At 59.7% G+C, this 115,343-nt stretch carries 101 protein-coding genes and 1 riboswitch (1 of these 102 only partly in view); of the genes, 37 read left to right on the top strand and 64 right to left on the bottom strand.

Going from position 1 to position 115,343, the window contains the following annotated elements:
- Nucleotides 1–78 precede the first annotated feature (78 nt).
- Nucleotides 79–1,920, top strand: a complete 1,842-nt coding sequence (locus JZX89_RS21215) for a sensor histidine kinase (protein ID WP_207135289.1) — start codon at nt 79–81, stop codon at nt 1,918–1,920.
- A gap of 1 nt (nt 1,921) precedes the next feature.
- Complete coding sequence (locus JZX89_RS21210) at nt 1,922–3,277, top strand: sigma-54-dependent transcriptional regulator (protein ID WP_207135288.1); 1,356 nt, start codon at nt 1,922–1,924, stop codon at nt 3,275–3,277.
- A 201-nt stretch (nt 3,278–3,478) separates the two neighbouring features.
- On the opposite strand, the gene JZX89_RS21205 is transcribed toward JZX89_RS21210, so the two are convergent.
- From JZX89_RS21205 to alr, 3 genes are all read right to left on the bottom strand, one after another.
- Nucleotides 3,479–3,982: a BA14K family protein gene (locus JZX89_RS21205; RefSeq protein WP_052819027.1), complete on the bottom strand. Its 504-nt coding sequence runs from the start codon at nt 3,980–3,982 to the stop codon at nt 3,479–3,481.
- Nucleotides 3,983–4,162: 180 nt separating this feature from the next.
- Nucleotides 4,163–5,437 carry a D-amino acid dehydrogenase gene (locus JZX89_RS21200; RefSeq protein WP_369809589.1) on the bottom strand — a complete coding sequence of 425 codons (1,275 nt, stop codon included), beginning with the start codon at nt 5,435–5,437 and terminating at the stop codon, nt 4,163–4,165.
- Nucleotides 5,427–6,593 (bottom strand): alanine racemase, encoded by a 1,167-nt coding sequence (gene alr, locus JZX89_RS21195; protein WP_207135286.1) that lies wholly within the window; start codon nt 6,591–6,593, stop codon nt 5,427–5,429. The genes JZX89_RS21200 and alr overlap by 11 nt, the downstream gene beginning before the upstream one ends.
- Nucleotides 6,594–6,720: 127 nt before the next feature.
- Here alr and JZX89_RS21190 point away from each other — a divergent pair, with 127 nt between their 5' ends.
- Nucleotides 6,721–7,179 carry an Lrp/AsnC family transcriptional regulator gene (locus tag JZX89_RS21190; protein ID WP_046800773.1) on the top strand — a complete coding sequence of 153 codons (459 nt, stop codon included), beginning with the start codon at nt 6,721–6,723 and terminating at the stop codon, nt 7,177–7,179.
- A 198-nt stretch (nt 7,180–7,377) separates the two neighbouring features.
- Here JZX89_RS21190 and thiD read toward each other — a convergent pair whose 3' ends face one another.
- The 11 genes from thiD to JZX89_RS21135 all read right to left on the bottom strand — a co-directional run bounded on the left by thiD (nt 7,378) and on the right by JZX89_RS21135 (nt 18,912).
- On the bottom strand, nt 7,378–8,175 hold the full coding sequence (gene thiD / locus JZX89_RS21185; protein WP_174374787.1) for a bifunctional hydroxymethylpyrimidine kinase/phosphomethylpyrimidine kinase: 798 nt from the start codon (nt 8,173–8,175) through the stop codon (nt 7,378–7,380).
- A complete protein-coding gene (gene thiE / locus JZX89_RS21180; RefSeq protein ID WP_207135285.1) occupies nt 8,172–8,834 on the bottom strand; it encodes a thiamine phosphate synthase in 663 nt (220 codons plus the stop codon). The genes thiD and thiE overlap by 4 nt, the downstream gene beginning before the upstream one ends.
- Complete coding sequence (locus JZX89_RS21175) at nt 8,821–9,561, bottom strand: hydroxyethylthiazole kinase (RefSeq protein WP_207135284.1); 741 nt, start codon at nt 9,559–9,561, stop codon at nt 8,821–8,823. Before JZX89_RS21175 ends, thiE begins: the two co-directional genes overlap by 14 nt.
- Nucleotides 9,558–10,508 carry an ABC transporter substrate-binding protein gene (locus tag JZX89_RS21170; protein WP_207135283.1) on the bottom strand — a complete coding sequence of 317 codons (951 nt, stop codon included), beginning with the start codon at nt 10,506–10,508 and terminating at the stop codon, nt 9,558–9,560. The genes JZX89_RS21175 and JZX89_RS21170 overlap by 4 nt, the downstream gene beginning before the upstream one ends.
- Entirely contained in the window at nt 10,505–11,290 is a 786-nt protein-coding gene (locus JZX89_RS21165; protein WP_207135282.1) for an ABC transporter permease, read from the bottom strand. Before JZX89_RS21165 ends, JZX89_RS21170 begins: the two co-directional genes overlap by 4 nt.
- A gap of 128 nt (nt 11,291–11,418) precedes the next feature.
- Nucleotides 11,419–11,521: riboswitch (TPP riboswitch) on the bottom strand.
- A 36-nt stretch (nt 11,522–11,557) separates the two neighbouring features.
- Nucleotides 11,558–13,549, bottom strand: a complete 1,992-nt coding sequence (locus JZX89_RS21160; protein ID WP_207135281.1) for an alpha-glucosidase — start codon at nt 13,547–13,549, stop codon at nt 11,558–11,560.
- A 12-nt stretch (nt 13,550–13,561) separates the two neighbouring features.
- Nucleotides 13,562–14,416, bottom strand: a complete 855-nt coding sequence (locus JZX89_RS21155; RefSeq protein WP_149899151.1) for a carbohydrate ABC transporter permease — start codon at nt 14,414–14,416, stop codon at nt 13,562–13,564.
- 4 nt (nt 14,417–14,420) lie between these two features.
- The gene (locus JZX89_RS21150) at nt 14,421–15,332 is read right to left on the bottom strand and encodes a carbohydrate ABC transporter permease (RefSeq protein ID WP_174374876.1); all 912 of its coding nucleotides are present in this window, start codon (nt 15,330–15,332) and stop codon (nt 14,421–14,423) included.
- Between the two features lie 175 nt (nt 15,333–15,507).
- Nucleotides 15,508–16,743 (bottom strand): ABC transporter substrate-binding protein, encoded by a 1,236-nt coding sequence (locus JZX89_RS21145; RefSeq protein WP_149899150.1) that lies wholly within the window; start codon nt 16,741–16,743, stop codon nt 15,508–15,510.
- A 52-nt stretch (nt 16,744–16,795) separates the two neighbouring features.
- Nucleotides 16,796–17,872 carry an ABC transporter ATP-binding protein gene (locus JZX89_RS21140; protein WP_149899149.1) on the bottom strand — a complete coding sequence of 359 codons (1,077 nt, stop codon included), beginning with the start codon at nt 17,870–17,872 and terminating at the stop codon, nt 16,796–16,798.
- Between the two features lie 335 nt (nt 17,873–18,207).
- Nucleotides 18,208–18,912: a GntR family transcriptional regulator gene (locus JZX89_RS21135; protein ID WP_207135280.1), complete on the bottom strand. Its 705-nt coding sequence runs from the start codon at nt 18,910–18,912 to the stop codon at nt 18,208–18,210.
- Between the two features lie 100 nt (nt 18,913–19,012).
- On the opposite strand from JZX89_RS21135, the gene JZX89_RS21130 reads away from it, so the two are divergent.
- The 5 genes from JZX89_RS21130 to JZX89_RS21110 all read left to right on the top strand — a co-directional run bounded on the left by JZX89_RS21130 (nt 19,013) and on the right by JZX89_RS21110 (nt 26,357).
- On the top strand, nt 19,013–20,170 hold the full coding sequence (locus tag JZX89_RS21130; RefSeq protein ID WP_207135279.1) for an LLM class flavin-dependent oxidoreductase: 1,158 nt from the start codon (nt 19,013–19,015) through the stop codon (nt 20,168–20,170).
- A complete protein-coding gene (locus JZX89_RS21125; protein WP_207135278.1) occupies nt 20,170–21,063 on the top strand; it encodes an aldo/keto reductase in 894 nt (297 codons plus the stop codon). Before JZX89_RS21130 ends, JZX89_RS21125 begins: the two co-directional genes overlap by 1 nt.
- A gap of 5 nt (nt 21,064–21,068) precedes the next feature.
- Entirely contained in the window at nt 21,069–21,593 is a 525-nt protein-coding gene (smoA, locus tag JZX89_RS21120) for an NADH-dependent FMN reductase SmoA (protein ID WP_149899712.1), read from the top strand.
- 241 nt (nt 21,594–21,834) lie between these two features.
- Nucleotides 21,835–25,782 carry an autotransporter outer membrane beta-barrel domain-containing protein gene (locus JZX89_RS21115; protein ID WP_207135277.1) on the top strand — a complete coding sequence of 1,316 codons (3,948 nt, stop codon included), beginning with the start codon at nt 21,835–21,837 and terminating at the stop codon, nt 25,780–25,782.
- Nucleotides 25,782–26,357 (top strand): invasion associated locus B family protein, encoded by a 576-nt coding sequence (locus tag JZX89_RS21110; RefSeq protein WP_207135276.1) that lies wholly within the window; start codon nt 25,782–25,784, stop codon nt 26,355–26,357. Before JZX89_RS21115 ends, JZX89_RS21110 begins: the two co-directional genes overlap by 1 nt.
- A gap of 61 nt (nt 26,358–26,418) precedes the next feature.
- On the opposite strand, the gene JZX89_RS21105 is transcribed toward JZX89_RS21110, so the two are convergent.
- The 8 genes from JZX89_RS21105 to JZX89_RS21070 form a co-directional block, all read right to left on the bottom strand.
- On the bottom strand, nt 26,419–29,559 hold the full coding sequence (locus JZX89_RS21105; RefSeq protein WP_149899144.1) for an efflux RND transporter permease subunit: 3,141 nt from the start codon (nt 29,557–29,559) through the stop codon (nt 26,419–26,421).
- On the bottom strand, nt 29,556–30,842 hold the full coding sequence (locus JZX89_RS21100) for an efflux RND transporter periplasmic adaptor subunit (protein WP_207135275.1): 1,287 nt from the start codon (nt 30,840–30,842) through the stop codon (nt 29,556–29,558). Before JZX89_RS21100 ends, JZX89_RS21105 begins: the two co-directional genes overlap by 4 nt.
- 406 nt (nt 30,843–31,248) lie before the next feature.
- Nucleotides 31,249–32,445 (bottom strand): polysaccharide biosynthesis/export family protein, encoded by a 1,197-nt coding sequence (locus tag JZX89_RS21095; RefSeq protein WP_149899142.1) that lies wholly within the window; start codon nt 32,443–32,445, stop codon nt 31,249–31,251.
- A gap of 378 nt (nt 32,446–32,823) precedes the next feature.
- Nucleotides 32,824–33,873 (bottom strand): acyltransferase family protein, encoded by a 1,050-nt coding sequence (locus JZX89_RS21090; RefSeq protein ID WP_207135274.1) that lies wholly within the window; start codon nt 33,871–33,873, stop codon nt 32,824–32,826.
- Between the two features lie 148 nt (nt 33,874–34,021).
- Entirely contained in the window at nt 34,022–34,984 is a 963-nt protein-coding gene (locus tag JZX89_RS21085; protein WP_207135273.1) for a rhizobiocin, read from the bottom strand.
- 191 nt (nt 34,985–35,175) lie between these two features.
- Nucleotides 35,176–36,489, bottom strand: coding sequence for an HlyD family type I secretion periplasmic adaptor subunit (locus JZX89_RS21080; RefSeq protein WP_207135272.1), 1,314 nt, complete (start codon nt 36,487–36,489; stop codon nt 35,176–35,178).
- A complete protein-coding gene (locus JZX89_RS21075; RefSeq protein ID WP_207135271.1) occupies nt 36,482–38,218 on the bottom strand; it encodes a type I secretion system permease/ATPase in 1,737 nt (578 codons plus the stop codon). The genes JZX89_RS21080 and JZX89_RS21075 overlap by 8 nt, the downstream gene beginning before the upstream one ends.
- A gap of 309 nt (nt 38,219–38,527) precedes the next feature.
- The gene (locus tag JZX89_RS21070; protein WP_207135270.1) at nt 38,528–39,652 is read right to left on the bottom strand and encodes a glycosyltransferase family 4 protein; all 1,125 of its coding nucleotides are present in this window, start codon (nt 39,650–39,652) and stop codon (nt 38,528–38,530) included.
- Nucleotides 39,653–40,093: 441 nt separating this feature from the next.
- Here JZX89_RS21070 and JZX89_RS21065 point away from each other — a divergent pair, with 441 nt between their 5' ends.
- From JZX89_RS21065 to JZX89_RS21045, 5 genes are all read left to right on the top strand, one after another.
- Nucleotides 40,094–41,620, top strand: a complete 1,527-nt coding sequence (locus JZX89_RS21065; protein ID WP_207135269.1) for an ABC transporter substrate-binding protein — start codon at nt 40,094–40,096, stop codon at nt 41,618–41,620.
- A 105-nt stretch (nt 41,621–41,725) separates the two neighbouring features.
- Entirely contained in the window at nt 41,726–42,667 is a 942-nt protein-coding gene (locus JZX89_RS21060; protein WP_207135268.1) for an ABC transporter permease, read from the top strand.
- Nucleotides 42,667–43,542, top strand: coding sequence for an ABC transporter permease (locus JZX89_RS21055; RefSeq protein ID WP_149899135.1), 876 nt, complete (start codon nt 42,667–42,669; stop codon nt 43,540–43,542). The genes JZX89_RS21060 and JZX89_RS21055 overlap by 1 nt, the downstream gene beginning before the upstream one ends.
- A 1-nt stretch (nt 43,543) precedes the next feature.
- Nucleotides 43,544–44,767, top strand: coding sequence for an amidohydrolase/deacetylase family metallohydrolase (locus tag JZX89_RS21050; RefSeq protein ID WP_207135267.1), 1,224 nt, complete (start codon nt 43,544–43,546; stop codon nt 44,765–44,767).
- An 83-nt stretch (nt 44,768–44,850) separates the two neighbouring features.
- Entirely contained in the window at nt 44,851–45,345 is a 495-nt protein-coding gene (locus tag JZX89_RS21045; protein ID WP_020011822.1) for a RidA family protein, read from the top strand.
- 6 nt (nt 45,346–45,351) lie between these two features.
- Here the strand turns inward: JZX89_RS21045 and JZX89_RS21040 are convergent, their stop codons facing one another.
- Nucleotides 45,352–46,188 (bottom strand): IclR family transcriptional regulator, encoded by an 837-nt coding sequence (locus JZX89_RS21040; protein WP_207135266.1) that lies wholly within the window; start codon nt 46,186–46,188, stop codon nt 45,352–45,354.
- Nucleotides 46,189–46,276: 88 nt separating this feature from the next.
- On the opposite strand from JZX89_RS21040, the gene JZX89_RS21035 reads away from it, so the two are divergent.
- Both JZX89_RS21035 and JZX89_RS21030 read left to right on the top strand, forming a co-directional pair.
- The gene (locus JZX89_RS21035; RefSeq protein WP_207135265.1) at nt 46,277–47,473 is read left to right on the top strand and encodes an aminotransferase class V-fold PLP-dependent enzyme; all 1,197 of its coding nucleotides are present in this window, start codon (nt 46,277–46,279) and stop codon (nt 47,471–47,473) included.
- Between the two features lie 205 nt (nt 47,474–47,678).
- A complete protein-coding gene (locus JZX89_RS21030; protein WP_207135264.1) occupies nt 47,679–49,514 on the top strand; it encodes an ABC transporter ATP-binding protein in 1,836 nt (611 codons plus the stop codon).
- Here the strand turns inward: JZX89_RS21030 and JZX89_RS21025 are convergent.
- Together JZX89_RS21025 and JZX89_RS21020 are read right to left on the bottom strand one after the other, a co-directional pair.
- The gene (locus JZX89_RS21025; RefSeq protein WP_207135263.1) at nt 49,511–50,140 is read right to left on the bottom strand and encodes a glutathione S-transferase family protein; all 630 of its coding nucleotides are present in this window, start codon (nt 50,138–50,140) and stop codon (nt 49,511–49,513) included. The two genes, JZX89_RS21030 and JZX89_RS21025, sit on opposite strands and share 4 nt — an antisense overlap.
- Before the next feature lies 1 nt (nt 50,141).
- On the bottom strand, nt 50,142–50,507 hold the full coding sequence (locus JZX89_RS21020) for an ArsR/SmtB family transcription factor (protein WP_207135262.1): 366 nt from the start codon (nt 50,505–50,507) through the stop codon (nt 50,142–50,144).
- Between the two features lie 211 nt (nt 50,508–50,718).
- On the opposite strand from JZX89_RS21020, the gene JZX89_RS21015 reads away from it, so the two are divergent.
- Genes JZX89_RS21015 through JZX89_RS21000 form a run of 4 tightly spaced genes read left to right on the top strand, consistent with a single transcriptional unit; the run spans nt 50,719 to nt 55,585 of the window.
- Nucleotides 50,719–51,585: an ABC transporter substrate-binding protein gene (locus JZX89_RS21015; protein WP_207135261.1), complete on the top strand. Its 867-nt coding sequence runs from the start codon at nt 50,719–50,721 to the stop codon at nt 51,583–51,585.
- Nucleotides 51,582–52,709 carry an LLM class flavin-dependent oxidoreductase gene (locus JZX89_RS21010; protein ID WP_207135260.1) on the top strand — a complete coding sequence of 376 codons (1,128 nt, stop codon included), beginning with the start codon at nt 51,582–51,584 and terminating at the stop codon, nt 52,707–52,709. Before JZX89_RS21015 ends, JZX89_RS21010 begins: the two co-directional genes overlap by 4 nt.
- Before the next feature lie 28 nt (nt 52,710–52,737).
- The gene (locus JZX89_RS21005; RefSeq protein ID WP_207135259.1) at nt 52,738–54,570 is read left to right on the top strand and encodes a TRAP transporter large permease; all 1,833 of its coding nucleotides are present in this window, start codon (nt 52,738–52,740) and stop codon (nt 54,568–54,570) included.
- A gap of 16 nt (nt 54,571–54,586) precedes the next feature.
- Entirely contained in the window at nt 54,587–55,585 is a 999-nt protein-coding gene (locus JZX89_RS21000) for a TRAP transporter substrate-binding protein (protein WP_207135258.1), read from the top strand.
- Between the two features lie 69 nt (nt 55,586–55,654).
- Here the strand turns inward: JZX89_RS21000 and aztD are convergent, their stop codons facing one another.
- Both aztD and JZX89_RS20990 read right to left on the bottom strand, forming a co-directional pair.
- Nucleotides 55,655–56,905 carry a zinc metallochaperone AztD gene (aztD, locus tag JZX89_RS20995; RefSeq protein ID WP_207135257.1) on the bottom strand — a complete coding sequence of 417 codons (1,251 nt, stop codon included), beginning with the start codon at nt 56,903–56,905 and terminating at the stop codon, nt 55,655–55,657.
- A gap of 287 nt (nt 56,906–57,192) precedes the next feature.
- Nucleotides 57,193–58,704 carry an aldehyde dehydrogenase (NADP(+)) gene (locus tag JZX89_RS20990; RefSeq protein WP_153516621.1) on the bottom strand — a complete coding sequence of 504 codons (1,512 nt, stop codon included), beginning with the start codon at nt 58,702–58,704 and terminating at the stop codon, nt 57,193–57,195.
- A gap of 246 nt (nt 58,705–58,950) precedes the next feature.
- Between JZX89_RS20990 and JZX89_RS20985 the strand changes: the two genes are divergently transcribed.
- Nucleotides 58,951–59,301, top strand: a complete 351-nt coding sequence (locus JZX89_RS20985) for an antibiotic resistance protein VanZ (protein ID WP_246746774.1) — start codon at nt 58,951–58,953, stop codon at nt 59,299–59,301.
- Between the two features lie 28 nt (nt 59,302–59,329).
- Here JZX89_RS20985 and uxuA read toward each other — a convergent pair whose 3' ends face one another.
- The 6 genes from uxuA to JZX89_RS20955 all read right to left on the bottom strand — a co-directional run bounded on the left by uxuA (nt 59,330) and on the right by JZX89_RS20955 (nt 65,483).
- On the bottom strand, nt 59,330–60,538 hold the full coding sequence (gene uxuA / locus JZX89_RS20980; RefSeq protein ID WP_207135255.1) for a mannonate dehydratase: 1,209 nt from the start codon (nt 60,536–60,538) through the stop codon (nt 59,330–59,332).
- A gap of 16 nt (nt 60,539–60,554) precedes the next feature.
- Nucleotides 60,555–61,601 carry an L-idonate 5-dehydrogenase gene (locus JZX89_RS20975; protein ID WP_207135254.1) on the bottom strand — a complete coding sequence of 349 codons (1,047 nt, stop codon included), beginning with the start codon at nt 61,599–61,601 and terminating at the stop codon, nt 60,555–60,557.
- A gap of 70 nt (nt 61,602–61,671) precedes the next feature.
- A complete protein-coding gene (locus JZX89_RS20970) occupies nt 61,672–63,078 on the bottom strand; it encodes a TRAP transporter large permease (RefSeq protein ID WP_149899119.1) in 1,407 nt (468 codons plus the stop codon).
- Between the two features lie 3 nt (nt 63,079–63,081).
- On the bottom strand, nt 63,082–63,657 hold the full coding sequence (locus JZX89_RS20965; protein WP_149899118.1) for a TRAP transporter small permease: 576 nt from the start codon (nt 63,655–63,657) through the stop codon (nt 63,082–63,084).
- Between the two features lie 74 nt (nt 63,658–63,731).
- Nucleotides 63,732–64,706, bottom strand: coding sequence for a sialic acid TRAP transporter substrate-binding protein SiaP (locus JZX89_RS20960; RefSeq protein ID WP_149899117.1), 975 nt, complete (start codon nt 64,704–64,706; stop codon nt 63,732–63,734).
- Nucleotides 64,707–64,766: 60 nt separating this feature from the next.
- Entirely contained in the window at nt 64,767–65,483 is a 717-nt protein-coding gene (locus JZX89_RS20955) for a FadR/GntR family transcriptional regulator (protein WP_149899116.1), read from the bottom strand.
- 206 nt (nt 65,484–65,689) lie between these two features.
- Between JZX89_RS20955 and JZX89_RS20950 the strand changes: the two genes are divergently transcribed.
- Nucleotides 65,690–66,562 (top strand): methylated-DNA--[protein]-cysteine S-methyltransferase, encoded by an 873-nt coding sequence (locus JZX89_RS20950; RefSeq protein WP_207135253.1) that lies wholly within the window; start codon nt 65,690–65,692, stop codon nt 66,560–66,562.
- A 2-nt stretch (nt 66,563–66,564) separates the two neighbouring features.
- Nucleotides 66,565–66,750, top strand: coding sequence for a transcriptional regulator (locus JZX89_RS20945; protein ID WP_207135252.1), 186 nt, complete (start codon nt 66,565–66,567; stop codon nt 66,748–66,750).
- A gap of 92 nt (nt 66,751–66,842) precedes the next feature.
- Here the strand turns inward: JZX89_RS20945 and JZX89_RS20940 are convergent, their stop codons facing one another.
- Entirely contained in the window at nt 66,843–67,829 is a 987-nt protein-coding gene (locus tag JZX89_RS20940; protein ID WP_207135251.1) for a sugar-binding transcriptional regulator, read from the bottom strand.
- Nucleotides 67,830–68,036: 207 nt separating this feature from the next.
- On the opposite strand from JZX89_RS20940, the gene tal reads away from it, so the two are divergent.
- Nucleotides 68,037–69,002, top strand: a complete 966-nt coding sequence (gene tal / locus JZX89_RS20935; RefSeq protein WP_174374819.1) for a transaldolase — start codon at nt 68,037–68,039, stop codon at nt 69,000–69,002.
- A gap of 105 nt (nt 69,003–69,107) precedes the next feature.
- Here the strand turns inward: tal and JZX89_RS20930 are convergent, their stop codons facing one another.
- A complete protein-coding gene (locus tag JZX89_RS20930; protein ID WP_207135250.1) occupies nt 69,108–69,881 on the bottom strand; it encodes an IclR family transcriptional regulator in 774 nt (257 codons plus the stop codon).
- Between the two features lie 155 nt (nt 69,882–70,036).
- Between JZX89_RS20930 and JZX89_RS20925 the strand changes: the two genes are divergently transcribed.
- Nucleotides 70,037–70,768: an SDR family oxidoreductase gene (locus JZX89_RS20925; RefSeq protein ID WP_149899109.1), complete on the top strand. Its 732-nt coding sequence runs from the start codon at nt 70,037–70,039 to the stop codon at nt 70,766–70,768.
- A gap of 58 nt (nt 70,769–70,826) precedes the next feature.
- Here JZX89_RS20925 and JZX89_RS20920 read toward each other — a convergent pair whose 3' ends face one another.
- The 5 genes from JZX89_RS20920 to JZX89_RS20900 form a co-directional block, all read right to left on the bottom strand.
- Complete coding sequence (locus JZX89_RS20920) at nt 70,827–71,000, bottom strand: DUF1328 domain-containing protein (RefSeq protein WP_003499086.1); 174 nt, start codon at nt 70,998–71,000, stop codon at nt 70,827–70,829.
- Nucleotides 71,001–71,109: 109 nt separating this feature from the next.
- Entirely contained in the window at nt 71,110–71,964 is an 855-nt protein-coding gene (locus tag JZX89_RS20915; protein ID WP_207135249.1) for a metal ABC transporter permease, read from the bottom strand.
- Nucleotides 71,961–72,821, bottom strand: a complete 861-nt coding sequence (locus JZX89_RS20910; protein ID WP_207135248.1) for a metal ABC transporter permease — start codon at nt 72,819–72,821, stop codon at nt 71,961–71,963. Before JZX89_RS20910 ends, JZX89_RS20915 begins: the two co-directional genes overlap by 4 nt.
- Complete coding sequence (locus JZX89_RS20905) at nt 72,802–73,701, bottom strand: manganese/iron ABC transporter ATP-binding protein (RefSeq protein ID WP_207135247.1); 900 nt, start codon at nt 73,699–73,701, stop codon at nt 72,802–72,804. The genes JZX89_RS20910 and JZX89_RS20905 overlap by 20 nt, the downstream gene beginning before the upstream one ends.
- Entirely contained in the window at nt 73,698–74,588 is an 891-nt protein-coding gene (locus JZX89_RS20900) for a metal ABC transporter substrate-binding protein (RefSeq protein ID WP_207135246.1), read from the bottom strand. The genes JZX89_RS20905 and JZX89_RS20900 overlap by 4 nt, the downstream gene beginning before the upstream one ends.
- A gap of 287 nt (nt 74,589–74,875) precedes the next feature.
- Here JZX89_RS20900 and JZX89_RS20895 point away from each other — a divergent pair, with 287 nt between their 5' ends.
- Nucleotides 74,876–75,817: a hypothetical protein gene (locus JZX89_RS20895; protein WP_246746773.1), complete on the top strand. Its 942-nt coding sequence runs from the start codon at nt 74,876–74,878 to the stop codon at nt 75,815–75,817.
- A 55-nt stretch (nt 75,818–75,872) separates the two neighbouring features.
- Here JZX89_RS20895 and JZX89_RS20890 read toward each other — a convergent pair whose 3' ends face one another.
- From JZX89_RS20890 to JZX89_RS20865, 6 genes are all read right to left on the bottom strand, one after another.
- The gene (locus JZX89_RS20890) at nt 75,873–77,573 is read right to left on the bottom strand and encodes a patatin-like phospholipase family protein (RefSeq protein ID WP_440131603.1); all 1,701 of its coding nucleotides are present in this window, start codon (nt 77,571–77,573) and stop codon (nt 75,873–75,875) included.
- A gap of 400 nt (nt 77,574–77,973) precedes the next feature.
- Complete coding sequence (gene lysS, locus JZX89_RS20885; protein ID WP_153516609.1) at nt 77,974–79,473, bottom strand: lysine--tRNA ligase; 1,500 nt, start codon at nt 79,471–79,473, stop codon at nt 77,974–77,976.
- Nucleotides 79,474–79,686: 213 nt separating this feature from the next.
- The gene (gene gltX, locus JZX89_RS20880; RefSeq protein WP_207135244.1) at nt 79,687–81,144 is read right to left on the bottom strand and encodes a glutamate--tRNA ligase; all 1,458 of its coding nucleotides are present in this window, start codon (nt 81,142–81,144) and stop codon (nt 79,687–79,689) included.
- Between the two features lie 209 nt (nt 81,145–81,353).
- Nucleotides 81,354–83,126: an SLC13 family permease gene (locus tag JZX89_RS20875; RefSeq protein ID WP_207135243.1), complete on the bottom strand. Its 1,773-nt coding sequence runs from the start codon at nt 83,124–83,126 to the stop codon at nt 81,354–81,356.
- Nucleotides 83,127–83,291: 165 nt separating this feature from the next.
- Nucleotides 83,292–84,059, bottom strand: coding sequence for a TerC family protein (locus JZX89_RS20870; protein WP_207135242.1), 768 nt, complete (start codon nt 84,057–84,059; stop codon nt 83,292–83,294).
- A gap of 181 nt (nt 84,060–84,240) precedes the next feature.
- Nucleotides 84,241–84,927: a TetR/AcrR family transcriptional regulator gene (locus tag JZX89_RS20865; RefSeq protein ID WP_149899099.1), complete on the bottom strand. Its 687-nt coding sequence runs from the start codon at nt 84,925–84,927 to the stop codon at nt 84,241–84,243.
- A gap of 159 nt (nt 84,928–85,086) precedes the next feature.
- Between JZX89_RS20865 and JZX89_RS20860 the strand changes: the two genes are divergently transcribed.
- The 8 genes from JZX89_RS20860 (at nt 85,087) to JZX89_RS20825 (ending at nt 95,445) form a co-directional block, all read left to right on the top strand.
- On the top strand, nt 85,087–86,289 hold the full coding sequence (locus JZX89_RS20860; RefSeq protein ID WP_188356010.1) for an HlyD family secretion protein: 1,203 nt from the start codon (nt 85,087–85,089) through the stop codon (nt 86,287–86,289).
- Between the two features lie 21 nt (nt 86,290–86,310).
- Nucleotides 86,311–87,894 (top strand): DHA2 family efflux MFS transporter permease subunit, encoded by a 1,584-nt coding sequence (locus JZX89_RS20855; protein WP_207135241.1) that lies wholly within the window; start codon nt 86,311–86,313, stop codon nt 87,892–87,894.
- A gap of 354 nt (nt 87,895–88,248) precedes the next feature.
- Complete coding sequence (locus JZX89_RS20850; protein ID WP_207135240.1) at nt 88,249–89,271, top strand: LacI family DNA-binding transcriptional regulator; 1,023 nt, start codon at nt 88,249–88,251, stop codon at nt 89,269–89,271.
- A 105-nt stretch (nt 89,272–89,376) separates the two neighbouring features.
- Complete coding sequence (gene xylB / locus JZX89_RS20845) at nt 89,377–90,831, top strand: xylulokinase (protein ID WP_207135305.1); 1,455 nt, start codon at nt 89,377–89,379, stop codon at nt 90,829–90,831.
- Nucleotides 90,832–91,036: 205 nt separating this feature from the next.
- Entirely contained in the window at nt 91,037–92,347 is a 1,311-nt protein-coding gene (xylA, locus tag JZX89_RS20840) for a xylose isomerase (protein WP_153516602.1), read from the top strand.
- 373 nt (nt 92,348–92,720) lie between these two features.
- Entirely contained in the window at nt 92,721–93,419 is a 699-nt protein-coding gene (locus tag JZX89_RS20835) for an OmpW/AlkL family protein (protein ID WP_149899094.1), read from the top strand.
- 211 nt (nt 93,420–93,630) lie between these two features.
- The gene (locus tag JZX89_RS20830) at nt 93,631–94,074 is read left to right on the top strand and encodes a glyoxalase superfamily protein (RefSeq protein WP_153516601.1); all 444 of its coding nucleotides are present in this window, start codon (nt 93,631–93,633) and stop codon (nt 94,072–94,074) included.
- A 264-nt stretch (nt 94,075–94,338) separates the two neighbouring features.
- A complete protein-coding gene (locus tag JZX89_RS20825; protein ID WP_207135239.1) occupies nt 94,339–95,445 on the top strand; it encodes an acyltransferase family protein in 1,107 nt (368 codons plus the stop codon).
- A 59-nt stretch (nt 95,446–95,504) separates the two neighbouring features.
- On the opposite strand, the gene JZX89_RS20820 is transcribed toward JZX89_RS20825, so the two are convergent.
- From JZX89_RS20820 to ugpB, 4 genes are all read right to left on the bottom strand, one after another.
- Nucleotides 95,505–96,566, bottom strand: a complete 1,062-nt coding sequence (locus JZX89_RS20820) for a sn-glycerol-3-phosphate import ATP-binding protein UgpC (RefSeq protein ID WP_153516599.1) — start codon at nt 96,564–96,566, stop codon at nt 95,505–95,507.
- The gene (gene ugpE, locus JZX89_RS20815; protein WP_149899091.1) at nt 96,566–97,414 is read right to left on the bottom strand and encodes a sn-glycerol-3-phosphate ABC transporter permease UgpE; all 849 of its coding nucleotides are present in this window, start codon (nt 97,412–97,414) and stop codon (nt 96,566–96,568) included. The genes JZX89_RS20820 and ugpE overlap by 1 nt, the downstream gene beginning before the upstream one ends.
- Before the next feature lie 10 nt (nt 97,415–97,424).
- Nucleotides 97,425–98,306 carry a sn-glycerol-3-phosphate ABC transporter permease UgpA gene (gene ugpA / locus JZX89_RS20810; RefSeq protein WP_035228177.1) on the bottom strand — a complete coding sequence of 294 codons (882 nt, stop codon included), beginning with the start codon at nt 98,304–98,306 and terminating at the stop codon, nt 97,425–97,427.
- Nucleotides 98,307–98,375: 69 nt separating this feature from the next.
- Entirely contained in the window at nt 98,376–99,686 is a 1,311-nt protein-coding gene (gene ugpB / locus JZX89_RS20805) for a sn-glycerol-3-phosphate ABC transporter substrate-binding protein UgpB (protein WP_207135304.1), read from the bottom strand.
- A gap of 360 nt (nt 99,687–100,046) precedes the next feature.
- On the opposite strand from ugpB, the gene JZX89_RS20800 reads away from it, so the two are divergent.
- The 3 genes from JZX89_RS20800 (at nt 100,047) to JZX89_RS20790 (ending at nt 101,955) form a co-directional block, all read left to right on the top strand.
- Entirely contained in the window at nt 100,047–101,153 is a 1,107-nt protein-coding gene (locus JZX89_RS20800) for a CobW family GTP-binding protein (protein ID WP_207135238.1), read from the top strand.
- The gene (locus tag JZX89_RS20795) at nt 101,150–101,419 is read left to right on the top strand and encodes a hypothetical protein (protein ID WP_174374831.1); all 270 of its coding nucleotides are present in this window, start codon (nt 101,150–101,152) and stop codon (nt 101,417–101,419) included. Before JZX89_RS20800 ends, JZX89_RS20795 begins: the two co-directional genes overlap by 4 nt.
- Nucleotides 101,420–101,517: 98 nt before the next feature.
- Nucleotides 101,518–101,955 (top strand): YqaA family protein, encoded by a 438-nt coding sequence (locus JZX89_RS20790; RefSeq protein ID WP_149899088.1) that lies wholly within the window; start codon nt 101,518–101,520, stop codon nt 101,953–101,955.
- Nucleotides 101,956–102,017: 62 nt separating this feature from the next.
- Here the strand turns inward: JZX89_RS20790 and JZX89_RS20785 are convergent, their stop codons facing one another.
- The 5 genes from JZX89_RS20785 to ytfQ form a co-directional block, all read right to left on the bottom strand.
- Nucleotides 102,018–102,752 carry a FadR/GntR family transcriptional regulator gene (locus JZX89_RS20785; protein ID WP_149899087.1) on the bottom strand — a complete coding sequence of 245 codons (735 nt, stop codon included), beginning with the start codon at nt 102,750–102,752 and terminating at the stop codon, nt 102,018–102,020.
- 18 nt (nt 102,753–102,770) lie between these two features.
- Nucleotides 102,771–103,751, bottom strand: a complete 981-nt coding sequence (yjfF, locus tag JZX89_RS20780; RefSeq protein WP_207135237.1) for a galactofuranose ABC transporter, permease protein YjfF — start codon at nt 103,749–103,751, stop codon at nt 102,771–102,773.
- Nucleotides 103,748–104,791 (bottom strand): ABC transporter permease, encoded by a 1,044-nt coding sequence (locus JZX89_RS20775; protein ID WP_207135303.1) that lies wholly within the window; start codon nt 104,789–104,791, stop codon nt 103,748–103,750. Before JZX89_RS20775 ends, yjfF begins: the two co-directional genes overlap by 4 nt.
- A complete protein-coding gene (locus JZX89_RS20770) occupies nt 104,791–106,317 on the bottom strand; it encodes a sugar ABC transporter ATP-binding protein (RefSeq protein WP_207135236.1) in 1,527 nt (508 codons plus the stop codon). Before JZX89_RS20770 ends, JZX89_RS20775 begins: the two co-directional genes overlap by 1 nt.
- A gap of 300 nt (nt 106,318–106,617) precedes the next feature.
- On the bottom strand, nt 106,618–107,577 hold the full coding sequence (ytfQ, locus tag JZX89_RS20765; protein ID WP_149899083.1) for a galactofuranose ABC transporter, galactofuranose-binding protein YtfQ: 960 nt from the start codon (nt 107,575–107,577) through the stop codon (nt 106,618–106,620).
- Nucleotides 107,578–108,099: 522 nt separating this feature from the next.
- On the opposite strand from ytfQ, the gene JZX89_RS20760 reads away from it, so the two are divergent.
- Nucleotides 108,100–109,911 (top strand): IlvD/Edd family dehydratase, encoded by a 1,812-nt coding sequence (locus tag JZX89_RS20760; protein ID WP_149899082.1) that lies wholly within the window; start codon nt 108,100–108,102, stop codon nt 109,909–109,911.
- 115 nt (nt 109,912–110,026) lie between these two features.
- Here JZX89_RS20760 and JZX89_RS20755 read toward each other — a convergent pair whose 3' ends face one another.
- The 9 genes from JZX89_RS20755 to JZX89_RS20715 form a co-directional block, all read right to left on the bottom strand.
- On the bottom strand, nt 110,027–110,236 hold the full coding sequence (locus tag JZX89_RS20755) for a hypothetical protein (protein ID WP_369809581.1): 210 nt from the start codon (nt 110,234–110,236) through the stop codon (nt 110,027–110,029).
- A 56-nt stretch (nt 110,237–110,292) separates the two neighbouring features.
- The gene (locus JZX89_RS20750) at nt 110,293–110,697 is read right to left on the bottom strand and encodes a VOC family protein (protein ID WP_149899080.1); all 405 of its coding nucleotides are present in this window, start codon (nt 110,695–110,697) and stop codon (nt 110,293–110,295) included.
- A 14-nt stretch (nt 110,698–110,711) separates the two neighbouring features.
- On the bottom strand, nt 110,712–111,158 hold the full coding sequence (locus tag JZX89_RS20745; RefSeq protein WP_246746772.1) for a helix-turn-helix domain-containing protein: 447 nt from the start codon (nt 111,156–111,158) through the stop codon (nt 110,712–110,714).
- A gap of 106 nt (nt 111,159–111,264) precedes the next feature.
- Nucleotides 111,265–111,453, bottom strand: coding sequence for a hypothetical protein (locus tag JZX89_RS20740; RefSeq protein WP_174374839.1), 189 nt, complete (start codon nt 111,451–111,453; stop codon nt 111,265–111,267).
- 164 nt (nt 111,454–111,617) lie between these two features.
- On the bottom strand, nt 111,618–112,736 hold the full coding sequence (locus tag JZX89_RS20735; RefSeq protein ID WP_207135234.1) for a pyridoxal-phosphate-dependent aminotransferase family protein: 1,119 nt from the start codon (nt 112,734–112,736) through the stop codon (nt 111,618–111,620).
- Between the two features lie 3 nt (nt 112,737–112,739).
- A complete protein-coding gene (locus JZX89_RS20730) occupies nt 112,740–113,525 on the bottom strand; it encodes an ABC transporter ATP-binding protein (protein WP_207135233.1) in 786 nt (261 codons plus the stop codon).
- Entirely contained in the window at nt 113,522–114,325 is an 804-nt protein-coding gene (locus tag JZX89_RS20725; protein WP_207135232.1) for an ABC transporter ATP-binding protein, read from the bottom strand. The genes JZX89_RS20730 and JZX89_RS20725 overlap by 4 nt, the downstream gene beginning before the upstream one ends.
- Entirely contained in the window at nt 114,322–115,152 is an 831-nt protein-coding gene (locus JZX89_RS20720; RefSeq protein WP_207135231.1) for an ABC transporter permease, read from the bottom strand. The genes JZX89_RS20725 and JZX89_RS20720 overlap by 4 nt, the downstream gene beginning before the upstream one ends.
- Nucleotides 115,149–115,343: the final stretch of an ABC transporter permease gene (locus JZX89_RS20715; RefSeq protein WP_207135230.1), read on the bottom strand. It continues 795 nt past the right edge of the window; 195 of the gene's 990 nt are visible here — the last part of the coding sequence; its start codon lies beyond the right edge, outside the window — the gene reads right to left on this strand; its stop codon occupies nt 115,149–115,151. Before JZX89_RS20715 ends, JZX89_RS20720 begins: the two co-directional genes overlap by 4 nt.

The following is a 115,343-nucleotide window of genomic DNA, read 5'->3' as shown; positions in this document are numbered from 1 at the left end:
TTCGCCGGCTCACGCGCATTTGTGCGGAATTCCGGACAATTCTCTTGCGGTCTGTGCGGAAATCCGCACAATTAACGCATGACCTATCAGGATCAGGCACCTCATTCTCAGGCGAAACGTCGAGCACAATGGCTGGCGCTGGCCGGCCTGTGGCTGCTCGTCAGTCTTGGCGCCCTGCTGGTGGCCGATGAATTCGCCCGTCATCAGGCAATGCGAACGGCGGGTTTCGAGGCTTCCACCGATGCCGAACTGAAGATTGCGTTGCTGAATGTCGCGCTGGAGCGGCCGCGCGCCATCCCGCTGGTTCTGTCAGGTGATCCCGATCTTGCCACCGCGCTGGATGGCGGGGACGCCGTTGCCGTCGACCGGCTGAACCGCAAGCTGGAGGGGCTGATCGAAGGCACGCAGTCGTCGGTGATCTATGTGACCGGGCCGACCGGTCTGACCATCGCCTCCAGCAACTGGCGACAGGACGACAGCTTCGTCGGCTCCAACTATGCGTTCCGCGAATATTTTCAGGCGGCGATGAAGACCGGCATGTCCGAACATTATGCGCTCGGCAATGTCAGCCGCCGGCCGGGTCTTTATATTTCCCGCCGCATCGATGCCGCCGACGGAAGGCCGCTCGGCGTTGTCATCGCCAAGGTGGAATTTAATCGTCTGGAATCGGATTGGAACATTGGCGGCAAGCCGGTTTATGTGGTCGACAGAAACGGCGTCGTGTTGATGACGAGCGTGCCGGAATGGCGCTTCAAGACCGTTGCACCCATTGACGAGGCGCGGCGAAAGGTCATTTCCGAAAGCCTGCAATTCGGCAATGAGACGCTGGCGATATTGCCGTTCCGGCCGGCCCGCTCATCAGGCGATGATGTTCCGCTGATCCATGTCGATGAGCCGGTGCGGGAGCGCGGCGATTATCTGCGGCTGGAAACGCCGGTGCCGACGACCACATGGACCCTGCATTACTTGCAACCCGTAGCACCGGCGCTGAACGCCGCAATCCGCGAGGGCCGGGTGGTGGCGCTGGCGACGCTGATGCCGCTGATGGGTCTTTCGGCCCTGTGGCTGTGGCGTCGGCACAAGACGCTCAAGGAAAAGGAAGAGGAGCAGCGCGCCCGCGCTGAGCTGGAAACAAAGGTGCAGGAGCGGACCCGCGACCTGACGAAGACCCGCGACCATCTGCAGGCGGAAATCGCCCTGCATGAAAAGACGACGGGCGAGTTGCGCAATGTGCAGCATGAACTGGTGCAGGCCAACCGCCTTTCGATTCTCGGCCAGGTGGCGGCGGGTGTGGCGCATGAAATCAACCAGCCGGTGGCGACGATCCGCGCCTTTGCCGACAATGCCCGCACCCTGCTGAAACGCGACCGCCTGCCGGAGGCCGCCGAAAATCTCGAAAACATCGCCGCGCTGACCGAACGCATCGGCACCATTACCGGCGACCTGAAGATTTTGGCTCGCAAGGGCCGCACCGCCGCCGAGCCGGTGAGCCTCAAACTGGTCATCGAAGGCGCGGTCATGCTGTTGCGCAGCCGTTTTTCCGGGCAGATGGACGCGCTGGATATCGCATTGCCGGATCAGGATTTGAAGGTGCTGGGCAGCCGCATCCGGCTGGAGCAGATCCTCATCAACCTTCTGCAAAACGCGCTGGAAGCCACGGAAGAGATTGGCGCTGCCCGCGTGGAAGTCCGTGTGCGCGAAGAGGGCGACATGGTCGTGCTTTCGGTCAGCGACAATGGCGGGGGCATTCCCGAGGCCATCCGCGCCCAGCTGTTTTCGCCCTTCAACACCTCAAAGGAAAGCGGCCTCGGTCTCGGCCTCGTCATCTCCAACGATATTGCTTCCGATTATGGCGGGCGTATCGCGGTAACGAGCAGCGGGGCGGGCACGGCTTTTTCCGTATATCTGAAGCGAGCATGACATGACGGTGGATGGAACCATATTCCTGGTGGACGATGATTCACAGCTGCGCAAGGCGATGGTGCAGACGCTGGAACTCGACGGATTGTCGGTCACCTCCTTTTCCCGCGCCGAGCAGGCGCTTGCGGCGCTGAACGAGGATTTTGACGGCATCATCATCACGGATGTGCGCATGCCGGGCATGACGGGGCTGGAATTCTTCGACCATGTCCGCAAGATCGATGCCGATCTGCCGGTTATCCTCATCACCGGCCATGGCGATGTGCCGATGGCGGTCGATGCGCTTCATAACGGAGCCTATGATTTTATTGCCAAGCCCTTTCCGGCCGAGCGCATGGTGGAAAGTGCCCGCCGGGCGCTGGAAAAACGCCGTCTCGTACTGGAAAACCGTGCACTTCGCCGCGCTGCCGGGCAGGTGGAAGACGATCTGCCGCTGATCGGACAGACGCCGGCCATGGAGCGGCTGCGCACTACGCTCAGGCACATTGCCGATACGGATGTGGATGTGCTGGTGGCGGGCGAGACGGGCAGCGGCAAGGAAGTGGTGGCGACGGCACTGCATCGCTGGAGCAAGAAGCGCTCGCGGGGAAATTTCGTGGCGCTGAATTGCGGTGCGCTGCCGGAAACGGTAATCGAAAGCGAGCTTTTCGGCCATGAGCCGGGCGCTTTTACCGGCGCGCAGAAGAAACGTGTCGGCCGCATCGAACATTCGAGCGGCGGCACGCTGTTTCTGGACGAGATCGAAAGCATGCCGCTTGCCGTGCAGGTGAAGATGCTGCGCGTGCTGGAAATGCGCGAGGTCTCGCCGCTGGGTTCAAACGACGAGCGGCCGGTCGATATCCGCGTGGTGGCGGCGGCCAAGGTCGATCTCGGCGATCCGGCCGAACGTGGCACGTTTCGTGAAGACCTCTATTACCGGCTGAACGTGGTGACGCTGTCGATCCCGCCGCTACGGGAACGCAAGGCGGATATTCCGCTGCTGTTTTCCCACTTCGTCACCAAGGCTGCCAACCGCTTCAACATGGCCGTGCCGCAGATCAGCGCCGGCATTTCCCGCCGCCTTCAGGAGCATGACTGGCCGGGCAATGTGCGTGAACTTGGGCATTTCGCCGAAAGAGTGGTTTTGGGGTTGGAAACCGACGCGGCCGTTGCACCTGTTGCGCAGGCTGCCATTCCCGCATCCGGCACTCTGCCCGAGCGCATGGATACGATCGAGGCGCGGATCATTCGCGAAACGCTGGAGCAGTCGAATGGTGATGTGGCGGAGACCATCGCGACGCTCGGCATTGCCCGCAAGACGTTTTATGACAAGCTGCAACGCCACGGTATCAACCGGGCGGATTATGTGAAGAACTGAGGGGGCGTGAAAGAGCCGCAACGCTTTTGACGGCTTTCCCACACTCGGTGTCATCCTCGCCCTTGAGGCGAGGATCCATCGGCGTTCGAAAGTGTTGATCCTCGCCTCAAGGGCGAGGATGACGGAGGAGGCATTGGCGCGCATCGCCAGTATGACGCTCAGCTACTCTGCTATCGCTCCTGCTGGAAGCCGCTGCCGCGATTAGCCCGCAACGCAGAAATGACGCTGGCCGTCATAATCCGTGTAGGTGCCGGTGCGGGTGTTGAAGCTGCGGTAACGCTGCGAGCAATAGTCGTACCAGGCGTTGGTCCACGGCTCGATGGTGCGATAGGTAGCGCGCTGACCATAGACCGGGCGGCTGTCATAAACCGGCTGCGGGCGATAGACCGGTGCCGGACGATAGACGGGAGCGGGACGGTAGACGGGAGCCGGGCGGTATTCCTGGTAATCCGGCTCGTCATAGACATAGCTCGGCTCATAACGGCGCGGCGGGTCGATATAGACGCGCTCATCATCCACCGGTGCCGGGCGGGAAAGGGCGGAGCCGACGGCAACACCGGCGGCAAGGCCGAGTACGCCACCCAGAATGGCGGCGTCACGGCGGTCACGGCGGCCCCAGTCGTCGGCAGACGCCGTGTTGAAAGGAACGATGGTCGCGGCGGCAACGGCAACGGCCAGAACGGTTTTAGCTGCAAAGGACGACATGGTCTTTTTCCATCCAGAACGGCAGGGGCGCTGCCAGTTGCAAATTCGATGGTTAAAGAAATATAGCGCTGCTGCTGAACGGGCGCTGAATGAATTGTGGCGTGTTGACGGCCGAAATTCGAGCGGGGCCAGCGCGTTTTCGCAAGCCGCGCCGCCGGGTGGCGGCGCGGCTTGCGTTGATCATGCGGCGTAACGGCTGATCGCCAGATCGTGCGTGTCGATCTGCGGCTTGGTCCCGCTGATGAGATCGGCAAGCACGCGGGCGGAACCGCAGGACATGGTCCAGCCGAGCGTGCCGTGGCCGGTGTTGAGGTAAAGATTGCTGTAGCGGGTAGCGCCGATGACTGGCGTGCCGTCAGGCGTCATCGGGCGCAGGCCGCACCAGAATTTCGCCTGGCTCTGGTCCCCCGCGCCACCGAACAGGTCTTCCACCGAATGGGTCAACGTCCCCTGCCGTGCGGCCGGCAGATCCTTGCTGAAACCGGCGATCTCCGCCATACCGCCGACGCGGATACGCGAGCCCAGCCGGGTGATCGCCACCTTGTAGGCCTCGTCCATCACGGTGGAGACGGGCGCGCGCTCCTCATTCACCACCGGAACGGTGATGGAGTAACCCTTGACCGGGTAAACCGGCAGATTAAGTCCGAGCTGGCGCACGAATTGTGGAGAGTAGCTGCCAAGTGCAGCCACGAAAATATCGGCCTCCACCTGCCCTTTGGTGGTTTCCACGGCCTTGATGCGACCGGCCTCGACGATGGGACGCATGATGCCGGTATCGTAAATGAAGGTAACGCCGGCTTCTTCCGCCATGCGGGCAAGCTCGGTGGTGAACATGAAGCAGTCGCCGGTCTCGTCGCCGGGCAGACGCAGGCCGCCGACGATTTTTTCTTTGGCCGGTGCGAGACCGGGTTCGATGGCAGCGCAGCCGTCGCGGTCGAGAATTTCGAAGGGTACACCGCCCGCCGTCAGCACGTCGACATCCTTGCCGATGCCATCGAACTGCTTCTGGGTGCGGAAGACCTCCAGTGTGCCCTGCATGCGCTGGTCATATTGAATGCCGGTCTCGTCGCGCAGCGCCATCAGGCAATCGCGGCTATATTCGGCAACGCGCACCATGCGGCTTTTGTTGATGGCATAACGCGCCGAGGTGCAGTTGCGCAGCATCTGGCTCATCCAGCGCCAGGCCGCCGGATCGGCCGTCGGGCGGATGATCAGCGGCGCATGTTTCATGAACAGCCATTTCATCGCCTTCACTGGAATGCCGGGTGCTGCCCATGGCGAGGAGTAACCGGGGGAGACCTCACCGGCATTGGCGAAGCTGGTTTCGAGCGCTGCAGCCGGCTGGCGGTCGATCACCGTCACCTTGTGTCCGGCTTTGGCCAGATACCAGGCGGAGGTCACGCCGACAACGCCGGCTCCGAGGATAGTGACGTTCATGATCGTCTCACTTGTGATTGACTGATGTTGAAGCGGTTGCCGGGGTTTCTCCCGGCTGAATATAGCTGCGGCGGTAACGGCGTCCGAGGCCGGTCAGGATTTCATAGGCGATCGTGCCCGCATCCTCGGCGATGTCTTCCAAAGTCTGGTCAGGCCCGATCATCTGAACGAGGCTACCCTGGGTTAATGTTCCCTCGGGCAGGGCCGATATGTCTAGAATGATGCTGTCCATCGAAACACGCCCGGCAATTGGCAGACGAATTCCATTGTACCACGCCGCCCCGCGATTGCTGAGCGAGCGTGGCAGGCCATCGGCATAACCGGCGGCGATTGTCGCAAGACGTGTGGGGCCTGCGGCTTCGAAAGAGCCGCCATAACCGACCAGCGAGCCTGTTGGCACGGTGCGGGTCTGGATGACGGCGAGATCGAGACGCACGACCGGTTTCATCGGGTTGGGCCGGGCAACGGACGGCGCGCCGCCATAAAGCGCGATGCCGGGGCGCAGCAGGTGATTGTGGTAGTCATTGCCGAGAAAGATGCCGCCGGAATTGGAAAAGCAGACGGGCGCATCGGGGAAAGCGTTGGCGGCCTTTCGCATCACTGCAAGCTGCGCGGCATTGGAGAGGTGTTCCGGCTCGTCGGCGCAGGCGAGGTGGCTCATCACGAAGGCGATGTCGAGACCTTCGAGCAATTGCGGCCGAGAGGCGATGATTTCAAGCTCTGCCGGGGAAAGGCCAAGGCGGCACATGCCGCTATCGATCTGCACCGCCGCCGGTAGCGTCTTGCCCAGATGGGGCGCATGGGCCGACCACTGCGCGATCTGCTCCAGCGAGTTCAGAACCGGGGTGATGGCCATGGCGGCGCAGGAGATCTCGTTACCGGGCTGAAGGCCGTTCAGCACGAAAATCCGCGCCTGTGCCGACAGACGAAGCCGAAGCGCCAGCGCCTCATCGATATGGGCGACGAAGAAGTTGCGACAGCCTGCGTCGAACAGGGTTTGCGAGACGATATCCGCGCCGAGGCCATAAGCGTCTGCCTTGACGACCGCTGCCGTCTGCGAGGCCGGGGCCATGGCCGCAAGCGTCAGGTAATTATCGCGTAACGCGCCGAGATCGATGCTCAGATGGCCGCTTGCACCACCGGCTGCCTGCTGGCGGCTGATCTGCATGTCCATGGTCGTTCACCCTCATTTTTATCCCATGAGAGTATTGCAACGATTATCGAATTTCTTGGCGATTGTTCGAAGAAAATGCAATAGAATTGAAAATGACGCAATTTTCTTTGTCTGATTGGAATTTTCTATGTCGTCACTCGATGCGACCGACCGCCACATCATCCGCCTGCTTCGGCTCAATGCCCGTATCAGCAATGCAAAACTGGCAGCGGAAGTCGGGCTTTCGGCTTCGGCCTGCCTGCGCCGGGTCGATATTCTCGAACGGGAAGGCATTATCCGCGGATATACGGCGCTGACCAGCGGCCTTGCGGGCGGGGAAGTGATCTCGGTCATCGTGCAGATCACGCTCGACCGTCAGACGGAGGATTTTCTCAACCGTTTCGAAAATGCCGTGCGGCGGTATCCGGAAATCCGCGAATGTTACCTGATGACGGGCGGATCGGATTATTTCCTGCGCTGCGAGGCGGAAAGTGCGGGGGATTTCGAGCGGATTCATAAGGAGATTCTGTCGAAGCTGCCGGGGGTTTCGCGGATTCATTCGAGTTTTGCGATCAGGAATGTGTTGGCGACGCCGAAGGCGAAGTAGCGTCGAGGTTGGGGCTTACCCCCCTCTGTCCTGCCGGACATCTCCCCCACAAGGGGGGAGATCGGTAAGACGCTTTACCGCCACTTCAATCTCAAACGTTGAGATGGGCGAGACCTCGCCTCGGGTCGATCTCCCTCCTTGTGGGGGAGATGTCCGGCAGGACAGAGGGGGGTAGACCCCACGCCCGACGCATCGATGTCACCCCCACCACCGATAAAAATGATGCACCGGCCCCCGCCCATTCCCAACGGCAAGCCCGCGCCCAGCCTCAAGCGCCCCGTTCAGATACTCCTTCGAAAGCCCAACCGCCTCCCGCAGCTCACACCCCTTGGCAAGATGAGCCGTAATCGCCGCCGCCAATGTACAGCCGGTGCCGTGGTCGTTCTTAGTGTCCACCCGCGGTGCGGCAAGCGCCAACATGGTGCCATCAGCAAACAGATAATCCGTGCTCTCAGGCCCATCGCCATGCCCACCCTTGATGAGCACGGCTTTCGCGCCGGCCTTGAGGATCGCCTGGGCCTGACGGGTGATTTCCTTGTCGTTGGTGGCGATCGGCGTGCCGGTCAGCAGCGCCGCCTCGGGCAGGTTCGGCGTGACGATGGCGGCGAGTGGCAAAAGCTCCCGCCGCAAGGTCTCGATGGCGTCCTCATGCAGCAGCCGGTCGCCTGATGTCGCCACCATGACCGGGTCGAGTACCACCGGTTGCGGCTGCTGCCGAAGCCGTTCCGCGATGGCGGCGATGGTTTCGATGCGCGAGACCATGCCGATCTTCACCGCATTGACGGCAAGATCGGAAAAAACCGCATCCATCTGTGCGACGATGGTGGCCACGGAAATATCCTCAACCGCGGTGACACCTCTGGTGTTCTGGGCGGTGATGGCGGTGATGACGCTGGCGGCATAGGCGCCGAGTGCCGAAAAGGTCTTGATGTCGGCCTGAATACCCGCGCCGCCGCCGCTGTCGGAGCCGGCAATGGTCAATGCAATTGATGTCATGGTTGTCTCGCTTTCAGCGCCGCGTCAATTGCAGAGCGGAAGCCCTTGGTTGCGCTGGCAATATCGCCTGCCCGGAAGATGGCGGAAATGACTGCGACGCCATCCGCACCGGCCTCGATGACAGAAGACACGCGGGCAAGGTCGATACCGGCGATGGCGCCGACAGGCATATCCGGCCGCCATTCGCGCAGCAGGGCGCGAAGCGTCGCAAAACCATCGATACCGACCGGCTTGTCCGGATTGACCTTGGAAACCGTTTCGAACACGCCGCCAATGCAGGCGTAATCGGCAGGCATGGAGGCCGCCCTTTCGGCATCGGCGCGGTTCTTGACGGTGAGACCGATGATCGCCTTTTCGCCGAGAATGCGCCTGGCGGTCTTCGCATCCATATCATCGGCACCGAGATGCACCCCATCAGCGCCGGAGGCGAGCGCCACATCCACACGGTCGTTGATAACAAGCGGCACGCCGGTGCCGGCGATGGCCTCGTGAATGGCGCGGGCGTTGTCGATCATTTCGCGCGTCGAGCCGTGCTTGTCGCGATATTGCAGAATGGTCGCACCGTTGAGTGCGGCCGCCAAAGCAAGCTCGGGTAAGGGTGCGACATCGGCAAGACTGGCATCGACCAATGCGTTGAGGCGGTAATCAACCTTGTTCATGCTCTATCTCCGCGTGATTGATGATGTCTTCGGCCGAGATTTCGGAAAGCGCATCCAGAAACACCGGTTCGAAGGTGCCGGGGCCTTTGGCCTGTTTCGCAGCCAATTCGGCGGAAACGCCTGTGACGGCGAGGGCTGCGGCTGCCGCCGTCAGGGCATCTTTCTCCACGGCCATGAAAGCGGCGATGACGCCACCCGAGAGACAACCGGTACCGGTCACCTTCGCCATCCATGGATGACCGTTGACGATCCTGACGCCACGGGTCGTGTCGCGGAGATGATCGACCGGTCCGGTTTCGATCCGCACCGCATCAGGCACATCGCCGATCAGGCTCATCTCGGCGCGGTTACCGCGCACGATGGTCGGGGAGAGGGCGATGAGTTCGCGAGCAAATTCCAGCCGGGATGGCGAGTAGTCGCAATGTACGGGATCGACGATCCACGGCTTGCCGGATGCATTGGCGATCTCGATTGCCAGCCGGATGACCTTGCGCCGCTCGGCATCCAGCGTGCCAAGATTGACGGTCAATGCATCCGCCTTGGTGACAAAGCTCTCGATTTCTTCCAGAGAAGTGGTCATTGAGGGAATGCCGCCGATGACGGTGATGCCGTCGGCGGTGAATTTCTGCACCACGGTGTTCATCAGGCAATGCACGCGCGGGCGCGTCTTGCGCACCCGCTCCAGAATGTCGGCGGCTTTCGCCGCTGTCGGAAAAGTGCCGGTCATGGCTGCTGCAGCTCCACGGCGATATCGTCTGCCTTCGGTGCCTGCTTGATCAGCTGCATCTCCTGCATGAACGCACCGAAACGATCATAGCGGGTGCGATCAAGTGCGGCGGGACGCTTGGCGAAGCGCGGCAAAGTGTCGAAGAAGGCCTGCTTGTTCAGCGCGTCGTCAAGGTTCGGATAGGCCTTGATGAAAAGCTGCCAGGAGTCCTGCGGGTGATTGGTGATGAAGATCGCGGCCTGTTCCACGGCGGAGAGGAAACGCGGCAGGCGGCTGTCTTTTACGAGATCGCGATGGGTGACGAAGATCAGCTCGTCATAGGCCGGCACGCCATGTTCTTCCGGGAAGAAGGAGCGGCCCTCATGACCTTCGAGCTTCATCTGCGTCAGTTCGAAATTGCGGAAACCGCCGAGCGTCGCATCCACCTTGCCGGCGATCAGCGACGGCGAGAGCGAGAAATTGACGTTGATGAGTTCGACATCATCCTTCGTCAGGCCGTCCTTTTCCAGCATGCGCTTCAGCATCGCATCTTCAAAACCGGAAACGGAAAAGCCGACCTTCTTGCCCTTCAGGTCTTTCAGGCTTTTGATCGGCCCATCGGCAAGAACGGTGACGGTGTTCAGCGGGGTTTCGACCAGCGTGCCGAAACGCACGAGCGGCAGGCCGGCATCGTGATCGAGATAAAGGTTCGGCTGGTAATGCACGCCGATATCGGCCTGTTTTGCCGAAACGAGACGAGGCACGGCGGAAGGGTCGGCCGGCGGCACCAGTTCCACGTCCAGCCCGGCATCGGCAAACAGACCGCGTTCCCTGGCGATCACCATCGGCGCATGATCGGGGTTCACGAACCATTCGAGCAATACGGTAAGCTTGTCGGCTGCCTGTGATTGCATGGGGGCAAATGCGCCTGCTGCCGCGACGACGAGGGAAAGAAGCGTTCGTTTCATGGTGCCGAAAGTCTCCGTAAATATCTGAGAGGAATGGTATGTTCTGTTTCCTTGGCCCAGGGGGCCAGATTGGCGGTCGCCCGGTCGACGATGAGCCGCAGCAGCACCGCCATGACGGCAAGAATGGCCATGGCGGCAAACATCGTGTCGGTCTGCATGCGGGCATTGGACTGGATCATGACGAAACCGAGCCCGGCCGAAGCACCCACCCATTCGCCGATGACGGCGCCAAGCGGGGCGAGCGGGGCGGCGACCCTCAGCCCGGAAATGAGCGATGGCAGCGCCAGCGGCACGCGCAGCCGGGTGAGGATCTGCCAGTGGCTCGCCTCCGTCAGCGAGGCGGCGTCGAGAATGGCGCGATCCGTGCGGTTAAGGCCATCAGTGAAGGAGGAGGCGACGGGGAAGAAGATGATGATCGCCGTCATCACCACTTTCGAGGCCATGCCGAAACCGAACCAGAGCACGAGAATGGGGGCTAGCACGAAGACCGGGAAGGCCTGCAGCACCAGAACCATGGGCCAGACGAGGCGGCCAAGACGCGGGATGGCGGCGATGGTGAAGGCGACGAGAATGCCAGCCGTAACACCGGCCGCTAGGCCGAGCGCCATTTCGCCAAACGTTACCATGGCCTGCCCGAACAGGAAGCCGGGCTGACGCCAGAAGGCGGCGGCGACATCGGCGGGCGACGGCAGGATATAGCGCGGCGGCGCAAACAGCCATGTGCCTGCCTGCCACAGAAGCAGCAGGAGACCGATACCGTTCAATGCATGGGTGGCACGCATGAGCCGGACCTCAGACGCAAACGCACCATGTGCGAAGGACAGAAGGTTTCAGCATCATCATTCAGTCTCCAGATGTGACAATCACGGAGATCATGGCCAAGCGGAGAAGAGAAAGGGCAGCGCCTGAAGGGTGCGACAGTTTCCGTTCCTACGCCGGCATGACCCGGATCAGGTTCAAGGGTCCGGCTCATCGCCATCTCAGCACCGTGCGGTGCTCCCCTCGGAATGCGTCGGAAACTGTCGCTTTTTTAGCTGGCTGTCAACGGCTCAGATGCTGCGAAGCTGTTCAAACAGGGCGATATGGCTGCTATCGGCACGATAGAAAACCGCGGGCTGGCCGAGCGGCGCTTCGATGGTGACTTCGCGTCCGCCGGGATGGCGCGCGCCGCTCCACAGATGCACCCATTCGCCATTGCCCGGAAGATAGAGTGTGCGCTGCGTTTCGCCCGCTTTCCAGACCGGCGCAACCAGCATGTCGGCTCCATAGAGATAGCTGTCCTGAATGGCGTAGGTCTGCCGGTCGTCCTCATAATGCAGGAAAAGCGGACGTTGCACCGGCAGGCCAGTCTCAGCCGCCTCTGCGGAAAGCGATTTCAGATAGGGGGCGAGCGCGACATAGATCGCCGTCATGCGGGCGAAATGGGCAAGAACCGTGTCGTCCTGATCGATCTGGAGATTGTCGCGCGGGCGATTGCCCTCATGGGTGCGCATCACAGGCGTGAAGGCGGCCATTTCCGTCCAGCGCATGATGAGTTCCGCCGTCCTGACATTGCCGAACAGGCTGGTGTAACCGCCGATATCGGAATGGTGGTAGGCGTTACCCATGAGGCCGGAGGACAGCGCGCCGCAGATGACGGTGACGAGGCCGTCATGGCGGGAGAAATCCACCGACTGGTCACCGCCCCAGATCAGCGGGCAATGGGCCTGCACGCCGGTGAAGCCTGCGCGCATGAAGAACAGCGCCTCGCCGGTTTTGCCCCGGCTTTCGACGGCTTTCGCGTTAACCTCGGCCCAGAGGGTGGGCCAGGCATTGTGCATCAGCTTGGCGTCGACGCCGTTGGAAAGGTTGATATCGATCGGCAGATATTCGCCAAAATCGGCCATCCAGCCGGAAAGGCCGAAATCGAGCATGTTTTTGCCGATGATCTGTTCGGCAAACCAGTCGGCCGCGGCCGGATTGGTGAAATCCACCACGCCGCAGTCGAATTCACCGAAATCCACCAGCGCCGTCTTGCCGTCCGCATCCGTGGCGAAATAACCGGCTTCTTCGGCGACCGGGAACAGCGGGCCGTCAACGCAGAGATAGGGGTTCACATAGCCCAGGAAACGAATGTCGTGATCGGCAAGTTCGGCGATCTTCTGGCGCAGATGCGGGTAGCGGGTGTCATTGGCCTGCCAGTCCCAGAAGAGGCGCGCGCCGAAAGATGTCTGGCGCAGGCCCACCCAGTCCTCGCACCAGAGGCCGGAAACCTTCGTTCCGGCAGCACGGATTTTCTCCAGCCGGGCAAAGGAGCTGACGCCGTCCTTTAGCCCGATGATCGCGCCATTATAGATCCACTCCGGCAGTTCCGGCTGGCGTCCGAACCGCAGCGAGAGGGCGGAGACGATATCGGTGAAGGCATCGCCCGCGAAGAACTCGATCTTTTCCGGGATAGCCCATATTTCGATTTCGTGGAAATCGCCGTTGCGGAAATCGAAGACCGAATAGGCGCTGGTTTCCACATGCAGCGCGTATTTGCGCGACGAGAGGTAGGTCGGCTGCGGGTAGTTTGTGTTGTAATAATCGCCGCCCGCCTTGCCGCTGACATCGGCCTTGAAGGTAAGCTCCGAGGTCTTGTCGCGACCGACGCCGGGTTCGGAAGTCCAAAGCGGAAAACGCCGTCCGCGCATGTCAAAATAGGACATCTGCTCGCCGCCGCCCCAGACGTGCTCATCCGTTTCCGCGACGACGCGCAGCCACAGACGATTGATGGTTTCATCCAGCGCAGCCAGCCTGATAGCGTTGCCGTCCAGCGTCAGGCGAAGGCGCGGCGCCTGTCCGGGTGCGGAGGAAAGCGTAACGCTGTCGCCATTCAACTCGGCATGGCGCAGGGCAGTTCGCTCGATCACATAGTCCTCGATGTCGAAATTGCCGCGATACATATCCATCCGCTCGCGGCCAGAACCCGCGAAGAAGGCGGGATTGTCAGGCGAATGGGCAAGGATGGTACGGCCGCCGATTGCGAGCGTGAAGCCGTCTTTGGTCTTTTCGAATTGCATGACTGTACCTGTTTAACCCTTGAGACCGCCGGCGGTGAGGCCGGAGACAACCCGTTCCTGAAAGATGACGATCAGGATCGCGACCGGCACGATGCCAACCACCAGCGCCGCCGAAATGACCGGCCAGGGGAAAGCGAATTCACCCTGATAAAGCTGGATGCCGACGGGCAGGGTGCGAAGGGCCGGATTGGAATTGAAGGAAAGCGCCAGCAGGAACTCATCCCAGGCATTGACGAAGGCGAGAATGCCGGCGGTAAAAACGCCCGGTGCGCAGAGCGGCACCACCACCTTGAACAGCGCCCCGATGCGGGTGCAGCCATCGATCATGGCGGCATTTTCGAGATCGCGCGGGATACTTTCGAAGAAGGAGACCAGCATCAGGGTGCAGACCGGCAGCGACAGCACGGTGTAGGGCAGGATCAGCGCTGTCCAGCTGTTGAGCAGGTTGAGCGCCCGCATGATTTCGAACAGCGGCACCAGCAGCGTCACCAGCGGAAAGGTGGAAACGGCGATGATGAGTGAGAGGATCAGCGCCCGGTATTTGAGGTTGAGCCGCGCCAGCGCATAAGCCGCCAGCACCGAAATCAGAATGGTGAGCGCGGTCGAAAGCAGCGCCACCATGAAGCTGTTGAACAGGAACAGGTGCAGCGGCTGGTCGGAAAAGGCCTGCATGTAGTTGGCCAGCGTCGGCGTATGCGGAAACCAGGTGATCGGCTTGACCGTCAGTTCCGCTTCGGTTTTCAGCGAGGTGAACAAAATCCAGATCGCCGGAAACAGACCGTTGACCAGAAGGATGGAGGCCGCAATGAAGCGCAGCGGCTTGCCGGAAAAGAACGAGGACAGACCGGAATTTGCAACGGTGCTCATGGGATCAGTCCTTCGTCCTGATGATGCGGAGATAAACGGCGGTAACGCACATGGAGAGCGCAAACATCATGACCGCTAAGGCCGAGCCGTAACCGAGATCGAGGAAGGAAACGGTGTTCTGGTGGATATACATGGCAAGTGTCGTGGTGGATGTGCCGGGGCCGCCGCCGGTCATCATGTAAGGAATATCAAAGGTCTGCAGCGCCGTGATCGTGCGGAAGATGAGGGCGACGACAATCGAGGGCTTCAGAAGCGGCAGGGTGATTTCGAAGAACTGTCGGATTTTACCGGCACCATCCACATCCGCCGCCTCATAAAGCGAGCGCGGAATGGTCTGCAGGCCGGCAAGGATCATCAGCGCCATGAAGGAGGAGGTCTTCCAGATGATCGTCAGGCAGATGGCCGCAAAGGCCCAGTTGGGAGAATTGAACCAGATGATGCCTTCGAAACCCAGACGGTTGAGCACATCATTGACCACGCCATATTCATAATGGAAGAACCACGCGAAGATCAGGCCGGCAAAGGACAGCGGCAGCGCCCAGGGAATGAGCAGCGACAGGCGCATCGGCCATTGCATGGAAAAGGGCAGGTTGGCGAGGAGCGCGAGGCCAAGGCCCATAAACAGGGCGCCGGGCACGGTAATCAGCGTTATCAGAACCGTGTTCCAGGTCGTTTCCCAGAAGATCGGATCGTCGAACATCGCCGTATAGTTTTCAAAGCCGATGAATTCCGCCGGCAGGCCCGATGTCAGCGACAGGCTGAAGAAACTGGTATAGACGAGCCGCGCCACCGGATAGACGATGATGAGCGACAGAAGAATGGCGGCAGGCGCCAGCAGAAGCACGGCAAGCGAACGGTCGCCGAGATCGAGCCACCGCGTCCAGCGCGGCAGCTTCTGTTCGTCCACCCGAACCATGGTTCTTTCCGGCATTGTCACACCTGCCACTCCCGCAACTGGATTCACGTCATCGTCTCCCGATCGGACCGGTTCATATCCGGCCCGTTTATCGCGCCGCCCGGGCGCGTTTATTCCTGTCCGTCGAAGCAGCCGGAAAGGGCATGGCAGTCATGCCGCTTTCCGGCCTTGAAGCTTAGCGCAGAACGCGCCGCAGACGGCTTTCCATCTGCTTTGCGCCGTCCTCCGGCGTCATGACGCCGGCAAGCACGCCGTTGACGGTGGTGCGGATCGTCTCGCTGACCTCGTTGTAACGCGGCGTCACGGGACGGGCCTTGGCGGTTTCAACCACGGGCAGCGCATCGGCGAACCACGGGATTGCCTTGGTCACGTCGGCATCCTTGTAAAGCGCGGCATAGGTCGGCAGCAGCGTGGCGTTGATGGCCATGAACTTCGACACATCCTGACCGGAGAGATATTCCACCAGCTTCTTGGCTTCATCCTGCTGCTTGGAATAGGCGGAAACGCCGAATTCCCAGCCACCGAGGCAGGTCGTCTGCTCGCCGCCCTTGACGGCCGGCAGGCGGGCGACGCCGACCTTGTCGTTCACCTGCGATTCCTTGCCCTGAAAATGGGTCCAGGCGTAGGACCAGTTGACGGCGAAGAGAACCTTGCCGGCCTGGAATTCCTTGCGGGTGTCGTCGGTCGCCACTTCGGAGATGTTCTTCTTGGAAATGCCTTCATCGACAAAGCTCTTCCAGAGCTTCAGCGAATCCACGGCCGCCTGATTGTCGAAGTTCAGCTTGCCATTTTCGACCAGCGACTTGCCTTCGCTCCAATAGGGCAAGAGGAAGGTGCAGACCGCGCCTTCGATCGCCTTGCCCTGGAAGGACAGGCCCTGAAGATCAGGGTTCTTTTCACCCTCCATCACCTTCCTGGACGCTTCCTTCAGCTCGTCCCAGGTGGTCGGCGGCTGAATGCCGTATTTGTCCAGCAGGTCCTTGCGGTAATAAAGGAACATGGAATCGGCGAAGGCGGGCAGCGCCACGACCTTGCCGTTCACGGTGTTCGCTTCGGCATAGGTGGGCAGATAGCCCGACAAATCCTTGCCGGAGAAATCGCTGGTCCAGCCGGCGGTGGCGAATTGCGCCGGACGGATGACATCGAGCATCAGCACGTCGAGGCTGGAATCCTTGGCCGACATCACGGTGTTGAGATATTGCGCCTGCATTTCCGAGGTGTTGCCGCCGGTCTCGATGACGACTTTCACGCCCGGCGTCTTCGCCTCATATTGATCGAGCGCCTTGCGCCAGACATCCGGCTGATGCTGGCTGGAAACGAAGATTTTCAGTTCGGCATCGGCAAAGGCCTGTCCCGAAAAGGTGAGCATGGTTGCGCAGAGCGCTGCCCCGGTTATGGCTTTGAATTTCATGTGTTCCTCCCGTTATTAAACCCGTTGGCCGCAGCGTTTCCACGCCCGGCAATCAGTGGATAGAGCGCTCCGTCGCGGCGTCGAAAAGATGGACTTTGGACGGATCGAGCCCGATTCTCAGCTCCTCGTTCGGCGCCGGGCGAAGCTGCGGCGGCATTCTGGCGGTCAGCGCCGCATCGCCGAGGCTGAAATGCACCAGCGTATCGGAACCCAGCGGTTCCACCACCTGCACCTTGACCGCAAGCTGGCTGTCGAAGCCCTCGGCCGGGCCGAAATGTTCCGGGCGAATGCCGACAATGACTTCGCGCCCTTCGAGGCCCGTTTCGCGGGCTGGCCGGATGGTCGCCATCGGCAGGGAATTGCCGTCGGAAAATGTCAGCCGGTCGCCGTTTACCCTGGCGCGGGCGAAATTCATGGCGGGAGCACCGACAAAACCGCCGACAAAGACGCTTTCCGGACGGTTATAGACCTCGTCCGGCGTGCCGACCTGCTCGATATCGCCGCCACGCAGAATGACGATGCGGTCGGCCAGCGTCATGGCCTCCACCTGGTCATGGGTGACATAGATGATTGTCGTGCCGAGCTGCTGGTGCAGGCGCTTGATTTCCGTGCGCACCTGTCCGCGGAGTTTAGCGTCGAGGTTGGACAGCGGCTCGTCGAACAGAAACACCTGTGGACGGCGCACGATGGCGCGGCCCATGGCCACACGCTGGCGCTGGCCGCCGGAAAGCTGGCCGGGCCGGCGGTCGAGCAGATGCTCGATGCCGAGCATCTTTGCCGCCTCATCGATGCTGGCATTGGCCTGCGACGCGCTCACGCCGCGTACTTTGAGGCTGAAACCCATGTTTTCACGCACGGTCTTGTGCGGATAAAGCGCATAGTCCTGAAACACCATGGCGATGTCGCGTTCGCGCGGCGGCAGCCGGTTGACGACGCGGTCGCCGATCATGACCTCACCGCCGGTAATGCTTTCCAGACCCGCGACCATGCGCAGCGTCGTGGATTTGCCGCAGCCGGAAGGGCCGACGAAAACCACGAATTCGCCATCGTTGATTTCAAGGTCGATGCCCTTGACGATGCGCAGGGCACCGTAACTCTTATCCAGCTTGCGCAGGCTGACTGAAGCCATATTTTCCTCCTCACAACCGGCGCGTCCAAAATCCCGATGGACGCAAAAGCCGGTATCAACCTTCAAGTTCCACGTATCGCTCTGTCGAAAATCTGTCCCGATTATCCGGCGATAACGTGGGATGGCGAAACGCCTGTCTCCCTAATTCCGTGATATTACCTTTCACAAAAAGGAAATCAATAGTGTATCAATTTTATTTCTGACAGAAATCAAAAACTATTAAGTTGTTGATTTAAAGAAATATAGTGGCGAAACTTGCCGCAAGGCAGGTCGCCGCTTCCTTGCCTCCCGTCAAATTCTTATCCTCATGTGGATCACGCGAATATGCGGTGATCTCAACGTATGCGAGAAACGTAGCGGGCGACCGTATGGTCGAACCATGTCCATGAGACTTCGGCCACCGCGCCATCCTGCGCCTGGCTGAGACGCAGCACGCGCGGCACCGGCGCGCCCGGCTTCTGACCGAAGGCCTCGGGTGCCCATTCGGGCACATCGCCCAGATCGATGCGGTCTTCCGCCTTCGATATCCAGAGATTGAGGCGGGTGCGGTAATAGAGATAGAGGGATTCCGACATGTTCTCGATGGAGATCGTGTCGACATAAGATCCATCCAGCCAGATCTCCTCGATGGCAGCCGGTTTGCCGGCAATGCGCCGGAGGCGGCGGATGCGATGTCCTTCCATCGATGTGCCGAAAGCGGGCAGGGCGGCGGGTTTGGCAAGCCGCGCCACATCCAGAACCTCCGCCGTCGGCAGGCCGCCACCCTCGATCATCTCAAGGCGGAAGAAGGCGTAAACGCTTTGTGGGTCGCTGACGGCGCGGATGTAGTTGCCCGAACCCTGTACGCGTTCCAGCAGGCCGCGCTCCTGCAATTCGGCGAGTGACTTGCGAAGTGTGCCGACGGCAATGCCGAGATCGGCCGCCATGTCGCGCTCCGGCGCCAGCTTTTCGCCGTCGATCAACCGGCCCGCCGCCACCTCGCGCACCAGCATTTCGGCGATCTGCAAATACATGGGCAGGCTGCCGCCAGTGTTTTTCATGATGCCGTTTCCTCCCCGAAACAAAAATTGATACATCATTGATTTACATATTTCTTGATGTTATGCAAGAAAAACAAGAGCGGCCCTGAGGAGGAATTGCATGACCGTCGTACCCGTTACATCCGCTGATCTCGATGCTGCCGAGGTCTCCTGGTTTTCCGCTTTGTGCTCCGATGATTACGCCTATCTGGGCGTGCCAGACGGCAGCCTGCGCTCCAGCTTCGACCATTGCTCCGATATCGTCAAAAAGGCCGAAGAACTCGGTTTCCGCAACATCCTCTGCCCCTCTTCCTATCAGGTCGGGCAGGATACGCTGAGCTTCGTTGCAGGCTGTGCGCCGATCAGTGACCGCATCAATTTCCTTGCGGCAATCCGCTGCGGCGAGATGCAGCCGATCATGCTGGCGCGCACGGTGGCGACGCTCGATCACATGCTGAAGGGCCGCCTGACGCTCAACGTCATCAGTTCCGATTTTCCGGGTGAAGTGGCCGACAGCGCCTTCCGTTACAAGCGCAGCCATGAGGTTGTTGAAATCCTGCGGCAGGCCTGGACGCGCGACACTATCGATCACGATGGTGAAATCTACCAGTTCAAGGGCGTCTCGACCGAACCGGCACGTCCCTACCAGCAGAATGGTGGGCCACTGCTTTATTTCGGCGGTTATTCGCCGGATGCGCTCGAACTCTGTGGCGCGCAGTGTGACGTCTATCTGATGTGGCCGGAAACGAAGGACCAGCTGGCGGAACGCATGCGCGCCGCCAATGAACGCGCTGCCGCCCATGGCCGCACGCTGGATTACGGCCTGCGTGTCCATATGGTGGTGCGCGATACCGAACAGGAAGCCCGCGAATATGCCGAGCATCTTGTCTCGAAGCTGGATGACGAATATGGCCAGCTGATCCGCAACCGCGCCCATGACAGCGGCTCGCTCGGCGTGTCGCATCAGGCGCGTGCCCGCGAACTGGCTGACAAGTTCGGTTATGTCGAACCCAATCTGTGGACCGGCATCGGCAGGGCGCGCTCCGGCTGCGGTGCGGCACTTGTCGGTTCGACGGATCAGGTTCTGTCGACGCTGGAAGAATACCAGAAGATGGGCATTCGCGCCTTCATCCTTTCCGGTTATCCGCATATTGATGAGGCGGAACACTTCGGCACCAAGGTTCTGCCGCAGATGAAAACCTGCTCCCTGCCGCATGCCTACGGCCGGGTGCCTTCTGAAACACCTGCCACGCCGCTCGGCAACGGGGAACGCCACTGATGGAACGCATCGCTCTTTCTGACACATTGCAACTCAGCCGCATCGTTTACGGCATGTGGCGCATCGGTGACGATACCGACACCTCGCCCGCCCATGTGCAGGCCAAGATCGAAGCCTGCCTGGCGCAGGGCATCACCACCATGGATCAGGCCGATATTTACGGCGGATACACGGCGGAAGCCATTCTGGGTGGCGGCCTCAAGGCTGCTCCAGGACTGCGCGACAGAATAGAGATCGTCACCAAATGTGGCATCGTCGCACCGGCCGGACGTCACTCCGCCGCCCGCGTCAAGCATTACGATACGACGGCTGACCATATCAATGCCTCGGTCGAGGCGTCGCTGCGCGACATGGGAACCGATTATGTCGATCTCCTGCTCATTCATCGCCCTGATCCGCTTGTTGATGCGGAGGAAACCGGCAGGGCGCTCGACGCACTGGTGGCGTCGGGCAAGGTGAAGGCCGTTGGTGTCTCCAACTTCCGGCCATGGGATTTTTCGCTGCTGCAATCGGCCATGAAAAACCGGCTGGTCACGAACCAGATCGAAATGAGCCTGCTTGCCACAGATAGTTTCACCAATGGTGATCTCGCTTTCCTGCAGGAAAAGCGGGTTTCGCCGATGGCCTGGTCGCCGCTCGGTGGTGGCTCGCTGTTTTCGGGTGCGCATGGTGGAACGATGGCGGCGCTGCAGCGCATCGGCAAGGAGCAGGGCGTCGATGCCACCGCTGTCGCCATCGCATGGCTTTTGCGCCACCCGGCAAAGATCGTGCCGGTGCTCGGCACCAACAATATCGAGCGCATCAAAACGGCGGCTGACGCCCTCAGCGTCACAATCGACCGCCAGACATGGTTTGAGCTTTATACACTCGCAATCGGAAACGAGGTGCCGTGATGACAGTGGCAATGGCAGAGGCGATCAAAATGCCCAATGAGCATGTATTTGTTCCCGGCGGCGAAAACAGTCGCAGCTTTCGCAATGCGCTTGGCGCTTTCACGACAGGGGTTACGGTGGTGACGGCAACGACGCCGGACGGACCTATCGGCATGACGGTCAACAGCTTCGCGTCGGTATCGCTCGATCCGCCGCTGGTGCTGTGGTCGCCGGCCAAGAACTCGTCACGCTATCCGGCCTTCAGTGGCGCCACCCATTTCGCCATTCATGTGCTGAGTGCCGATCAGGATGTGCTGAGCGCCCGTTTTACCCGCAACGGTCGCGCCTTCGATGATCTGGACTGGGAAATGAACGATGAGGGCGTGCCGGTCATTCCCGGAACGCTCGCCCGGTTTGAATGCCGGCAGGCCGCGGCGCACGATGCGGGCGACCACACCATCATCGTCGGCGAGGTTTTGCGCGCCGCCCATCGTGATGGTGACCCCCTGTGCTTTTCAGGCGGAGCCTTTGGCCGGTTCTCCCGGCAGTAGTAGAAGCTGCCCGGGTTCCCCTTCGGCACCTGCAAAAATCCTATTATTCAAACAATCTTTTCATTTGTTTCGCGGAGCGCGCCCGTCGCGCTCCGTTTTTATATTTGCGCAGGCGTCCAGAGCATTTTTTTATGCTCTTTATACTACCAATTATCCTTCGGAGTGAGCTAATTGATTTGTCTGGAAGAGTGATTCGCCGGATCAGGGCAGAGCGGCGCAATGCGCCGGTAAGGGAGCTTGGATGTCCGGTTGGTTCTGTGGTGTTTCTGAAGGGAAAGATCCGCAGAAAACCCGCTTGAGGGTGGCGTCCCTATCCCGGCATTTTCTGCGCGGCTCAACGAGCCTTTTCGCCGTGATGTTTTCCGCCGTACTCTCGCCATCCGCTCTGGCGGACACGATCGTCTGGGTTGGATCATCCACGGATGACTGGTTTTTAGCCTCCAGTTGGTACGGCTATACGCGTGTTCCCGGCGCAAACGACACCGCCAGCTTCAATTCCGAGGGACCGACGATTGCAGCCGGAACACATGCCAACGTCTCTGGCCTGGCTATCGGGCTAGACACTGATGCCTCGCTTTCGGTCAATGGCGGCCTGTCGACAACTTACAGCGAAATTGGTGCCAACGCTGGTATTGCCGGAAAATTGAATTTTTCCGGAGGAAACTGGTCGAATGACGGCAATATATTCGTGGCCAGAAACGGCGTTGGAGACCTTGATGTCAGTGGAAGTTCGATCACTTCTCTTGGACATATCTATATAGGCGAGGATGGGCTCGGATACGGTACGGTTAAACTGGACAATTCATCCAGCCTTGAAAATTCCGATACGGTTTTCGTGGGCTATGGCGGTTTCGGTTCGCTGGAGGTGCTGGGCGCAAGTGAGCTTAAAACCGGTCGATTGGTTGTCGCCGGCGGGGTTGGTTCCATGGGGACCGTGACCGTCGAGGGTGCCGGCAGCACACTGACAAGTTCCGGCGATATGGTCATCGGCGGCGATGGTTCAGGCTCTTTCGTCATCGCTGGCGGCGGCGTGGTGATCAGCCAGGGCAACATGGTCATCGGCGACTTGGCGTCATCGGGTGGAAGTGCGCTCAAAATAGATGGCGCTGGCTCCATGTTGGAAACTCAGGGCACGCTGGTTGTCGGCAATGAAGGTGCGGTCACCATGTCTGTGGGTACAGCCGCGATGGTAACCAGCGGTACCGTCACGATTGGCCGCAATTCGGCTGGCGTGGTCAATGTGACCGGTGGCGGCACGAATTGGACCACAGGCGACCTGCAGATCGGCGGCGATGCGCTGGCGGCGGTCGGAACACCCGGTTACGGCATGCTGAATGTCGATACGGGCGGCAAGGTTGAAAGCGCGTCTGCACGTCTCGGCAACGTCGCGGGTGCGACGGGCAGCGCGGTCGTGGATGGCAGCGGCTCCGTATGGACGGTCGGTAACGGTAGTCTCGGCGTGGGCGTGGATGGTGCTGGCTCATTGGTGGTGACCGGCAGCGGCGTCGTTGAAACGGCGGACACGGTTCTCGGCGTAAATGCCGATGGCGTCGGCTCTCTCCGGGTCTCCGGTTCCGGAAGTGCCCTGCGCAATTCCGCAAACCTCTATGTCGGTAATGCCGGCAAGGGCTCGCTGCAGATCGATGCAGGCGGTGCAGTCACCAGCGGTGCCGGATATGTCGCAACGCTCGGCGGTTCGCGATCTTCCGTGACCATCGCCGGTGGTGGGTCAAGCTGGACGGTGGCCAGGGCCCTTGTCGTCGGATATCAGAATGGCACCGTTGGAGAGGTCTCGGTCGACACCGGCGCCGGCATTCAGGCGGGGCAGGTAACGCTGGGCGAGCTTGCCGGCTCCTCCGGGATACTGATGATCGAAGGGACCGGTTCGAATGTCACGGCTGAGGTCGACAATAATCTTGCTGATTCCGGCTCCATGAATATCGGCCGCTCCGGCACCGGCCAGGTGACGGTACTCAATGGCGCTTCCCTAAATGCCAATCAGCTTTCTCTCGGTACGGAGGCAGGTTCGGACGGTGCATTGCGGATCGTCGGGGTGGGGTCGCACGTGGAGATCGGCAACACCCTGGTTATCGGGAGAAGCGGCGGCGGCACGGTGGAGGTGACGGGTGGTGGTTCTGTTGCCGCAACGACCGTCATGATCGCATCGGCTGCGGGTTCCACCGGTGTCTTGAACATTGGCGCTGCTGCCGGGCAGACGGCGCATTCGGCAGGCGAGATTGAGGCGGAGGCGATTGCTTTCGGTGCCGGCAATGGCAGCATCGTCCTGAACCACTCGGAAAACGATTACGAGCTTTCCGCGGATATCTCCGGTGCTGGCCGGATCGATGCCGAAAACGGTGTGACGACGCTTGGCGGCAACAACAGCTATTCCGGCGGGACGACAATTTCGGCCGGTACGCTGAAGGGAACCGCCACCAGTTTTGGTTCGGGCGAGATCGCCAATAATGCGGCGCTGGTGGTGGATGGGGCCGGCAGGCTTTCCAATGTCATCAGCGGTTCCGGTTCGTTTGAAAAGACTGGTAGCGGTAATCTGATCCTGACCGGAAACAGCACCCATAGCGGAACCACCGAAGTTTCCTCCGGCAAGCTCAGCGTCAATGGCTCGCTTGCAAGCGTGATTTCAGTCGCCAACGGCGCGGCGCTTGGCGGCTCCGGCACCATAGGCGGCGTAACGGTTCAGTCCGGCGGCACACTTGCGCCCGGCAATTCCATTGGCACATTGACGTCCACCGGCAACGCGACATTTGCCAGCGGCTCCGCCTATGCGGTCGAAATCGACAGCTACGGCAATTCCGACAGGCTTGCTGTCACCGGCACTGTCACCATAGCCAATAATGTCAATCTCATCGTCACACCCGTGACGGACAGTCTGACCTTTGCTTTCGGTGCGAAATACGTGCTTCTGACGGCAACGGGGGGGGTGAGCGGGGCATTTGCCGATGTGGTTGGAAATCTTGATTATCTGAAGACCGCTGTCACGAAGAGTGGCGACAACAATACGGTCTACCTTCTGCTGAAACGCGAATCTTTCGGGCCGGGATCTTTTGCCGCCTCGACCTCGACGGGCAATGCGCGTTCCGCTGCCAACGCGGTCGAGGCGTTGGGGGAAGGATCGGCACTTTACGATGCGGCTTATTATCTTCAGCAGGCAGAGACCCAGACAGCGTTTTCACAGCTTGCCGGCGAACTGCATCCCTCGCTTGCCATGGCGTTGATAAACCGCAGTCAACTGACCCGTGATGTTATTCTCAGCCGGCTGCGCAGCGCCTTCAAGGGTATCGATGCGCGCTCGATCCTGCCTGCCGTCGGCGGGATGGGCGCACCGGACCCGATGAATATCGATGAAGGCTCCCTCACTTTATGGTCCAATGGTTTCGGGTCGCGCGGACGCATCGATGGCGATGGCAGCGGCTCGTCGGTCAATATGAAAGGCGGCGGCGTCTTTTTTGGTCTCGATGGTGATTGGGGTGACGGCTGGCGCGCCGGTGTTGCTGCCGGCTATGGTCGTGATGTCATCAGCCAGAAGTCCCTGTCGGCAGCGGATGTGGACAGTTATTATCTGGCCGCCTATGGCGGAGGCATAATCGGCCCGGCCTCGCTGCGTTTTGGAGCGGTCCATGCTTTTCAGGATGTCGTAACCCGCCGGACGGTATCTTTTTCGACATTGCATGAAAATCTGACCGCCGGCTATGACGCCTCCACCACGCAGGTCTTTGCCGAGGCCGCCTGGCGTTTCAATTTTGATCTGACACAGTTCGAACCCTATGCCAATATCAGCTATGTGAATACGAAGACGGATGCTTTCGGCGAGAAGGGCGGTATCGCCGCCGTTTCTTCCGGCTCTGCCAGCCATGATCAGCTCTATTCAACGCTTGGTGCGCGTTTCAGCCGTGACATTGCATTTGAGAGCCTGGCTGGGCAGGCGATGTTCGATATCGGCTGGCGTCATGCCTACGGCGATCCGGTAGTGGGGAGCACCTTGTTCTACACGGGCGGCAGTGGTTTTTCCGTCGCGAGTGCGGCGATGGCGCAGGATGTGGCGCTGCTCAATCTGGGACTGAGCTACGATATCAACCCTTCCGCCACCTTGACATTCCGTTATGGCGCGGTTTTCGGGGCGGGCGTCTTGGATCAATCCGCATCTGCCGAACTGGGAGTCCGTTTCTGATGAGGCGCGGTCAAAACATGCTGTGGAACGCGACCCTTGCTGTTTCTCTCTTCGTCGGTGTGGCGACAAACGCGCTTGCGCAGGAGGCAGCGAAGATTGCTGCGCCCTTGCATGAGGTTTATGGAAGCTGGCAGCTCGCCTGCGCGGCGTCCGCGAAAAAGGACGAGGCCGATCCGAACGCCCCAGTAGTGGCGGAAAAGCCGGTCTGCGCCATAGCACAGGTGCAGCTTGAGGAGAAAACCCGCAAGCTTGTCGTCTCGGTCGAATTCCGGATTGATGATCCGAAGATGCCGGACAGGCTCTCCGGCACCTTCGTCATGCCTTTCGGCCTTGCTGTCACAAAGCTATTTTCAGTGAAATCCGGAAATGTGCGGCTGCAGGAAATGCAGGTCAGCACTTGCCTGCCCGTCGGTTGCATCGTGTCCTTCACGCCCTTTGTCGAGCTTGTCTCTGCGCTTGAGGCGGGAAAGACATTGACGATCGAAGCCCCCGATCTGCAGGGCCGCACGGTGTCGTTCCAGTTGCAGGCGGCGGGTTTTTCTGAGGCGCTGAAGCGCCTCGGAAACCTGCGTTAGAGCGTTTCCAGTAAAAACGGAAACCCTTTTACGTCCGGACAACGCGTAAAATCAAAACGATCTAGGCAGCGACGGAATCGGGCTGATCTTCGCCCTCCGGCTTTTGCGGCTCGGTGTGCTTCCCGGCTGATTTTTTGCGGGAAAACAGACCGGCGAGGAAATTGCCGAACCGGTCCATTTCCACGAAGATAACAGGGGTGATAAACAGGGTCAGCAATTGCGAGACGATAAGACCGCCGACCACCGCGACGCCGAGCGGCTGGCGCAGTTCCGAACTGGCACCTGAGCCAAGCGCGATTGGGAGCGCGCCCAAGAGCGCGCAAAAGGTCGTCATCATGATCGGCCGGAACCGGCGAACGCAGGCTTCGTGGATGGCGGTGACGGCCGGTTCGGCCTTTTCGCGCATCAACTCCACCGCCACGTCGATCATCATGATCGCGTTTTTCTTGACGATGCCGATCAGCATCAACAGGCCGATAAGCGCGATGATCGAAAAATCCATGCCCATCACCTTCAACGCCACCAGCGCGCCGAAGGCGGCCGCTGGCAGGCCGGAAAGAATGGTCAGCGGGTGGATGAAGCTTTCATAGAGAACGCCGAGAACCACATAGATGGTCAGCACCGCCGCCAGAATGAGGATGCCGGTATTGCCCTGGCTCTGTTGGAAGATTGCCGCCGTGCCGCCATAGCTGGTGAAAACGTCCTGCGGCAGGCCGATTGTGCTCTTGAGCTGATCGATCTGGCTGGTGGCATCGGAAAGCGCCACCCCATCCGGCAGGTTGAAGGAAATCGTCGTGGAGACGAGCTGGCCCGTCTGGTTGATGGTGACCGGCGCCTGCGTGCGCGTGAGGCTGGCGAAATTGGACAGCGGAACCAGAACGCCAGACTTGGCCGAGAGAATGTTGATATCGCTGAGGAAATCATCATTCCACTGTTTGGAGCTGTCAAATTCCACGATCACGTCATAGCTGTCGCCAGTCGACTGGATTTGCGCGGCCGTATAACCGCCGAAGGACATTTCCAGCGTCTTGCGCAATTGGTCATTGGTGATGCCGAAGGCGGCCGCCTTTTCCGGATCAACAGAGATCGTTGCGGCGATGGCGCCGTTCTGGGCATCGGAGGTGACGGCGGTGAATGTATGGTCGCGGCGCATCGCCTCCATCAGCTTGTTCGACCATTCATTCGTGGTGTCGGCATTCAGGCCCTGAACGACGAGCTGGTACTGGCTGGCGGAGCTGCGTCCGCCAAAACGCAGGCTCTGCTGCGGATTGATATAGGTGCGGATGCCGGCCACTTTTGATGTGGCCTGCCCCAGTTCCGCCAGTACCTGGCTGAGCGGCGCGCGTTCTTCCTTGGACTTCAGTTCAACGAACATCGAGCCGTTGTTCAGCGGATTGCGGGAATTGCCGCCGACAATGGAGGTGACATGCACAACGGCCGGGTTCTTGCGGATCTGGTCGGCAACCTGGGCCTGAAGGTCGCGCATCGCAGTATAGGAAATATCCTCGCGCGCCTGTGTCGATACTGAAAGACGGCCAATATCCTCCTGCGGGAAGAAGCTGGATGGCAGGGTCTCGAACAGATAGAGCGAGGCGGCAATCGAGGCCAGAAACGAAGCCAGAACCACATGGCGGTGGGAAAGGCACCAGCCGACGGCACGGCCATAACCATGCAACGTGCGCTCGAAACCGGCATCGAACCACCGGACGATGGCTGGCGGTCTGGACGAATTGCCGGAAAGGCGCGAGGCGAGCATCGGCGTCACCGTCAGCGACACCAGCGCCGAGGCCATGATCGCGAGCGTGACGACCATGCCGAATTCGTTGAAGAGCCTGCCGATCACCCCACCCATCAACAGGATGGGAATAAACACGGCAACCAGCGAGATGGACATGGACAGGATGGTATTGCTGACTTCCGCCGCCCCCTGAAGGGCCGCTTCCCGCATGGTCAGGCCTTTTTCATGCAGGCGTAATATGTTTTCCAGCATGACGATGGCGTCGTCCACCACCAGCCCCACGGACAATGTCAGCCCCAGCAGTGAGATATTGTCGATGCTGTAACCCAGCACATACATCGCGCCGAAGGCGGTGATCAGCGATAGAGGTACGGCAAGCCCTGGAATGATGGTCGCCGTCAGGTGGCCGGTGAAAAGATAGATGACCGCGACCACCAGACCGATGGTGAGGAAAAGCGTGAACTGCACATCGGAGATCGCGTCCGTGATGGCCGTCGAGGCATCATTCATGACGTTGATGTTCACCGAGGGCGGCAATTGCTGGCGAAGTGCCGGCAGCTTGGCCTTGATGGCATCGACCACGTCGACGGTATTGGCGTCCGGCTGTCGCTGTACGGCAAGGATGATCGCCTGTTCGCCGTCAAACCAGCTGCCGGCATTGGTGTTGTCGATGCTGTCGGTGACGTTGGCGATATCGCCGAGATGAATGGCTGCGCCGTTATTCGTCGCCACGACCAGGGTACGGAAGGCCGCGGCATCCGTGCGCTGGGTATCGGCCTCGATCGTCAGGCGCTGGTTATCGTTCTGCAATGCGCCAACGGGCACCTGATTATTCGCCTGCGCTATCGCATTGGTAACGGTATCGACGCCGAGCCCGCGCGCTTGAAGCTGCGCCGGATCGAGGCCGATGCGCACGGCATAGGTCTGCGCCCCATAGACACTGACCTGGGCGACGCCGGAAATGGTGGAAAGCAGCGGCGAGATGATATCTTCCGCGATCTCATCCACCTTGCTGGTCGGCAGTTCCTTGCTGTTGATGGCCAGCAACAGCACCGGTGCATCGGCCGGGTTGGTCTTGCGGTAGCTCGGCGTCGTCGTCATGTTGCTTGGCAATTGCCGCTGCGCGCGCGAAATCGCGGCCTGAACATCGGCAGCCGCCGCATCGATATCGCGGTTGAGGTCGAATTGCAGCACGATCGAGCTGTTGCCCAACGTATTGGTGGCGCTGATCTCGCTGACGCCCGGAATGGTCTCGAACTGCTTGACCAACGGGGTGGTGACCGATGTAGCCATGGTCTGCGGCGAAGCGCCTGATAGCGATGACGAGACGCTGATCGTCGGAAAGTCGACCTTCGGCAGTGCGGCGACGGGCAGCAGGCGGAAACCGGCCAGCCCGGCCAGCACGAGGCCGATGGCGAGAAGAGTGGTTGCGACGGGCCGGTTGATGCAAAAATTCGAGATCATGGGGTGCCAGCCTTTTCCTGCGGAACATTGGCGGCAAGATTGCCGTCTGCGCCACCCTTGTCGGAAAACTGCTCGACAACCTGCTGGCCATCGGCGAGTTCCGACTGGCCTTCGATGATCACGTGTTCTCCACCGGACAGGCCGCTGGCGATGGCGGTAAGATCGCCGTTCGAACGGGCGACTTCGACCGTCGTCATATGAACACGGTGGTTCTCATCGACGATATAGACGAAACTTCCCTTCGGCCCCGGTCGAACCGCGACCGTCGGCACGACGATCATCTCCTCATCTGAGACGAAGTGGGCTGTGACGTTGACGGACTGGCCGGGCCATAAAAGGCCGCGGTCGTTCTTGAATTCCGCTTTCACCAGCACGGTACCGGAGGTCTGGTCCACCGTATTGTCGTAAAAGCGCAGCACGCCCTGCATGGCTTCACCGCCGGTTGCCGCCGGGTCTACATCCACAGTTGCGCCCTTCTCGAGGCCTTCGCGCAATTGCGGCAGGTAACGTTGGGACAGGCGGAAACTGACGTCGATGGGGTCGTATTTCGTGATCGTCACGATATTGACGCCGGCGCTGAGATAAGCGCCGGGGCTGACGCTGATATCGCCCAGCCGACCGTCAAAGGGCGCACGGATTTCCATATTCTCGAGCGCCACCTGGTCGGCGGCCAGTGCCGCGCGGTCAGCGCCGATCTTGGCGCTGGCCGAATCCCGCGCCGCCTTGGCCAGATCCAGCACCTGCTGGGCTTCGGCATTCTGTTTGACCAGATTGGCGGCGCGCTGGAAAGCCGCCTCGGCCTGATCAAGCGTCGCCTGATCGGCGGCAATATTGGCCTTGTCCTTGTCGACGGCGGCGCGGGCAATGCGGTCATCCATTTTCAGGATCAGATCGCCGGCCTTGATATGCTGGCCGTCCTTTGCCGCGATTTCCGTGACGAGACCGGCCTGAAGCGGGGCGATATTGGTAATATCGGCAGCAACTGCCCAACCTGTCGCCATGGCATCCATCGGCAGCGTCGCCTTGTCGACGGCGATGGTGCTGACGGTGGGCGGTCCGCCATTGCGCCGCCCGCTACCCTGTCTTTGGCTCTGTTGTGGGGCGGGCTGGCCGTTTTGTGCGTGCTGTGCCCTGGTGTCAGTCGTGGCAGGTTCCGCCTGTTGCGAGACGCTGGCGAATTGCTTGAGATAGGGAATTTGATCGAGCGGCAGGCGATCCCTAAAATACCACGCGCCGATGGCTGCGATGGCAAGAACGCTGAGAGCGGTCCAGAAACGTTTCATCTGACGGTTCCGCATAATGAGAGCGAATACATGTTTCCCGAACATGTGCGGCAAGCCTTGGGAGCAGCTTGCCCCCAGAAGATACCCATTGCGCTGCGAAATCACCTTAAACTTTTGTAATGGCGGCGACAATGTCTGCGGCAGTGTTGCCTTGCGGATCAGGGGATGCAGCGGCTTTCGGCCTATACCGATCACTGAGCTTACCGCACGACAGCCGCCGGCCGCGCTTCGGGCTGCGCTGCAAAGATCGGCTTCTGTTTCCGCCGGGCGCTATGAGCTGATGGAAAAGCGGGATGTCGCCGATAGGCATCTTGGCCGGCAGGCCATGCCCCCTGTTGGTTTCAGCCAAAGAAAAAGCCGCCTCGTTTCCGGGGCGGCTTTGGCGTTAGCGCGGCGATGCCATGGGTCAGAAGGCCCGGATGGCGTTGCGCGTCGCAAGTACATCCTCGGCCACATTGCCCGTCGTCGCGGGAACGGAGCCGACGAGATCGAGGAACTTGTAAAGTTCGGTTGCCTGCGAATTCGTGACGTAGATGATGTCGCGATCCTGCATCGGGAATTTCGTGCTGGCGAAGAAGGTGGACGGATCGCGCAGATTGGCGCGGAAGATGACCGGAACGTCCTGCCCTGGGAATTTGGATGTATTGATGCCGAGTTTGACCAGAAGCTCGCGCTTGACGGTACGATAGACATAGACCTGGGCCGGGTCGGCGCGCGAATCGAGCAATCCGCCCGCCTTGCCAAGCGCATCCGAAAGCTTGAGATCGGCGTCCTCGAACTCGAAACGACCGTTGAGGCCGGAAGCGCCGAAGGCCAGATAGGTACGGCGCTCCCGCTCCACCATGATCGTGTCGCCCGGAACCACATAGATGTTCTCGGTCGGCGTGCTGACGAGGTGATTATAATTGACGCGCGCAGTCTTGCCGCGGCGGATCAGCGTCACATAGGATTCGATATTCGGGGCGCTGAGGCCCTTGGCATAGGAGATCACGTCAAGAACGCGATCGCCAGCTTCCGACAGCTGGACCTTCGTCGGCTCCTTGACGTCGCCAAGCACGGAGGCCTGCGCCGAACGGCTGGAAATCTTGGTGATGAGAACCTGCGGTTCGATGGCACGGTTGGCAAGCCGCTCCTCGATTTCGCTCTGCACATCTTCTACATTGCGGCCGGTCGCGCGGATCTTGCCGGCATAGGGCACGCTGATATTGCCTTCCCGATCCACCGTCTGGTTCGGCAGGCTGATGAAGTTACCGGGGCGGCTGCCCGCATCACTCGGAATAAACAGACCACCCGCCTGGCTTTCGAAGATTGCCACCTGCACCACGTCGCCGACACCCATCGGCAGTGCAGGCACACCACCCTTGCCACCGCCGAAGCTGCCGAGCAGGGTGGTCGTCGTGGTGTCGCCGACATAATTCAGAACGGAACTGTTTATATCGATCAGCGCGTAGTCAACGCCCGCGGTTTTTTGTTTGTCCCTGGAACCGAATTTGACCGAAGCGTTGGATTCGATTGACGCCGCATCAGGCCCGGATGCCGCTGTGACCGTACAGCCCGCGAGTGCTGCGGAGGCAAGCAGAATCGAAACATTCAATAAACGCATTTGGTCCTCAAAATGAATTTCGTCCGAAAAGTAAAACAGTCCGGACATCGTATAATTTTTAAAAAATAGACACGTCGTAAACAGAGCCGGTAAAGAAACCTCAACCGGTATTACATTCCTTAAGCAGAATCGTATTTAGAAACTGCTTCCACCCGTATAAGGCATAATGCCAGGCGATGCTTCAAGTTCATTCACCGATCATCTGTGCCAGAAAGCTGCAATCGCGCACATTCGTGGTTCAGAGGAGCGTTGATGTCTTTGCTTTTAATATTCAGTCAGAGCCATAATCTCTTCGATTGCTGCATTGCGCTAGTGCAGTTTTGTCACGCTTGCGAAGTTTCTTTATGTCTTGATGTCACGAATTGGTAATTATTTGTTTTACGAATGTTTTTTCAGCTTTTTACGGATGCGTCCGAAAGACGGTGTGATGTCGTTTGATCTTCTATGGGCCGAGGCGGGCAATGCCAGCCACTCATGGATGCCAAGGCGGATGGCGGCCATTTGAACGATTGCCGGCAGCGCAACGCCGATGATTGTCGTGATTGCCAGAAGGCTTGCCATATCTGTCACCTGAAACAGTTTGACTGCGACAGCCCGGCCAAAGCCGATGGCGATGATGTGCATGACATAAATGCCGACGGACAGTCGTCCAAGCGTTTCAAATAAGGACGATATCGCGTTTTCGGTCCTCGCGAGAATTTGCGACAGTGCGATCACCAGAAAGACGCCGAGAACAGCGGAGATAAAAGGGAGCCTCTCGGGAATCTCGGCTTGCCATGACAAATAGGTTGAAATCGCAAAGGCGACGAGAAGCGAGAGAAATGAGCGCGTATCGTATCGTCTCTGCTGAAAACCATATTGTTTCGCGACGATGCCGAGTGTGAAATACAGGAAGCCGTAGGCGATATCCCACAGGACGGAATGGCCGAGTGAATAAAGCAGTGTGAAAACAACGAGTGCGAATGCCAGGCGGATAAGCGCGGATATCTGCTTCAACGCAAAGGATGCGAGCTGGCAGAAAAACAGCGCGTAGAGAAACCAGAAGGGACTGATCGGATTCCACAGGATTTCGAGAATTCTGGTAAAATCAATGACCGTATTCGTGAGGCCGAGACGACCCATGGCAACCATGAGGCTGCCGTGCACGAGTGACCAGAACAGATAGGGATAAGCGATATTTTTTCCCAGCTTGCCGAGGAAATCCCTGGGGTCTGTTGTTTTGCCGGATGAGAAAAAAAGCCCCGAAACGAAGAAAAAAAACGGCATGTGAAAAGTATAGATCGTGTAATCGATAAATCCCAGAAGGCTGAATTGCGGTGGTGTGCCGGAAGCGCTTAATCCCCTTTCCGCGTGACCGAAGACCACAAGGATCATGCATAGGCCTTTGGCGACATCATAACTATTGTCGCGTGACTTTTTCTGTTCCATGCCGGTGCTCTAAAAAGTTTTTGATAAAATTTAAAAGTTCAAAAGAGAATGAAAAATTCAGGACGAAAAAAATCGTGGTCCGGATATACGGTCCGGACCACGATCATTTTAGGCAATGGCGCTGCTAATGCAATTCTCTTTGAGAGAATTATGCGGTGAACCAGCCACTGCCGGTAAGGTGAACACCAGAAACGATGATCTTCTCACCCTTGTGCGCGCCGTCCACATTGTAGTCGAGGACGGTGTCGTCACCGTAGTTCGACAACGTCCAGTTCGAGATTGTCGTGCCAACCAGCTTGAGCTTGTCCATGCTGGCGTTGAAACCAGTGATGGAGTCGGTGACAAGGCTCTTGGCCATGTCGCCGAGATTGAACACGAAAGTATCTGCACCGCCGCTGGCGATGATGTGATCGATGCCTTTGCCGCCGGTTACCAGCGACGAAGCAAGCTTGACGCCGCTCAGGTCGATAGAGTCGTTGCCGTCGCCAGCATTGATCGTGACTGTGGTTGCGCTACCGTCGGTGATGCCCTTGCCGCCGTTTACGACATTGGTACCGGCAGCAACGCCGCCTGCGCCCGCGGCAGACAGATCATTAAGTGCAGAGCCCGCCTTGATGGTGATGGTGTCGTTGCCGGCACCGGTATCGATGTTGAAGGCGTTTACCCAGGATTTGTCGTTCGAAAGAAGAGAGACAGTCACCGTGTCGTTACCCGAGCCGGTGGAGATATTACCACGCTTGGCATTGAGAACTTCAACGGTGGAAGCGGTGGTGCCGCCAAGATGAACGTCAACCTGCACGAAATCCTTGAACGAAAGGTTTTCTGCGGAGTCGGACTTGGCGAGAACGTTTTTCACCGAGTTCCATGCCGACGTCACGTCGAAATTGAAGCTGTTGGTGCTGGCGTCGTATCCGACATCGACCTTGCCGCCCGCACCGCTGCCGGGAACCGACACGGCGCCGACATCAACGACGCCGGAATTGAGCGAGGAGCCGTTCTTGGTCTGCGTCGTCGATTCCGTGAGGAGCTTGTAAGCTTCCTGATCAACGAGATTGGTGAGCGACGAAACCGTCGAAGCGCCGCCATTACCGAAAGTGACAGTTAATGCCATGTTACTCTCCCATAAATTTTTGAGACTGAAATGAATTGAAATTTAATCTAAGCTTAGCAATGCGTACAATATTTAATCCATAAAAAATAATAAAACAAGAGACTAATTTACGCTTATCTTTAAGTATATTGAGTGTCGATCCGCATATTTTATGAATGTTTTCATTTGGATAATTTGCGGGCTAAAGACGCTCATTCCTGTATGAAGGTTTTATTAATCCTGTCCTGAAACGGTTTCACAAAATAGGATAGAACGCTTCTCTCGCTCGTCTGTATGAAAACTTCCGCCGGCATTCCAGGGTATAGTTTTCCGCCCGGAAGATGCTGCATCCCGATTTTATCCGGTTTGATTCGCAGAGTATAAAAGGATGCTCCGGTGCGGGAATCCATCTGCAGATCAGGAGCGACGACGGCGACTTCGGCAACGACATCGGGCGTTGTGCTTTGATTGAAAGCAGTGAACCGGATGGTGACCGGCTGGCCGACGTAAATCTGGTCAATGTCTCGCGGAAGTATGTCGGCTTCGATTGCAAGATCGTCTTTCTCAGGCACCACCAGCATCAGCACTTCACCCGGCTGAATGACGCCGTTTATATTGTGCACTGAAAGCTGATAGACGCGCCCGGCAATCGGTGAACGAATATCAAGGCGATCCAGCTGATCGCGGGTTGCGGCAAGCCGTTCTTCGTATTCGGCGACCGTTGCCTCGACCGATGTCAGGTCTTTGGTCACTTCGGACTTGCGGTCTTCATCTAGCTGAAGCAGCTGCAGGTCCATTTCACTCATCTTGCCCACCGTCTGGGCGCGGGCCGCCATATATTGGCCCTGCTGGCCTTCGAGGTTGGAAAGCTGTCGCTTCAAAAGATTGAGCCGCTGAAGCGTGACTAGTCCCTTGCTGTAAAGCTCCTGCGTCTTGGAAACATCTTCCTTGACGATGGTAAGCTCGTTTTCGGTTGCCGCAACCTGAACGCCCATGCCTCGCGCCTCATCAAGAAGTTGATCCTTGCGCGTTGCCAGCTGTTTTTTCATGCCGGTCAGCGCACTGAGGCGGCTTTTGAAAAGCCCCTGTTCGCTGTCGATGAATGTCCTGGCAGCCTTCGGATTGGTCAATTCCACCAGATCTTCCGGCACGCTGAAGGACGGGGCCTCGGTAATTTCGGCGCGCAGGCGGGCGCGGCGTGAATAAAGTTGCGCCAGCGTGTTCTCAACGATGGATAAATTGGCCTGAACGATCGTGTCGCTCAGCCGCAGCAAAATCTGCCCTGCATCGACCCTGTCGCCTTCGGCGACCTCGATCTCACTGACGATACCGCCGGAAAGGTGCTGGATTTTCTTGGAGTTGCCTTCGACGACGACCCGTCCCGTGGCGACGACTGCGCCGGCAAGCTTTGCCATGGCCGCCCAGCCACCCAATCCGACGAGCAGGCCGATGGCGAGAACCATCACTGCCGCGGAATGCTTTACGAGAGACGCATTAGTGACACCGGCTTTTTCCTGCTCAACCATTTTCGCCCACCCGGTTTTCGATCTTGCGCGTTTCTTCCTCCGCTACAGGCACCTGATGCAGGTTTTGCCGCAGGATTTGCGCCAGCACCTCTTCCTTGGTGCCGAAGCGCAGCATCCGGCCGCCGCTCATGACCATCACGAGATTGACGCTTTCGATGGCGCTGGGACGATGGGCGATGACGACAACAATGCCGCCCCGCGCCCTGATGTCGCCGATTGCATTGCGCAGCGCCATCTCGCCTTCGCTGTCCAGATTGGAGTTAGGCTCATCGAGAAGCACAAAAAACGGCTCGCCGAAAAGCGCGCGCGCAAGGCCGATGCGCTGCTTCTGCCCGCCCGACAAGGCCTCGCCGCGATCGCCGATATAGGTGTCGTAACCGCTGGGCAGGCTCAGGATCAGGTCATGAACTTGAGCGGCCTTGGCCGCGGCAACGATTGCTTCCGCTGTCGCATCACGGTCAAATCGCGCGATATTCTGCGCCACGGTTCCCGCCATCAACTCCACCTGCTGGGGCATGTAACCGATGGATTTGCCAAGAACCTCGAAATCCCATTGGTTCAAGGCTGCGCCATCGAAGCGCACGGAACCGCGCTCATAGGGCCAAATCCCCGTCATCAGGCGCGCCAGCGTTGATTTTCCGGACGCGCTTGGACCAATGATACCAAGCCCGTCGCCAGCATTCAGCGTAAAGGAAATATCGGCAACCGTATCGCGCGCAGCACTCGGCGGCCCACCCGTCACACGATCGACGGCAACGGTATATTGCGGCCGCGGCAGGGAAAGTGGCGGCGGCGGCTCAGGCACTAGTTCAAGAAATTCGTTGATGCGCTTCCAGCCCTGTCGCGCCGTCATGAAACTGCGCCAGTTGGCTATTGCATGTTCGACGGGGCCAAGCGCCTTTGCCGAAAGGATCGAGCCCGCGATGATGCTGCCCGCCGATGCATTGCCCTCGATGACCAGCACGGCGCCGATTGCCATGACGCCGGATTGCAGCAGCAGGCGGAATGTGCGCGATATCGCGCCAAGCATGCCCGCCGTATCGGAGGTCGAAAGGGTGACGGCACGATATTGGGAATGCAGATCGCTCCACATCGAGGTCACCGCACCCATCATCCCCATGGTTCTGATGGATTCAATATTGCGCTGACTGTTGCCGACGAGCGTGTTTCTCTGCCCACGCGCGGCATAAGCCTGTTTGGTCGCCTTTTCGGTGAGCCAATTGGTCAAAAGCGTCAAGATGACGAGAATGACGGCGCCGCCAAGCACGGCAAAGCCGATCCACGGATGCAGGGCAAAACAGATCAGCAGATAGATGGGGAGCCAGGGAATATCGAAAAATGCTCCTGGCCCCGGACCGGACAGAAACTGACGTATCTGATCGAGATCGCCGACGATCTGCAAGCCATCGATCTTGGTGGAGGCAAGAAGAGGAGCGCCGATCGATGCCCTGAAAAGCTTCTGATTGAGCGCGTCGTCGATAGTATCGGCGATACGCGCCAATATCCGGCTGCGCAAAACATCAAAGCCCATCAGAAAGGCGTAAAGGATGATGAGGAGAACGACCAGCGCGACAAGCGAAGGGATGCTCTTGCTGGGCAAAATGCGATCGTAAACCTCCAGCATGAAGAGCGAGCCGGAAAGATTAAGAATATTCATCAGCGCACTGGCAAGGCCAACAGCGAAAAAAGCGCGCCTATTTTTTGTTAAAAAATAATTAAATAAAAACATATCAACACCTAAAACTGCACGAAAATCGCACAATAAATAAAATTAGGCAATGCTGTTTGAGAATGAACTGGATAAACCGATTAAAGCATCTTAGGATTAGTGCCGCGGGGGCAACCTGCAACAATAAATCCGGCTAATAATTAGGGCTGGCCTTTGTGTATGCATCCTCGATATTTAAATGCTTCGCGCTGAGGCGGGATCGCTGATCTAGATCTACTTTGGTGCGGTCATTAACAGGCGTGCCGCCAGCGGTTTAGCATTATCGATCGGCACGGCTCGGTCTTCAGCCGCGCAACGGGTCGTTGACGTTCAGGCCCGTTCCGCCAGTGCAAAATTCACGGTATCGGCAAATTCCCGCAGGAAACGTTCCCGTGAGAAGCGGGCGGCATTGTCGATGCAGGCGTTCTTGTCGAAGCGCTCGGAATTATCGACGAATTCCTGCACGGCGGCACAGATCGCTTCCGGTGTCTGTTCGCCGAAATAGAGGCCCGTCGGCTGGTTTGAAGCGCCAAGCGGGATGACCGTTTCAAGCACGCCGCCTCTGCCGTAGGCGATAACCGGTGTTCCGAGTGCCTGCGATTCCACCGGCACGATGCCGAAGTCATCTTCTGCCGCAAAAACGAAGGCCCTGGCTTCCGCCATGTATTTGTGAAGCTCCTCATTGCCGACGAAGCCGAGGATTTCAACGTTAGGCGTGGCGATGTCGCGAATACGTTTCATATCGGGTCCGTCGCCGATGACGACGAGGCGTTTCTCGGGCATCTTTGCAAAGGCTTCGACGATCAGGTGCACCTTTTTGTAGGGCACCAGCCGCGACGCGGTGACGAAATAGTCGCCTTTCCGGTCGGAGGGGGAGAGGTGTGTGGTATCGACCGGCGGATAGATCACGGTGGAATCGCGTCCGTAACACTTGCGCACACGGCTGCGGATGAATTTGGAGTTGACCGTCATCAGGTCGACGCCATTGGCGGTGCGGATGTCCCACATGCGGATATAGTGGAGAATAGCGCGCGCGATCCAGGAGGTGAAGCCGCGATTGAGCTTGGTTTCCTTGAGATACTGGTGCTGGAGATCCCAGGCATAGCGGATGGGGCTGTGGATGTAGGAGACATGGAACTGGTTGGGGCCGGTGATGACGCCCTTGGCGACGGCGTAGCTTGAGGAAATCACCAGATCGTAACCGCTGAGATCGAATTGTTCGATGGCGAGCGGCATCAACGGCAGATAGGAACGGTATTTCTTTCGGGCGAAGGGCAGTTTCTGGATGAAAGAGGTGTTGACAGGACGCCCGCCGAGAAAACCCCGGTCGCGCTCGCTCATGAAATCGACAAGGCAATAAAGATCCGCGTGAGGATAGATTTCGAGAAGGTTGTGAAGCACCTTTTCAGCCCCACCTCTGTCGGTGAGCCAGTCATGGACGATTGCCGTCTTCATAATTTCCTCAATAATTTCAACATAATAAAAATTTATAATCCGCCCTGGAAAAAAACTCGGCGGTGTAGAATGTCCGGCGTGTCTCCAGTCCTAAAAAAGCGGCTACCGGAGACGGAATGATATAAAAATAATAGGGATGCTAAGCGATTCAGGTCGAAATCTGGTTTTGTTACGATCTCTAATAGCAGTTTGTTCGCAGATGCGAAATATCCCGGCCTCTTAATTCTCCTCCTCCTCCGTCTCCCGGAAGGGGTGGCCGCCATTCCCGAAAGCTCAGTTTTAACGCCCGACAGAGATTTCCTGCCGGTTCATTGATCCATGAATTCCGAGATCTCGCCCTGAGGTCATTGACAAGGCGTCTTATCGAGATATTCTGTTATAAAGATGCATATAACATAATAATGGAACATCGAGTTGGAACAAAGAGCTGGGAGCTTGACCATGAGACGTAAAATTGCATTTCTTGCCACCGCCGCGCTGTTGCTGGCACCGGGTGTGATGATGGCCGCGGAGAAGGGTGGCGTCATCAATGTCGCGACGATCGGCGAGCCGCCGACACTCGACCCCATGGCCTCGACCGCCGATCTGGTCGGCATCGTCACGCAGCATATTTTCGAAACGCTCTACACCTTCGACAAGGGCTGGAAGGTGACGCCGCTTCTGGCTGAAAGCCTGCCCGAAATCAGCGCGGATGGCAAAACCTACACGATCAAGCTGCGCAAGGACATCAAGTTCCATGACGGCAGCGACATGACCTCGGAAGATGTCGTCGCCTCGCTCGGCCGCTGGATGAAAATCGCCTCGCGTGGCAAGCAGGCCGCCGGTTTCATCGGCAATATCTCCGCGCCTGATGCCGGAACGGTGACGATCACTCTCAAGCAGCCCTATGCGCCGCTGACCTCGCTGCTGGCTTTCAACAATTCCGCTGCGATCATCCTGCCGGCTGAAAAGCAGGCGGAGCCGATGGCTGAATTTGTCGGCACCGGTCCTTATATGCTGAAGGAACGCAAGGCGGACCAATATATCCAGCTCGTGCGTTTTGATGGTTACAAATCCCGTGATGGCGAGAGCGACGGTTACGGCGGTGCACGCCATCAATATCTCGATGAAATTCGCTTCGTTCCGGTGCCTGATCCGAATACCCGCGTCGAAGCTGCTGTTTCCGGACAATATGACTATGTCGATTCCATTCCGGTGGAGTCCTTCGACAAGGTGAAGTCTTCGTCAGCCTCTCAGCCGATGATGCTGAAGCCTTTCGGTTTCCCGGTCTTCGTGTTCAATACCAAGGAGGGGCTTGCTTCCAAGCTCGAGGTTCGCAAGGCCGTGACCGAAGCTCTGAACATGGAAGACATGCTGGCGGCCGCGTTTGGCAGCACGGATTTCTATGCGCTTGATGGCGCCTATTACCCGGACAATTTCTCATGGCACACGGAAGAGGGTGTCGAGGGCAATTATAATGTCGGCAACCCGGAAGCCGCTGCCGAAAAGCTGAAGGCAGCCGGTTATAATGGCGAGCCGCTGCGCATCCTCACCAGCCGCCAATATGAATTCCATTACAAGATGGCGCAGGTGGCGGCGGAATATCTGAAACTTGCCGGCTTCAAGGTGGATATGCAGGTGGTGGACTGGGCGACGCTGACGCAGCGCCGCGCCGATCCGAAGCTCTGGGACATCTACATCAGCCACAGCCCCTTCCTGCCGGAACCGGCGCTGATGGGAGCGCTGTCCACCAGCTCGCCGGGCTGGTGGGATACGCCGGCACGCAAGGCGGCAGTTGACGCCTTCACCTCGGAAGCCGATCCGGAAAAGCGCCTCGCGCTTTGGGCCAATGTGCAAAAGACGATCTATGCCGAGCTGCCGCTCATCAAGATCGGCGACTTCAACGCAGCAGCAGCCAGGTCCAACAAGCTGGAAGGTGTCGATCCGGCTCCGTGGCCCTATTTCTGGAATGCCTCGGTCACGAAGTAAGACCGCTTGGTTGCCGGGTGCCGGTATTGCCGGCACCCGTCGCAGTTTCGCTTCAACTGTCGCGCAGGCGTGGTCCGCCACGTCTGTCACCGGGAGCCTCTATTCGTGATACGGTATATTTTCCAAAGACTTGCAGGAATGATCGTGGTGATGTTCCTCGTCGTCACCATCGTTTTCGTCATCCTGCGCGTCACCCCCGGTGATCCGGCCGCCGTGATGCTCGGGCCGGATGCCACGGCGCAGGATATTGCGGAGCTGCGCACACGGCTCGGTCTCGATCAGTCGCTTGGCGTGCAATATGTCTATTATATCGGCCAATTGCTGAAGGGCGATCTCGGCCAGTCGATCTTTCTCAACATGCCTGTTGGATCAGCCCTGCTGGACCGGGCGGAGCCGACTTTCTTCCTGACGATCTTTTCGCTGCTGATTGCCAGCGTCATCGCGCTGCCCATCGGCATCTACGCCGCTTACCGGCGTGGTTCCTTCGTGGATCAGGCCGCGACCACTATTGCGATGCTGGCGGCGAGCATTCCGAGCTTCTGGCTCGGCCTCATCCTCATGCAGGTCTTTGCCGTGCGGCTCGATCTGTTTCCAGTTTCGGGTTATGGCGGGCCGGGTGCCAGCTTCATGGAGCGCATGTATCACCTGACCTTGCCGACAATAGCGCTCGGCCTCGTTTCCTCAGCGCTCATTCTGCGCTTCACCCGCGCCTCGATGCTGGATGTTCTCGGCGACGATTATGTCCGCACCGCCAGAGCCAAGGGCGTTAGGGAGCGCCGGGTGGTGATGAAACATGCGCTGAAGAATGCGCTCATCCCCATTCTCACAGTGCTTGGTCTGACCGCCGCCGTGCTGATTTCAGGAGCGGTCGTCACGGAAACCGTCTTCGGCCTGCCGGGCGTCGGCAATCTCGTCGTGTCGGCCGTGCTCCGGCGTGATTATCCGGTCATTCAGGGCGCGCTTCTCATCATCGCCGGGCTTTACGTGCTCATCAATTTTGCAATCGACATGCTTTATCTGCTGGTCGATCCGAGGGTTCGTTACTGATGGCCGATATCGTTTCCACCACCCCGCCGGCGCGCAACCCGACCATCCTGTTTATTCGGCGTCTGCTGAAGCGCAAGACGGTCGCCGCCGGTCTCATCGTGCTTCTCATCTTCGTGCTGCTTGCGGTTTTCGCGCCGATGATCGCGCCCTATTCGCCGTCGAAGCTGTCGATCGTCAACCGCCTGAAACCGCCGAGCGAACTCTACTGGTTCGGCACCGATGAATTTGGCCGCGATGTCTTTTCCCGCACCATCTATGCCGGAAGACTGTCGCTTCTGGTTGGCGCGGCCGTTGTTTTCCTCTCGTCGGTCATCGGCATCACGCTCGGGCTGCTTGCCGGTTTCTTCCAGAAACTGGATACGCCGATTGCACGGTTGATCGACGCGATGATGGCGTTTCCGGATATTCTGCTGGCGATTGCGCTGGTCGCCGCACTCGGTCCGTCGCTGACGACGGTCATCATCGCGCTTGCCGTGGTTTATTCGCCGCGCCTTGCCCGCATCGTGCGTGCCTCAACGCTGGTAATCCGTGAGTTGCCCTATGTGGAGGCGGCCAAGGCGCTCGGCATCTCCACCTTCCACATCATGACGCGGCATGTGCTGCGCAATCTGGTCTCTCCGATCCTCGTGCAATGCACCTTCCTTTTTGCCAGCGCCATGCTGGCCGAGGCTGGTCTTTCGTTTCTGGGGCTCGGTGTCAGTCCCGAAATTCCCACCTGGGGAACCATGATCTCCGCCGGCCGCCAATATATCGGCCAGGCCGACTGGATGACCTATTTCCCCGGCTTTGCCATCATTCTTTCCGTGCTGTCGCTGCAAATGGTGGGCGATGGGCTGCGGGACATGCTCGACCCAAGACTGCGAAGGGATTTGTAATATGACGTCCGGCGAACAGGCGAAAACGCCTCTTCAAGCTCCCATTCTTCTCACCAATGTCAAACCCGTCGGTTTCGGCAAAGGTGCGCCACAGGCCTCGACTGATATTCTGATCGGTGGAGACGGCCAGATCGCCGCTGTAGGCTCTGCCCCGCAGGCGCCTGCGGATGCGCAACGCATTGATGCCAAGGGCGCCTTCATCTCGCCCGGCTGGGTGGATTTGCACGTGCATATCTGGCATGGCGGCACCGATATCTCCATTCGCCCCTCCGAATGCGGGGCCGAACGCGGCGTGACGACACTGGTGGATGCCGGCTCGGCGGGTGAGGCGAATTTCCACGGTTTCCGCGAATATATCATCGAACCTTCAAGGGAACGCATCAAGGCCTTCCTCAATCTCGGTTCCATCGGCCTTGTGGCCTGCAACCGCGTGCCGGAACTGCGCGACATCAAGGATATCGACCTTGATCGTATCCTCGAATGTTACGCCGAAAACAGCGAGCATATTGTCGGCCTGAAGGTGCGGGCGAGCCATGTCATCACTGGTTCCTGGGGTGTGACGCCGGTCAAGCTCGGCAAGAAGATCGCCAAGATCCTCAAGGTGCCGATGATGGTGCATGTGGGCGAACCGCCGGCGCTGTATGACGAGGTGCTGGAAATCCTCGGCCCCGGTGATGTCGTGACCCATTGCTTCAACGGCAAGTCGGGCTCCAGCATCATGGAAGACGAGGACCTGTTCAACCTTGCAGAACGTTGCGCCGGCGAAGGCATCCGGCTGGATATCGGCCATGGCGGCGCCTCCTTCTCCTTCAAGGTGGCGGAGGCGGCGATTGCGCGTGGCCTGTTGCCCTTCTCGATTTCGACGGATTTGCACGGCCACTCGATGAATTTCCCTGTCTGGGACCTGGCGACGACCATGTCGAAGCTGCTGTCTGTCGACATGCCCTTCGAAAATGTGGTCGAGGCGGTCACCCGCAACCCGGCCTCCGTCATCCGGCTCGATATGGAAAACCGCCTCGATATCGGCCAGCGCGCTGATTTCACCGTCTTCGATCTTGTCGATGCCGATCTGGAAGCAACCGATTCCAATGGCGATGTGGCGCGCCTGACGCGCCTGTTCGAGCCGCGTTACGCGGTCATCGGCGCGGAAGCGATTGCCGCCAGCCGATATATTCCAAGGGCGCGCAAGCTGGTGCGCCACAGCCATGGTTATTCCTGGCGCTGAACCCGAATGGAACGGCGGGGGGTATGCCCTCCGCCTTCCGCAGACACGACGGGATACCCGTCCCGGCATTATGAGGAATTCGCGTGAAACAGTCTTCGCTTGATGCAGAAGGGCACCTTTCGCCCTATGACCGGCTCGCTGCGCTCGGCATCTCCCTGCCGCCGCCGCCGCCGCCAATTGCCAATTTCGTCACCCATGTGGTGGAAGGCAACATGCTTTATCTCTCGGGCCAAGGGCCGCGGGAGGAAAACGGCCATCTTTATGCCGGCAAGGTCGGCGCGGAAATCGGGCTGGAAGAGGCCTATAACCATGCGCGCCTCACCGGCATCAATCTGCTTGCCGTCATGCATGAGGCGCTGGGCGATCTGTCGCGGGTGAAAAAAGTGGTCAAGCTGCTCGGCATGGTCAATGCCGTCAGCGATTTCCGCGATCATCCGAGCGTTATCAATGGCTGCTCCGATCTCTTCATCGATGTGTTCGGCGATGCGGGACAACATGCCCGCTCCGCTGTCGGTTTCGGCTCATTGCCGGGCAACATCACCGTTGAGATCGAAGCCATCGTCGCGCTCAAGGGGTGAGGCCGTTTAATGGTTGCGCCAGCCCATCAGCTTTTCGATCCGTTCTGCCGAGACCCTGACCTGTTCGGTGTAATGGTTTTCGTCCGCCAGCACCTTCTGTTCCGGCAGCACGATGGAAATCGTCGCCACGCATTCGCCCCTGTTGTCGCAGATCGGCGAGGCGATGCAGGCGACGGCGTAATCGGATTCGGCGACCTGTATCGACAGCCGGTCATGGAAGGCGGCGCCTGCCGATTGCGACAGGGTCTCCGGGTTGATTTCCGCACGACCCGTGGGCGAGGTGCGGGCGCAGCGCTTGAACAGTTCGACACGCTCCGCCTCCGGCAGATGGCCGACGAGCAGGCGGCCGGAGGCCGTCCAGTTCAGGGGAACACGGGTGCCGACGCGCGACGCGACCTGAAAATGGCTTGGACCATCAGCCATGGCCAGAACAAGCATATGGTCGCCATCGCGGCCGCAAAGCTGCACGGTCTCGCCCGCATGGCGGCACAGATCATGCATTTCGTGGGTGGCGACGCCCATGAAATCCAGCGAGCGGGCATAGGCAAGGCCATAGTGATAAAGCCGCGCGCCGAGCCAGATGTTGCCATCGGCATTGCGTGCCAGCATGTTCTTTTCGACGAGATCGTCAACGATCACATAGACGGTGGAAAGCGGTGCCTTGATCGCCTTGGCAATGGCGTAAGCGCCGGCCGGCGATCCGGTTTCGTAAAGGTAATCAATAACCTGAAGCGCACGGTCGATGCCGCTGACGCGCGAGCGCTTGGCCGCCTTCGCGTCCGGATTTTCCTCCGTGGGAGACACGGCGGTTGAAGGCATTTCGTCCAGTCTCTGGGCGTCCAATTTTGGCTCCTCATGAATTTCGAGAAGCTATTACATTATTATGGCATATATGTCGATGCCCATCGCATCGCAAAGACAGGAGAAAGATATGACCGCGGATATCAGAAGCAGGATCGGCCTTCGCCCGGTCATCAACGTCTCGGGCACCATGACCTCGCTCGGCGCGTCGATTGTCGTTCCCGAGGCCGTTCAGGCCATGGCGGACATCCTGCCGCAATTCGTCGAGATCAATGATCTGCAACGCAAGGCGAGCGCGATCATTGCAAGGCTGACGGGCGGCGAGGCCGGTTTCGTCACGGCGTCCTGCTCCTCCGGCATCAGCCTTGCTGTGGCGGGCGCGATTACCGGCAATAATCTGCTGGCCATCGAAAAGCTGCCCGATGTCGCGCCTGAGAAGAACGAAGTGCTGGTGCAGATGGGGCATGTGGTGAGCTACGGCGCGCCGGTGGATCAGGCAATCCGGCTTGCCGGCGGCAAGGTGGGGCTGGTGGGGCAGGCGACATCGACCCACCGCTTCCACATGGAAAACGCCATCACCGAAAAGACGGCGGCGGCGGTTTATGTCGTCTCGCACCATGTCGTGAATTACGGCTTGCTGCACCTTTCCGAATTTGTCGAGATTGCCCATGCCAGGGGCGTGCCAGTCATCGTCGATGCGGCTTCCGAATATGATCTGGAGCTGTTTCTGGCCACGGGTGCGGATGTGGTGATCTATTCCGGTCACAAGTTCTTGGGCGGCCCCACATCAGGCATCGTCGCCGGAAGTAAGGAACTGGTGCGTCATGCCTTCCTGCAAAATATGGGCATTGGCCGCGGCATGAAGGTCGGCAAGGAAAGCATCTACGGCGTCATGGCGGCGCTGGAAGCCTGGGAAAAGCGTGACCATGACGGCATTCGCGAGCGCGAAACCGGCTATCTCAACCTCTGGAAAAAGACGCTGGACGGACGCCCCGGCGTGACGGCGCTGATCGAGCCCGACCCGACCAACAACCCGCTCGACCGGCTGCGCGTCATCATCGACGCCGAAGAAGCCCATATCACCGCATGGGACCTGACGACGGCGCTGGCCAGAGGCAATCCGCCGATCATTGCCCGCGATCATGAGGTGGAGCACCGCTATTTCTATCTCGACCCCTGCAACCTGCATCCCGGCCAGGAAACCATCGTGGCTTCCCGTCTGGCGGAAGAATTGGACAAGGCGCGCGCTTCCAACGAGGTGATTGCCACGCCATTCGAAGACCGTAGCCGCCACCGTTTCGACGGCATGCTGCGCTGGCCGGACTAAGTGGAACGAGAGGGTGCCGCGAGTTTCTTCTCCCCGAGGGGGAGAAGTCCGCGGCAGCGGGATGAGGGGGCGAGGGTGCGGTCAATCGCTGGCGTTGCCCCCTCATCCGACCCTTCGGGCCACCTTCTCCCCCTCGGGGAGAAGAAATAGGCCGCGACGCCGTGCCTGAATTCAAACGAGAAGAAAAGAAAAGAAGGGAACGATCATGACCATGCCGCAGGCAGCACCACTTGGTGCCGAAGATGCCGTGCTTTCCGTCCGCAATCTTACCACGTCCTTTCACGTGGATGGCGGCTGGAAACCCGTGGTGCGTGATATTTCCTTTGATGTCGGGCCGGGCGAGACGGTCGCGATCGTCGGCGAAAGCGGTTCGGGCAAAAGCGTCACATCGCTTTCCATCATGCGGCTGCTGGACCGCGAAAGCAGCAGGGTGCAGGGTGAAATCCTGCTTGGGCGTCGCAATCTGCTCTCGCTTTCCGAAGACGCCATGCGGCGGGTGCGGGGCAACGAGGTCGCGATGATCTTTCAGGAGCCGATGACCAGCCTCAACCCGCTATTCACCATCGGTGACCAGATTTCCGAGGCTCTGCTGTGCCACCAGCCGATGTCGAAAGCCGATGCGCGGGCCGAGACGATCCGCCTGCTGGAAAAGGTCCGCATCCCCTCGGCCGCCTCACGTTTCGATGAATATCCGCACCGCTTTTCCGGCGGCATGCGCCAGCGCGTGATGATCGCCATGGCGCTTGCGTCCCGGCCGAAGCTGTTGATCGCCGACGAACCGACGACGGCGCTCGATGTGACCATTCAGGGCCAGATTCTCGATCTCATCAAGACGCTTCAGGAAGAGGAGGGCACCTCCGTCCTGTTCATCACCCATGACATGGGCGTTGTGGCTGAGATCGCCGACCGTACAGTCGTCATGTATCGCGGCGAGCAGGTGGAAGTCGGCGCGACGGCGGATATCTTCCATCGCGGCAAACATCCCTATACCCGCGCGCTTTTATCCGCCGTCCCGGTTCTCGGCTCCATGACGGGTGAGGAAAGACCGCTCCGGTTTCCCATCGTCAACACCACGACAGGGGAAACGCAGGAACCGGCGCGTCCGGCCGATACCATCGATCCCGCCGCGCAACCGGTGCTGAAGGTGGAGGGGCTGACCAAGCGCTTCGACATCCACTCCGGCCTGCTGGGACGGCTCAGCGGCCGCGTTCATGCGGTGGAGAAGGTGTCCTTCGATCTGAGGGCTGGTGAAACATTGTCGCTGGTCGGCGAAAGCGGCTGCGGCAAGTCGACCACCGGTCGCGCCATCATGCGGCTGATCGAGCCGGATGCCGGTTCGGTGGTGGTCAACGGCGAGAATATTCTTGCCCTCGACAAATCAGGCATGCGCGAAATGCGCAAGACGGTGCAGATGATCTTTCAGGACCCCTTCGCTTCGCTCAATCCGCGCATGACGGTGGGTGCGGCGATTGCCGAACCGTTTCTGGAGCATCGCATGGGCAGCGCCCGTGAAGCGAAGGAGGTGGTGGCCGACATGCTGGAAAAGGTCGGCCTCTCGCCGGATATGGCGGCGCGTTACCCGCACGAGTTTTCCGGCGGCCAGCGCCAGCGCATCTGCATTGCCCGCGCGCTGGCGCTGCAGCCGAAAGTGATTGTCGCCGATGAAAGCGTCTCGGCGCTTGATGTATCGATCAAGGCGCAGGTCATCAACCTGATGCTGGATCTGCAGCAAAGCCTCGATCTCGCCTTCCTGTTCATCAGCCATGACATGGCGGTGGTGGAGCGCGTCAGCCACCGGGTGGCGGTGATGTATCTCGGTGAGATCGTCGAGATCGGCCCGCGCGCCGCTGTCTTCGACAATCCGCAGCACGACTATACCCGCAAGCTGATGGCCGCCGTGCCGGTGCCGGACCCGGACCGCCGCAACACAAGGCGCGGTGCGGCAAATGACGAGCTGAAAAGCCCGATCCGCGCTGTCGATTATGTCGTCAAGCCGCGTGAATATCGCGAGGTTTCACCCGGCCATCTCGTCGCCTGTTAAAGTCCCGGCACGTCCGAGGTTGCAAAGGGGACGCGATAACCGCGCTTAAAACTTTCCCGCTGTCCAAGCTGGCGATACCACCGCTGTACCGCCGGAAAATCATCGAGATTGATTTTGTGGCGCGCGAAACGCGAGACCCATGGCCAGATGGCGATATCGGCGATGGAAAAATCGCCGGCCACATACTCCCGCCCTGTTAAACGGTCGTTCAATGTCCGATAGAGGCGCTCCACATCCGCGGCAAAACGCGTCTCGGCAAAGGGGGCCTCTCCGGCATGGTAAGTCAGGAAATAATGGGCATAACCGAGTGTCGGACCGAAATTGGCGGCCTGCCACATCAGCCATTCGGTGACTGTCAGTCGCTCAGCGGGAGAGGTGGGCAGAAGCCGGCCGGCTTTTTCGGCGAGATAGATGAGGATCGCATTCGATTCCGTCAGGACGGTGCTGTTATCGGTATCGACAATTGCCGGAATTTTCGAGCCGGGATTGATGCTGATATAATCGGCTGCGAATTGCTCGCCCTTTTCGATGTCGATGGCGTGGCTGCGATAGGGCAGGCCAAGTTCTTCCAGCGCAATCGAGATTTTAAGGCCGTTGGGCGTGATCCAAGTATAAAAGTCGATCATGTCAGTCGAACATCGCCTCATCCAGCGGCAAGGCGCGCCGGCCTTTCTTGCCCGTCACATCGGAAAGATCCTTGTAAAGACCGCGCAGGGTCAGAATCAGCTGGATAATGCGCGGATCGGTAACGCGATAGATCACCGCCTTGCCCTCCCGCGAACCTTCGATCACACCGGCGTCGCGCAGTTCGGCAAGCTGCTGCGAAAGTGTGGGCTGTTGAATGCCGAGTTCGTATTCAAGTGCTGAAACGGAGGCCTCCGTTTCCATGAGATAACATACAATGGCCAGACGGTTGGCGTTGGCGACAAGCTTCAAAAGCTCGCTCGCTTCCACCACGCTGCGGCAGATGAGATTGGAAACCGGTTTCGTCACAACTACTGGTCCCTGTTTCAGACTATAAAAAAGTAAATTGTATGGCGATAAATTTCAATGGCTTGATGTGGGCCGTTTTTAGTCGGCTGCAGAATTTTTAAAGTCTACAGGATTAGTAGATTTCTCTTTCGCTTTCCGGCTGAGGATCGCCAAAACGTTCCTCGAAAACACTCTATAAAAAAGTAGATTGATTGCGAAATGAGGTGTCGACATGAAAATCGGGGTCCATCCCAACAATCTGCATTTACGGCTCGCCCGGCTCTGGCCCGGCGCTTTCGAGCAATTCGATCCGGAATTTGTGTCTTATCGCGAAGGGCGCGATACGGGTGCGCTTCTGGAAAAGGGCGACATCCATTTCGGTGGCACCGGCTCGACGCCGCCCATTGAAGCGGATGCGCGCGGGCTTGCGGCGGTCTATATCGCCGCTTCCGCGCCGAGGCCCGCCAATGGCGCAATCCTCGTGCGGCGCGACAGCCCGATCCGTTCTGCCGCTGATCTCTCGGGAAAGCGCATATCGCTGATCGATGGATCGTTTCACACCTATCTTCTGGCGCGCAGCCTGGAAGGGGCGGGGCTTGGTCTTTCGGATGTGACGCGGATTGAAAGCGGTGATAGCGACAGCCTGCTTGACCTCGTGGAAGGCCGTGTCGATGCCTGGGTGACGATGTCGCCACGGCTGGAAAAGGCTCTGACCCATGAGGAGATCAGCCTTCTGGTCCGCTGCGGTTCAACCATTCCCAACCGCTCGCTGTTCTGGACGCTGGCGCGTCACAATATAGCGCAGGAGACACGACAGGCGATTGCGGCCGAACTGGACCGCGTCGGCCGCGCCGTCATGGCGGATATCGACAAGGCCGCAGCCCTTCTCGCCGCCGAACCGGGCAGCGAGGGTGATGCGGCATCCTGGGGGAAGGTGCTGCGCTCGCGCGAACTTTCCGTGGTGCCCGCCGCTGAAAATATCCTTGCCGAACAGCAGGAGGAGGCCGATACGCTTTACAGGCACGGCCATTTCTCTTTACCGGTTCAGACCGGGCAAAGCCCGGCCCCGCAATCAGCCAGCGTCGGAGGCGACAGATGAATGTTTTCTGGTACATGTGCGCACCCGATGGCGCTTATCCCTGGCAGCCGGAAGGCTCCCGCAAGGTTGATCTCGGTTATTACAAGCAGCTGGCGCTGGCTTACGACCAGCTGGGTTACACCGGCGCGCTGTTTGCCACTGGCGCGCATGACGTCTGGGTTCTGGCGGGCGCACTGCTCTCCCATACCGAGCGGCTTAAACTGCTGGTCGCCATCCATCCGGGCCTGATCGCGCCGACGTTGCTTGCCAAGATGGCGGCGACGCTTCAGGAATTTTCTCGCGGCCGCCTGCTGATCAATGTCGTCTCGGGCGATGCCAAGATGCTCGGCGCTTACGGCATGACCATGCCACATGACGAGCGTTACGATATGGCGGATGAATATCTGCAAATCTGGCACCGGCTTTTCGCTGGCGAGACGGTGGATTTCAAGGGGCGGCATTTCCAGACCGAGGGTGCGAAGCTCGCGCTGCCGGTGGGGCAGGGCATCGAGCCGCCGCCCTTGTGGTTCGGCGGTTCTTCGGAGAAGGCCATCGACGTTGCCGCCAAACATGTAGAGACGTATCTCTCGTGGGGCGAAACGCCCGATCAGATCGGCGCGAAGGTCGATCTCGTCAAGGCGCGGGCGGAACAGCTTGGCCGCGAACTGGAATACGGCATCCGCCTTTATGTCATCGTGCGCGATACGGATGAAGAGGCCTGGGCCGCCGCCGCCGATCTTTACGGGCGCATGGATGAGCGCGCGATTGCCGCCAACCAGCGTTTCGTCGGCAAGACCGATTCCGTCGGCCAGCAGCGCATGACGGCGATGCATGGCGGGCAGAAACCGGAAAACCTGCGCGATCTGGAAATCGCACCCAACCTCTGGGCCGGCATCGGGCTTGTCCGTCCGGGGCCGGGAACCGCGATTGTCGGTTCGCCGGATACTGTAATCCGCACGCTGGAAGCCTATAAGAAGGCGGGCGTGAACACCTTTATCCTTTCCGGCATGCCATTGCTGGAGGAAGCCTTCCGCTTCGGCGAAAAGGTTCTGCCACGCCTCGATGTATCGCGGGAAGTGTCAGCGGCGAAACAATTCACCTGGTCGACCCTGTTCGACCGTGACCTCTCGGCCAAGGCCTCCTGAGCATGGTGCGGGAGTGGAGAAGAACAACATGACGGCAAGTCCGGCAACAACAATCGCGCAAAGGCGCTTCGGTCCACAACGCGTGGCCGAGCGGGCGCTTGCCGTTCTGGACAAGGCGCTGGGCGCGGTTGCCGCCGCCATCCTTGCGACGCTTCTTGTGGTGGTGCTGGTCAATGTCACCCTGCGATATCTGTTCCATACCGGTTTCATCGGCGCGGAAGATCTGGGCATCTGGCTCAATGTGGCGATGATCGCGGTCGGCGCGCCGCTCAGCCTCAAGAGCGCTTTGGCCATGCGGCTGGATGTATTCGTGCGCTTCCTGCCGGAACGCTTTCATGCCGCAACCGAAGTTCTGGCCGATGCCTTTTCCTTCGTCGCAGCCCTCATCCTCGCCTTCGGCGGGGTGGAGATTGCGGCCATGCTGGGCGGCACATCGCCAACGCTTGGTCTGCCAGAATGGGTGCGCTTCGGTTTTCTCGGTGCAGGCGGCGCGCTGATCTTTGTGTATCTGGCGCTTCAACGGGTCGGTGAAGGCAAGGCGCTTGCCGTTCTGCTCTCCGTCGCCATCGCGGTCGTTTCTTATGTCGGCCTGCCGGAACTGTTTGTCGATACGAGCCTGCCGCCAAGCCTGTTTCTGGCGCTCACGGCGGCCGTGGGGCTGGTTCTGGCCGCACCGCTTGCCCATGCCTTCCTTGCCGCCGCCTATGTGGCGATCGCCTTCGGCAGCACCTTGCCGGAGCCGGCTATCGTGTCCTCGACGGTGACGGGCATGTCGAAATTCCTGCTGCTTGCCATTCCCTTCTTCCTGCTGGCCGGCAGCCTGCTGACGGAATCGGGCGTCGCCAACCAGCTGGTTCGTTTTGCCGCCTCCATGGTCGGCCACCGGCGGGCGGGGCTGGCGCAGACGACGCTTTTGACCAGCGTGCTGTTTTCCGGCGCATCCGGCTCCTCGGTCGCCAACGCCGCCTTCGGTGCTTCCACTTTCCAGCCGGAACTGGTGAAGCACGGCTATCCGCCAGCGCAGGCGGGCGCGATCATTGCCGCCACCTCGGTGCTGGACAATGTCATTCCGCCCTCCATCGCCTTTCTCATCCTTGCAACGGCCACCAACCTGTCGGTGGGCTCGTTGCTGGTCGGCGGCTTCTTCGCCGGCGGACTGATGGCGGTCTGCCTTGCGGTGGCAATCCATCTCAGCGTGCGCAGCGTCGATACCCTGCCGCGCGCGACAGGCAGCGAACGCTGGCGTTCGGCCGTGGCCGCGATACCTGCCTTCGGGCTTGGCGTCATCGTGGTGGTCGGCATCCGCATCGGCGTTGTCACCACCACGGAGGCTGCGGCCCTTGCGGCGCTATACACGCTGTTTCTCGGCTTCGGTTACCGGCTGGGCGCGGGCCGCATTTTCGCGACCTTCCGCCAGTCGGCGGGTGAAGCAGCGGCGATCGGTCTTCTGATCGGCACGGCTGGCCCCTTTGCCTTCCTGCTGGCAGTGGACAATGTCTCCGGCCTCGTCACCGACTTTGTCACGCTTCTGGGCGGCAGCAAGATCGCGGTACTTCTGCTCTCCAATCTCATCCTGCTCGCGGTCGGGCTGGTGCTGGATATTGGTGCTGCCATCCTGCTGTTCGGGCCGATCCTGTTGCCCGCTGCCGTGGCAGCGGGCATCGATCCCATCCATTTCGGCGTCATTCTCGTGGTCAATCTGATGATCCATGGCCTGACGCCGCCGCTCGGCATGCTGATCTTCGTGGTCAGCGGCGTCACCCGCATTCCGGCGACAGCACTTTTCCGGGCCGTCGTTCCCTATCTCGTCTCGCTTCTCGTTTCCCTCGCCATTTTGTGCGCCTGGGCCATTTTCTTCTAAATTTGGGGTTTCAGTCATGACTATTATCGATCGCCGCAATCTCCTCAAACTCTCCGCCATCGGCGCCGCAACGCTCGCCGCGCCGGCTTTCGTGCGCACGGCAAATGCCAGAACCCGCAGCATCACCGTCGCCTCGCTGTTTGCCGATGACAAGCCGGAGACGAAAATCTGGGTGAAGATCAGCGAGCTGGTGGAGGCGAAGCTGCCCGGCCGTTTCCGTTTCAACATCGTCAAGAGCGGTGCGCTGGGTGGCGAAAAGGAAGTGGCGGAAAATATCCGGCTGGGCTCGGTTCAGGCGAGCCTTTCGACAGTCTCCTCGCTTTCGGGTTGGGTGCCGGAACTGCAAATCCTCGATCTGCCCTTCCTGTTCCGCGATGCCGACCATGTGCGCAAGGTGGTGACGGGCGAGACTGGCACTGATCTGAAGACCAAGCTCGCCGCCCAGCAATTCATCGCCGCCGATTTCATCAATTACGGCGCGCGCCATCTTCTGACCAAGGAACCGGTCACCCGGCCGGAGCAGCTGGAAGGCAAGAAAATCCGCGTCATCCAGAGCCCGCTGCACACCAAACTGTGGAGCGCCTTCGGCACCACGCCGGTCGGTATCCCGATCACCGAGACCTATAATGCGCTGGCAACCGGCGTGGCTGATGCCATGGATCTCACCAAGTCCGCCTATGCCGGCTTCAAGCTTTACGAGGTCGTGCCGTATCTGACGGAAACCGGCCACATCTGGGCTTCAGGCGTGGTCTATTACGGTGCGACCTTCTGGAACCAGCTGGACGACGAAGAGAAGAAGGTTCTCCTGGAAGCATCGAGCGAAGGCGCGCGATATTTCAACCAGCTGATCGTCGAGGACGAAGTGAAGTCCGTCGAGCTTGCGCTTTCCAAGGGCGGCAAGGTGCTGCAGCCGGAAGCGCTGGACGAATGGCGCAAGGGCGCGCAGGGCGTCTGGCAGGATTTCGCCGGCATTGTCGGCGGCATCGAGAAGATACAGGCTGTGCAGTCGGCCTGATAATACGGGCCTTCAAAATCAGGAAACCCCGTGTGCTCTTCGGGCGCACGGGGTTTCTTTTGTTCGGTATCAGTGCGAAGCGCCGGAGCCGCCAACGGCAACGATGGAGTAGGGCTGGCCTTCCACCGCAAGCGTGCGGGTTTCCTTCAGGCTTTCCGCATCCACCACGCGTACCAGCGAATGGCGCGGATCGGAAATTGCGATCTGCCCGTCGGCAACGGCGAGACGCGGACGCGGATCGCGCCAATGGCCATCCTTGCTGTAGGGTTCGGTGACCTTCGCCTTGCGGGTGATGGCGCCTTCCAGAACGTCAAGCACATGCAGGTCGCCATCTTCCGTCAGGATGTAGGCATTGCGCGGATTGGCGGGGTCGAGGATGAAATCGACGCGCCGGGTCGGCAGCTCCACCAGGCGGAAGGCGTCCTTGCTGTCAGGATCGATCAGGACGACCTTGTCCTCACCGTAGTTTCCAAGGAAAAACTGCATGGATTTGCCGCCGAGCAGCGTGCCGGTATAGGCTTTCGGGAAATCTTCCGGATAGGCCAGCATTTCGAGCTTCGGACCATCCGTGCCGCCCGGCCGGGCAACGAGGATGCCTTCCTTGCAGCCGAAAGCCGCAAGCCGTGCGGATGTCGCCTCACCGTGCAGATCGGTGCATGTTGCCTGTTCACCAATCTGCTTGCCTTCCCTGTCAAGAACGCGCAGCCCGATGCGGGGCGGCAGCGTGTCGGGTTTGGTTTCGATCTGCGTGTTGGGTACAGACACCAGAACGTAACGGCCCATTGTCACCGCCACGCCATGATGTGGGGCGGTCGTGTCGACGGTGCGGACCTTTGCCTTGCCATCCAGCAGGGTGGCCTCATCGATGATCTCAGCCTTGCCGCCACGGTCGTAGAAGAGGATGGCATGGTCATCGTGGGGCACGACGTGGAACGGGCGTTTGCCTTCGAAGGTAACGGGCAGCAGTGCCGTATCTTCCACATCCAGATCGCGATGCTCGCCGTGGTCGGAAAAAACGATGCCGGTCTTGATCACATGCACGATATCGGCATCTGACTGTGTGGCGAAAACAGTCTTGCCGGAGGCGCTGGCGGTCAGTGCCGCATAGCCCTTGAGGTCGTAGTGTCCGAGTTCCTTGCCGGTTTCGAAATTGATGGCGCGCACCACCGGCTGGGTGTGATCGGCGATGAAAAGACGCCATTCCTTGACGCTGTCGCCGCTTTCTTCCGCCTGCGCCACGCCAGAGGCCAGCGGCAGGGTGAGGGCAAGGCACGTGGCAAGCGCGCTCATGCCAAGGTGCTGTTGAAGGGAAAATCTCATGGTGTTCCTTCCAGACGTTATCATCCTTTTGCGGATACGAACCGGTGTCGGCTCTGAAGGATGATTGTAATGTTATTACGTTACGAGATTGCGTATTAGCATTACGTGCGGGGGCGATGTCAACCGATGCCGACGTCCTGGTGCGGAAAAATCTGGATGGAGACAGTGAGGCGAGAAAAGGGGAGGCGGGAGGAGGCAAGTGACGCTTCAGCGTCAGGCCGTATTTCCCGAAGGGCTGTAAAGCCGGAAAAAAAGCAGGCGCATCGCTGCGCCTGCCTCCATCAGTTTTAGCGGATATCCGCAGGCAGAACGTCCGAAGGAATGTTCTGGTAGGAAACCGGACGCGTGAAGCGTCGGATCGACATGGTGCCAACCGAGGTTGCGCCGAAGTTCGTCGATGCCGGGTAAGGGCCGCCGTGGACCATGGCTTCGGAGACTTCCACGCCGGTCGGGAAACCGTTGGCGAGAACGCGGCCTGCCTTGCGCTCCAGGATCGGCAGCAGCTTGCGGCCGAGTTCGGCGTCGCCACCGTCAAGATGCAGGGTTGCGGTCAGCTGGCCTTCGAAGCTCTTTGCGACTTCCAGCATTTCTTCCGGGCTATCAACCGTGACGATCAGGCCGAGCGGTCCGAAAACCTCTTCGGCAAGCGCGTGGTTGGCAACCCAGTCCTTGCCCGAAACACGGAACAGGTAGGGCGTTGCATTGCGCAGATCGCAGGTGGTGGTCAGCACGTCGCGCACGCCATTGCCCGCGGCGATACGGTCGCGACCGTCACGATAGGCAGCGGCAATGCCGTCGGTCAGCATGACCTGCGGGCCGACTTCGGAAAGAGCTGCACGTGCGGTTTCGGCAACCGCATCCGCCTGCGAGGCAAGAACGACGGCGATGCCGGGATTGGTGCAGAACTGGCCGGCACCCATGGTCAGCGAACCGGCCCAGCCCTTGGCGATGGCTTCACCGCGAGCGGAAACAGCTTCCGGCAGCAGGAACATCGGGTTGACGGAACCGAGTTCGCCGAAGAAGGGGATCGGCTCGGGGCGTTGGGCGCAGAGATCGAACAGCGCGCGGCCGCCGGCGAGCGAACCGGTAAAGCCGACCGCCTTGATGCGCGGATGCTGCACGAGCGCGGAACCGACATCGCGGCGGCCGCCCTGAATCAGCGAGAAGACGCCGGGATGCAGATTGTGCTTCTTGACGGCGGCGAGAACGGCTTCGGCAACGATTTCACCGGTGCCGGGATGTGCGGAATGGCCCTTGACGACGACGGGGCAGCCGGCAGCCAGAGCGGCGGCGGTGTCACCACCGGCCGTGGAGAAGGCGAGCGGGAAGTTCGACGCGCCAAAGACGGCGACAGGGCCAATCGGGCGCTGCATCAGGCGGATATCCGGGCGCGGCAGCGGCTGGCGATCCGGCAGCGCTTCGTCGTGGCGGCGGTCGAGATAATCACCCTTGCGGATATGCGAGGCGAAAAGGCGGAGCTGGCCAACGGTGCGGCCACGTTCGCCCTGCAGGCGTCCTGCGGGCAGGCCGGTCTCGGACGAGCCGATTTCGGTGATGGCGTCGGCGCGTGCTTCAATCTCATCGGCGATGGTGTCGAGGAATGCGGCGCGCTCTTCGCGGGTGGTGTAGCCATAGCTCCAGAAGGCTTCTTCAGCGGCTTCTGCAGCTTTGTTCACCAGATCGACCGTGCCGACCGAAAAATCGAAAGCCTCGCCATGTGCAGGCTCGCTGCGGAATTTTGCATCCGTTGCGACCCATTCTCCTGCAACCAGATGTTTGCCGTGCGGCTTGAAACTCATTGTGCTCATCCCTGAAAATCTGATCCTGTGTGGAAAATCCACCCGATACCGTGACATGGGACCGAAAGGCGACAGCGTCAACGCCATCAGCCGCGATCCTCGCCCGGTCGCCTTCTGCATTAGCCCGTGTGGGGCCGCAACGAAAGGCGGTTTCGCAACTATTTGATCAAAAAGTGTGATTAATTGGGCGAGATGTGAAAAAGACCCGCTTCCGTTTACGCGCACGGCGTTTTATATGACGTCATGATGACAAATAGACTTCCGAAATGCATCGCCTGGTCGGTTCTTCTGCTGATCGTGATCGTTACAATCTGCCCGATCGGCTTTCGGCCTCACACGCTGACGACGGTGGGGATAGACCGTGCCGCTGCCTTCGCTTTCTGTTCGGCGGCTTTCGTGTTTGCCTATCCGCGCCACTGGCTCGCCGTCATCGTTGCGGGTGTCACAGCAGCTTTTGGTATCGAAGCGATGCAGTTTCTGTCGCCCACACGTCATCCGCATCTGATGGATGCTGCCGTGAAAGCCGCCGGCGCCATTGCCGGCGGGCTTTTCACCATTACCTGTCTGCTGTTCAGGGGACGACTGACCGCCGGCTGACGGGGAAGCCTGCGGTCAATTATCTTGCTCAGCCTTGCCCGTTCGCCAGCCCGAAACGGCCGTGCGACAGGGTGCGCTCGATACCGCGCAGCTCCGCCAGCCCTTTCAGCCGGCCGATGGCGGGATAACCGGGCTGCGCCCCGCGCGTCAGGTCGTCTAGGATTTCCTGCCCATGATCGGGCCGCATCGGGATGGTGTGATCTTCACGGCCTTCGGCGCGACGACGGGTTTCCTCCGACAGAAGTGCGGCGATGACGGCGACCATGTCGGTGCCGCCTTCCAGATGCTCATCCTCGAAGAATGAGCAGGGCACGGTATCGGTGTCACGCGTCACATTGCGCAGATGCACGAAATGGATGCGATCGGCAAAACGGCTGGCGATGAAGGGCAGGTCGTTATCCGCCCGCGCCCCGAGAGAGCCGGTGCAGAGCGTAACGCCATTGGCGCGGCTATCGACCTTTGAGAGCATATGGGCATAGTCGGCTTCCGTTGAGAGAATGCGCGGCAGGCCGAGCAGGGGCCATGGCGGATCGTCGCCGTGTGCACAGATATTGATGCCGACCTCTTCGGCAACCGGCGTCACCTCCGAGAGGAAGTCGATCAGGTTCTGTTGCAGCCTTTCACGGTTGATACCGTGATAGGAGCGCAGTTTTTCGAGAAGCTGGGCGAGCGTATAACCATCCGCCGAGCCGGGCAGGCCCGCGCCGATATTGCGACCGAGGGCCGCGATTTTCGTGTCGGGCATGTCGGCGAAGCGTTTTGCCGCTTCCGCCACCAGCCACTCCGGATAGTCGGCCTTCGCGTCGGGGCGCTTCAGAATATGAATGTCGAAGGCTGCGAAATCGGGAAGATCGAAACGCATCGCTTTCGCGCCGTGTCTGGTTTCCCAGCGCAGGTCGGTGCGGGTCCAGTCCAGAACGGGCATGAAGTTGTAGCAGACGGTGCGGATGCCGGAGGCAGAGAGGCGGCGCAGCGTTTCCTGCCAGTTGGCGATATGGTTTTTCCAGTCGCCGGTCTGGGTCTTGATTTCTTCGGAGACCGGCACGCTTTCGACCACGTCCCAATAAAGCCCTCCGGCCTTGATCGCCTCATGCCGCTTGGCGATCTCGTCCACCGGCCAGACATCGCCGGTGGCAATATGATGCAGCGCGCTGACGATGCCTTCCGCGCCCGCCTGAGCCGCATCCTGAACCGTGACCTTGTCGACCGGGCCGAACCAGCGCCATGTATGTCTCATCTTTAATCCTCAAATATCAGTCTGCGGAAAATGTCAGTTGCACCTTGCAGGCGGCGGAGCGGTCTCCGGCCTGTTCGAATGCGGCTTTCGCGTCTTCCAGCGGGAAGCTGTGGGAAATGATCGGCCGCACATCGATCCCGCGCGAGGAGATCAGGCCGGCGGCGATGGCGAACTCCTCGTGGAAACGCTGTGAGCCGCGCCAGAGGATTTCCTTGCCCACCAGCGCATTGAGCGGAATGGTGATATCGCCGGTGACGCCCACCTGCACGATGGCGCCGCGGGGGCGCACGCAGGCAAAGGCCGTGCGAAGCGCGGGGCCGGCAGCGGAGCAATCGAAAATGACGTCGAAATAACCCTTGTTTTCCTGATAGGGCAAAAGCGCGTCTGCGTCCTTCGCGACATTGATGGTGCGGTCCGCGCCCATGGCGGGTGCGCGTTCCAGCGCCGCATCGGTTAAGTCGGTGGCGACGATGACGCTCGCGCCGGCATGGCGGGCGGCGGCGATGGTAAGAAGGCCGATGGGGCCAGCGCCGGTTACCAAAACCTTGGCCCCGGTCAGATCGCCTGCCTGGGCGACGGCATGCAGGCAGACGGCGAGCGGTTCGGTGCAGGCGGCCTCGGCGGGCGAGGTGGCGTCTGAAAATGCCGCGCATTGTTTGGCCGGAACCACCAGCCGGTCGCGGAACATGCCCTGCTCATGCGGCATGCGCATGGCGCTGCCCATGAAGCGCATCTCGAGGCAATGGATCGGCTGGCCCTTCAGGCAGAAGTGGCAATGACCGCAGGGCTGCGAAGGGTTGACGGCGACGAGCTGGCCGATGGCAAGCCCGCTGACGCCCGCCCCCAAAGCCGCCACATGGCCGGATGCCTCGTGGCCGCAGATGATCGGCTCGCGCACCCGCACCGGGCCGAAACCGCCATCCTGATAATAATGCAGATCGGAGCCGCAGATGCCGCCTGCCGCCATGGCGAGTAAGACTTCGCCGGGGCCGGGAGCCTCGGTATCCTGTGTTTCGACGCGGATGTCCTTCGCGCCGTGTAGACGTGCCACGCGTGTCTGCATGACGGGGTCCTTTCGAATGCATTCATATCGGAAAAGCTGCGCGACGCCGGGCCGCGCAGGTCTGGTTCGATCAGCGGATGAGGCCGAGCTGGGTCGGTAGCCACAGCGTTACCGATGGTATGAAGGTGATCAGCGCCAGTGCCACAAAAAGCGGGATCATCCAGGGCAGGATGGCGAGCGTGGTCCGCTCCACCGACATTTTCGAAATACGAGACAGGACGAAGAGCACCATGCCGACAGGCGGGGTCAAAAGACCGATCATCAGGTTCAGCGTGACGATCAGGCCGAGATGCACCGGATCGATGCCGTAGCGCGCGGCGACCGGCATCAGGATCGGCACCAGAATGCTGATGGCGGCGATGGTGTCGAGAAACGCGCCGACCACCAGAAGCAGAATGTTGACGATGATGAGGAAGGTCCACCAGTTGTCCGTCATCGCGAACATGAAGTCGGAGAACAGCTGGGCCGCCTGGCTCACCGTCAGCAGCCATGCGAAGATCGATGCCGCCGTGACGATGAAAAGAACCGAGGCGGTCGTCTCGATCGTATCGAAACTGGCCTTGGCCAATGTCTTGAATGTCATGGTACGGTAGCGCACCAGCCCGAGGAAGAGCGACCAGAGGACCGCAGCGACCGCCGCTTCGGTCGGGGTGAACCAGCCCATCGTCATGCCGCCGATCAAAAGCACCGGCGTCATCAGCGCCATCACGGCTGAGAAGTCGTAATACCAGTCCAGCGCGACAAGCAGGGCGAGGCCGATAAGGACGGCGACATTGAGCGACAGGCCGGCAAGGATCATCAGATAGACTGCAACCGGAAAGCTCAGAACGATCACGATTTCCAGCGACGCAGAAAGAAGTTTTTTCAGTTCGAAGGGCGTGTCGGAACCCCAGCCCTTGCGTTTTGCGAAAATATAGACCGTCAACATCATCAGCACGGTCATGACGACGCCGGGAATGATGCCTGCCATGAACAGCGCGCCGATAGAGGCGTTGGCCATCATGCCGTAGATCACGAAGGGCAAGGATGGCGGAAAAATCGGCCCGAGCGTGGCCGAGGCGGCGGTGACGCCGACGGCCGCTTCGACCGGATAGCCGTGATCCTTCATGGCCTTGATCTCGATGGTGCCGATGCCTGCGGCATCCGCAAGCGCTGTGCCCGACATGCCGGAAAAAACCACCGAACCGATGATGTTGACCTGCGCCAGACCACCCTTCATCCAGCCGACGAGCGCCAGTGCGAAGCGGTAGATGCGGCTTGTGACCCCTGCGATGTTCATCAGATTGCCGGCGAGGATGAAGAACGGCACGGCAATGAGCGGGAAGCTTTCGACGCCGGCGATCATGCGCTGGGCCGCGATGATATCGGGTGCTACGTCGTAGAGGATGAGATAAAGAAGCGAGCTGACGGCCATGGAAACGGCCACCGGCGTGCCGATGATGAGAAGCAGAAGAAATGAACCGATGAGCAAAAGCATGGTCTAGATTCCCTGTGTGCTTACGGCTTCCTGAGCCTTTTCACGCACGGTTTGCTTGCCGGTGATGTCCTTGATGAAATTGTGCAGGGCACGCAGGAACATCAGCGCGAAAGCGGCGAAAACGGTGTAGAAGACAATGCCGCGCGGCAGGTCGACGGTGACCATCCGCTCATCACCCACGATTTCGAGATAACGCCACATCAGCCAGGTGATGTAGGCGAAGAAACCGATGGTGATGAGATCGACGATCAACTCCAGAAAACGCCCGACGGGCTTCGGCACGAAGCGGTAGATCAGATCGACGTGAATGTGCCGAAACATACGCACGCACATGACCGAACCCAGAAAAACGACGACGACGAGGCAATTGGCGGCAATTTCTTCCGTCCATGCGAAGCTGTCGTTCAACACGTAACGGGTGAAGAATTGCAGGAAGACGGAAAGGCCCATGCCCCAGAAAACGGCAAGGGTTATCCAGTCTTCCACGGCATAGGGCGAAAGATCGACGGGGCCGGTATCTTCTTCGAAGGCATGCGCCATTTCTTCCACACTGATGGGTGTGTTTTGATGGTCGGTCATTGGCGGGAACTCCAGTCCGAATGTCTCGGTTGAGGATATCCCGGCGCCTGACGGCGCCGGGACAGGCTCACGCATTATTTGATGGCGCGGATGGCGTCCCAATCGGCCTTTTCGTAGCCGAAGTCTTCAAGCTTCACCTTTTCGATGACGTTTTTCTCGAAGTCGGCCTTGTCCACCTCGGCGACAGTGATGCCCTTGGATTTGAACTCGTCGACCAGCGCCTTCTCACGGGCTTCGATCGTTTTCGTCGTGCGGGCCGCCGCTTCCTGCATCACCTCGGTGAAGATTTTCTTGTCTTCATCCGAAAGGCTCGCCCAGCGGGTTTTCGAGACGAGGGTGTTGAGGTGATCAACGATGTGGCCCGTCAGAACGATGTTCTTCTGGACTTCGTAGAATTTCTTCGCCTCGATCGTCGTCAACGGGTTTTCCTGCGCCTCGACGGTGCCGTTCTGAAGAGCCAGATAGACTTCAGCAAAGGCGATCGGCGTCGTGTTGGCGCCGCAGGCGCGCGGCATGGCCAGATAAGCCGGAACGTCGGGAACGCGCATTTTCAGGCCGGCCATGTCACCGCATTTTTCAATCGGCCGGTTGGATGTGGTGTGGCGCGTCCCATAATAGCTGACGGCGACGATGTGGTTGCCGGTCTTGTCCTCGTAGCCCTTGGCGAGCTTCTTGAAGACATCGCTTTTGGTATAGGAGATCAGATGACCGGGATCGCGGAAGATATAGGGAAAATAGGTGACGCCGATGGGCTTGTGATCGCGTGCGGCGAAGCTTGAACCCGAAATGATGATGTCAACCGTGCCGAGCTTCAGGCCCTGGTTGATATCGGCTTCCTTGCCCAGCTGAGACGCCGGGAAAACGTCGATCTTGTAGCGGCCGTCTGTCCGCTTGGCGATCTCTTCGGCGGCCCACACCGAATCCGTGTGGAACGGCTCCGAGGTCTCATAGACATGCGCCCATTTGAGCGCGGTTTGCGCCTGCGCCGCCATGGCCGAAAGCAGGATGGCAGCGGTTGCACCCATTAAAGTCGACAATCTGATTTTCATTCTTAACTCCTCCCGAATTAAAGCCAGATTTCTGTTTTTCCGTCGCCGGTTGCGGCACGGTCACTCTTCTCCGATCGTTTCCTCCCCGAAACTCTCGGAAAATCTCTTTTGCGACAGTGTCAGATGCTGTCGCATCGCCTCGCGCGCGCCTTCCGGGTCATTTGCCGCGATCGCGTCGCGGATCACCCGATGTTCCTGCACGGCGAGGATCCAGGTATGCGGTCCCTCGAAATAGCTGGCGAGCTTTTCGAAATAGGGTGAAAGGCTGCGCTCGTCATAGATCAGGCCGGTAAAGCGATTGAGTGCCGAATTGCCGATGATATCGGCGATAGCGGTGTGAAAGGCGCGGTCGAGATTGAGGGCCTGCGGCGAATTATCGAGCGCGCCGGCCATGCGTTCGATGATGTCGTCGAGCTTGACGATGAATTCCGGTGTGGCGAGCCTTGCGGCCTCTTCCGCAATAGCGCTTTCGATGATGCAGCGCGCCTGCAGGATTTCGAACGGACCATGCGCATCCGGCAGAGGCGGCTTTTGCGTGTCCGGTTTGCGCGATGCGTTTACATAGACGCCCGAACCCATGCGGATGTGGATATGGCCTTCCACTTCCAGCACGATCAACGCTTCCCGCACTGTCGGGCGGGATACGCCGAAGCGTTCGGCAAGGTCGCGTTCCGCCGGCAGGCGCTGACCATCAGTCAGTTCCCCGCTTTCAATGAGCAAGCGAATTTGTTCCGCGACCAGCCGGTAAAGGCGGCGCGGCTCCAGAGCCACAAACATGATACCCTCCCAGCGCGAAGGTCTCCCCCCATCGCGCAAGCGGTAAGATTGTCTTACCAATTTCATTAGGGAACATTTATGCGGTGCTGTCAATCGGACCGTGAGTGGAAAATTGCGTTGCTCCAGGTCGAAGGATGTAAGAAGCAAGAAACGGGTGGAGACGAACGCGCTTTAGTGGTTTTCTGTGAGGCGTTAGGAGAAATGCAATGAACGCCAACATCATGCTGAATGAAGACATCACCCCCATCGGAACCGATTACGAGACGGTGCGCGGGGTTATCGAGCTTTTGACGCTGGATTATCGCGAGCAACCCTCCCTCGAAGCCATTGCCGCAAGGCTCGGCCAGTCGCCGACGCAATTGCAGAAAACCTTCACCCGTTGGGCGGGACTTTCGCCCAAGGCTTTCCTGCGGGCAGTGACGCTCGATCATGCCAAGAGGTTGCTGCGCGAGGAAGATCTGCCGCTGCTCGAGACCTCGATCGAGGTCGGCATGTCGGGGCCGGGCCGCCTGCACGATCTGTTCGTTACCCATGAGGCCATGTCACCCGGCGAATGGAAGGCCAAAGGCGGCGGGCTGACGATCCGTTACGGTTTCCACGCCTCGCCCTTCGGCCTTGCATTGGTCATGGTGACGGATCGTGGCCTTGCCGGCTGCGCTTTTGCCGATCCGGGCGAAGAAAGAGCCTGTTTCGAAGATATGGCCGGCCGCTGGCCGAATGCCGATTATGTCGAAGATCGCGAGGCGACCGCTTCTTACGCCGCCCGCATTTTCGAGCCGTCTTTGTGGGCGGCGGACAGGCCGCTGCGTGTCGTGTTGCTCGGCACGGATTTTCAGGTGCGGGTGTGGGAAAGCCTGCTGAAAATCCCGATGGGCCGCGCCGTCACCTATTCCCATATCGCCTGCGATATCGGCCAGCCCACCGCATCCCGCGCCGTGGGTGCAGCAGTCGGCGCCAACCCGGTCTCCTTCGTCGTCCCCTGCCACCGCGCCGTTGGCAAAAGCGGGGCGCTGACGGGTTATCACTGGGGGTTGACCCGCAAGCGGGCGATGCTTGGTTGGGAGACGGGGAAGGTGTGACGTTGGCCGACCGTTCGAAGCTGAACCCCGATAACAACAGTGAAGATGTACCATCTCATGGCCGTTCTTTTGATGGGCGGGAGAAATGGACAAGTGGTGTGAGGGCAGGATTGACCGAGGCTGAAGCTGGAGTCTTTGTTTCTGAAGAAGAAATTGACGCCGTTCTCGACAAATACGCCAAGTCCTGAAAAGCGTAGCTACCGCTCCACGTCGTGCCGAGGGCAGGCCAGAGGATGACGTCGGAGGTTGTGACGAACGCCCGGGAATGGCACGACGAAATCTAAACCAACTCCATCAACGCCCGTGCCGCCGCCTCATCGGTGATCAGCGTATTACAGCCGGTGCGTTTGATGGTGGCGCGAATGGCGATGGCGCGATGGGCGCCGCCGGAGGCAAGAACGATGTGTTTGGCCTTGCGCAGCGTATCGAGATCGATCGCCATGGCGCGCTGGTTGATGGGGTGATCGACCGAGCGCCCGTCCGCGTCGATGAAGTTGAACATCGTATCGCAGACGCAGCCGGCATCGATGAGTTCCCGCAGCGTCTCCTTCGAAATGAAGCCTTCCGACAGAGAGGTGGAGTGCGGGCCGATATCGCCGCAGGAAACGATGGCGATATCAAGCGTTTCGGCGAGATCGTAAAGCGTGGCAAGCCCGCATTTTTCGATCAGCGCCCGTTTGGTCTCGACGGAATCCACCAGCAGCGGGGCGAGAAACATGTAACATTCCGCCCCAAGCGCGCTCGCCAGCCGCCAGGTGTAATCGAGCGGGTTGGTCTGGTGCACGGCGACGATACCGCCGAGCAGCGAGACGACCTTACAGTTTTCCCGGCGCGGCGGGCGAAAGCTGGAAAGCGAGGCGGTCATGGTGCGGCCCCAGCCGACACCGATGGTGGCGCCGTTCGGCACCGCTTCGGAGAGGAATTGCCCAAGCGCCAGACCCACGGCCTTGGCCGTGCCTTCGGCGCTGGTCTTGCCAGAAGATTGGCCGGGGGAGGGAATGATCACCGCCTCATCCAGCCCGTAAGCCGCCTCCAGCTGGCCGGCCAGTGCAACGAAATCCTCGATCCCCTCGTTGATCCAGATCTGCACTTCCGAGCGCTTCATCGCTTCGTCCAGAAGCCGGATGACGGTGGAGCGGCTGATGCCGAGTTTCTCGGCAACATCTTTCTGGGTCATGCCCTGATTATAATAGAGCCATGCGGCGCGCAGCCGCAGAGACGCCGCTTCCGAATAGGCCGTATGGGTTTCTCTTCTCAGTTTCGCCACGGTTTCCGCCATTCCTTATGTGCGGCCGAGTATCGCAGGCGTGAAACTTATGTCAATTGCGATGCGCAAATGTCTTGACTTTTGGCCCGGTCGCTTGCGATAGTCGGAGCCGGACAGAACCGCGATTTCGGCCTTGGGCGCACCCATGGTGCGGGAACGAAAAGACGGCTTGGCAAGTTTTGAAGAGATCATGAAGGATCATTCGGTATGACGTCTAAACTCGAACAACTTCGCGCCATCACAACAGTTGTTGCCGACACCGGCGATATCGAGGCGGTTGCGCGCCTGAAGCCGGTGGATTGCACCACCAACCCCACCATCGTTCTCAAAGCACTCGGCACACCGGCCTTTGCGGATGCGGTGAAAGAAGCCGTCGCATGGGGCAAGAAGCAGGGCGGCCAGTCCGACGCCGTTGTCGCAGCCGTTGCTGACCGTCTCGCCATTTCCGTGGGTGCGGCTCTCGCCGGTCTCGTTCCCGGCCGCGTCTCCACCGAAGTGGATGCCGACCTTTCTTTCGATACGCAGGCCTCCATCGCCAAGGCGCATCAGATCATCGCGTCCTATAAGGAGCGCGGCATCGAGCGTGAACGCATCCTCATCAAACTCGCCTCCACCTGGGAAGGCATCAAGGCGGCTGAGGTTCTGCAGTCCGAAGGCATCGACTGCAACCTGACGCTGCTGTTCTCGCAGGCTCAGGCAATTGCCTGCGCGGAGGCCAAGGCCTTCCTCATCTCGCCCTTCGTTGGCCGTATCCTCGACTGGTACAAGAAATCGACCGGCGAGACCTACACTGCCGAAACCGATCCGGGCGTCGTGTCCGTGCGCAGCATCTATAATTATTACAAGGCCAACGGCATCAACACCGTCGTCATGGGCGCGTCCTTCCGCAACGTCGGCGAAATCGAAGCGCTGGCCGGTTGTGACCGGTTGACGATCAGCCCGGCGCTGCTGGAAGAGCTGGACAAGGACACCGGCACGCTGGTGCGCCAGCTTTCGCCTGATAATGCCAAGCCGGCGCCGCTGGAATCGCTCGACGAAAAGGCGTTCCGCTGGGCGATGAACGAGGATGCGATGGCCACCGAGAAGCTGTCGGAAGGCATCCGCCTGTTCGCCAAGGATCTGGTGTCGCTCCGCGACATGGTTCGCAAGGAACTGACGCTGGCTGCCGCCTGATAAAAAAAGGGGAACAATCCACGTTCCCCTTGCGTTTACACAGCATAAATCTCCAGTCACTCAAAACGCGATCGGGCCCCTGCCGGTCGCGTTTTTTTGTGCGTTTCAGTCGTTTCCGTTTCCCGTCGCCACTTCGGAAATGCACCTTGCCGCATCGCGGATCAGCACCTCGCAGGCCTCGCGCGTGGGCGCCTTGCCGCCGAGCGGTGTGATATAGGGGCAGGTGATGACGGCAAGGGCCGTACCGTCCAGCGTCAGCACCGGGGCGGAAATATTGCGCACGCCGGCGGTCTGCAAGCTGTCCATGGATTCGAAACCTTGTCTGCGCACTTCCGCCAGCCGTTCGGCGAGCCCATCAGGTACGGTTTCGCCGCTGCCGCGCACCTGCTCGGTGATCATGATCTCACGTTGGGCGTCGGTCTGGAAGGCCAGCAGCACATGGCCGGAACCGGTGTGAAACAGGCTCATCTGCGCGCCGACGCGCAGGGACATGGCCCAATAGGTGGAGGATTCCTGCTGGGCGATGACGACCACGCTGCCGCGATCATAAACGGCCAGATGGCAGGCCTGCTCGGCGCTTGCGGAAAAATCGCGCATGACAGGGGCGGCAAACGAGACAAGGCGGCGGATCGGCGCGTGGAAATGCGCCAGCCCGAACATTTTCAGCGTCAGTGAAAACCGGTCGCCCTCAAGCCGCTGCACATAACCCCGGCGCACCAGCCGGTCCAGCATGCGGTAAAGTTCGTTCGGGCTTTTGCCGACGGCCTTGGCGATCTCGATCTGTGTGAGCCCGCCATCGGTGCGGGCGAGAAGTTCGAGAATGTCCAGGCCCTTGTCGAGGGCGGGAGCGCGATATCGTTCGCTGTCGTCGTCGGTCATGGAGCCTCGATGCGTTTTGCGCGGTTACGGCGCAAGTTTGCTTGACGTTATATGAATACCGCGTTTACATATGAATTGTCGATCCATATTTGAGATCATCGAAATTCGGCGGCCTGAACCACGAAGGACGGGCGCGCTATTGCGGGAGGCTATTCATGGTGCAGGATTTTAACGGCCGGACAGTGGTGATCACCGCCGCCGGTCAGGGTATCGGTCGGGCGACCGCCGAGCGGTTCATATCGCTCGGCGCGCGCGTCATTGCCACCGATATCAATGAACAGGCCCTTTCCACCCTGAAGGGTGCGGAAACGCGCGTTCTGAACGTGCTGGATGGCGAAGGCGTCAAGGATTTCGCCGCCGATATCGGCCATGTGGATGTGCTGTTCAATTGCGCCGGTTTCGTTCATTCCGGCACCATTCTCGACTGCGAGGAAAAGGACTGGGATTTCTCCTTCGATCTCAACGCCAAGGCCATGTACCGCACCTGCCGCGCCTTCCTGCCCGGCATGCTGGAAAAGGGCAAGGGCGCAATCGTCAACATGTCGTCTGTCGCATCAAGCGTGAAGGGCGTGCCGAACCGTTTCGCTTATACCGCCTCCAAGGCGGCCGTCGTGGGTTTGACGAAGGCGATTGCCGCCGATTTTGTCACCAAGGGTATTCGTTGCAACGCCATCTGCCCCGGTACGGTCGACAGCCCGTCGCTGCATGACCGCCTGCGCGCCACCGGCAATTACGAGCAGGCGCTCGCGGATTTCATTGCCCGCCAGCCGATGGGCCGCATCGCGACACCGGAAGAAATCGCCGCGCTCGTCACTTATCTTGCTTCGGATGAAGCAGGGTTCACCACCGGCCAGATCCATGTGATCGATGGCGGCTGGACGGGCTGAGCTTTTTCAAGGGAAAGAGGAGAGGCGACCGGCGTAAAAGCCGGTCGCCTTTTTTCATTCAGACGACGGCGCTTCCGGCCATCAGTGCAAGCACGAGGAAGACCAGGAAGATCACCACGGCGATGAAGAACAGGATTCGGGCCACGCCCGCCGCCGCTGCCGAAATGCCGGTAAAGCCGAATACGCCCGCGATCAAAGAAATAACAAAGAAAATAAGAGCCCATTTCAGCATGGAGCTTCCCCTTCTGCTTAATTTTCAAGAGTCTGCCACCTAGCAGCGGACTCTCGAAAATGACGCGCAAAAGGCGAAAATGTTCCATGCGCCCGCAAAAATCGTTGTTTTAAATCCCTTTTTCAGCCGCCGCGTCGATCCGGCGGGCTTTCCAGGTGGTGCGGATGAAGGTGGCGACGAAAGCAAGGCTCATGAACAGCACGATGGTGGGGGCCGGCGCACTGTCGATCAGGAAGCTCAGCCATATGCCTGACAGTGATGAGACGACCGCCACCATGATGGCCACGATAAGCATGGCGGAAAAGCGCCGTGTCAGCAGGAAGGCGATGGCGCCGGGGGTAACCAGCATGGCGACCGAGAGGATGATGCCCACCGCCTTCAGAGCGCCGACCACGGTGAGCGACAGAACCATCAGCAGACCATAGTGCAGAATGCGCACCGGCAGGCCAATCGCCTTGGCATGTTGCGGATCGAAAGCATTCACCAGCAGATCCTTGCGCAGCAGCCCAAGAAACAGCGTGGCGAAAAGCGCGATCAGGCCGGTCTCCAGCATGTCTGACGGGGCAATGCCCAGCATGTCGCCGAAGAGGATGTGATCCAGGTGCATATCGCTCTGCACCTTCACGTAAAGTACCAGCCCTAGCCCGAACATGCCGGAAAAGACGATGCCAAGCACGGTATCTTCCTTGATGCGGCTGTTTTCCTTAATGAAACCGGTGCCGAGTGCGCAGATCATGCCGGCGATGAAAGCGCCAATGGACAGCGGAATTCCAACGATATAGGCAACCACCACGCCGGGCAGCACGGCATGGGATACTGCATCCCCCATCAGCGACCAGCCCTTCAGCACCAGAAAACAGGACAGCATCGCCATCGGCACCGCGATCATCAGGGTGATCACGAAGGCATATTGCATGAAGGGCAGTTGAAACGGCAGGATGGCGAGTTCGAGATATTCGCTCATGGTGTTTCCCCCAATGCCTTGCGGGCCTTGGCTCTGGAGGCGAGCAGGCCGTGTTTGGGCGCAAATACAAAGGCGGTGAGGAAGATTGCCGTCTGTAGCACAACGATGACACCGCCGGTCGCGCCATCGAGGAAATAGCTGAGATAAGCGCCGAAGAAGCTGGTGGCCGCACCGATGATGAGGCTCATCAGGATCAGCCGCTCGAAACGGTCGGTCAGGAGATAGGCGGTGGCACCCGGAGTCACCACCATGGCGACCACGAGAAAAGCGCCGACCGTCTGCAAAGCCGCAACCGTGGAGGCGGCGAGCAGGGTGAAGAAGATCACCTTCAGCATTTCCGGTTTCAGCCCCACGGTGCGGGCATGGTTCTCATCGAAGAAGACGACCATGAAGTCGCGCCATTTCAGCGAGAGTACCAAAAGACTGATGCCGCCGATCAGCGCCAGCTGGATGGTGTCTTCGGTGGTGATTGCCAGAATATTGCCGAGAACGATGGTCTGGATATTGATCGAGGTGGGCGATAGCGAGACCATGAACAGCCCGAGCCCGAAAAACGACGTGAAGATCAAACCAATGATCGCGTCTTCCTTCAGCCGTGTCTTCTGGTTGAGGAAGAGCATGGAACCGGCCGCCAACCCGCCGGAAAGAAAAGCCCCAAGCGAAAACGGCAGGCCGAGCATATAGGCACCGGCGACACCCGGAACGATGGCATGGGAGAGCGCATCGCCGATCAGCGACCAGCCCTTCAGCATCAGATAGGCCGACAGAAAACCGCAGACGCCGCCGACCAGCGCGCTGACCCAGATGGCGTTCAGCATGTAGCCATAGGTAAAGGGCTCAAGAAGGCTGTTTATCATCGGCTTTTTCCTTCGGAGCGCTGGGATCCTGCCCGTTCTTTCCGTAGATCACGAAAGGCCGCTCGTCATCGGTGATCACCTTCACGCGCCGCGGATCGGCATCGTTGTGCAGTTCGGCCCCGCCCAGAACGAAGTGGCGCAGGCTGCCGCCGAAGGCTTTCTGCAGGTTTTCCTCGTTAAAGGTGTCCTCTGTCTTGCCTGACGCCAGCACCGTGCCCTTGACGAAGACCGCGCGATCACAGAATTCCGGCACGCTGCCGAGATTGTGGGTGGAAACCAGCATGACACGGCCCTCGTCACGCAACGCCTTCAAAAGCGCGACAATCTGCTCTTCCGTCGTCACATCGACGCCGGTAAAGGGTTCGTCGAGCAGGATGACCTGACCTTCCTGCGCCAGCGCGCGGGCCAGAAACACCCGCTTCTTCTGCCCGCCGGAAAGCTCGCCGATCTGGCGCTTGCGATAATCGAGCATGTTGACGCGTTTCAGTGCCTCCTCGACCATCTGGTGATCGCGTTTCGACGGGATGCGCAGGAAATTCATGTGGCCATACCGGCCCATCATCACCACATCCTCCACCAGCACCGGAAAGCTCCAGTCCACCTCCTCCGCCTGCGGCACGTAAGCGACGAGGTTTTTCTTCAGCGCCTCCTTCACCGGCAGGTCGAAAATCGAGACGGAACCGGCGGCCAGCGGCACGAAACCCATGATCGCCTTGAAAATCGTCGACTTGCCGGCGCCATTGACGCCGACAAGTGCAGTGATCGTTCCGCGGGGGATGGAAAAGCTGGCATTTCTTAATGCTGTGTGGCCATTGCCATAGGTCACTGTCGCATTTTGAACCGTCAGGCCGCCGGCTATTTTTTTACCGCCCATTCTCATGAGGACAGACCCTTGGCAATGGTCTCGCTGGTAACGCGCAGCAGATCGAGGTAGGTCGGAACCGGGCCATCGGCCTCGCTCAGCGAATCCACATAGAGTATGCCGCCATAGGCAGCGCCGGTTTCCTTGGCCACCTGTTCGGCGGGATCGGCGGACACTGTGCTTTCGCTGAAGATGACCTGGATATTGTGTTCGCGCATCGCGTCGATCACGCCGCGCACCTGCTGCGGCGTTCCCTGGCTGTCGGCATTGACGGGCCACAGAAACAGTTCTTTCAGCCCGAAATCGCGGGCGAGATAAGAAAACGCGCCTTCGCTCGTTACCAACCAGCGCTTGTCTTCGGGAAGGCTGGAAAGCTCATCGCGGATCGGCTGCACGGTGGCCCTGATCTTGTCCGAATAGGCCTTGGCATTGGCGGTATAAACATCGGCATGGGCAGGGTCGATTTCGGCCAGGCCCTTGCGAATATTCTCCACATAGATCAAGGCGTTATCGGGTGACATCCAGGCGTGCGGATTGGGCTTGCCTTCATAGGCGCCGCCGTTGATCGCCATCGGCGTCACGCCGTCGCTCACCGTGACGTTCGGCACGCCGGAAAGGTTGGCCAGGAACTTTTCGAACCACAATTCCAGATTGAGACCGTTGCGCAGCACCAGATCGGCCTTGCGGGCTTTGAGGATGTCGCGCGGGGTCGGTTGGTAGTTGTGAATTTCAGCGCCCGGCTTGGTAATGCTCTCCACTTCCGCCGCATCCCCCGCCACGTTGCGGGCCATATCGGCGATGATGGTGAAGGTCGTCACCACCTTTGGTTTTTCCTGCGCGACGGCGGCTGCGGGAAGAAAAAGCGAGAAAGCAAAAAGAGCATGCCGGATTTTCTGGAAGTTCACGTCTGTCACCGAATGTTTGTTGCGATTAATTCGCAATACCATCTGTTATAAAATCACACTTGTCAACGCTATTGCAAATCATTCGCAATTTAGCAGCATTTGAAAATGTCTGAAAATGGTGCGTTTTTGCCCGCGTTGCGCCGGGCTGGTTAAACTTTTTTCAATGAGAAAGCGGCAGTATCGCAAGGCTCGGACAGCGAGGTTGCGAGCTTTATCCCGCGTGTGTTCCTCATCATCAGAGCCACGTTTCGGGGTGAGGGCGATAAGGCGGGGTAGTTGATGTCAGGATGTTGCGGGTGAAGGCTGTATTCGGACGAATGCGGTTTTCGCGCAAACTCGTTGTGATCGTAGGCGGGATCCTGCTTTTGGCGGGTGCGACCGGTTCTGCTGCCGTGTTCATCGGCAGCGATCGGCTGCTTGGCCCATCCTATGCCTCCGCCAACGGGCTATCCTGCGACGCAGTCCAGACAGTCAACATCCGCAAGAACGGCTCCTTATGGGTGCGCAAATTTATTCGCACGGAGGGTGGCGACGGCACGGAACGGCTGAAAACCGCGCTGCGTGTTGCCAAGGCAGTTTACGACAAACAAAAGCCCGATCTGGTGCAGGTCTCCGTACTCGACAAAAACGGTCCCCAACTGCGCTCGGAAATGCGCGGCCGCGCCATCGCCGCACAGGTGGTCTTCATCGCTGATCCGGCCAAGATTCCGCAGGGCGCCGATGCCCAGCGTTATTCGGCCTTTTATTACGATGGCGCTGCCAATGGCAGCGGCCAGTTTTATGGGCTGCGGATCGATCTGCCGCTGGAGGACGCCGAAACCATGGCGGCGAGCCTCAGCGATACCGCCGATTGCGTCACGCCGGCTTCGGATGCCGGTGCTGAAGGCCACGGTGGCAAGGCTGCAAAAGGCGCGGCTGGACACGGCGAAACCAAGGACGAGGGCACAGGCGGACATGGCGCAGCGCCGGCGGAAACGGATGAGGGCGGGGCCGGTGCGGAAGCGCATGGCGGAACCGCGTCTCCCGAAGCGCAGGGCGAACCCGGTGCCGATGAACTGCTGACTTCGACACCGGAAGCCGATGGCGGCAGCATCTTCAGCCTGACTTATCTGAAATCGCTGATCTTCGGAAAGGGCTCAACGACCGCTCAGGCGGCGGAGGAAAAATCAGCCGCTGAGATCGCACCGGCTGAAGAGCCGGTTGTGGAGAAAAAGGTCACAGGCCACTAAGAGAGAACAAGTTGCTCTCCCTTGAGACCTTCTCGACGCTTATTCGCTTAACCGGTCAGGTGTCTGGCCCGACACGCAAGCGGCCAGCCGGATTTGGAAATTTCTTGCGCTTGTTGACGATCGCTGGAGAGAAACTCTGGGAAAGGGCGGCAAAGGCTGCAATTCGGGCGATCAGTTTTTCGCGCTCACCCTTTGTCACATCTTTGTAGCTTTCGATCCTATCGATGTAACTTACCAGCCAGTCTTCATATTTGCCCTCATTCCAGAGGTGTTCGGTCGCAAATACCGTGTCTTCCAACCGATCATAGGCAACGAGCGTGCGTCGCCAGCGATGTTCGTCAAAATTCAGCGCGCCATTGGCGAAGAGTGACCCGACTTCGAGGCCGTAGCTCATCAGTTTCGCAGAGCGTTCCGGCGGCATGGTGAGATTAAGCCCGCCTTCCTCTTGGCTGAGGAAGACGCGGGCGATGCGCTCTCTTTGGCCCGGCATGGTGGCGAGGGATTGATCCTGCCAGTCCTTCGCTGAACTGAGGATGCTGCTTACAAAGCCGCCCATCTTTTCCAACTTGTGAACGGGCACGCCAATCCCTTCGCCTGCCCCTTGCGGGATAGTCACGCGCTTGCTGCTGCTGGCGACGGATTTCGGCAGCTCGTCAAGGCTGAGCGCGAAGGTGGGACGGGAGGGAAGCAGGGCATCAAAGAGGTGGATCGGAAAATTGCTGCTGATCCCGCCATCCGAGAACCAGATTTTCGCCTTCATGACCGGCGGCGCTTTATTGCCCGTCCGTCGCAGAATATCGAGCGTGCCGTGATCATTGGTAAAAGCCGGAATGGCCTTGAACAGAACCGGAAAACTCAGGCTCATGCGTGTTGCGATGATGATCGGCAACCTGGCGGGTTCCGGAAAAGCCTTGAGTTCGGGAAAGGGGCCGCCCGGCGTGGCGATCTGTTTCAGCCAGGCCATGACGGGGGCGGGAAAGAGACGGCTCCATTCTTTCGTGTCATAGGCCACCATGAGATTGAGGCTTGGCAGCGTATGCGGCCGCCGCATTGACAGATTTGTCGTCACCATCTTCAGGTTTATGGATTTTTCCGGATCGTCGCCGAGCAGATCGCCAAAGGTCAGCGGCGGTGCTGTCGCGGCGTCGCTACCAAAAGCGATATCCTGGATCGATGCATGCAGCCATTCCGTCAGGCCGGGAGCATTGGCGCCGGGAACCGTCAATCCCGAGCAAAAACCGAACCCTTCCTGTGGCAACCGATGGAAGACCAACCACAGGATTTGACTGAGGATACCGACGAGCAGCCCCACCAGCCCGCCAAGAATTGACCCGAAAATACCTCCATTCAGAGCCCACAATGCGCCGGCGCCGATGGCGATGCCGGCTATCGAGGCCAGCGGAAAAGCCATGGGCACTCCCAGAATCCTGCCCGGCCAGCCGCCGGCCTGCGCCCATAACAGGTAACGCATCAGCGGACGAAAACGGCGTTCCGGCTGGAAAAGCGTGCCGAGAATATCAGGTATCTTATCGCAATGGGCCTGCAGGCGGATGAACCCATCCGGATCGCCCCGGACGGTGCGGGAATATTCCGCCGCAGCGGCAAAAGCCGCGGCAATTGCCCCTGCCGATGTGCCGCCTATCGAGCGGAACCGATATCGGCGGGCCAGTTCCAGAACCGCATAGGGATAAACGACGCCGGAGGTGATGCCGCCCTTCATGACGACATCGCATTCCTTGTCCGGCGTTGCAAACATATCGGGCTGATATTTGGGAAGCTCATTCTCGGGCATGCGTATCTCCCCCAACGGCCTCGTTAATCGAAAACCGTCAAACACAATGCGAATGATGGAAAATGAGTATCACAAGTTGAGGTGATATCGCCAGTATATTCTACTAAAAGTTATATGAATTTAATCGATCTGTTCACGGGAACCCGGATAATTACTTGCGCGTGTCTTTATGTTGAGCGGAAAACCGACAGACAGACGGGGCGAAATCTCGCGACGCACTCCGGCGTCATCTTCGGGCTTGTCCCGAGGGTCTGTTACGGATTGATTTTGCTGGATGTGACTGCATGCCCTGGGGCAAGCCCGGGCATGACCGGAAAATCGGGATGCTGCAGGCGGCCGTGAAGCCGCCTGCGGTTTTACCAGTTCAATCCGCCTTGTTGCGGCGGGCCGGGAAGAGGATGACGTCGCGGATCGACGGGGCGTTGGTCAAAAGCATGATCAGGCGATCGACGCCGATGCCGAGGCCACCGGCCGGCGGCATGCCCTGGTCGATGGCGTCGAGGAATTCCTCGTCCAGCTGCTTGTCCTTTTCGCCGCGGGCATGGGCTTGTTCCAGCTGCTCCACCATGCGGCGGCGCTGCTCTTCCGGATCGTTGAGTTCGGAAAAGGCGTTGCCCACTTCCCAGGCGTTGCAATAGCTTTCGAAACGCTCGACGAGGCGCGGCTCACCCGGCACTTCCTTGGCGAAGGGCGAGATGTCCTTGGGGAAATGCGTGACGTGGCTCGGCTGGATCAGCGTGCTTTCCACCTTTTCTTCAAAGATGAAGGCAAGGCATTCGCCCCAGGTCCAGTCCTTCTCGACGGCAAAGCCGGCAGCCTTGGCAGCAGCGCGTGCTTCTTCGTCGGTCTTGATGGCGAGGAAGTCGATACCGGTTGCTTCCTTCACCGCATCAGGCATCGGCACGCGCTTGAACGGACCCTTGAAGGAGATCGTCTGGCCCTGGAACTCAACCTCGGTGGTGCCGTGCAGGGCAATTGCCAGCGTCTCGAACAGCCGCTCCACGAGACCCATGATGTCCTCGTAGTCGGCATAGGCCCAATAGCACTCCATCATGGTGAATTCGGGATTGTGCCTTGTGGAAACGCCTTCGTTGCGGAAGTTGCGGTTGATTTCGAAGACCTTGTCAGAAAGGCCCGACACCAGCGTGCGCTTCAGGAACAGTTCCGGCGCGATGCGCAGATACATGTCCATCTTCAGCGTGTTGTGGAAGGTCTTGAACGGATCAGCCGTCGCACCGCCATAGATGGTCTGCAGCATCGGCGTTTCCACTTCGAGGAAGCCTTCGGCCTCCATGAAGCGGCGGATGCCGGAGAGAATCTTCGAGCGTTGCAGGAAACGCAGCTTGGAGTCTTCGTTGGCGAGGATGTCGAGGTGGCGCTTGCGGTAGCGCAACTCGATGTCGGAAACGCCATGCCACTTTTCCGGCATCGGCAGCAGCGACTTGGTGAGCATGGTGATTTCTTCGGCGTTGATCGTCAGCTCGCCACGCTTGGTGCGGCGCACCTTGCCCGTCACGCCGATGATATCGCCAATGTCGATCATCGGTAGCAGGTTGCGGGCTGCTTCCGGCGTGGTGTCTTTGTGGGAGAAGATCTGCACCTTGCCCGATGCGTCATGGATGTCCATGAACATGCCGGAATTGCGCGAAGAATAAACGCGACCCGCCACCGTCACCGTATCGCCGGTTTCGACGTCGGCTTCGATATCGGCGTATTTTTCCGAAAGCTCCGCATTGGTCAGCGTGCGGTGGAAATGCGCCGGATAGACGTCGCCGATCTGCTCGCGCAGCAGCGCAAGTTTCTGGCGGCGCACTTCTGTCGCGTCGGAGGAGAGGGCGGTGGTTTCGGTCTTGGTGTCGGTCATTGTTTTTTGCCTTAAGCGGGCTTGTTCGTTGCGGTTACCCCCCTCTGTCCTGCCGGACATCTCCCCCACAAGGGGGGAGATCGACAAGCGGCTGGCACCTTGCTCGTGGAACGAGCGAGTGCGGCATCTTATCTCCCCCCTTGTGGGGGAGATGCCCGGCAGGGCAGAGGGGGGTATTCTAGGATGCTGCCGTCACCGCCAGCATTTTAAATGTTAATTTCCACTGCCAACCAGCGTCGCCACAACGGCAATCGCCACCTTCAGGCGCTGGCGCACCACGGAGCGACCAAGCAGCGCCATACTGTCAAACAGCGGCAGCGAGCGCGAGGAGCCGGAGACGGCGACGAAGAGCGGCGGTGTCACCACGCGCAGCTTCTTGCCCGTGCGTTCGGCAACATCGCGCAACTCGGCCTCGATGGCTTCCACGGTCCAGTCAGGCATTTTTTCAAGGTCGGCGGCAACCGTGGTGAGGATCTCGTGGATTTCCTCCGGTTTGCTTTTCAGGCCCGCAAATGAGGCAGGCGTCAGGCCGACATCGCTCGAAACCAGGAAGCCGGCAAGGTTCGGTAATTCGCCGAGCTTGGAAATGCGGCTCTGGGAAAGCTTCAGGCCTTCTGTCAGGCGCGAATTTTCCATCGCCCAGTCCAGCGTGCGGGCAATGAATTCTTCCGGGGTGAGCTTTTCGCGCAGCCAGCGGCCGTTCAGCCAGTCCAGCTTCTGGATATCGAAGATGGCGCCGGCCTTGGACAGCGCTTCCGGGTCGAACTTCGCCGCCAGCTCTTCCATGGTCAGCAGTTCTTCGCCATCGCCGATCTGGATGAAGAACAGGCCAAGGAAGTTCATCAGCGCTTCCGGCAGATAGCCGAGCGCGGAATAATAGGAAATCGACGTCGGGTTCTTGCGCTTGGAAAGCTTCGACTTGTCGGCGTTGCGCATCAAGGAGAGATGCATGAACGTCGGCTGGTCCCAGCCGAAATAACGGTAAAGCAGAATGTGCTTCGGCACAGATGCCAGCCATTCCTCGCCGCGCGCCACATGGGTGATCTTCATCAGATGGTCGTCGATGACGTTGGCCATATGATAGGTCGGCATGCCGTCTGCCTTGACCAGCACCTGCATGTCGACCGAGTCCCACGGGATCGACACATCGCCGTAAACGCCGTCATGGAAATCGCACGACCCTTCGGTCGGGATTTTCATGCGCACGACATTGGCCTCGCCGGCGGCGACGCGGGCGGTGACTTCTTCGGCCTTGAGGGTAAGGCAATGGCCGTCATATTTCGGCGGCTTGCCGCTAGCGCGCTGCGCCTCGCGCATTTCTTCCAGCCGCTGCGGCGTGCAGAAACAGCGGAAGGCGTGGCCCTTCTCCAGCAGCTCTTCGGCATAAGGCCAGTACATGGCTTTACGCTCCGACTGGCGGTAGGGACCGTAAGGGCCGCCGACATCGGGGCCTTCCGACCAGGTGAGGCCGGTCCAGCGGAGTGCTTCCAGAACCTTCTGCTCATATTCGAGGGTCGAGCGGGTAGCGTCGGTATCCTCGATACGCAGGATGAACTCGCCGCCATGTTTCTGGGCGAAGAGATAGTTGAACAGGGCGATATAAGCGGTGCCAACATGCGGCTCGCCGGTGGGGGAAGGTGCGATGCGGACGCGAACGCCGGAAGTGGTCATGAAATTCACTCGTCGTGACGGGTCAGTGACATGGGTGGCTTCACCCGTATATCACGAAGTTTTCGTTTGGATGCGGCAGGAAATCATGTCGAAAGGCACAAATAAAGCACCTTTTGCACATTCCCGTTCGGCATCGGCTTAGGCCATATTATGCCGCAGGCGTCAAGGAAATAAGGAGCTTGCGCCATCTTCCCCTAGGCGAGCCGCGCCTAGTTGACTGGCCAGACGTAAAGCAGCATCGGAATGCTGGCAATGACGATCATGATCGACAGCGGCAGGCCAAGTCGCGGATAATCGCTGAAACGATAACCGCCCGGACCCATGACCAGCGTATTGCACTGGTGGCCGATGGGGGTGAGGAAATCGCAGCCGGCGCCGATCGCCACCGCCATCAGAAAAGCCTCCGGCCGGAAGCCGAGCGTGGTGGCGAAACCGGCGGCGATGGGGGCCATGACCAGCACGGTGGCGGCATTATTGAGGAAGGGCGTCACCGCCATGGCGGTCAAGAGGATCATGCCGAGTGCGGCAAACGGCGGCAAGCCCTGCGCCGCATGGCCGAGCCAGGCGGCGATCAATTCGCTGGCGCCACTTGTGCGCAGACTGTCGCTGACGGGAATGAGGGCGGCCAGCATGACGAGGATCGGCCCGTCGATCGATTTGTAGACGTCGGCAAGCGGGATCGCGCCGACGACGATCATCAGGAAGGCGGCGGCGAAAAAGGCGACGGAGACCGGCACCAGCCCGCTGCCGGCGGCAAGCATGGCGGCAGCAAGCACGATGACCGGCAAAAGCGCGCGGCGCTGTACACCAAGCAGAATTTCCCGCTGCGCCAGGGGCAGCAGGGAGAATTCCTGCAACACCTGCGGCAGGTTCTTGCGGCTTCCCTGCAACAGAATGACGTCGCCCGCCTGCAAGGTCAGCTCGGAGAGCCGCTGGCTGACGCGCTGACCGCGACGGCTGACCGCGATCAGATTGACGCCGCGCGTATAGGACAGCGAAAGCTCGCGCGCGGAAATGCCTGTTAGCACCGATTCATTGCTGATCACCGCTTCCATGGAGATGAGATCGGCAGATTTCTGGCCATTTTCCATCAGCGGTTTGCCTGATAGCAGCAACTTCGCCTGCGAGACGATACGGTCCAGCCCCTCCGGGCTGCCTTCGAGCAGAATGGTGTCGCCGGCCTTCAGCTTCACATCGGGGAAGGGGGAGATGCGCCGCGGTCCGCGCAGGATGGTGCTGGCGATCACGTCGCCATCGGCCTGTTTCAGGAGTTCGCGTAGCGGCCTGTCCGTATAGGTGCTGTCGGCGGGCAGCGTCGCCTCTGCGGTATAGGCGGATTGGTCGAGGGCGTCTTCCACCGATGCCTGTTGTCGGTTGCGCACCGGCAGCAGGCGGTAACCGAAGGTCAGGAAGATGATGCCGATCACCGTCAGCCCGGCACCGACAGGGGTGAAATCGAACATCGAAAAGCTCTGCCCGGTCATTTCCTCGCGCAGCCTGGATACCACGATGTTGGGCGAAGTGCCGATCTGCGTCATCAGCCCGCCCAGCAGTGCGGCAAAGGCCATGGGCATCAGGTAATAGGAAACCGGCGTGCCGGATTTGCGGGCGAACTGAAAGGCGACCGGCATCATGATGGCGAGTGCGCCGATATTCTTGATGAAGGCCGACATGATGGCGACGACGATCATCAAAAAGGCCAGTTGCAGGCCCTTCGAATGCATTTCGGGGAAATATTTCTTGATCGTCATATCGACGACGCCCGAACGGGCCACGGCCGAACTGACGATCAGCGCGCTTGCAACGATGATGACGATATCATCCGAAAAGCCGGAGAAAGCCTTGTCAAAAGGCACGACGCCAAGCGCCACCGCCACCAGCAAAGCGCTGCAGGCGATGACGTCGTAACGGAACCTGTCCCAGATGAACGCGACCATCATGCCGGCGATCACGGTGAAGGCGAGGATCTGGTCGGTCGTCATGCTTGCTCATGCTTTCGAAGGAGAGAAATGCGCTGTCTCCGCCTCAATCGGCGGGGATGCATTGAAACGCAAGCCCGGGTCATACGGTTCCGGGGAAGAGCCAGTCCATGAAAAAGGCCCGCCTTGCGGCGGGCCTCGATCAACGGTGTGACAGTTACGGCAACATCAATGTCTGGTGCCCGCTGCAGCGGAAGCTGCCTTCTTGCGCTGCCTGGCGTTGCGCGCAAACATGTTGAGCACTTCCACCAGCGCTGAAAACGCCATGGCGGCATAGACGTAGCCCTTGGGAACATGGAAGCCCATGCCTTCGGCGATCAGCGTCGTGCCGATCATCATCAGGAAGGCGAGCGCCAGCATGACGACGGTGGGGTTGCGCTCGATGAAGTTGGCAAGCGGGGTAGCGGCCAAAAGCATGACGGCGACGGCGAAGATGACGGCGACGATCATGATCGGCAGATGCGGCGTCATGCCGACGGCGGTGATGATGCTGTCCACCGAGAAGACGAGGTCGAGCAGCAGGATCTGGCCGATGGCCGCGCCGAAATTCATCGCCACAGGGCCGCCAACCATGTCTTCCTTGTGATCTTCGGGGTCGACAGTGTGGTGAATTTCCTTGGTGGCCTTCCACATCAGGAAGAGACCGCCGGCGATCAGGATCATGTCCTTCCACGAGAAGGGATGGCCGAAGACTTCAAACACCGGCGTGGTGAGCTGCACGATCCACGCGACGGTGCCGAGCAGGCCGAGACGCATGACGAGCGCAAGGCCGATGCCGATCTTGCGGGCTTTTTCGCGCTGTTCGGGGGGAAGCTTGTTAGTCAGGATCGAGATGAAAATCAGGTTGTCGATACCGAGCACGACCTCCATGACGATCAGCGTAACGAGCGCCACCCAGGCGGCGGGATCGGACAGAAGCGGGAGAACGGACTCCATCAGGCAAATTTTCCTTTCAGCAACAAGGCCACCCGAACATTCGGTGGATGAGATTTATAGCGCATGACGCGAGAAACAAGCGGCTAATGGCTGTGATGAGCCGGATTTCACCGAAATTTCACGCAAAAGGCGCATTGGCGCCGTGCCGTTGCCGGTCCGCTCACCTCGTTGCTGAATGAACTCAGGCCTTGTCGGTTCCGTAAGCCGCCATGAATACGTTGATGGCGCTGGCGATCACCCGGTTCAGTTCTTCTTCCGGCACCGGGCCGTCCAGTTCCCCAAACAGGCGCAGTTTGAAGAAGGTGCCGGTGGCGAGTTCGATATATTGCCGGGCAGCCAGTTCGGGGTCATCCACCTTCAGATGGCCGATTTCGACCTGATGTTCGATGAAATCCAGAAGCACCGTGCGCACATTGTTGGGCGCGGAGAGGAAAAAGCGCTGCGCCAGCTTCGGCATGCGGTCGAGAACGCCGATCACCGAACGCATGGCGGGGATCATGTCGGAACAGATCATCTTGTTGGCAAAGGCCTTGCCGAATTGTTCCAGCCCCTCGCGCACCTCTTCGGTGCCCTCAAGAATATGGCGCATGGAGATGGCAAATTCGTTGCGGTGATGGTCGACAAGCGCAACGAACAAATCTTCCTTGTTGGAAAAATAGACGTAGATGGTTCCCTTGGAGACACCCGCTTCCCGGGTGATGTCGTTCATGCTGGCGGCGTCGAAACCCTTGCGTTTGAACACGCGCCAGGCCCCCGCGAGAATTTGTTCGCGTTTGGCCGGGTCTTCCCCTGCCGCAAACCGACCCGCCGCATTCCCCGCGCAGCACGTTTCCAACTCCAGTTCCGTATCCATGTCTTCCCCTGCCATCGCTCCCGCCTCCTAGTACCACAATGGCGTAAAAAAAATTAACCAGACGTCGAACCAATCGGTTCGATAGCACTTGATATGTGTCAGGAAAGAGATTATGTCAATCGAACCGAACGGTTCAGTTCGAAAATTTTTCTTCAATTATCACGGTATACTCTCATGTCGGCCCAGAAGAATAGCGCGGTTCGCGCCGTCAACGATGCGGAAGAGGCGGACATCTCCGCCAAGGCCGAGACCTCTCCGGCAAAGCCGGCAGACGCCCCACCGCAACAGCCGCCCCAGGTAACCGCCGCACCGAAGCAGAAGAAGCGTTCGAAGCTTCTTCCTGTCATCGCCATCGCTGCTCTCGCCGGTGCCGGCTGGTACGGTTACAACTGGTGGATCGACGGCCGTTTCATGGTCTCGACTGACGACGCCTATATAGAAGGTGACATCGCCGTCATCGCGCCGAAGGTTTCCGGTTACATCGCCAAGGTGAATGTGGTCGAAAACCAGGAAGTCAAGGCGGGCGATCCGCTGGTGACACTCGACGATGGCGACTACCGCATCGCGCTCGATCAGGCGGAGGCGCAGATCCGCACTGAGGAACTGTCGCTGAAGCGTATCGATGCGCAGATCATCGGCGGCGAAGCCTCGCAGGAACAGGCCGTTGCCCAGAAGGGTGCGCTGGATGCCGCCCTTCGCGGTGCCGAAATCACCCAGAAGCGCGCCAGCGAATTGCAGGCGAAGGACGTCGGCACCGTTGCCGCTTCCGACAATGCGCAGGTCGCACTCGATCAGGCACGAGCGAATGTCGTGGCCGGCGACGCGGCGATTTCGTCGGCAAAAGCCAATGTCGAACTTCTGCGCGCCCAGCGCGAGGAGGCCGAAAGCACCATCCGCTCGCTTGAACTTTCCCGTGACAAGGCCGCTCGCGACCTGTCCTTCACCGTGCTGAAGGCGCCTTATGACGGCGTCATCGGCAATCTGGCGGTGCAGACGGGTGATCTGGTTTCGGTGGGCAAGCGTCTGGCGTCGCTGGTGCCGATGAACGAGCTTTATATCGATGCCAATTTCAAGGAAACGCAGCTGGCCAGCGTGGTGCCCGGCTCGAAGGTGCGCGTCCATGTCGATGCCTTTGACGATGCGACCATTGAAGGCACGGTGCAGTCGATCTCGCCGGGTTCCGGTTCGGTCTTCTCCATGCTCCCGCCGGAAAATGCCACGGGCAACTTCACCAAGGTCATCCAGCGCGTGCCGGTGCGGATCGTCTTCTCGAAGGACGATCTTGCCAGGCACAATCTGCGTGCGGGCCTGAGCGTCGTCGTTGATGTCGACACGCGCACGGCGCCTGAAAATACGAAAACGGCGCAAGCCAAGTAAAGCGTCGTCGAGGGCAAGATCATGGCGGCTACGGTTGTCGGTACGGGCGGGGCATCTGTCCCCGTCGATCCTCCGATGGACAGGCGCAGGCTCATCGCGTTTTTCGCGATGGTCTTCGGCATGTTCATGTCCATTCTCGATATTCAGATCGTTTCCGCCTCGCTGGCGGAAATTCAGGCCGGCCTCGGTGCGGGCTCAGATGAGATCGCCTGGGTGCAGACCTCCTATCTGATCGCCGAAGTCATCATGATTCCGCTGTCGGGCACGCTGGCGCGCATCCTGTCCACGCGCGTGCTCTTCGCCACCTGTGCGGCGGGCTTTACGATTTCGAGCGCGCTCTGCGCCACCGCCACCAATATCGACCAAATGATCGTCTATCGGGCGATACAGGGCTTTATCGGCGGCGGCATGATCCCCTCCGTCTTCGCTGCCGCCTTCACGATCTTCCCGCCGTCGAAGCGCTCAGTCGTCTCGCCGATCATCGGTCTGGTCGCCACGCTTGCGCCGACCATCGGCCCGACGGTCGGCGGTTATCTCTCCAATGCCTTTTCTTGGCACTGGCTGTTCCTCGTCAACATCATTCCCGGCATCATCGTCACCATCCTGACCTGGAGCCTGATCGATTTCGACAAGCCGGAACACTCGCTCTGGAAGAAGTTCGACTGGTGGGGGCTGATCTCCATGGGGGTCTTCCTCGGCTCGCTGGAATATGTGCTGGAAGAGGGCAACAACAAGGACTGGTTCAACGACGAGCACATCGTGCTTGGATCGGTCGCCATGGTCATCGGTGCGGTGGTGTTCTTCTGGCGTGCCTTCAAGGTGGAATTCCCTGTCGTGGATATCCGCGCCTTCGCCGATCGCAATTTCTCGATCGGCTCGCTGTTTTCCTTCGTCATGGGCATCGGGCTTTACGGGCTGACCTATCTTTACCCGCTCTATCTCGGCCGGGTGAGGGGATATGATGCGCTGATGATCGGCGAGACCATGTTCGTCTCCGGCCTTGCCATGTTCTTCACCGCGCCGATTGCCGGCAAGGTCTCCACCAAGCTCGATCCGCGGGTGATGATGGCCATCGGCTTCATCAGCTTCGGCTGCGGTACGTGGATCATGACCTATGTGACGACCGACTGGGACTTCTATGAATTGCTGATCCCGCAGATCCTGCGCGGTTTTGGCCTGATGATGTGCATGGTGCCGATCAACAACATCGCGCTCGGCACGCTGCCGCCCGCCCGCATCCGCAATGCGTCGGGCCTGTTCAACCTCACCCGTAACCTTGGCGGTGCGGTTGGCCTTGCCGTCATCAACACCATGCTGTCGCAGCGCACCGACGATCATTATGTGCGGCTGGCGGAACATATCAGCTACTCCAATCCGCAGGCGCTGGAATGGCTGAACAATGTCGGTGCGAACTATGATTCCTACGGGCTGGACGGCGCATCCGTCGCGATCAAGAAACTGGTCGGCATGGTCTCGCAGCAGGCATGGATACTGGCCTTCGCGGATGTGTTCTTCGCGCTGACGCTTTTGTTCGGCAGCCTGATCTTCATGACGATCCTGATCCAGAAACCCAAGGCAGCGCCGCCGCCAGACGCGGCGCACTAAAAAAATCCCCTCCCATCCACCGCAGAGCTGGGGCCGTCGAAAATGACGGCCCCTTTTTTTGCCTGCCTGCCCGATGAATATGGAGCAAGCGGGTGCGGCATATTTCTTCTCCCCGCCGGGGAGAAGTCCGCGGCAGCGGGATGAGGGGGCAAGGGTAGAGATATTCGGAGAGCTTGCCCCCTCATCCGACCCTTCGGGCCACCTTCTCCCCCTCGGGGAGAAGAAATGCGCGGCACCGTTTCGCGACGAGCCGCTGACCTCCACACCAGCTTTCGACGAAATATGAGGTACGTACATCATTTTTCGGTTTACCTCGACCCCAAAGCTGGATATTCAAAGGCGAGGGGAGGAGCCATGAAGCCGACAGTTCATGATATTGCCGAGCGCGCGGGCGTCAGCCTCGCCACCATCGACCGGGTGCTGAACATGCGTCCGGGCGTTCATGCCGCCACCCGCGCCCGCGTGGAGGCGGCGATTGCCGAGCTTGGTTATGTGCGCGATATCGCCGCCGCCAATCTGGCCAAGGGCCGCAATTATTCGCTGGTCTTCATCCTGCCGGGCAATGACAATTCCTTCATGGCGACGCTGAGGGCCGAGGTGCGGGCTGCCGCCTCCCGCTCCCATCTGGAGCGCACGGCGATCCGCATCATAGAGGTGCCGCCCTTTAATGCCGCAGCACTGACCGAGGCCCTGGAAGTGGCGCGACGGGAAAAGCCGTCGGGTGTGGCTTTCGTCGCCACCGATTCGCAAGATGTGGCGGAAGCCGCCGACCGGCTGGCGGAAGACGGCATCGCCACGGTGACGCTGGTTTCCGATCTTTCCGGCTCGCGCCGCGACCACTATGCCGGCGTCGACAATGCCGCGGCGGGACGCACGGCGGCGAGCCTGATGGGACGTTTCCTCTCCAGCCGTGGCGGCGATATCGCTGTTGTCGCCGGCTCCATGCTGGTGCGCGACCATCGCGAACGTCTGGAAGGTTTTCGCGCCGTCATCGAAGCCGAATTTCCGCAATTGCGGCTTCTGCCGGTGCTGGAGGGCAAGGATGATCCGGCAACCGTCGAGGCGCTGGTTGCCGGAGCGCTCGGCAATGCTGCGTTGTCAGGCATCTACAGTCTCGGCGCCGGCAATCGCGGCCTCATCCGGGCGCTCAGAGTTTTGGATGGCGAAAGGCCGCTGTCTGTCATCGCCCACGAACTCACGGAAAACACCGCCAATGCGCTGCGGGAAGGCGTGCTTGACGCCGTGCTCAACCAGGATGCCGGCCATGAGGTACGCAGCGCCATCCGCGTGTTGAAGGCCCGTGCCGACGGCCAGCCGGTCATCGCCGCGCAGGAACGTATCCGTATCGACATATTCCTCAGGGACAATCTGCCCTGACGAGAGCATTTCCAGGAAAAGTGGCCGCCGGTTTTCCGTCCGGAAATGCGGTGACTTTTAAAAAACGCTGAAAGTGGCGCATGGAGCGCCGGAATGGAGAAATACATGTATCTCGGTCTCGATCTTGGCACTTCAGGCATCAAAGCCCTGCTGATGGATGGCGATCAGAAGATTGTCGGTTCGGCCAATGGTTCGCTGGAGGTTTCGCGTCCGCATCATGGCTGGTCGGAACAGGATCCGGCCGACTGGATCGCCGCCGCGAAAACCGCCGTCTCCGGCCTGAAGCAAAAGTTTCCGAAGGAGCTTGCCGCGGTGAAGGGCATCGGCCTTTCCGGCCAGATGCACGGCGCGACGCTTGTGGATGCGGCCGGCAAGGTGCTGCGCCCCTGCATTCTGTGGAACGACACCCGCTCGCACGCCGAGGCCGCCGCACTCGATGCCGATCCGCGTTTCCGCAAGATAACAGGCAATATCGTTTTCCCCGGCTTCACCGCGCCGAAGCTTGCCTGGGTGGCGAAGAACGAACCTGAAATCTTCGCGAAAGTGGCGAAGGTGCTGCTGCCGAAGGATTACCTGCGGCTCTGGCTGACGGGCGAATATATCTCGGAAATGTCGGACTCGGCCGGCACCTCATGGCTCGATACCGGTGCACGTAAATGGTCTTCCGAACTTCTCGCTGCCACCGGCCTTGATGAAAAACACATGCCGTCGCTGGTGGAAGGCACGGATGAGGCGGGCGTGCTTCGCTCTGAACTTGCTGCTGAATGGGGCATTTCCGGCCGCACCGTGGTAGCCGGTGGCGCGGGTGACAATGCCGCTTCCGCCTGCGGCATGGGCACGGTGAAGGAAGGCCATGCCTTCGTGTCGCTCGGCACGTCAGGCGTGCTGTTCGCCGCCAATGCCTCCTATCTGCCGAAGCCGGAAAGCGCCGTGCATGCCTTCTGCCATGCACTGCCCAACACCTGGCACCAGATGGGCGTCATCCTCTCCGCCACCGATGCGCTGAACTGGTATTCGCGCCTCACCGGGCAATCCGCCGCCGATCTGACCAGCGAACTGGGAGAGACGCTGCTTGCGCCGACCGGCGTTACCTTCGCGCCTTATCTCTCCGGCGAGCGCACGCCGCATAATGACGCGGCCATTCGCGGTTCCTTCATCGGTCTTTTGCATGAAAGCGACCGTAAGGCGCTGACTCAAGGTGTGCTGGAAGGCGTGACCTTTGCCATCCGCGATAATCTCGAAGCGCTGAAATCTGCCGGCACCTCGATTTCGCGGGTTACCGCCATCGGTGGCGGTTCACGTTCGGCCTATTGGCTGGCCTCGATCGCCACTTCGCTCGGCGTGCCGGTGGATATTCCGGCGGAAGGTGATTTCGGTGCGGCCTTCGGTGCTGCCCGTCTTGGTCTGATTGCCGCGACCGGGGCTGATCCGGTTGCCGTTTGCTCACAGCCGGAAACGGCGCGGACGATTGAGCCGGTGGCGGCGCTGGCCGGCGCTTATGAGGAGGCTTATCGGCGGTATCACGCGCTTTATCCGGCTATTCGGGCGCTTTCGCATTGAGGTATTGAGGGTGTGGCTACCCCCCTCTGTCCTGCCGGACATCTCCCCCACAAGGGGGGAGATCGACAAGCGGCGGACACCTCGCCCATGGAACGAGCGAGTACGGCATCTGATCTCCCCCCTTGTGGGGGAGATGTCCGGCAGGACAGAGGGGGGTAGCCACACCCTCCGGCATTTCATCTAAACCCACCAAGGAGGACCCACCATGAGCACAGGTTTTTTCGGCGATATCGCCAAAATCAAATATGAAGGCCCCGACAGCACCAACCCACTGGCCTTCCGCCATTATAACCCCGATGAAATCGTCGCCGGCAAGCGCATGGAAGACCACCTGCGTTTCGCGGTGGCCTACTGGCACACCTTTACCTGGCCGGGCGGCGACCCCTTCGGCGGCCAGACGTTTGAGCGCCCGTGGTTCGAAGACACCATGCAGGCCGCCAAGCTGAAGGCCGATGTAGCTTTCGAATTCTTCTCGCTGCTCGGTTCGCCATTTTATTGCTTCCATGACGCCGATGTGCGCCCGGAAGGCAAAAACTTTGCTGAGAACACGAAGAACCTCAACGAAATCGTTGATTATTTTGCTGAAAAGCAGGCCCAGACCGGCGTGAAGCTGCTGTGGGGCACGGCGAACCTGTTCTCCAACCGGCGTTTCATGTCGGGCGCGGCAACCAATCCGGACCCGGATGTTTTTGCATTCTCCGCCGCAACGGTGAAGACCTGCATGGATGCCACCAAGAAGCTCGGCGGCGCAAACTACGTTCTGTGGGGTGGCCGCGAAGGTTACGAGACCCTGCTCAACACCGATCTGTCGCGTGAACTCGACCAGCTGGGCCGATTCCTCAATCTGGTAGTGGAATATAAATACAAGATCGGCTTTGAGGGCACGATCCTGATCGAGCCGAAACCGCAGGAGCCGACCAAGCACCAATACGACTATGACGTCGCCACCGTTTATGCCTTCCTGCAGAAAAACGGTCTGGAAAAGGAAGTGAAGGTCAATATCGAGCAGGGCCATGCCATCCTTGCCGGCCATTCCTTCGAGCATGAGCTGGCCATGGCCAATGCCTTCGGCATTTTCGGTTCCATCGACATGAACCGCAACGATTACCAGTCCGGCTGGGATACCGACCAGTTCCCCAACAACGTGCCGGAAATGGCGCTCGCCTATTATCACGTTCTGGCCGGCGGCGGCTTCAAGAATGGCGGCACCAATTTCGATTCCAAGCTGCGTCGCCAGTCTCTCGATCCGCAGGACCTGCTGATCGGTCATATCGGTGGTATGGATTGCTGCGCCCGCGGCCTGAAGGCGGCGGCGAAGATGGTCGAGGACGGCGCACTGTCGAAGCCGCTGAACGAGCGTTACGCCAAGTGGGATTCCCCCGAGGCCCAGAAGATGCTGCGCGGCGAGTTGAAGCTCGACGAGATTACCGCGCTGGTGGAGCGGGAGGATATCAATCCCGAGCCGAAATCCGGTCGTCAGGAATATCTGGAAAACGTCGTCAATCGTTACGTCTGACGCGCAAGTCCATTGCTGAAAAAGCGGGGCGGGGGATCATCTCCCGCCTTTTTTGTGCGCTGTTCCATGGTGATTTTGTGCCGGTCTCCCGCCTCCTGCTGTTGCGTAATTGTCACAATCCTCGCCGGTCAGCCGTCTGCACGCCTCAATGCTGCAACGGTTTGATCCATCTCAATCGGTGTCTCCTGCCCTTCGCCATAGTGGCCGTGACGGTCGTGGCAGCGCGAGATTCGCAGCCCACCATCATCAGCCGTTTTCGGGGTTCCCGGTGACGGCTGTGGCATCGGCAAGCACCGATGCGCCGGTTCGAGAAGGTGAGACGCGCCCTGGGGAATGTCCGAACGGATGCAGGCTGCGCTAAAGGAGAGATGGAATGACGAACAGGAACAAAAGAACCGCCTTGCTTGCCAGCGTCGCGGTTAGTGTTGCGGCAATGCTGGTGTCGGCCAATGCCATGGCCGCCGATCTGGCCCCGGCAGCACCGGCGCCCACCGCCGAAGAGGCGATTGCGGCGGCAAGCCCGTGGATGCTGCGCGTGCGCGGTCTCGGCGTCATCACCAATGACAGCGGCAGCGTCGACGGTGTGCCGGGTGCCGGCCTCTCCTATTCCGATACGGTGATCCCGGAACTCGACATCACCTATTTCTTCACGCCGAATTTTGCCGCTGAACTCATTCTCGGCACCACCTATGCCAAGATCAATGGCGAGGGCGTGCTGGCCGGCACGCCGGTCGGCAAGACATGGCTGCTGCCGCCAACGCTGACGCTGCAATATCACTTCACCGATTTCGGCGCCTTCAAGCCCTATATCGGTGCGGGCGTGAACTATTCGCTGTTCTACAACCAGTCCGAACAGCCCGGTTTCAGCAATCTTGACGTCAAGAACAAGCTAGGTGCCGCCGTGCAGGTCGGTTTCGACTATATGCTCGACGAGCATTGGGGCGTGAACTTCGATGTGAAGAAGATCTTCCTGAAGACCGACTGGACCGCCGAACTGGGCGGCACACCGATCAGCGGCAAGGCGAAGCTCGATCCCTGGCTGATCGGTGCCGGTATCACCTATCGCTTCTGATCCCGGTACGGATTTCAGCGCCGCCTTTGACGGGCGGCGCGTTCTGAGTTATACGGACGGCCACGGGCAGAGAGCCCCGGCCGTCCGCAGGCATTGATGCCCCTGGTGAAGCTCTTATCCCTGATAACGGTCATCCCCATGTTTTGCATGTCGTCGATGGCAACGCGGACCCCCTTCGGAAAATTCGGCATGTCAATGTTGGAGAACCGTTATGAACGTGTCCAAACCGCTTCCCGCTCTTGAGGGGCTGAAGGAACAGGCAAAACGCCTGCGCGCCGCCCTTGAGGAACAGGGGCAGGCAATCACCCACTCAAAGGCGCTGGAACTCATCGCCGCGCAATATGGCTTCCGCGACTGGAACACCCTGCACGCAGCAGCCGGTAACCGCCCCGCCTTCAATCCCTATCTTCTGGGTTCCAGGGTGGAAGGCCTCTATCTCGGCCAGCCTTTCGTCGCCTCCGTGCTCGGCGTCCAGGCGCTTGGCGGTGACCCGGAACGCTATCGGCTCACTCTGCATCTCGACGACCCCGTCGACGTCGTGACCTTCGAAAGCTTCTCCGCCTTCCGGCAGCGCGTCCACTGCAATATCGATGCCTCCGGCCGCACGGTGGAGAAAACCTCCAACGGCCGGCCGCAGGTGGAGCTGGTGTGGTAGAGGGACGGCGAGACGTACGTTGCCGTCACCTGTCAGGGTAGTTTCCAGATACTACTAAAATTCTTCGCACTAATTTGTCGAACCGTGTTCCGGCCCGTGGCCGGGACACGGTTTTTCACATCGACGTTAGCCAGTTTCACTGATGTTGCCGTTTTGCAGCTTTATGTTGTTGTTTGTTGATTGCAATTTGTACTTAGTCGACAGTATAGTCCACATAAAATTATGAATATGACATTTTTATAAATAATTTTGAATGAGGTATTGATGAGCGCGGATAGCAATCCCGGACGTTGGGTTTACGTCGATTCCATTCGAGGAATAGCAGCTCTGGCGGTAGTTTACATTCATATTGCCGAAATCGCCTACAAGAATAAATTTACCACAAATGATTTTGAGTATTATTTATTTTATTTTTTCACGGAATACTTTGACCTCGGAAAAATAGCAGTCGTTATGTTCTTCGCTGTTTCCGGCTTTGTTATCCCGTTCTCTCTTCTGAAAGCGAGTAGCGCACCTTTGCGCGGTTTCGCAATTTCGCGGTTTTTCAGGCTGTATCCCGCTTATTGGATGTCTATGGTTCTGGCTCTGGCGATCACCCCGATCGTGCGGGGCGACGTCTTCACGCTTGGCCAGATATATGCCAATGTGACGATGCTGCAGCAGTTTCTGGGCCAGCAGAATATTCTCGGTGTCTATTGGACGCTGCAGATAGAAATCGTTTTTTATGTCGTCAGCGCGATGATGTTTTATGCCAGGCTCCTGCACAAGCCGGAAGGTGCCGCTGGTGCGGTGGTATTTTTCCTTATGTGCGCGGTCGTTATGGGCGCGGTGCGTTATGGTATGGGCATCAAATTACCGGTGGCCATGCCGCTGGGGCTGACTGTGATGTTTTGGGGCTTGTTATGGCGTCACGGCGCCAGCGAAGAGGCCGGGCCGCGGCTGCGACGGCTTATCCTGTTCACATCGCTCCTCGTTGTCTTTGCCGTGCCGTTCATCAGCCTTCTAAGCTATAATGTGGACATGGGCTTCGGCGAGACCTGGTATCGCTATACGATTGCCTACTATGCGGGAATGGCGCTGTTTGCGCTGTTCACGACCAAACTGCGCATCACCCACCCGCTCTTTGTCTGGCTCGGCGCGATAAGCTATTCCGTCTATCTGCTTGGGCCGGTCGCCCAACCGATCGTGGAATATGTGCTTCCCTATCGCCAGCTGGCTCCCTATCCGGTTCACGTGACTATCATAGCGGTCTTCGCCTTAACCGTGGCCATGGCCTATTTGAGCTACCGGTTAATTGAGTTGCCATTCCAGAAGTTTGGGAAGAAGCTAGCCTCTCGTCGGCCTGCTCATGTGGGGGTCTCATCGGCATGAGATAAGGTATATGACATGTCGGCATTGCCGCAGAGAGCGACAATGCCGACATGTTCATCTCAAATCCGCTTTCCCGACGCGTCGAACAGATGGAAATCCTTGGCCTGCGCGGCGATCTTCAGCGTTTCGCCGATGCGCAGCTGCGAGCGGCCGGGAACGCGGAAGACGATGGTGGTGCCATCGGCGAAGGAGCCGTGCACATAGCTTTCCGCCCCCACCAGTTCCACGGCGTCCACCTGCACGTTGGCGGTGAAGGCGGCATCGGCGGGTTCTGCTTCCGCCAGCGTGATGTCTTCCGGGCGGATGCCAAGCGTGGCGGCGTTTTGCGGTAGTGCTGCGGCGCCATTCACCGACCAGCCGGTCGAGCCATTGGACGAGGCCGCGGCATGGGCCAGAAGGTTCATGGAGGGTGAGCCGATGAAGGTAGCGACGAAGGTGGTCGCCGGCTTTTCGTAAAGCTCGATCGGCGTGCCCATTTGCTCGATGCGGCCGGCATTCAGCACCACCAACCGGTCGGCCAGCGTCATGGCTTCCATCTGGTCATGGGTGACATAAACGCTTGTCGTGGCGAGCGAGCGTTGCAGGCGGCGGATTTCTACGCGCATCTGCACGCGCAGCTTGGCGTCGAGGTTGGAGAGCGGCTCGTCGAACAAGAAGGCGGCCGGCTTGCGCACGATGGCGCGGCCCATGGCCACGCGCTGGCGCTGGCCGCCGGAAAGCTGGCGCGGTTTGCGCTCCAGGAATTGCTCGATTTCCAGCGCCTTGGCTGCCTCGGTGATGCGCCGTTCGATTTCCTCTTTCGGCGTGTTGCGGTTCTTCAGGCCATAGGCAAGGTTCTGGCGCACCGTCATATGCGGATAAAGCGCATAGTTCTGGAACACCATGGCGATGTCGCGGTCGGAGGGTTCGAGATCATTGACGACGCGGTCGCCGATGGAGATTTCACCGCCCGATATGCTTTCCAGCCCGGCGATCATGCGCAGCAGCGTGGATTTGCCGCAGCCGGAGGGGCCGACCAGCACGATCATTTCACCATCGGCGATGTCCATCGATACGCCTTTGATCGCATCGACATTGCCGCCGTAAACCTTGCGGACGTCTTTCAGCGCAATTTTTGCCATTACTTCTCGGTCTCCACCAAACCTTTGACGAACCAGCGCTGCATCAGCACCACAACCATAACAGGGGGGATGATGGCGAGGATCGCTGTCACCATCACATAATTCCAGGGCGTCGAAGCGTCGGTGAAGTCCACCATGCGCTTGAGGCCGATGATGATCGTGTTCATCTTGGCGTCGTTGGTGACGAGCAGCGGCCAGAGATATTGGGTCCAGCCATAGATGAACAGAATCACGAAAAGTGCTGCGATATTGGTTCTCGACAGCGGCAGCAGAATATCGCGCATGAAGCGGAACGGGCCGGCATTGTCGATACGCGCCGCCTCGACCAGTTCACCGGGAATGGTCAGGAAGAACTGCCGGAACAGGAAGGTCGCCGTCGCCGACGCCATCAATGGCAGTGTCAGCCCCGCATAGGTGTCGATCAGCCCAAGATCGACGATGACCTTGTAGGTGGGCAGGATACGCACCTCCACCGGCAGCATGAGCGTGATGAAGATCATCCAGAAAAAACCCATGCGGAAAGGAAAGCGGAAAAACACGATGGCGAAGGCCGACAGGAACGAAATGACGATCTTGCCGATGGCGATGGCGAGCGCCACGACGAAGCTGTTGAACAGCAGCCGTTCGAGGCTGACGCCGACCACTCTCTCGACACCGCCGACCATGGCCTCGGTGTAGTTCTCGGTCAGATGGTCGCCGGGCAGCAGCGACATCGGCGGGCGGATAATGTCGTTCGACGTCATGGAAGAGGCGACGAAGGTGTAGTAGATCGGGAAGGCCACAACGATGATGCCGAGAATGAGCATCAGATGGGCGACCATGCGGGCGACCGGGCGATTTTCAATCATTGTGAAATCCTCAGCCGTAGTGCACGCGCTTCTCGACGAAGCGGAACTGGAAGGCGGTGAGCGCAATGACGATCACCATCAGGATGACCGATTGCGCGGCGGAAGAGCCGAGGTTCAGGTTCACGAAGCCATCATTATAGACCTTGTAGACCAGCGTTTCCGTCGCCTTGGCGGGGCCGCCGCCGGTGACGGCATGGATGATGCCGAAGGTATCGAAGAAGGCGTAAACCGTGTTGACGACCAGAAGGAAGAAGGTGGTCGGCGCCAGCAGCGGGAAAACGATGGTCCAGAAGCGCCGCGAACCGCGCGCGCCATCAATGGAGGCCGCTTCCAGCAATGATTTCGGAATTGCCTGCAAGCCTGCGACAAAGAACAGAAAATTATAGCTGATCTGTTTCCACGCAGCGGCTGCGACCACCAGCAGCATGGCCTGATTGCCGTCGAGCAGCGGGTCCCACATGATGCCGTTGCGGCGCAGGATATAAGAGAAAGTTCCCATGGCCGGGTTGAACATGAACAGCCAAAGCATACCTGCCACGGCAGGCGCCACGGCATAGGGCATGATCATCATCGTGCGGTAAAACCCCTTGCCGCGCACCACCCGGTCGGCGGCGGTCGCCAGAAGCAGCGCCAGCCCCATGGAGACAAGCGCGGTCAGCACGCTGAAAATCACCGTGACGTGCAGCGAATTGAGGTAGCTTTCATCCGAAAGTACCGCAGAGAAATTGGCCAGACCGACGAAATTGCTGCTCAGCCCGAAGGCGTCCTCGCGCATGGTCGACTGGTAGAGTGCCTGACTTGCCGGCCAGAAAAAGAAGACCACCGTGAGGATGATCTGCGGCGCGACCAGCAGATAGGGCAGGATCTTGTTGGGGAATACGACGCTTTGCACGGCGATCTCCTGATGAGATGGAAACGCCGCCCGCACCTTGTTGGGATGCGGGCGGTGGCAGGGATCGTATTAGTTGCCGGTGGCCTGCTTGATGGCCGCATCACCGCGCGTCACGATCTTGTCGAGGGCGGCCTTCGCGTCCTGCTTGCCGGCCAGCATCGCCTCGAACTCTTCGTTCATGATGTCGCGCACCTGCGGCAGGTTCACGAGGCGAACGCCCTTGGAGTTTTCCGTCGGCGGCTTGCCCATCATCTGCAGCAGCGGCGTTTCGCGGGCCGGGTTCTTGTCGTAGAAGCCGGATTTCTTGGTTTCCTCATAGGCCGCGATCGTTACCGGCATATAGCCGGAGACCTGATGCAGACGAGACTGGATCTTGGTCTGCGAGAGGAAATGGAAGAACTCCGCCACGCCCTTATATTCGGCTTCGCTCTTGCCACCGAATACCCAGAGGCTGGCGCCGCCGGGAATGGTGTTCTGCGGGCCATGGCCCTCGTAATAGGGCAGCTGGCCGATGCCGTAATTCATGCCGGTCTTGACGATATCGCCAAGGCCACCGGAGGATTCGGTCAGGATGCCGCATTCGCCGGACATGAACAGCTGCTTGGCTTCCGAGGTGCGGCCGCCATAACGGAAGGTGCCGTCCTTGGCGAGATCGGCGATCGCCTGGAAATGCTCGACGAAGAGCGGCGCATTCACCGCAAGCTTCACATCGGTGCCACCAAGCCCGTTTTCATTGCTGCCATAGGAGACATTGTTCCAGGCGGCGAAGTTTTCGGTCTGGATCCAGGTGAGCCATGTGGAGGTGAAACCGCATTGCGATGCACCGCTGGACTTGATCTTCTTGGCGGCTTCGAAAACTTCGGGCCAGGTCTTCGGCGGGTTGGCCGGGTCAAGGCCTGCCTTCTGGAAGGTGTCCTTGTTGTAATAGAGGATCGGCGAGGACGAATTGTAGGGGAAGGACAGCATGGTGCCGTCGGGCTTGGAATAATAGGCGACGATGCCGGCCAGATATTCATCCTTGTTGAAGGTGTAGCCACCTTCCTTCAGCACATCCGCTACCGGTTTGATGGCGCCGGCGGCGCCCATCATCACGCCGGAACCGGCGTCGAAGACCTGAATAATGGCCGGCGGCTGCTTGGCGCGGAAGGCGGCGATGCCGGCATTCAGCGTTTCCGGATAAGTGCCCTTGAACACGGGCGTGATCTTGTAGTCTTTCTGGCTGTCGTTGAACTCTTTCGCAAGCGCGTCCACGACCTCGTTATTGGCGCCGGTCATGGCGTGCCACCACTGGATTTCCGTCGCAGCGAAAGCATTCGATGTGACAAAAAACGAAAGCGCGGATGCCGCAGCGAGGCGGTAGCTGAGTTTTTTCAAGGCGATTCCTCCCATTGTGAAAACAGTAAAAGATACAGCCCCTTATTGCAGCCTATCCTCCTCGATCAAGCTGCGGGCCATCTTTTCTGTATTAGCAGTTGGAATTAAAAACGAACTTTAACGAAAATGCAATAGCGCGTGGAACGAATAAAACGAAAGTGAAAGAAACGATTTTATTATTCCATTTCCTCTCTCTTATGGTTTTTTCATGCGTCCGAAAGCAGGTGCTTCGGGCTAGATGATTTTCGCAGCCGGGTAACGACAATTGCGTCGAACCGAAAACTCGCGAAACGCTATTGATATGTTATTACATTACAAAGTAAGTTACCGCTGATTTATGAGTTCGAAGGTGCGGATGTGTTCGGAATGAAGCGGAAGCAGGCGGTGGCGCAAGGAGACGATTCGGCTGTCTCGCCATCTGTCAGGACAGTGCCGGTTACCCTGCTCACCGGCTTTCTGGGGGCGGGAAAGACCACTTTGCTGAACGAGCTTCTGAACGAACCGGCCATGCATGACGCCGCCGTCATCGTCAATGAATTCGGATCTGTGCCCATCGATCACGATCTGGTGCGCACCGGCTCGGAACGGTATTTCAGAACCACGACCGGTTGCATCTGCTGCAACGCGACCAGCGATATCCGTACCTCGCTTTACGAATTGCATCAGACCTTTCTGGAGGGGGTGATGCCGGAAATATCGCGTGTCGTTATCGAAACGACGGGACTTGCCGATCCCGCGCCGATCATCAACAGCCTGATTGCTGGCGGTACACCGGCGCTTGGCCTGCGCGACCATATCGTCGCCCGGCACTTTCATCTTTCGGGCGTGGTCACTGTTTTCGACGTCACTTCCGGCCAGGCGATGCTCGACAGTTTCATTGAAGGCTGGAAACAGCTTGCCTTTGCCGACCATATTGTCCTGACGAAAACCGACCTTGCCGACGCGACCGCGATGGACCGTGAAAGCCTTACAGACCTCAACCCCGCCGCCCTGTTGCATGACCGCAATGCGGCCGGCTTCGATCTCATGTCGCTTTTTGCAACGAAGAATTACTCGCTGCGCGGCAAGCCGGAGGATGTGCCGGGATGGCTGGCGGCCGACAGGCTGAGCCTGCATGCCGACCATGTCCATGATATCAACCGCCATGGTGCCGGCGTCGAGGCTTTTGATCTCACTTTCGACGGCGCTCTTGATCCGCAGATGATCGTTACCTTTCTCGAGCTCGTCACCAGCAACGTGCATTCCGGCCTGTTGCGGCTGAAAGGTATTTTCCAGGCGACGGACGATCCGGATCGGCCGGTGGTTGCCCACGCCGTGCAGCACCGGCTTTATCCGCTGGCAAGGCTGGAAAGCTGGCCGGATGGCAACCGTGCAACCCGTCTCGTGCTGATCGGCATGGATATGCCGCAACAGCCGATCCGCGATCTTTTCGATACATTGGCCTCGCAGGCGAGGCGAAAGGGTGCTTCATGACCAACCCCCTTGCGCGCAGCGGCTCGGCGATCGTCTCGCAGGCCCGGCTTCTGAAACAATGGGCGCGCAACCTGCTAAATCTGCATGCCGATGACATTGTCACCGTCAGCGAGCTGTCCTGTGCCCTGCCGGATTGCCCTCCACGCGAAACGGTGATCGTCATCCTGCTTGCGTCCGGTGATATCAGGCAATTGTCCATTCACAAGGCGCTGCTGGAGGTGGATCATGACGACATTGTGCGCGCCATTGCGGCGAATTCGGCCTGATATCCCCTCAGTGATGTCAGGGGGGTGCTTGACGGTGCGCGCCATCATCCGGCACTTCAGGGGCCGCGGCGGGATTCGCTGGTGATGAAGGGCGGGCAATGGCCGATCTGGCGGTTTATACGGGTTTGTTTCTGACGGCCTTTGTGGCGGCGACTATTCTGCCCATGCAGTCGGAGGCGGCGCTGGCCGGTCTCATCCTCTTGAAATCGCAACCGGTCTGGTTGCTGGTGGCCGTTGCCAGTGTCGGTAATGTGGCCGGTTCCTTCGTCAACTGGCTGCTTGGCCGCGGCATCGAACGGTTCCGGCACAGGCGCTGGTTTCCCGTTGGCGAGGCGGCGCTGCAACGTTCCCAGAACTGGTATCGGCGTTATGGCCGCTGGTCGCTGCTTTTAAGCTGGGCGCCATTGATCGGCGATCCGCTGACGGTTGCGGCCGGCATCATGAAAGAGCCGCTGCCGATCTTCCTGCTGCTGGTCACGGTAGCCAAGGTGGCTCGTTACCTTGTGCTGGCGCTGGTGACGCTGAATTTTCTCTGATTCTTTTCAGGGCGTTAAGGCCCGTTCGTCGCTTCAGAAGACAGGGAAGGCGCAAGCCCTCTTCAGGGCGTCTTGATCGCCTTCTGCGTCCGGTCCTTGCCCACCTCGATCACGTGGCGCATGGCTTTCACGGCGGCATCGGTATCACGCGCGGCGATGGCGTGAACGATGCGCAGATGATTGGACGCAATCTCGGCGATGGTGCCGGGCGAGGCGGCCGGTGACGAAAGCTGGAAGGAAATGGCGAGGGCTGCTTCGATCAGCCCGCTTGCCGACCGCATGAAGGGATTGCCGGACATGTGCGCCACGGCAAGGTGGAATTCGAGATCGACCTTGGCGATGCTTTCCGGCGTATGTTTCGGATTGTCGAATTTGGCGGCGATGACGTAAAGGGAAACGATATCGTCATTGGAGGCCTGCAGGGCCGCCGCAGCTGCCGCCGCCGGCTCCAGCGCCAGACGGATTTGCGCCAGATGCGTTACGAATTCCTCGTCTATGCCGGCCTCGCAGCGCCAGCCCAGCACGTCAGGATCGAAGAAATTCCAGCTTGAGCGATCAAGAACGCGGGTGCCGACCTTGGCTTTCGGTTCCACCAGCCGTTTGGCCGCCAGCGTCTTCATGGTTTCGCGCAGCACGGTGCGTGAGACGCCGAAGCGCAGCGAAAGTTCGGCATCGTTGGGCAGCAGCGAACCTTCCGCAATTCTGCCCGAGACGATGGCGCTGCCGAGTTCGGAGACCACATGGGCGTGGCTGTTCCGGCGTTTTCGCCCGCTTATCGTCGTTTCGAGCAGCCCCAAGCAAGCCTCCGTTTGTGGTTATGCCGGGTGTGGCCCGGCCAGTCTCCTGTTTGAATACCAGATGATTGCGCGCTGCAACACGATGAAGACGAAAAGCAGCACGCCAATGACGATTTTCGTCCACCAGGACGACAGCGTTCCGTCAAAAACGATATAGGTCTGGATCAGCCCCTGGATCAGAATGCCGATGAAGGTGCCCGCCACCAGCCCGGTGCCGCCCGTCAGCAGCGTGCCGCCGATGACGACGGCGGCAATGGCGTCCAGTTCCACGCCGACCGTCGCCAGCGAATAACCCGACGAGGTGTAGAGTGTATAGACGATGCCGGCGAGGCCTGACAGAAAGCCAGAAAGCGCATAGATGCCGATGGTCGTCGCGCCGATCGGCACGCCCATCAGCTCGGCCGATTGCGGGTTGCCGCCCAGCGCATAAACATTGGCGCCAAAGCGGGTGCGGCTGGCGATCAGCATGCCGACCGCAAAGACGATGAGCATCAGTATGGCGAGCGCCGTCAGCCTGCCGCCTCCGGGAAAGCGGAAATAAAAGCCCTGTATAGCATCGATGAACGGGTGCGATATCGGCACCGACTGCGTCGAGATAAGATAGGCAGCACCACGCGCCAGAAACATGCCCGCCAGCGTCACCACGAAAGGCGGGATCGACAGGAAACGGATCATCGCCCCCATCAGGCAGCCGAACAGCGTCGAGACCACCAGCACGATGGCGAAGGCCAGCAGCGGATGGATATTATAGGTACCCACCATCACCGCGACGAAGACGCTGGTAAAGGCGATGACCGAACCGATGGAAAGATCGATGCCGCCCGACAGGATCACGAAGGTCATGCCGACGGCAGCGATGCCGAGGAAGGCGTTGTCGGTCAGAAGATTGCCGATTACCCGCGTCGACAGGATCGCCGGATATTGCAGCACGCACAGGAGATAGGCGACCACGAAGATCGTCAGCGTGGTGAGGAAGGGAAGATTGCGGCTATGGATCATCGCGCGGTTCCTTCCTTGGTCATGCCGTTGGTGGCTGCCGGTTTGGCGTGTGGTTTGGGTGGTCTGACGAAGCCCAGCACCGCCATGATCGCCGGCGATTGCAGCGTCAGCACCACCATGATGATGCCGGCCTTGATGATGAGGTTGAATTCCGGCGGAAAGCCCGAAACCAGAATGCCGGTATTGATGGTCTGGATGATGAGCGCGCCGATCAGCGAGGCGGTGATGGAGAAGCGCCCGCCATTCAGCGAGGTGCCGCCGATCACGACAGCCAATATGGCGTCCAGCTCCAGCCACAGCCCGGCATTGTTGGCATCGGCACCGCGAATATCGGCGGTCACGATCATGCCGGCGATGGCGGCGCAGAGGCCGGAAACGGCATAGACGAAAAACAGCAGAAAGCGCGCCCGCACCCCGGCCAGCGCTGCCGCGCGGCGATTGATGCCGGTTGCCTCGATCAGAAATCCGAGCGCGCTCTTGCGCACCAGAAGACCGATCAGCAGTGCGGCCGCCAGCCAGATGATGACGGGCAGGGGAATGCCGGCGAAGGCGCCAGAGCCGATGGCGGAGAATGTGTCATCGTTGAAGGTGAGAATGACACCTTCGGTGATGAGCTGGGCGATGCCGCGCCCCGCCACCATCAGGATCAGGGTGGCAATGATCGGCTGTATGTCGAGAAGGGCGACCAGCACGCCATTCCACAGGCCGCAGGCAATGCCGACCGCCAGCGAGATGGCGATGACGCTGGGGATGGAATGGCCGTTGCTGATGAGCGTGGCGGCCACCGCGCCGCAAATGGCGATGACAGCGCCGATCGACAGATCGATGCCCTTAGTGGCGATGACCAGCGTCATGCCGATGGTCAGGAGCGCCACCGGCGCGGCGCGCACCAGAATATCCACCAGGCTGCCGTAGAGCCGACCGTTCTGGAACGAAACATTGAGAAAGCCCGGCGAAACGATTGTAATCGCGGCCAGAATGACGAAAAGCGCGGCAAGCTGGGGGGCAAGCCTTTTCAGGCGTCGGGTCACAGCCACCATCATGCCGCCTCCGTTTTGGCTGCCGCATCCGCAATTGCCCGCATGATGTTGTCGGCGGTCACGTCGCCGCCCTTCAACTCGCTGACATGGCGACGATCCGAAAGCACGACGACGCGATGCGCCACGGCGGTCAGTTCTTCCAGTTCCGAGGAAATGACGACGAGCGACATGCCTTCGGTACAGAGTTTTTCGATCATTTTCAGAATTTCCGCATGCGCGCCGATATCGATGCCGCGTGTCGGCTCGTCGAGGATCAGCAACCGGGGATGGGTGGCGAGCCAGCGGGCCAGAATGGCCTTCTGCTGGTTGCCGCCGGACAGGAATTTGATCGGCCGGTCGGGATCGGCCGGGCGAATGTCGAGCGACTTGATGAAGCTTTCGGCAAGCTCCACCTTCTGCCTTCGGGAAATGGGCCGCGCCCAGCCCTGCCGGGCCTGAAGGGCGAGCGCGATATTATCGGTGACGGAAAAATCGCCGATGATGCCGTCCGTCTTGCGTTCCTCCGGACAGAAGCCGAAACCGGCGGTAATGGCGGCTTCCGGCGAAGAAATCGCCACCGTCTGGCCATCGATGACAGCTTTTCCGGTATCCGGCCTGTCGATGCCGAACAGCAGGAAGGCGGTTTCCGTGCGGCCCGAACCGAGCAGCCCGGCGACGCCGACGATCTCACCGGGGCGGATGCCGAGATCGAAGGGGGCGATGCTGCCGCGTTTGCCGTAACCTTCGAAACGGATCGGCGGTTCGCCCTCGACAACGGTATCTTCGGTCGCCTGATGTTCGTGGGTGATGTGCTGAAGCTCACGGCCGAGCATCATCGAGATCAGTTCGGATCGCGGCAGGCTGCCGATATCGCGGGTGCCGACCAGTCGGCCGTTGCGCAGCACCGTCACCCGGTCGGCGATATCATAGACCTGATTGAGGAAGTGGGTGATGATGACGATACCGATGCCGCGGGCGCGCAGGTTTTTGAGGACGCCGAACAGCATCTCGACCTCATGGGCGTCGAGGCTGGCGGTCGGTTCGTCCAGCACCAGCACCTTGCCGGAAAGATCGACGGCGCGGGCAATGGCGATGATCTGGCGGATGGCGACGGAATAGCTGGAGAGAAGCGCGTTGACGTCAATGGACAGCCCGTATTGGGCCAGCAGCGCCTGCGATTGCTTCTGCATCGTGCTGCGGTCGATCAGTCCGAAGCGGCGCGGCTGGCGTCCGAGAAACAGGTTTTCGGCAACCGTCAGGTTTTCGAGAAGGTTCACCTCCTGATAGACCGTGCCGATGCCCAGCGCCTGCGCTTCGCCGACATTGGCGGGTGAAATCTCGCTACCTTCCAGAAAGATCGAGCCGCTGTCGCGGTGGTAAACCCCGGTCAAAATCTTGATCAACGTCGATTTGCCCGCGCCGTTTTCACCGAGCAGCGCGTGGATTTCACCGCGCCCGAGCGAAAAATCGACGCTATCCAGCGCCGTGATCCCGAGAAAGGATTTACCGATGGCGCGTGCTTCCAGAAGTGGTGCCGTTTCGGACATTAAGCAGGTTCCGTATCGAAATGGGTATCGTATCAAGGGTGGAATGAGCGCGTCGGGAGCGGCGGGTTTCTTCTCCCCGCCGGGGAGAAGGTGGCCCGAAGGGTCGGATGAGGGGGCAACGCCAGCGATTGACCGCACCCTCGCCCCCTCATCCCGCTGCCGCGACCTTCTCCCCCTCGGGGAGAAGAAGCAGGCGGTACACGCTCGCCCCATAGGCGATCATTCGGTGTCGGGCTTGCGCCCCTCGTTTAACCGAAAGAAACGGCGCAACTTTTCGCGCCGTTCCTCAAAAGACAGGCCTTAGTAACCCAGCCCCTTCTTCGCCTCGTAGACCTTCATCGGATCATCGGATGCCGTATAAAGCTTGGATTCCGTCTGGATCCACTTTGCCGGCGCCTTCTTGTCCTTCAGATAGGCTTCGAGCGCATCGAAGGCCGGGCCGGCCATGTCGGGCGTCAGTTCCACGGTGGCGTTGGCTTCACCGGCGGCCATGGCCTTGAAGATATCAGGCACGGCATCGATGGAGACAACCTTGACGTCGGTGCCGGGCTTCAGGCCCGCTTCCTTGATCGCCTGGATCGCGCCGACGGCCATGTCGTCATTATGGGCGTAGACGGCACAGATATCCTTGCCGCCACCTTCGGCCTTGATGAAGCTTTCCATCACTTCCTTGCCCTTGGTGCGGGTGAAGTCACCCGTCTGCGAGCGCACGATCTTGATGTTCTTGTGGGATTCGATGGCCTGCTCGAAACCCTTCTTGCGGTTGATGGCGGGTGAGGAGCCGGTCGTGCCCTGCAATTCCACGACCTTGCAGTCCTTGGAGCCGACATCCTTGACCAGCCAGTCGCCGGCCACCTTGCCTTCGTGCACCTGATCCGACGTAACGGCGGTCAGGTAAAGATCATCGGGCGCCTCGATCTGGCGGTCGAGCAGGATGACAGGGATTTTCTCTTCCTTGGCTTCTTTCAGCACGGCATCCCAGCCGGTGGCGACCACAGGAGCGATCAGGATCGCATCGACGCCCTGCGCGATGAAGCCGCGAACGGCCTTGATCTGGTTTTCCTGCTTCTGCTGCGCGTCGGCGAATTTGAGCGTGACGCCGCGTTTTTCGGCCTGCTGTTTGGTAACGGTGGTTTCAGCCGCGCGCCAGCCGGATTCCGAACCGATCTGCGAGAAGCCGACGGTAAGCGATTGTGCGGAAACACTGGATGCAAGGCACAGCGAAACGGCGACAGTAACTGTCGCGAGAGCTTTTCTCATCTTATTCCTCCCAGAGATGATGTCAGCGTGACGGCAACACTATGAGCATATAGTAATACTCTTGGGAAGTGGTTTTTTGGCGTTTCCGCAATTTGCCAGATGTCGGTTTGACTTGAATTTTGCCATAAAATGCAATGAATCAATATGTTATATGTATATAGATCGATTTTTCTATTGTTGAAAACATACCGGAAATGGGGTTTGATCCAGCTTGACAGGCGATGACCGTATCTAATAGTAATACAAATAAAGACATCAGGTCGTGACGGAGCATGAGGCTATGAGGCCGTTGTTTTCCGGAAAGACAGGGAGGGAGAGACCGTTGCGCTACGCCGCCATCGTCGTAAGCACCGAAAAATATTCGGTTAAAGCCGAAGAGCAGCCCCAAATCACTCGTCTGGGCCTGCTCTGTCGGTTATGCGTGATCCCGAAAAGCTGATTCCATTTTCCTTGCGCACAACATAAGCTTGTCGCATTTCGTAATATTTTACCGTTGGCCACTTCCGGCTGGAGACCTGCATCATGACAAAATCCGACAATCTGCCCGCCACCAAAGGCAAGTTTCGTTCGCGCGCGTGGTTCGACAACCCCGCCAACGCGGATATGACGGCGCTTTATCTCGAGCGTTACATGAACTTCGGTCTCAGCCAGGCCGAGCTTCAGTCCGACCGCCCGATCATCGGCATTGCGCAGACCGGCTCGGATCTTTCCCCCTGCAACCGGCACCACCTGGAACTGGCAAACCGCCTGCGTGAAGGCATCCGTGAAGCCGGTGGCATCGCCATCGAATTTCCGGTGCATCCGATCCAGGAAACCGGCAAGCGCCCGACGGCGGGTCTTGACCGCAACCTTGCCTATCTCGGCCTCGTGGAAGTGCTTTATGGCTATCCGCTCGATGGCGTCGTGCTGACCATCGGTTGTGACAAGACCACGCCTGCCTGTCTTATGGCGGCGGCCACCGTCAACATTCCGGCCATCGCCCTGTCCGTCGGCCCCATGCTGAACGGCTGGTTCCGTGGCGAACGCACCGGCTCCGGCACCATCGTCTGGAAGGCGCGCGAGCTGCTGGCAAAGGGCGAGATCGATTATCAGGGCTTCGTCAAGCTCGTTGCCTCGTCGGCGCCGTCCACCGGCTATTGCAACACCATGGGTACGGCAACGACCATGAACTCGCTTGCCGAAGCGCTCGGCATGCAGCTTCCCGGCTCCGCCGCCATCCCGGCCCCTTACCGCGACCGTCAGGAAGTTTCCTACCTCACCGGCCTGCGGATCGTCGAAATGGTCAAGGAAGACCTCAAGCCTTCCGATATCATGACCAAGGACGCCTTCATCAACGCCATCCGCGTCAACTCGGCTATCGGCGGCTCCACCAATGCGCCGATCCACCTCAACGGCCTTGCCCGCCATGTCGGCGTGGAGCTGACCGTGGATGACTGGCAGACCTATGGTGAAGACGTGCCGCTGCTCGTCAACCTGCAGCCGGCTGGCGAATATCTCGGCGAGGATTATTACCATGCCGGCGGTGTTCCCGCTGTCGTCAACCAGCTGATGACCCAGGGACTGATCATGGAAGATGCCATGACCGTCAACGGCAAGACCATCGGCGACAATTGTCGCGGTGCGATCATCGAGGACGAGAAGGTCATCCGCCCCTATGAGCAGCCGCTCAAGGAGCGCGCCGGTTTCCGCGTTCTGCGCGGCAACCTGTTCTCCTCGGCCATCATGAAGACCAGCGTGATCTCGGAAGAATTCCGTGGCCGCTACCTCTCCAACCCAAATGACCCGGAAGCCTTCGAAGGCCGCGCCGTGGTGTTTGACGGTCCGGAAGATTACCACCACCGCATCGACGATCCGTCGCTGAAGATCGACGCGAACACCATCCTGTTCATGCGCGGCGCCGGCCCGATCGGTTATCCGGGTGCGGCAGAAGTGGTGAACATGCGTGCGCCGGATTATCTTTTGAAGGAAGGCGTCAATTCGCTGCCGTGCATTGGCGACGGCCGTCAGTCCGGCACGTCGGGCAGCCCGTCCATCCTCAACGCGTCTCCGGAAGCGGCGGCCGGTGGTGGTCTCGCCATCCTGCAGACAGGTGACCGCGTTCGCATCGATGTGGGCCGCGGCACGGCCGATATCCTGATTTCCGGCGAGGAACTGGCCAAGCGCTACGAAGTGCTTTCTGCCGAGGGTGGCTTCAAATTCCCCGATCACCAGACGCCATGGCAGGAAATCCAGCGCGGCATCGTCAGCCAGATGGAAACCGGCGCAGTTCTGGAACCGGCGGTCAAGTACCAGCGCATCGCCCAGACCAAGGGCCTGCCGCGCGACAACCACTAAAGGCGGGACCGTTCCGGCTGGCCGCTTTTAAAAATCAGCTAAAAATCAGCCCCGGGGTGTGCCGCCCCGGGGCTGAAATATTTTCGGACATCCGAGCGCCTCGTCGCCCTCCTGCTTACTCCTTCGATGGGGAGAGCGGCTTTCCCAGATAAGGCAGGAAGAACATGTACAGCCCGCTGACGATAAGCAAGGTCAGCGGAAGAAGCGGGGCATAAACGATCACCGGTGGTGTCGGGCCGAAAGCCATCGAAGCGAAGTTCGCCAGAATGGTGACGGTCAGCAGAATGCCCAGCCACCGATGGCTCTGCCTTATCCATTTTTGCAAGATCAAAGTCGCCCCCAAGAAAAAGCATCCATGATGGAATGTGACACACGGTTGCCTCAACGGGCCTGAACGAGTTTCCAGCCATTGCCGGAAGGGTCGCGAAAACTCGCATCCACCGAGCCGTAACGCGTGATCGGTTCCTGGGTGAATTCGACGCCGCGTTTGTGCATGGCGTCAAAGGCCTTCTGGCAATCCTCAACCACCAGAACCAAAGGCGGCATGGCGCCTTTGGCCACGGCTTCGTTCAGACCCTGCGCCGTCGCCTCGTCAACGGTCGGGGCCTGCGGCCGAAACAGGCCGAGCTGGAAATCCGGCTGGTCCGGATGCTGCACGGTCAACCAGCGATAATCGCCGTTGCGTGCGTCCGTATGCACGCGAAATCCAAGTTTTTCGACATAAAATTGCAGCGCCTCGTCCTGGTCATGAACGTAAAGCCCGACAACTTGAACACCATTTTTCATGAGCTATCTCCCTTTCACTCACCGTGCCTACCGCCTTTCGCCTGTCGGCGCTTCTCCGAAACTGCGATTGTGAGATTGGGGCGGTGTGCGGCGCTGACGAAGCAATGGGGAACCTGCTCGAGATCGGCAGGGGAAAGCCGCATTTGTCGCCGCACTTCGCTCGGGCTCTCCCCGGTTACATCGCGGAAAACGCGGCCAAATGTGCCGATGCTGTTCCAGCCGGTCTGCAAAGCGATGTCGATGATTGGAAAATCGGTGTCGCGCAAAAGCGCCACGGCGCGCTCCACCCGGCGGGTCAGCAAATAGCGGTGAGGGGGTATGCCGAAGGCATCGCGAAACGATCTCGCGAAGTGCGCCTGCGAGGCGCCGCTGACTTTTGCAAGGCGTGAAACGGGCCATGCCTCATGCGGCGCGGCATCCATATGATCCCTGGCGCGCAGCAGGCGACGCAGGAGCTTCAAGTCTCTGTTTGCAGAGTTCTTTTCATTTCCAGACCGCATGCGGCAATCATTGAATGAACCCGCCGTTCTTGGCAAGGTTCATGCCCGGTTAGCCACTGCGGGTGATTTAGATCACCGGATAAAGCGACCAGAAGAACAGCTCATATTCCTGGTCACGGTCGTCATCATGCGGTTCGTCGTCCGGTCTGCGCGGCGTCTTGTCCTGAAATTCGAGCTCGACCCGCTCATTGACGACGGGCATTCTTCGGCCGATGCCAAAGAGGTCAAAGGAGAGCATATTGAACCCTGCTACCATGGCCAGTTCCCTTCTTCACGCGAGTTAACGGTGTGTTAAGTTTCGCGCGTTGCCATGATTTCGTCAAGATTGGCCGCGGAATTTGTCTACTATTTTTAACAACAATGTCGTGATTGGCGTTTCACCGGTGCCGGATTTCACGCAATGAATGTTTGTCGGCCCCGTCAAACCTCTTTCGATGCGGCCTCCGAATAGCTCTTTGCGGCCGCTTCCAGCGCGGAATCGGTATCGACGGCATGGCCGAGGTTTTTCAGGGCGCTTGAGACGGCTGCGATATTGGCTTTCACCGCCTGCGGATGCGCGCGCCGGCCGGTGTGGTTGAGCCTTATCAGCCGTTCCGCGCCGGGCCCGACGCCGGCGGAAATATCCGCGCCATGCTCTCTGGATATAGCGGCGAGAAACGCTCCGGCTTCGATAGTATCCGGCAGGATTGCCGTGGAAACGAGAGCTGAGGCATGCGCGTCTTCCACCCAGTTGGCGATGCCGAGCGCCCTGATGCCATGACGGGTGGCCGCCGCTGCCCGCTTGTGGCGCGCATTGGCGGCTGGTAGACCCTCCGCCTCGATCCTGTCGAGCGCGGCTTCCAGCGCATAAAATTCCAGCGGCGCCGGCGTTCCGGGCAGCGCCCCTCGGCCGGCATCCAGCCAGAGCATCTTCTGGTCGAGAAGCGAGAGCATGGAGTTGGTGGGCGCCCTGTCGTGCGAAAGCAGCTCCCATGCTTTTGGGCTGACTGAAATGGCCGATATGCCGGCCGGGCCGGCCAGCGCCTTCTGCGGCCCGATGACGGCAATATCGATGCCCAGTCTGTCAACCTCGAAGGCATGGCCGCCAATCGAAGCGACGGCATCAACCAGCGTGACGACGCCTCTGGTTTTCGCCAGCGCGGCAATGGCGGGCAGGGGGTTGAGAATGCCGCTTGCCGATTCCGCATGCACGATGGCGATAAGATCGAAACCCGGCCCGTCATCGAGCGCCCGTTCAACCTCGGTGAGCGTCACCGGCTTTGCCGGGCTGGCTGTCAGATTGCGCACCGTCGCCCCGCCGCGTTCCAGCCAGCCGCCGAACCATGCGCCATAGGGGCTGGTGACGATGTTGAGCGCCTTCAGCCCCGGCCGCGCAAGGCTTGTCGCCGCCGCCTCCAGCGCCAGCACGGCTTCCGCCTGTATCAGCAGCACGTCGTTTTTCGTGCCCATCAGGGCCGCCAGCCGGTCGGCTAGCATGGCGTAGCGCTCAGCAGGGAAAGCGGGCGGGTCGAGAAGCAATGCATAATCCGGGGCGGGCATGTTTTATCCTTGCATGGTGGTGGTGAGCCGCGGGGCAGCGGCGATCAGGCCTCTGGCGGTCGAGGATTGCGGCGCGGAAATGATCGCTCCGGTTCCGCCGATTTCGACGATCTGACCCGCCTCCATGATCGCGACACGGTGGCAGACGGCGCGGATGACGGCGAGATCGTGGGACACGAAAATACAGGAAATCGCCGTTTCCCGCTGTATTTCCACCAAAAGTTCGAGAATCTGCCGGCGAACCGAAACGTCAAGCGCCGAGACCGCTTCGTCCAGAATGAGAAGCGACGGTTTGAGCGCAATGGCTCTGGCAATCGCCACACGCTGCCTCTGTCCGCCCGAAAGTTCGAAGACGGAGCGACCGGCATAGGCGGCGGGCAGGCCGACACGGTCGAGAAGACGGTGGATTTCCGCCGGGCGGTCGCGTCTTTGAACGACGCGGTGAATGCGCAGCGGCTCGCGTATGGCATCTTCGACGGTGGCGCGTGGGTTGAAGGCGCCATGCGTATCCTGAAACACCATCTGCATCTGTTGCCGGGCGGCGCGCAATGCGCTGCCGCCAAGCGCGAGCCAGTTGCGGTTTTCGAAACGAACAGTGCCTTCGTCGGCGGGGATCAGCCGCATGAGGATGCGCGCCAGCGTCGATTTCCCGCAGCCGGAAGGGCCGGCAAGCCCCAGCGTCTCGCCGCGCTTGAGCGAAAACGAGATATCGGAGAGTGCCGTCACCGTTCTTGCGCCGGTGCGGTAGGTCTTGGAAATGCCGTCCACGCTCAGAAGGGTGTCATTCATGGCACGGCCTCGCTGACGAGCGGCGGGGTGGTAAGATCGAGGTAATCGGCAAGCAGCGCTCGGGTATAGGCATGGGCGGGCGTGGAAAGCACCCGCCGGGCCGGGCCGTGTTCCACCAGTTCACCGGCGCTTATAACCGCGATGTCGTCGGCAAGGCTGGAGGCAAGACCGATATCATGGGTGATGAATACAAGCGTTCTTTCTTCCTCGCGCACGAGATCATCCAGAAGGGTGGCGATGGCCGCCTGGGTTACCGTGTCGAGCGCGCTCGTCGCCTCGTCGGCAATCAGGATCGAAGGACGCGCTGCAATGGCGGCGGCAATCGCCACACGTTGTCGTTGCCCGCCGGAAAGCTGGTGCGGATAGGCGGTGAGCAGATGGGAGGGATGCGGCAGCCGCACTTTTTCCAGAAGATCGCGGGCAAGTTCGCGCGCCGCCTTCCATGAGATGCCGAGATGCCGCACCGCGCCTTCCGCCACCTGTTCGCCGATGGTCAGGACCGGGTTCAGCGTCGCGCCGGTGTCCTGAAAGATTGTGCCGATATCGCGCCCCGGCAGCGGCTTGCTGCTGAACAGGCCGCTGTCGCGGCTCCAGGATATATCGCCCGAGACCTTTGCCGTCTGCGGCAGAAGCCCGGCGATTGCCTTGCCGAGCGTGGATTTTCCCGAGCCGCTTTCGCCGATGATCGCCAGCCGCTGCCCCTGCCTTATCGTCAGGGAAACCTTGCGCAGCGCCGGTGCATCGGCTGCGGCATAACGGACGCTGAGATCGTCTATCCGGCAAAGCGCATTGCCGCTCATGGCGCCTGCCTCCCTGTCGCCATCGCCTTGTTGATACCTTCCGCAAGAAGATAGACACCGAGCACCGTGACCAGCAGGCCGATGCCGGGGATGACGGACAGGAACGCGGCTGAGCGGAGCACGTTGCGTCCTTCCGCGATCATCGAGCCCCAGGTGACGATATTGGGATCGCCAAGCCCGAGGAAGGACAGCGCCGCCTCGGTGAGGATGGCGGCGGCAACGATGATGGCGGCGAGCGCCAGAACCGGCGGCAGGGCATTGGGCAATATTTGCCGGAAGGCGATTTCCAGCGGATGCATGCCGATGGCGCGGGCAGATTGCACATAGTCCCGCTCGCGGATGCTCAACACCTGCGCCCGCATCAACCGCGCCGGATCCGCCCAAGCGCCGAGTGCAATGGCTAGAATCACGATGGGCATCGAGGGGCCGATGGTGCTGACGAAGGCAAGCGCCAGCAGGAAATTCGGCACGATCTGAAAGGCATCGGTGACGCGCATCAGCGCCTCATCCACGAGGCCGCCGGCAAAACCGGCAATCGTGCCGATGACGGTGCCGAAAACAAGTGCTGCGGCGGCGGCACCCATGCCGACGAGCAGGGAGGCCTGCGCGCCATGGGCAAGTTCGGCCAGCACATTGCGGCCCAGCCGGTCGGTGCCGAGCGGCAGGGCGGCATCCGTAAAGGGCGCTATTAGCGGCTCGCCGACGATCGCCAGCGGATCGCCGGGGAACAGGAGGGGAGCGGAGAGCGCAATTACCGCCAGCAACGTCAGGATGACGGTACCCGTCACGCCTTCGAAGCTGCGCAGGAGCCGGAGAACGAAGCTCATGCTGCATTCTCCCCGCTGCCGATGCGCGGATCGAGAATGGAATAGAGAATGTCGACGGCAAGATTGACGAGGATGACGAAGACGGCGCTGGTGAGGATGATACCCATCAGAAGCGGCGTATCGCGGCCGCTGACGGCCTCCTGCGCCAGCCGGCCGAAACCCGGAATGGCAAAGACGCTTTCAATCACCAC

Source organism: Agrobacterium burrii (assembly GCF_017313405.1).
In the GTDB taxonomy this organism is placed as follows: domain Bacteria; phylum Pseudomonadota; class Alphaproteobacteria; order Rhizobiales; family Rhizobiaceae; genus Agrobacterium; species Agrobacterium burrii.
This window is presented reverse-complemented; position numbering and strand designations above follow the sequence as displayed.

Excerpts from the sequence above, each read along its gene's own strand:
- JZX89_RS21215 (WP_207135289.1), top strand. The coding sequence starts at position 79 with ATGACCTATCAGGATCAGGCACCTCATTCTCAGGCGAAACGTCGAGCA.
- JZX89_RS21210 (WP_207135288.1), top strand. The coding sequence starts at position 1,922 with ATGACGGTGGATGGAACCATATTCCTGGTGGACGATGATTCACAGCTG.
- JZX89_RS21205 (WP_052819027.1), bottom strand. The coding sequence starts at position 3,982 with ATGTCGTCCTTTGCAGCTAAAACCGTTCTGGCCGTTGCCGTTGCCGCC.
- alr (WP_207135286.1), bottom strand. The coding sequence starts at position 6,593 with ATGGACATGCAGATCAGCCGCCAGCAGGCAGCCGGTGGTGCAAGCGGC.
- JZX89_RS21190 (WP_046800773.1), top strand. The coding sequence starts at position 6,721 with ATGTCGTCACTCGATGCGACCGACCGCCACATCATCCGCCTGCTTCGG.
- thiD (WP_174374787.1), bottom strand. The coding sequence starts at position 8,175 with ATGACATCAATTGCATTGACCATTGCCGGCTCCGACAGCGGCGGCGGC.
- thiE (WP_207135285.1), bottom strand. The coding sequence starts at position 8,834 with ATGAACAAGGTTGATTACCGCCTCAACGCATTGGTCGATGCCAGTCTT.
- JZX89_RS21175 (WP_207135284.1), bottom strand. The coding sequence starts at position 9,561 with ATGACCGGCACTTTTCCGACAGCGGCGAAAGCCGCCGACATTCTGGAG.
- JZX89_RS21170 (WP_207135283.1), bottom strand. The coding sequence starts at position 10,508 with ATGAAACGAACGCTTCTTTCCCTCGTCGTCGCGGCAGCAGGCGCATTT.
- JZX89_RS21165 (WP_207135282.1), bottom strand. The coding sequence starts at position 11,290 with ATGCGTGCCACCCATGCATTGAACGGTATCGGTCTCCTGCTGCTTCTG.
- JZX89_RS21160 (WP_207135281.1), bottom strand. The coding sequence starts at position 13,549 with ATGCAATTCGAAAAGACCAAAGACGGCTTCACGCTCGCAATCGGCGGC.
- JZX89_RS21155 (WP_149899151.1), bottom strand. The coding sequence starts at position 14,416 with ATGAGCACCGTTGCAAATTCCGGTCTGTCCTCGTTCTTTTCCGGCAAG.
- JZX89_RS21150 (WP_174374876.1), bottom strand. The coding sequence starts at position 15,332 with ATGGTTCGGGTGGACGAACAGAAGCTGCCGCGCTGGACGCGGTGGCTC.
- JZX89_RS21145 (WP_149899150.1), bottom strand. The coding sequence starts at position 16,743 with ATGAAATTCAAAGCCATAACCGGGGCAGCGCTCTGCGCAACCATGCTC.
- JZX89_RS21140 (WP_149899149.1), bottom strand. The coding sequence starts at position 17,872 with ATGGCTTCAGTCAGCCTGCGCAAGCTGGATAAGAGTTACGGTGCCCTG.
- JZX89_RS21135 (WP_207135280.1), bottom strand. The coding sequence starts at position 18,912 with ATGAAAAACACTGGCGGCAGCCTGCCCATGTATTTGCAGATCGCCGAA.
- JZX89_RS21130 (WP_207135279.1), top strand. The coding sequence starts at position 19,013 with ATGACCGTCGTACCCGTTACATCCGCTGATCTCGATGCTGCCGAGGTC.
- JZX89_RS21125 (WP_207135278.1), top strand. The coding sequence starts at position 20,170 with ATGGAACGCATCGCTCTTTCTGACACATTGCAACTCAGCCGCATCGTT.
- JZX89_RS21115 (WP_207135277.1), top strand. The coding sequence starts at position 21,835 with ATGTCCGGTTGGTTCTGTGGTGTTTCTGAAGGGAAAGATCCGCAGAAA.
- JZX89_RS21110 (WP_207135276.1), top strand. The coding sequence starts at position 25,782 with ATGAGGCGCGGTCAAAACATGCTGTGGAACGCGACCCTTGCTGTTTCT.
- JZX89_RS21105 (WP_149899144.1), bottom strand. The coding sequence starts at position 29,559 with ATGATCTCGAATTTTTGCATCAACCGGCCCGTCGCAACCACTCTTCTC.
- JZX89_RS21100 (WP_207135275.1), bottom strand. The coding sequence starts at position 30,842 with ATGAAACGTTTCTGGACCGCTCTCAGCGTTCTTGCCATCGCAGCCATC.
- JZX89_RS21095 (WP_149899142.1), bottom strand. The coding sequence starts at position 32,445 with ATGCGTTTATTGAATGTTTCGATTCTGCTTGCCTCCGCAGCACTCGCG.
- JZX89_RS21090 (WP_207135274.1), bottom strand. The coding sequence starts at position 33,873 with ATGGAACAGAAAAAGTCACGCGACAATAGTTATGATGTCGCCAAAGGC.
- JZX89_RS21085 (WP_207135273.1), bottom strand. The coding sequence starts at position 34,984 with ATGGCATTAACTGTCACTTTCGGTAATGGCGGCGCTTCGACGGTTTCG.
- JZX89_RS21080 (WP_207135272.1), bottom strand. The coding sequence starts at position 36,489 with ATGGTTGAGCAGGAAAAAGCCGGTGTCACTAATGCGTCTCTCGTAAAG.
- JZX89_RS21075 (WP_207135271.1), bottom strand. The coding sequence starts at position 38,218 with ATGTTTTTATTTAATTATTTTTTAACAAAAAATAGGCGCGCTTTTTTC.
- JZX89_RS21070 (WP_207135270.1), bottom strand. The coding sequence starts at position 39,652 with ATGAAGACGGCAATCGTCCATGACTGGCTCACCGACAGAGGTGGGGCT.
- JZX89_RS21065 (WP_207135269.1), top strand. The coding sequence starts at position 40,094 with ATGAGACGTAAAATTGCATTTCTTGCCACCGCCGCGCTGTTGCTGGCA.
- JZX89_RS21055 (WP_149899135.1), top strand. The coding sequence starts at position 42,667 with ATGGCCGATATCGTTTCCACCACCCCGCCGGCGCGCAACCCGACCATC.
- JZX89_RS21050 (WP_207135267.1), top strand. The coding sequence starts at position 43,544 with ATGACGTCCGGCGAACAGGCGAAAACGCCTCTTCAAGCTCCCATTCTT.
- JZX89_RS21035 (WP_207135265.1), top strand. The coding sequence starts at position 46,277 with ATGACCGCGGATATCAGAAGCAGGATCGGCCTTCGCCCGGTCATCAAC.
- JZX89_RS21030 (WP_207135264.1), top strand. The coding sequence starts at position 47,679 with ATGACCATGCCGCAGGCAGCACCACTTGGTGCCGAAGATGCCGTGCTT.
- JZX89_RS21025 (WP_207135263.1), bottom strand. The coding sequence starts at position 50,140 with ATGATCGACTTTTATACTTGGATCACGCCCAACGGCCTTAAAATCTCG.
- JZX89_RS21015 (WP_207135261.1), top strand. The coding sequence starts at position 50,719 with ATGAAAATCGGGGTCCATCCCAACAATCTGCATTTACGGCTCGCCCGG.
- JZX89_RS21010 (WP_207135260.1), top strand. The coding sequence starts at position 51,582 with ATGAATGTTTTCTGGTACATGTGCGCACCCGATGGCGCTTATCCCTGG.
- JZX89_RS21005 (WP_207135259.1), top strand. The coding sequence starts at position 52,738 with ATGACGGCAAGTCCGGCAACAACAATCGCGCAAAGGCGCTTCGGTCCA.
- JZX89_RS21000 (WP_207135258.1), top strand. The coding sequence starts at position 54,587 with ATGACTATTATCGATCGCCGCAATCTCCTCAAACTCTCCGCCATCGGC.
- aztD (WP_207135257.1), bottom strand. The coding sequence starts at position 56,905 with ATGAGATTTTCCCTTCAACAGCACCTTGGCATGAGCGCGCTTGCCACG.
- JZX89_RS20990 (WP_153516621.1), bottom strand. The coding sequence starts at position 58,704 with ATGAGTTTCAAGCCGCACGGCAAACATCTGGTTGCAGGAGAATGGGTC.
- JZX89_RS20985 (WP_246746774.1), top strand. The coding sequence starts at position 58,951 with ATGACAAATAGACTTCCGAAATGCATCGCCTGGTCGGTTCTTCTGCTG.
- uxuA (WP_207135255.1), bottom strand. The coding sequence starts at position 60,538 with ATGAGACATACATGGCGCTGGTTCGGCCCGGTCGACAAGGTCACGGTT.
- JZX89_RS20975 (WP_207135254.1), bottom strand. The coding sequence starts at position 61,601 with ATGCAGACACGCGTGGCACGTCTACACGGCGCGAAGGACATCCGCGTC.
- JZX89_RS20970 (WP_149899119.1), bottom strand. The coding sequence starts at position 63,078 with ATGCTTTTGCTCATCGGTTCATTTCTTCTGCTTCTCATCATCGGCACG.
- JZX89_RS20965 (WP_149899118.1), bottom strand. The coding sequence starts at position 63,657 with ATGACCGACCATCAAAACACACCCATCAGTGTGGAAGAAATGGCGCAT.
- JZX89_RS20960 (WP_149899117.1), bottom strand. The coding sequence starts at position 64,706 with ATGAAAATCAGATTGTCGACTTTAATGGGTGCAACCGCTGCCATCCTG.
- JZX89_RS20955 (WP_149899116.1), bottom strand. The coding sequence starts at position 65,483 with ATGTTTGTGGCTCTGGAGCCGCGCCGCCTTTACCGGCTGGTCGCGGAA.
- JZX89_RS20950 (WP_207135253.1), top strand. The coding sequence starts at position 65,690 with ATGAACGCCAACATCATGCTGAATGAAGACATCACCCCCATCGGAACC.
- tal (WP_174374819.1), top strand. The coding sequence starts at position 68,037 with ATGACGTCTAAACTCGAACAACTTCGCGCCATCACAACAGTTGTTGCC.
- JZX89_RS20930 (WP_207135250.1), bottom strand. The coding sequence starts at position 69,881 with ATGACCGACGACGACAGCGAACGATATCGCGCTCCCGCCCTCGACAAG.
- JZX89_RS20925 (WP_149899109.1), top strand. The coding sequence starts at position 70,037 with ATGGTGCAGGATTTTAACGGCCGGACAGTGGTGATCACCGCCGCCGGT.
- JZX89_RS20920 (WP_003499086.1), bottom strand. The coding sequence starts at position 71,000 with ATGCTGAAATGGGCTCTTATTTTCTTTGTTATTTCTTTGATCGCGGGC.
- JZX89_RS20915 (WP_207135249.1), bottom strand. The coding sequence starts at position 71,964 with ATGAGCGAATATCTCGAACTCGCCATCCTGCCGTTTCAACTGCCCTTC.
- JZX89_RS20910 (WP_207135248.1), bottom strand. The coding sequence starts at position 72,821 with ATGATAAACAGCCTTCTTGAGCCCTTTACCTATGGCTACATGCTGAAC.
- JZX89_RS20905 (WP_207135247.1), bottom strand. The coding sequence starts at position 73,701 with ATGAGAATGGGCGGTAAAAAAATAGCCGGCGGCCTGACGGTTCAAAAT.
- JZX89_RS20895 (WP_246746773.1), top strand. The coding sequence starts at position 74,876 with ATGTTGCGGGTGAAGGCTGTATTCGGACGAATGCGGTTTTCGCGCAAA.
- JZX89_RS20890 (WP_440131603.1), bottom strand. The coding sequence starts at position 77,573 with ATGTTTGCAACGCCGGACAAGGAATGCGATGTCGTCATGAAGGGCGGC.
- lysS (WP_153516609.1), bottom strand. The coding sequence starts at position 79,473 with ATGACCGACACCAAGACCGAAACCACCGCCCTCTCCTCCGACGCGACA.
- gltX (WP_207135244.1), bottom strand. The coding sequence starts at position 81,144 with ATGACCACTTCCGGCGTTCGCGTCCGCATCGCACCTTCCCCCACCGGC.
- JZX89_RS20875 (WP_207135243.1), bottom strand. The coding sequence starts at position 83,126 with ATGACGACCGACCAGATCCTCGCCTTCACCGTGATCGCCGGCATGATG.
- JZX89_RS20870 (WP_207135242.1), bottom strand. The coding sequence starts at position 84,059 with ATGGAGTCCGTTCTCCCGCTTCTGTCCGATCCCGCCGCCTGGGTGGCG.
- JZX89_RS20865 (WP_149899099.1), bottom strand. The coding sequence starts at position 84,927 with ATGGCAGGGGAAGACATGGATACGGAACTGGAGTTGGAAACGTGCTGC.
- JZX89_RS20860 (WP_188356010.1), top strand. The coding sequence starts at position 85,087 with ATGTCGGCCCAGAAGAATAGCGCGGTTCGCGCCGTCAACGATGCGGAA.
- JZX89_RS20855 (WP_207135241.1), top strand. The coding sequence starts at position 86,311 with ATGGCGGCTACGGTTGTCGGTACGGGCGGGGCATCTGTCCCCGTCGAT.
- JZX89_RS20850 (WP_207135240.1), top strand. The coding sequence starts at position 88,249 with ATGAAGCCGACAGTTCATGATATTGCCGAGCGCGCGGGCGTCAGCCTC.
- xylB (WP_207135305.1), top strand. The coding sequence starts at position 89,377 with ATGTATCTCGGTCTCGATCTTGGCACTTCAGGCATCAAAGCCCTGCTG.
- xylA (WP_153516602.1), top strand. The coding sequence starts at position 91,037 with ATGAGCACAGGTTTTTTCGGCGATATCGCCAAAATCAAATATGAAGGC.
- JZX89_RS20835 (WP_149899094.1), top strand. The coding sequence starts at position 92,721 with ATGACGAACAGGAACAAAAGAACCGCCTTGCTTGCCAGCGTCGCGGTT.
- JZX89_RS20830 (WP_153516601.1), top strand. The coding sequence starts at position 93,631 with ATGAACGTGTCCAAACCGCTTCCCGCTCTTGAGGGGCTGAAGGAACAG.
- JZX89_RS20825 (WP_207135239.1), top strand. The coding sequence starts at position 94,339 with ATGAGCGCGGATAGCAATCCCGGACGTTGGGTTTACGTCGATTCCATT.
- JZX89_RS20820 (WP_153516599.1), bottom strand. The coding sequence starts at position 96,566 with ATGGCAAAAATTGCGCTGAAAGACGTCCGCAAGGTTTACGGCGGCAAT.
- ugpE (WP_149899091.1), bottom strand. The coding sequence starts at position 97,414 with ATGATTGAAAATCGCCCGGTCGCCCGCATGGTCGCCCATCTGATGCTC.
- JZX89_RS20800 (WP_207135238.1), top strand. The coding sequence starts at position 100,047 with ATGAAGCGGAAGCAGGCGGTGGCGCAAGGAGACGATTCGGCTGTCTCG.
- JZX89_RS20795 (WP_174374831.1), top strand. The coding sequence starts at position 101,150 with ATGACCAACCCCCTTGCGCGCAGCGGCTCGGCGATCGTCTCGCAGGCC.
- JZX89_RS20790 (WP_149899088.1), top strand. The coding sequence starts at position 101,518 with ATGGCCGATCTGGCGGTTTATACGGGTTTGTTTCTGACGGCCTTTGTG.
- yjfF (WP_207135237.1), bottom strand. The coding sequence starts at position 103,751 with ATGATCCATAGCCGCAATCTTCCCTTCCTCACCACGCTGACGATCTTC.
- JZX89_RS20775 (WP_207135303.1), bottom strand. The coding sequence starts at position 104,791 with ATGGTGGCTGTGACCCGACGCCTGAAAAGGCTTGCCCCCCAGCTTGCC.
- JZX89_RS20770 (WP_207135236.1), bottom strand. The coding sequence starts at position 106,317 with ATGTCCGAAACGGCACCACTTCTGGAAGCACGCGCCATCGGTAAATCC.
- ytfQ (WP_149899083.1), bottom strand. The coding sequence starts at position 107,577 with ATGAGAAAAGCTCTCGCGACAGTTACTGTCGCCGTTTCGCTGTGCCTT.
- JZX89_RS20760 (WP_149899082.1), top strand. The coding sequence starts at position 108,100 with ATGACAAAATCCGACAATCTGCCCGCCACCAAAGGCAAGTTTCGTTCG.
- JZX89_RS20750 (WP_149899080.1), bottom strand. The coding sequence starts at position 110,697 with ATGAAAAATGGTGTTCAAGTTGTCGGGCTTTACGTTCATGACCAGGAC.
- JZX89_RS20740 (WP_174374839.1), bottom strand. The coding sequence starts at position 111,453 with ATGGTAGCAGGGTTCAATATGCTCTCCTTTGACCTCTTTGGCATCGGC.
- JZX89_RS20735 (WP_207135234.1), bottom strand. The coding sequence starts at position 112,736 with ATGCCCGCCCCGGATTATGCATTGCTTCTCGACCCGCCCGCTTTCCCT.
- JZX89_RS20730 (WP_207135233.1), bottom strand. The coding sequence starts at position 113,525 with ATGAATGACACCCTTCTGAGCGTGGACGGCATTTCCAAGACCTACCGC.
- JZX89_RS20725 (WP_207135232.1), bottom strand. The coding sequence starts at position 114,325 with ATGAGCGGCAATGCGCTTTGCCGGATAGACGATCTCAGCGTCCGTTAT.
- JZX89_RS20720 (WP_207135231.1), bottom strand. The coding sequence starts at position 115,152 with ATGAGCTTCGTTCTCCGGCTCCTGCGCAGCTTCGAAGGCGTGACGGGT.